The 113,648-nt window shown below is 42.4% G+C and carries 83 protein-coding genes and 1 CRISPR repeat array (1 of these 84 only partly in view); of the genes, 32 read left to right on the top strand and 51 right to left on the bottom strand.

Annotated features, from left to right (window positions below; genetic code table 11):
• The first annotated feature begins 178 nt into the window (after positions 1 to 178).
• Complete coding sequence (locus AAG747_RS22970) at positions 179 to 775, top strand: GNAT family N-acetyltransferase (RefSeq protein ID WP_346823585.1); 597 nt, start codon at positions 179 to 181, stop codon at positions 773 to 775.
• 288 nt (positions 776 to 1,063) lie between these two features.
• Here AAG747_RS22970 and AAG747_RS22965 read toward each other — a convergent pair whose 3' ends face one another.
• From AAG747_RS22965 to AAG747_RS22925, 9 genes are all read right to left on the bottom strand, one after another.
• Positions 1,064 to 2,200 (bottom strand): acyltransferase family protein, encoded by a 1,137-nt coding sequence (locus AAG747_RS22965; protein ID WP_346823584.1) that lies wholly within the window; start codon positions 2,198 to 2,200, stop codon positions 1,064 to 1,066.
• A gap of 210 nt (positions 2,201 to 2,410) precedes the next feature.
• The gene (locus AAG747_RS22960) at positions 2,411 to 3,877 is read right to left on the bottom strand and encodes a sodium:solute symporter (RefSeq protein WP_346823583.1); all 1,467 of its coding nucleotides are present in this window, start codon (positions 3,875 to 3,877) and stop codon (positions 2,411 to 2,413) included.
• Positions 3,878 to 3,985: 108 nt separating this feature from the next.
• Positions 3,986 to 5,179, bottom strand: a complete 1,194-nt coding sequence (locus AAG747_RS22955) for an exo-beta-N-acetylmuramidase NamZ family protein (RefSeq protein WP_346823582.1) — start codon at positions 5,177 to 5,179, stop codon at positions 3,986 to 3,988.
• 84 nt (positions 5,180 to 5,263) lie between these two features.
• Entirely contained in the window at positions 5,264 to 8,050 is a 2,787-nt protein-coding gene (locus AAG747_RS22950) for a family 10 glycosylhydrolase (RefSeq protein WP_346823581.1), read from the bottom strand.
• 151 nt (positions 8,051 to 8,201) lie between these two features.
• The gene (locus AAG747_RS22945; RefSeq protein WP_346823580.1) at positions 8,202 to 9,800 is read right to left on the bottom strand and encodes a PKD domain-containing protein; all 1,599 of its coding nucleotides are present in this window, start codon (positions 9,798 to 9,800) and stop codon (positions 8,202 to 8,204) included.
• 139 nt (positions 9,801 to 9,939) lie between these two features.
• A complete protein-coding gene (locus AAG747_RS22940) occupies positions 9,940 to 10,566 on the bottom strand; it encodes a hypothetical protein (protein WP_346823579.1) in 627 nt (208 codons plus the stop codon).
• Between the two features lie 134 nt (positions 10,567 to 10,700).
• Positions 10,701 to 12,170 carry a SusD/RagB family nutrient-binding outer membrane lipoprotein gene (locus AAG747_RS22935; RefSeq protein WP_346823578.1) on the bottom strand — a complete coding sequence of 490 codons (1,470 nt, stop codon included), beginning with the start codon at positions 12,168 to 12,170 and terminating at the stop codon, positions 10,701 to 10,703.
• A gap of 77 nt (positions 12,171 to 12,247) precedes the next feature.
• Entirely contained in the window at positions 12,248 to 15,253 is a 3,006-nt protein-coding gene (locus AAG747_RS22930) for a SusC/RagA family TonB-linked outer membrane protein (protein ID WP_346823577.1), read from the bottom strand.
• Positions 15,254 to 16,149: 896 nt separating this feature from the next.
• Complete coding sequence (locus AAG747_RS22925) at positions 16,150 to 19,122, bottom strand: PA14 domain-containing protein (RefSeq protein WP_346823576.1); 2,973 nt, start codon at positions 19,120 to 19,122, stop codon at positions 16,150 to 16,152.
• A gap of 290 nt (positions 19,123 to 19,412) precedes the next feature.
• Here AAG747_RS22925 and AAG747_RS22920 point away from each other — a divergent pair, with 290 nt between their 5' ends.
• Complete coding sequence (locus tag AAG747_RS22920; protein WP_346823575.1) at positions 19,413 to 19,850, top strand: DUF3574 domain-containing protein; 438 nt, start codon at positions 19,413 to 19,415, stop codon at positions 19,848 to 19,850.
• A 378-nt stretch (positions 19,851 to 20,228) separates the two neighbouring features.
• On the opposite strand, the gene AAG747_RS22915 is transcribed toward AAG747_RS22920, so the two are convergent.
• Entirely contained in the window at positions 20,229 to 20,765 is a 537-nt protein-coding gene (locus AAG747_RS22915; protein WP_346823574.1) for a hypothetical protein, read from the bottom strand.
• A 159-nt stretch (positions 20,766 to 20,924) separates the two neighbouring features.
• Entirely contained in the window at positions 20,925 to 21,635 is a 711-nt protein-coding gene (locus AAG747_RS22910; RefSeq protein WP_346823573.1) for an IclR family transcriptional regulator, read from the bottom strand.
• A 214-nt stretch (positions 21,636 to 21,849) separates the two neighbouring features.
• On the opposite strand from AAG747_RS22910, the gene AAG747_RS22905 reads away from it, so the two are divergent.
• The 4 genes from AAG747_RS22905 (at position 21,850) to AAG747_RS22890 (ending at position 27,111) form a co-directional block, all read left to right on the top strand.
• Complete coding sequence (locus AAG747_RS22905) at positions 21,850 to 22,566, top strand: 3-ketoacyl-ACP reductase (RefSeq protein ID WP_346823572.1); 717 nt, start codon at positions 21,850 to 21,852, stop codon at positions 22,564 to 22,566.
• A gap of 646 nt (positions 22,567 to 23,212) precedes the next feature.
• Positions 23,213 to 23,860, top strand: a complete 648-nt coding sequence (locus tag AAG747_RS22900) for a porin family protein (RefSeq protein WP_346823571.1) — start codon at positions 23,213 to 23,215, stop codon at positions 23,858 to 23,860.
• A 370-nt stretch (positions 23,861 to 24,230) separates the two neighbouring features.
• Complete coding sequence (locus AAG747_RS22895) at positions 24,231 to 25,316, top strand: metallophosphoesterase (RefSeq protein WP_346823570.1); 1,086 nt, start codon at positions 24,231 to 24,233, stop codon at positions 25,314 to 25,316.
• A 472-nt stretch (positions 25,317 to 25,788) separates the two neighbouring features.
• On the top strand, positions 25,789 to 27,111 hold the full coding sequence (locus AAG747_RS22890; RefSeq protein WP_346823569.1) for a hypothetical protein: 1,323 nt from the start codon (positions 25,789 to 25,791) through the stop codon (positions 27,109 to 27,111).
• Positions 27,112 to 27,118: 7 nt separating this feature from the next.
• Here AAG747_RS22890 and AAG747_RS22885 read toward each other — a convergent pair whose 3' ends face one another.
• The 4 genes from AAG747_RS22885 to AAG747_RS22870 form a co-directional block, all read right to left on the bottom strand.
• The gene (locus tag AAG747_RS22885; RefSeq protein WP_346823568.1) at positions 27,119 to 27,724 is read right to left on the bottom strand and encodes an RNA polymerase sigma factor; all 606 of its coding nucleotides are present in this window, start codon (positions 27,722 to 27,724) and stop codon (positions 27,119 to 27,121) included.
• A gap of 207 nt (positions 27,725 to 27,931) precedes the next feature.
• A complete protein-coding gene (locus tag AAG747_RS22880) occupies positions 27,932 to 28,534 on the bottom strand; it encodes a porin family protein (protein WP_346823567.1) in 603 nt (200 codons plus the stop codon).
• A 43-nt stretch (positions 28,535 to 28,577) separates the two neighbouring features.
• Entirely contained in the window at positions 28,578 to 29,921 is a 1,344-nt protein-coding gene (locus AAG747_RS22875; RefSeq protein WP_346823566.1) for an OmpA family protein, read from the bottom strand.
• Between the two features lie 18 nt (positions 29,922 to 29,939).
• Entirely contained in the window at positions 29,940 to 31,106 is a 1,167-nt protein-coding gene (locus tag AAG747_RS22870; RefSeq protein WP_346823565.1) for a hypothetical protein, read from the bottom strand.
• Between the two features lie 1,968 nt (positions 31,107 to 33,074).
• Here AAG747_RS22870 and AAG747_RS22865 point away from each other — a divergent pair.
• The 7 genes from AAG747_RS22865 to tssD (AAG747_RS22835) all read left to right on the top strand — a co-directional run bounded on the left by AAG747_RS22865 (position 33,075) and on the right by tssD (AAG747_RS22835) (position 47,442).
• Complete coding sequence (locus AAG747_RS22865; protein WP_346823564.1) at positions 33,075 to 36,161, top strand: SusC/RagA family TonB-linked outer membrane protein; 3,087 nt, start codon at positions 33,075 to 33,077, stop codon at positions 36,159 to 36,161.
• A 19-nt stretch (positions 36,162 to 36,180) separates the two neighbouring features.
• On the top strand, positions 36,181 to 38,025 hold the full coding sequence (locus AAG747_RS22860; RefSeq protein WP_346823563.1) for a RagB/SusD family nutrient uptake outer membrane protein: 1,845 nt from the start codon (positions 36,181 to 36,183) through the stop codon (positions 38,023 to 38,025).
• 552 nt (positions 38,026 to 38,577) lie between these two features.
• Positions 38,578 to 41,916 (top strand): VCBS repeat-containing protein, encoded by a 3,339-nt coding sequence (locus tag AAG747_RS22855; protein ID WP_346823562.1) that lies wholly within the window; start codon positions 38,578 to 38,580, stop codon positions 41,914 to 41,916.
• 64 nt (positions 41,917 to 41,980) lie between these two features.
• A complete protein-coding gene (locus tag AAG747_RS22850; protein ID WP_346823561.1) occupies positions 41,981 to 44,287 on the top strand; it encodes a GH92 family glycosyl hydrolase in 2,307 nt (768 codons plus the stop codon).
• Positions 44,288 to 44,487: 200 nt separating this feature from the next.
• On the top strand, positions 44,488 to 45,813 hold the full coding sequence (locus AAG747_RS22845) for a DEAD/DEAH box helicase (protein ID WP_346823560.1): 1,326 nt from the start codon (positions 44,488 to 44,490) through the stop codon (positions 45,811 to 45,813).
• A gap of 75 nt (positions 45,814 to 45,888) precedes the next feature.
• Positions 45,889 to 46,344 carry a 3-oxoacyl-ACP synthase gene (locus AAG747_RS22840; protein WP_346823559.1) on the top strand — a complete coding sequence of 152 codons (456 nt, stop codon included), beginning with the start codon at positions 45,889 to 45,891 and terminating at the stop codon, positions 46,342 to 46,344.
• Positions 46,345 to 46,746: 402 nt separating this feature from the next.
• Positions 46,747 to 47,442 carry a type VI secretion system tube protein TssD gene (gene tssD, locus AAG747_RS22835; RefSeq protein ID WP_346823558.1) on the top strand — a complete coding sequence of 232 codons (696 nt, stop codon included), beginning with the start codon at positions 46,747 to 46,749 and terminating at the stop codon, positions 47,440 to 47,442.
• Positions 47,443 to 47,444: 2 nt separating this feature from the next.
• Here the strand turns inward: tssD (AAG747_RS22835) and AAG747_RS22830 are convergent, their stop codons facing one another.
• From AAG747_RS22830 to AAG747_RS22805, 6 genes are all read right to left on the bottom strand, one after another.
• On the bottom strand, positions 47,445 to 47,996 hold the full coding sequence (locus AAG747_RS22830) for a hypothetical protein (RefSeq protein ID WP_346823557.1): 552 nt from the start codon (positions 47,994 to 47,996) through the stop codon (positions 47,445 to 47,447).
• Positions 47,997 to 48,027: 31 nt separating this feature from the next.
• The gene (locus tag AAG747_RS22825) at positions 48,028 to 48,489 is read right to left on the bottom strand and encodes a hypothetical protein (RefSeq protein ID WP_346823556.1); all 462 of its coding nucleotides are present in this window, start codon (positions 48,487 to 48,489) and stop codon (positions 48,028 to 48,030) included.
• Positions 48,490 to 48,622: 133 nt separating this feature from the next.
• A complete protein-coding gene (locus AAG747_RS22820) occupies positions 48,623 to 49,081 on the bottom strand; it encodes a hypothetical protein (protein WP_346823555.1) in 459 nt (152 codons plus the stop codon).
• Positions 49,082 to 49,214: 133 nt separating this feature from the next.
• Positions 49,215 to 49,775 carry a hypothetical protein gene (locus AAG747_RS22815; protein WP_346823554.1) on the bottom strand — a complete coding sequence of 187 codons (561 nt, stop codon included), beginning with the start codon at positions 49,773 to 49,775 and terminating at the stop codon, positions 49,215 to 49,217.
• Between the two features lie 32 nt (positions 49,776 to 49,807).
• Positions 49,808 to 50,359, bottom strand: coding sequence for a hypothetical protein (locus AAG747_RS22810; RefSeq protein ID WP_346823553.1), 552 nt, complete (start codon positions 50,357 to 50,359; stop codon positions 49,808 to 49,810).
• Entirely contained in the window at positions 50,356 to 51,837 is a 1,482-nt protein-coding gene (locus AAG747_RS22805; protein WP_346823552.1) for a zinc metalloprotease, read from the bottom strand. The genes AAG747_RS22810 and AAG747_RS22805 overlap by 4 nt, the downstream gene beginning before the upstream one ends.
• Before the next feature lie 359 nt (positions 51,838 to 52,196).
• Between AAG747_RS22805 and AAG747_RS22800 the strand changes: the two genes are divergently transcribed.
• A complete protein-coding gene (locus AAG747_RS22800; protein ID WP_346820143.1) occupies positions 52,197 to 52,454 on the top strand; it encodes a hypothetical protein in 258 nt (85 codons plus the stop codon).
• Between the two features lie 158 nt (positions 52,455 to 52,612).
• Here the strand turns inward: AAG747_RS22800 and AAG747_RS22795 are convergent, their stop codons facing one another.
• The 4 genes from AAG747_RS22795 to AAG747_RS22780 all read right to left on the bottom strand — a co-directional run bounded on the left by AAG747_RS22795 (position 52,613) and on the right by AAG747_RS22780 (position 57,197).
• Positions 52,613 to 54,682 carry a glycoside hydrolase family 19 protein gene (locus tag AAG747_RS22795; RefSeq protein ID WP_346823551.1) on the bottom strand — a complete coding sequence of 690 codons (2,070 nt, stop codon included), beginning with the start codon at positions 54,680 to 54,682 and terminating at the stop codon, positions 52,613 to 52,615.
• A gap of 782 nt (positions 54,683 to 55,464) precedes the next feature.
• A complete protein-coding gene (locus AAG747_RS22790) occupies positions 55,465 to 56,547 on the bottom strand; it encodes an alanine racemase (RefSeq protein ID WP_346823550.1) in 1,083 nt (360 codons plus the stop codon).
• A 179-nt stretch (positions 56,548 to 56,726) separates the two neighbouring features.
• Positions 56,727 to 56,927, bottom strand: coding sequence for a TlpA family protein disulfide reductase (locus AAG747_RS22785; protein WP_346823549.1), 201 nt, complete (start codon positions 56,925 to 56,927; stop codon positions 56,727 to 56,729).
• 33 nt (positions 56,928 to 56,960) lie between these two features.
• Positions 56,961 to 57,197: a TlpA family protein disulfide reductase gene (locus AAG747_RS22780; protein WP_346823548.1), complete on the bottom strand. Its 237-nt coding sequence runs from the start codon at positions 57,195 to 57,197 to the stop codon at positions 56,961 to 56,963.
• Positions 57,198 to 57,377: 180 nt separating this feature from the next.
• Here AAG747_RS22780 and AAG747_RS22775 point away from each other — a divergent pair, with 180 nt between their 5' ends.
• From AAG747_RS22775 to AAG747_RS22760, 4 genes are all read left to right on the top strand, one after another.
• Positions 57,378 to 57,563 carry a hypothetical protein gene (locus AAG747_RS22775; protein WP_346823547.1) on the top strand — a complete coding sequence of 62 codons (186 nt, stop codon included), beginning with the start codon at positions 57,378 to 57,380 and terminating at the stop codon, positions 57,561 to 57,563.
• A 121-nt stretch (positions 57,564 to 57,684) separates the two neighbouring features.
• Complete coding sequence (locus tag AAG747_RS22770; RefSeq protein ID WP_346823546.1) at positions 57,685 to 58,215, top strand: GNAT family N-acetyltransferase; 531 nt, start codon at positions 57,685 to 57,687, stop codon at positions 58,213 to 58,215.
• Positions 58,216 to 58,556: 341 nt separating this feature from the next.
• Entirely contained in the window at positions 58,557 to 59,264 is a 708-nt protein-coding gene (locus AAG747_RS22765) for an RNA ligase family protein (RefSeq protein ID WP_346823545.1), read from the top strand.
• Positions 59,265 to 59,524: 260 nt separating this feature from the next.
• On the top strand, positions 59,525 to 60,640 hold the full coding sequence (locus AAG747_RS22760; protein ID WP_346823544.1) for an AAA family ATPase: 1,116 nt from the start codon (positions 59,525 to 59,527) through the stop codon (positions 60,638 to 60,640).
• Positions 60,641 to 60,944: 304 nt separating this feature from the next.
• Here the strand turns inward: AAG747_RS22760 and AAG747_RS22755 are convergent, their stop codons facing one another.
• The gene (locus AAG747_RS22755) at positions 60,945 to 61,427 is read right to left on the bottom strand and encodes a hypothetical protein (RefSeq protein ID WP_346823543.1); all 483 of its coding nucleotides are present in this window, start codon (positions 61,425 to 61,427) and stop codon (positions 60,945 to 60,947) included.
• Positions 61,428 to 61,678: 251 nt separating this feature from the next.
• Here AAG747_RS22755 and AAG747_RS22750 point away from each other — a divergent pair, with 251 nt between their 5' ends.
• Positions 61,679 to 62,059 carry a DUF3592 domain-containing protein gene (locus tag AAG747_RS22750; protein WP_346823542.1) on the top strand — a complete coding sequence of 127 codons (381 nt, stop codon included), beginning with the start codon at positions 61,679 to 61,681 and terminating at the stop codon, positions 62,057 to 62,059.
• On the opposite strand, the gene AAG747_RS22745 is transcribed toward AAG747_RS22750, so the two are convergent.
• The 5 genes from AAG747_RS22745 to AAG747_RS22725 all read right to left on the bottom strand — a co-directional run bounded on the left by AAG747_RS22745 (position 62,049) and on the right by AAG747_RS22725 (position 70,013).
• On the bottom strand, positions 62,049 to 62,495 hold the full coding sequence (locus AAG747_RS22745) for a hypothetical protein (RefSeq protein WP_346823541.1): 447 nt from the start codon (positions 62,493 to 62,495) through the stop codon (positions 62,049 to 62,051). The genes AAG747_RS22750 and AAG747_RS22745 overlap by 11 nt on opposite strands.
• Positions 62,496 to 62,888: 393 nt before the next feature.
• Complete coding sequence (locus AAG747_RS22740; protein WP_346823540.1) at positions 62,889 to 63,527, bottom strand: response regulator; 639 nt, start codon at positions 63,525 to 63,527, stop codon at positions 62,889 to 62,891.
• A 49-nt stretch (positions 63,528 to 63,576) separates the two neighbouring features.
• Positions 63,577 to 67,770: an AAA family ATPase gene (locus AAG747_RS22735; RefSeq protein WP_346823539.1), complete on the bottom strand. Its 4,194-nt coding sequence runs from the start codon at positions 67,768 to 67,770 to the stop codon at positions 63,577 to 63,579.
• A gap of 303 nt (positions 67,771 to 68,073) precedes the next feature.
• Positions 68,074 to 69,339, bottom strand: coding sequence for a sensor histidine kinase (locus AAG747_RS22730; RefSeq protein WP_346823538.1), 1,266 nt, complete (start codon positions 69,337 to 69,339; stop codon positions 68,074 to 68,076).
• A complete protein-coding gene (locus AAG747_RS22725) occupies positions 69,336 to 70,013 on the bottom strand; it encodes a response regulator transcription factor (protein ID WP_346823537.1) in 678 nt (225 codons plus the stop codon). The genes AAG747_RS22730 and AAG747_RS22725 overlap by 4 nt, the downstream gene beginning before the upstream one ends.
• Positions 70,014 to 70,267: 254 nt before the next feature.
• Between AAG747_RS22725 and AAG747_RS22720 the strand changes: the two genes are divergently transcribed.
• Entirely contained in the window at positions 70,268 to 72,586 is a 2,319-nt protein-coding gene (locus AAG747_RS22720; protein WP_346823536.1) for a GH92 family glycosyl hydrolase, read from the top strand.
• A 167-nt stretch (positions 72,587 to 72,753) separates the two neighbouring features.
• Positions 72,754 to 74,700, top strand: coding sequence for an AAA domain-containing protein (locus AAG747_RS22715; protein ID WP_346823535.1), 1,947 nt, complete (start codon positions 72,754 to 72,756; stop codon positions 74,698 to 74,700).
• A 69-nt stretch (positions 74,701 to 74,769) separates the two neighbouring features.
• On the opposite strand, the gene AAG747_RS22710 is transcribed toward AAG747_RS22715, so the two are convergent.
• Together AAG747_RS22710 and AAG747_RS22705 are read right to left on the bottom strand one after the other, a co-directional pair.
• On the bottom strand, positions 74,770 to 75,426 hold the full coding sequence (locus AAG747_RS22710; RefSeq protein WP_346823534.1) for a response regulator: 657 nt from the start codon (positions 75,424 to 75,426) through the stop codon (positions 74,770 to 74,772).
• Positions 75,427 to 75,453: 27 nt separating this feature from the next.
• Positions 75,454 to 77,601 carry a sensor histidine kinase gene (locus AAG747_RS22705; protein WP_346823533.1) on the bottom strand — a complete coding sequence of 716 codons (2,148 nt, stop codon included), beginning with the start codon at positions 77,599 to 77,601 and terminating at the stop codon, positions 75,454 to 75,456.
• A 378-nt stretch (positions 77,602 to 77,979) separates the two neighbouring features.
• On the opposite strand from AAG747_RS22705, the gene AAG747_RS22700 reads away from it, so the two are divergent.
• Positions 77,980 to 78,825, top strand: coding sequence for a CheR family methyltransferase (locus AAG747_RS22700; protein WP_346823532.1), 846 nt, complete (start codon positions 77,980 to 77,982; stop codon positions 78,823 to 78,825).
• Positions 78,826 to 79,028: 203 nt separating this feature from the next.
• On the opposite strand, the gene AAG747_RS22695 is transcribed toward AAG747_RS22700, so the two are convergent.
• From AAG747_RS22695 to AAG747_RS22650, 10 genes are all read right to left on the bottom strand, one after another.
• Entirely contained in the window at positions 79,029 to 79,727 is a 699-nt protein-coding gene (locus tag AAG747_RS22695; protein WP_346823531.1) for a DUF5020 family protein, read from the bottom strand.
• Positions 79,728 to 79,832: 105 nt separating this feature from the next.
• The gene (locus tag AAG747_RS22690; protein ID WP_346823530.1) at positions 79,833 to 81,899 is read right to left on the bottom strand and encodes a methyl-accepting chemotaxis protein; all 2,067 of its coding nucleotides are present in this window, start codon (positions 81,897 to 81,899) and stop codon (positions 79,833 to 79,835) included.
• 112 nt (positions 81,900 to 82,011) lie between these two features.
• Positions 82,012 to 82,509 carry a chemotaxis protein CheW gene (locus AAG747_RS22685; protein WP_346823529.1) on the bottom strand — a complete coding sequence of 166 codons (498 nt, stop codon included), beginning with the start codon at positions 82,507 to 82,509 and terminating at the stop codon, positions 82,012 to 82,014.
• An 84-nt stretch (positions 82,510 to 82,593) separates the two neighbouring features.
• Entirely contained in the window at positions 82,594 to 84,801 is a 2,208-nt protein-coding gene (locus AAG747_RS22680; RefSeq protein WP_346823528.1) for a chemotaxis protein CheA, read from the bottom strand.
• Positions 84,802 to 84,816: 15 nt separating this feature from the next.
• On the bottom strand, positions 84,817 to 85,179 hold the full coding sequence (locus tag AAG747_RS22675; protein WP_346823527.1) for a response regulator: 363 nt from the start codon (positions 85,177 to 85,179) through the stop codon (positions 84,817 to 84,819).
• Positions 85,180 to 85,644: 465 nt separating this feature from the next.
• Entirely contained in the window at positions 85,645 to 86,703 is a 1,059-nt protein-coding gene (locus AAG747_RS22670) for an acyltransferase family protein (protein ID WP_346823526.1), read from the bottom strand.
• Positions 86,704 to 86,896: 193 nt separating this feature from the next.
• A complete protein-coding gene (locus AAG747_RS22665; RefSeq protein ID WP_346823525.1) occupies positions 86,897 to 87,796 on the bottom strand; it encodes an alkaline phosphatase family protein in 900 nt (299 codons plus the stop codon).
• A gap of 287 nt (positions 87,797 to 88,083) precedes the next feature.
• On the bottom strand, positions 88,084 to 88,881 hold the full coding sequence (locus AAG747_RS22660; RefSeq protein ID WP_346823524.1) for a cysteine hydrolase family protein: 798 nt from the start codon (positions 88,879 to 88,881) through the stop codon (positions 88,084 to 88,086).
• Positions 88,871 to 90,136, bottom strand: coding sequence for a Zn-dependent hydrolase (locus AAG747_RS22655; protein WP_346823523.1), 1,266 nt, complete (start codon positions 90,134 to 90,136; stop codon positions 88,871 to 88,873). The genes AAG747_RS22660 and AAG747_RS22655 overlap by 11 nt, the downstream gene beginning before the upstream one ends.
• Positions 90,137 to 90,274: 138 nt before the next feature.
• Positions 90,275 to 91,312: a LacI family DNA-binding transcriptional regulator gene (locus tag AAG747_RS22650; protein ID WP_346823522.1), complete on the bottom strand. Its 1,038-nt coding sequence runs from the start codon at positions 91,310 to 91,312 to the stop codon at positions 90,275 to 90,277.
• A gap of 350 nt (positions 91,313 to 91,662) precedes the next feature.
• Between AAG747_RS22650 and galK the strand changes: the two genes are divergently transcribed.
• The 8 genes from galK to AAG747_RS22610 all read left to right on the top strand — a co-directional run bounded on the left by galK (position 91,663) and on the right by AAG747_RS22610 (position 101,836).
• On the top strand, positions 91,663 to 92,811 hold the full coding sequence (galK, locus tag AAG747_RS22645; protein WP_346823521.1) for a galactokinase: 1,149 nt from the start codon (positions 91,663 to 91,665) through the stop codon (positions 92,809 to 92,811).
• Positions 92,812 to 92,869: 58 nt separating this feature from the next.
• Positions 92,870 to 93,919 (top strand): UDP-glucose--hexose-1-phosphate uridylyltransferase, encoded by a 1,050-nt coding sequence (locus tag AAG747_RS22640; protein WP_346823520.1) that lies wholly within the window; start codon positions 92,870 to 92,872, stop codon positions 93,917 to 93,919.
• Positions 93,920 to 94,132: 213 nt separating this feature from the next.
• On the top strand, positions 94,133 to 95,209 hold the full coding sequence (locus AAG747_RS22635) for an aldose epimerase family protein (RefSeq protein WP_346823519.1): 1,077 nt from the start codon (positions 94,133 to 94,135) through the stop codon (positions 95,207 to 95,209).
• A 444-nt stretch (positions 95,210 to 95,653) separates the two neighbouring features.
• A complete protein-coding gene (gene tssD / locus AAG747_RS22630; RefSeq protein WP_346823518.1) occupies positions 95,654 to 96,892 on the top strand; it encodes a type VI secretion system tube protein TssD in 1,239 nt (412 codons plus the stop codon).
• A gap of 5 nt (positions 96,893 to 96,897) precedes the next feature.
• Positions 96,898 to 97,752 carry a hypothetical protein gene (locus AAG747_RS22625; protein WP_346823517.1) on the top strand — a complete coding sequence of 285 codons (855 nt, stop codon included), beginning with the start codon at positions 96,898 to 96,900 and terminating at the stop codon, positions 97,750 to 97,752.
• A 59-nt stretch (positions 97,753 to 97,811) separates the two neighbouring features.
• Positions 97,812 to 98,267 carry a hypothetical protein gene (locus tag AAG747_RS22620; protein ID WP_346823516.1) on the top strand — a complete coding sequence of 152 codons (456 nt, stop codon included), beginning with the start codon at positions 97,812 to 97,814 and terminating at the stop codon, positions 98,265 to 98,267.
• Positions 98,268 to 98,364: 97 nt separating this feature from the next.
• The gene (locus AAG747_RS22615; RefSeq protein WP_346823515.1) at positions 98,365 to 98,928 is read left to right on the top strand and encodes a hypothetical protein; all 564 of its coding nucleotides are present in this window, start codon (positions 98,365 to 98,367) and stop codon (positions 98,926 to 98,928) included.
• 966 nt (positions 98,929 to 99,894) lie between these two features.
• A CRISPR array of direct repeats spans positions 99,895 to 101,055; the repeat unit is 37 nt; unit sequence GTCAGAATGCATTGTCCACTATAAGAAGGATTAAGAC.
• Positions 101,056 to 101,299: 244 nt separating this feature from the next.
• On the top strand, positions 101,300 to 101,836 hold the full coding sequence (locus tag AAG747_RS22610; protein WP_346823514.1) for a YybH family protein: 537 nt from the start codon (positions 101,300 to 101,302) through the stop codon (positions 101,834 to 101,836).
• A 42-nt stretch (positions 101,837 to 101,878) separates the two neighbouring features.
• Here the strand turns inward: AAG747_RS22610 and AAG747_RS22605 are convergent, their stop codons facing one another.
• From AAG747_RS22605 to AAG747_RS22570, 8 genes are all read right to left on the bottom strand, one after another.
• Positions 101,879 to 102,580: a hypothetical protein gene (locus AAG747_RS22605; protein WP_346823513.1), complete on the bottom strand. Its 702-nt coding sequence runs from the start codon at positions 102,578 to 102,580 to the stop codon at positions 101,879 to 101,881.
• Positions 102,577 to 103,215 carry a peptide chain release factor H gene (prfH, locus tag AAG747_RS22600; RefSeq protein ID WP_346823512.1) on the bottom strand — a complete coding sequence of 213 codons (639 nt, stop codon included), beginning with the start codon at positions 103,213 to 103,215 and terminating at the stop codon, positions 102,577 to 102,579. Before prfH ends, AAG747_RS22605 begins: the two co-directional genes overlap by 4 nt.
• Positions 103,216 to 103,404: 189 nt before the next feature.
• The gene (locus AAG747_RS22595; RefSeq protein ID WP_346823511.1) at positions 103,405 to 104,907 is read right to left on the bottom strand and encodes an RtcB family protein; all 1,503 of its coding nucleotides are present in this window, start codon (positions 104,905 to 104,907) and stop codon (positions 103,405 to 103,407) included.
• A 354-nt stretch (positions 104,908 to 105,261) separates the two neighbouring features.
• Positions 105,262 to 105,945, bottom strand: coding sequence for a hypothetical protein (locus AAG747_RS22590; protein WP_346823510.1), 684 nt, complete (start codon positions 105,943 to 105,945; stop codon positions 105,262 to 105,264).
• Between the two features lie 500 nt (positions 105,946 to 106,445).
• The gene (locus tag AAG747_RS22585) at positions 106,446 to 106,889 is read right to left on the bottom strand and encodes an RDD family protein (RefSeq protein ID WP_346823509.1); all 444 of its coding nucleotides are present in this window, start codon (positions 106,887 to 106,889) and stop codon (positions 106,446 to 106,448) included.
• 473 nt (positions 106,890 to 107,362) lie between these two features.
• Positions 107,363 to 108,916, bottom strand: coding sequence for a glycoside hydrolase family 10-like protein (locus AAG747_RS22580; protein ID WP_346823508.1), 1,554 nt, complete (start codon positions 108,914 to 108,916; stop codon positions 107,363 to 107,365).
• An 85-nt stretch (positions 108,917 to 109,001) separates the two neighbouring features.
• Positions 109,002 to 109,814 carry an N-acetylmuramic acid 6-phosphate etherase gene (gene murQ / locus AAG747_RS22575; RefSeq protein ID WP_346823507.1) on the bottom strand — a complete coding sequence of 271 codons (813 nt, stop codon included), beginning with the start codon at positions 109,812 to 109,814 and terminating at the stop codon, positions 109,002 to 109,004.
• Positions 109,815 to 109,820: 6 nt separating this feature from the next.
• The gene (locus AAG747_RS22570) at positions 109,821 to 110,681 is read right to left on the bottom strand and encodes an N-acetylglucosamine kinase (protein ID WP_346823506.1); all 861 of its coding nucleotides are present in this window, start codon (positions 110,679 to 110,681) and stop codon (positions 109,821 to 109,823) included.
• Between the two features lie 502 nt (positions 110,682 to 111,183).
• On the opposite strand from AAG747_RS22570, the gene AAG747_RS22565 reads away from it, so the two are divergent.
• Positions 111,184 to 113,379 carry a GumC family protein gene (locus tag AAG747_RS22565; RefSeq protein WP_346823505.1) on the top strand — a complete coding sequence of 732 codons (2,196 nt, stop codon included), beginning with the start codon at positions 111,184 to 111,186 and terminating at the stop codon, positions 113,377 to 113,379.
• 171 nt (positions 113,380 to 113,550) lie between these two features.
• Positions 113,551 to 113,648: the 5' portion of a decaprenyl-phosphate phosphoribosyltransferase gene (locus AAG747_RS22560; RefSeq protein WP_346823504.1), read on the top strand. Its footprint extends 799 nt past the window's final position; only the first 98 of its 897 coding nucleotides appear in the window; it begins with the start codon at positions 113,551 to 113,553; its stop codon lies beyond the right edge, outside the window.

Here is a 113,648-nt window from a genome sequence, read left to right as displayed (position 1 = left end):
AAGCATGGCAGAAGAGCGGTTAGCTTTTTCTCCTATGGCCTTGATAAACTCTCAGAGGTGTTTTTAAATAATATCAATAATATGATTAAAAAAGCCCTCTGCTTATTTTTGTCATGTACTTAGAGAAGAAGGTTTCTTTTATTATAGCAGAATACCATTTTCGGAATGGCCGAACCGCTTGTGGTTTAAACAAGACTTTCAAGAAGAACACTTACTTCAAGCTAAAAACAAGATCACTTCATTTGCCGAAAAGTTTACGATCCCGGTGTGGGGAAAAAATCTGGAGGACCGTTCTTCCTTATTAGAACAGCAGGGTTTTACCCAGGCTTTCGGACAAATAGGCATGCATTTAAAACTGGAGCATGCATTTGAAGAGAATAATACGGTACAACTCCGGCTTCTGGAGCAACACAAAGGTGCGGAACTTTGGTCGGAGCTGTTTGCGAGTGCTTTTGGCTACCTCATCCATCCGGATGTCATCCGAAAGACCATGGATCCAGTACAATACTTTATTGCTTACCATCAAAACCAGCCTGCAGGTACCGGAGTTTTGTATCAAACCGGTAAGGTTGCCGGTATTCACTCTATCGGCGTCAGTCCGAAAATGCGGAGAAAAGGCTTGGCCGAACAAATCACCATTCAGTTGCTGAACCTGGCCAAGGATCAAAAGATGGAGTATGCTACCCTGCAAGCATCTGATATGGGAAAAGGTTTGTATCTGAAATTGGGTTTTGAAGAAGACTTTACTATGTCCAACTATAGATTGAACAAGTAAACAATTACTTGATAGAAGTTGCCTTATCTGCTTATTTCAGATCTGTTTACCTTGACAAAAAATGGCTTAGTTTATAAAAGTATAAACTAAGCCTTCACCATACCCAAGTTCTCCTTAATGTCACCCATTTCAGGAACATTTTACTTGTAAATGTAATATTAAGAGCAAGGTGGGCTGTCATAAAGTTAGCTATCTCAATTTGTTCAAGCACAAAACCTGGCCAAGAATAAAGAATACCTCATCACCTTGAGCCAGAAATTATAACCTCCGTTTGCTTTCGGGCTTTTTTTACAATTTCACAAAAATCTTCTTCCGGTACATTACATATAGTACCAAGTAATAAAACACGACAACTGTTAAGGCATACATGAGTGAAGAAAGCTCGGGAACAGAGATCCAGGAAGTATACAACTGTTGGTACAAAAAACCATGAAGACTCTCCGTACTTCCTTCTCCATTGGTCCATTTACATTGGTAAAACGTTTTGGCAATCAATCCGGAAAGGAAAAATACGGTAATGGCATTGGAACCGTATACAACAAACACGTTGCCCCAATCTTGTTTTTTCCATACGTCCGCGATGGCATAGATCATTCCAAAAAGTGTACTGGCAAGTCCTCCGGTAAACAAGACATAAGAGCTGGTCCACAAACCCTTGTTAATCGGGAAAAAAGGATCCCACAACATGCCCAATAGAATTCCTCCCAGGCCAATCCCCAGAAAATATTGAATCTTTTGGAATTCTGTAAGCGATTTTTGCAAAAGAATTTTCCCAATCAAAATTCCGAACAAGGCAGTGCCGATGGCGGGTAAAGTACTCAACAGACCTTCCGGGTCCCAGGCTTTTTTCCAGAGGTGTCCTTCCATCAGGAGGCGATCCAGCCAGGCAGCCAAGTTGGTCGTGGGTTCATAGTTGGCCTCACCGGCTCCCGGTACAGGCACAAAACTCATCAAAGCCCAATATCCCACCAATAATCCTACAAAAATCAATAATATACTGCGCCAGGAACAATGCAAAAACAACAAAGAGGCCACCATAAAAACCAGCCCTATTCGTTGCAGTACTCCGGGAATACGGATGGCTTCCCAGTCCTTGAAAAAGGGAAAAGCAATGGTAAAAGCAGAGAGAAACAAGCCCAACAAGATCAATTTGGCGGTACGGCTAAAAATTTTCCCATACATAGAACTCGGGCTAACTCCCGCCTTTTTGCGCTTGGTATAAGCCAGCGAAATGGAAATACCTACGATAAAAAGGAAGAAGGGAAAGACCAAATCGGTAGGCGTGCAACCGTGCCAGGAAGCATGCCGGAGGGGGGCGTATATATGTCCCCAACTGCCCGGATTATTCACCAAAATCATTCCTGCTACGGTAAGTCCCCGGAAAATATCCAAGGAAAGCAAACGTGTTTGAGTCGTTTTCTGCATATAACGATACGTTGACAATCAATTAGTAGTATTACTTTAACAAGTAAAATTTAAAATGTTTATTATCAAATAATTACAACAAAATCTATGAATTAATATAGCTTTATTGCTCTTCAGATAAAGAGCAATCAGTACGTAGCCGTACGAACTTTTCCTTGTGATAGGAAGTCCGTAATTTTATCTTCAAGTCCTTTTTTTAAATATTCACCCTTAGCCAGCCACTTTCACAGAATCGGAGACTTTCTTTCCGGAGATTATATACAGGCCTAAAAACGTGAGCAAACCATTTAACACCAAAATTTCAAATCCGAATTTGTACCCCCTAAGCCAAGCTTCCGAGTTGGCATTCACCACATAACATAGCAAAGGAGAAATCAAGCAAATCCAGGGAACAAAACGGTCTTTCACCTCTCTTTTGGTAAACATTCCGAATACAAACAAACCTAACAGAGGCCCATAAGTGAAGCCGGCTGCTTTAAACACCGCCATGACCACACTTTCATCATTAAAGGCATGGAATCCGAGAATGACCATGAACATCAACAGTGAAAAAGCGATATGCACTTTTAACCGAAGCGGTTTTTGCCGCTCTTCGGGGAGTTTTTCAATATTGAGAAAATCTACGCAAAAGCTGGTAGTAAGGGCCGTCAAAGCAGAATCGGCACTGGAATATGCTGCCGCAGTAATTCCCAATAAAAACAATGCTCCGGCTACCGGACTAAAATGCTCCAAAGCCAAGATCGCAAAAAGATCATCGGAACTACCGGGCAAGGCAATCCCTTTCTGAAAGGCAAATACATACAACAATACTCCCAGCGATAGAAAAAAGATATTGGAAAAGGCAAAAGAAATACTGAACCATACAACATTCTTTTGCGCTTCTTTTTGGTTGCGACAAGTCAGGTTCTTTTGCATCATATTTTGATCCAACCCGGTCATGACGATGGTCAGAAAAGCCCCGGCGATAAATTGCTTAAAGAAATTCTGACCGGATTGCCATTCCCATACGAAAATCTGAGAGTGAGGATTTTCCTGAATGGTTTGGATCATGGCAGAAAAGCTAAAATCCAGTTCCCGGCAAATCAACCAAAGCGTAACCCCAACCGTGGTCAACATAAACAAGGTTTGCAAAGTATCGGTCCAAACGATGGTTTTAATCCCTCCTTTAAAGGTATACAACCAAATCAGCAAGATGGTGACAAAGACAGTAACGGCAAAAGGAATTTCATAGGCATCGAAAAAAGCCAACTGTAAGACTCCGGCCACTAAAAACAGCCGGAAAGAAGCCCCAATCGTTTGCGAAAGCAGAAAAAAGAAAGAACCCGTTTTATACGAAAACCTCCCCAGTCGCTTGTCCAGGTATTCGTAAATCGAGACTAAACGCAAACGGTAATACAGGGGAATTAGTAAAAAGGCAATCAATAAATAACCGACTAAATTGCCCAATACCACTTGAAAATAAGCCCAATTGGAATTTCCCACTTCTCCGGGCACCGATATAAACGTTACGCCGGAAAGGGAGGCCCCGATCATCCCAAAAGCCACCAGATACCAGGGGGATTGCCGTTGCCCGGTAAAAAAAGCATCGGTAGTTGCCTTCCGGGAAGTAAGAAAGGACAAAAGCATTAAGACTAAAAAATAGCCGAAAATAATACTAAATACAATGATTGGGCTCATAGGATATTCATTCAGTGATACCGGTACTCAGTGTGCAATACCAGTACTTTTTATTAATAAAACAGCTTGCTTACAAGTATAAAGATTACAACTAATACTGTTCTTTTTTTAATATAATAATACCTCTTTTCTTAGAGTCAAAAACTCATGGCGTCCTTCCGTTTCCAAAGCTTCGAGCTCCTCCATACTTCCTTGTTGCGTCACCCATTGCCGTAGTCGGTCCGTCCCGTTCAATACATCTATTGGCAAATGTTTTTCTATATATTCAAAAGGACCCTCAAACCAGGCAAAGGCATCTCCAAGTTTCGAATACAACTCCCGGCAAAGTAACTGTCCGGCTTTCCAGGGTTTAAAAGTCTTACGGTCGGTAATATGCAATTGAAACCCTCCGCAAGTCTGGTCTTTGTATTTGTCAAATACCGGTATAAAATTTTGCGGTCTGAAGACCAAACCTGTCAAATTATTTTGGTGAAATACCGAAGACAAATGCGCAACAACTTCCTGGGCGTTGATGGCAGGATGTCCTAAAATCTCAAAAGGCTTGGTCGTTCCCCGCCCTTCCGAAATATTCGTCCCTTCAAACAAGACGGTTCCCACATAGGGCAAAATGCTCTCCACTGTCGGTAAGTTGGGAGAAGGCATCACCCAAGGCAATTTTGTATCCTCAAAATACATCCACCGTTCCCATCCTTCCATTTTCACCACACGTAACGGACAGTCTAGCCCCCAATGTTTTTGGGCCATCAAAGCCAGCTCTCCAATGGTCAGTCCATGGCGCATCGGCAAAGGGTACAGCCCTACGAAGGAAGCAAAATCCGGATGTAATATATTCCCTTCCAACTCTATACCGTTCAAGGGGTTAGGCCGGTCCAACACCAGCACTTCCACTCCCGATTTGGCACATTGTCGCATCAATAAGAACAGGGTATAAATATAGGTATATGCTCGCGTCCCTACCTCCTGTAAATCCACCAATACATGGTCTATTCCTTCTAACATTTCAGGACTTGGCACCCGGGTATCGGAATACAAACTGTACACTTGCCTCTGAAAATAAGGGTGAAAGAAATGGGGGGATTCAATCATATTGTCTTGTTTTTCTCCCCCCAAGCCATGTTGTGGTGAAAAGATCACCCGAAACCGCTTCTTAAATAAGGTAAGCATCCGGTTGATTCCATGTTCGTATTGCGGTCCCACCGAAGCATTATGGCAGAGATAAGCGATATTGCCGGAAAGAGTATTTTGCAAATGCTGATCTATACAAAATTTTTCCAAACCGCTTAATACAGTTGTTTTACTCATAGTCTAGAGGTTCAACCCGTTTTATAAAGATCCGTCATTGACAATGCCAATGCGATCATATTTTTAGCTTTCTATGTCTATACTTTAATGGATGACCAACAAGCGTTTCGCGATGGCCCCCTGAAGGGTTTCAAAACGAAGCCAATACACTCCCTGATGTAAATGCTCCGTCTCCAAATACAACTCATGTTTCCCACCAGACAATCGTTTATCCAAAGGCAGGTCAATGGTTTTTCCCATGGCATTGATCAAACTTACCCGCACAGGGCCGGAACCGGCTTGCCAAAAGGAAAGTTTCACTTGTTCTCTGGCGGGATTAGGCGCGATCTGTACCGTACATTCACAAGTAGGGTCATCTTCTATACCCGTAGGGATATCGTCTTTTTCTTCCGTGGTAAAACGCAAGGTTTCCGACCATCCGGCCACTCCTCCTACATATTTGCTTCTCACCCTGGCATAATACGTAGTGTGGTATTCCAAATTCGAAACTTGCCAAAAAGCGTCATTCCAGGTCAGGTTTTTTTCATCTACCAATACGTCCTGTTCATCAAACAACTCCGAGCTCGCCAACTGAAACTCATACCCGGTCGAGAAATCTACTGTATTCCATTCTACTTTCAGGCTCAAAGGAAGGTCTATTGCTTGATGCTCCGGACTTACAAAGGTGGGAGCTTCCGGAATATCCGTAGTGGTTTTGAATTGCACCGGGACCGTCCAGGCGCTCCGGCCTTTGGCATTGACTGCCGATATCCGTAAATAGTGGGTATACCATTTGTCCAGAGGAGTGTTGAGCACATAACTCAACTCAGTAATATTTTCTACCTCTACGATAATTTTATCTTCGCTAAAAATGCTCCCTCCTTTTGAAAGTTGAAGATGATAGGTTGTGGCGCCTTCACTTGCTTGCCAGGTAAATTCCGGTGTTAAACTTACAAACTCTTCCTTTTGGGTGGGAGAAGTAATTACCGGAACAGCCGGAAAACCGGTGGTAAAACTTCTAACTTCCGAATAGGTACCTAAGCCGGCGATATTTCCTGCTCGTACCCGCCAAAAATAGGTTCTGTTTCCATCCAAGTTTAACGGACTTCCACTCGCTTCGGTGGCTTCCAGCCGGGCATTTTCAAAAATAAGCTGTTGGAAATTTGCATCTTCTGCCACTTGCAAATGATAATACGAAGCTCCCGGAGCTGCTTGCCATTCAAAGGTAAACTCTTTTGCCAGGGCCGGCTCATCCGCCAACGGAGCAAGTAAAACGGGCGCTTCCGGTGTAGCTACTTGCAACAACTCAGAAAGGGCACTTTCCCGGCCATAACGGTCTATTGTACTCACTCCGTACCATACCGTTTGTCCGGGAGGGGTATTGGCTCCGAAACTGTGGGTTTCTCCTGTCAATGCCAGGATATTTGCCGCAATTTCCCGTTCTTCCGGAGTCGGATTTTCCGAAGTGAATTGATATAGTACATAACGGTATTCTCCTGCACCGGGTGCATCCCATTGCAATGCATACCGTTCGCTGCCGGCCAACTGACCATACTGTAAATTATTGGGTACCTCGGGCAGCCCTCCGCCTAGCCAAGGCATTACCGGAGGAAGGGCAACGGTACTGTATTGATTGTTCTTCAGATGGTGAATCATACCACTGGGATCGCTCATAATATTCCCTGTTCTGAAAAATACCGAACCCAAAGCATTGTTATTCCGGTGGTTACGATTAATCTCTATCTGGTTGGGAATTTCATCAAAGCTTTGTAAAGGGAATATTTCCCCCGGCATTTGAGCATCTGTCAGCCAAGCTGGGTGCGTAAGTTCTTTTAAGAAAACATCTTCCAAGGGTGCCATTTGAGGTTGTACATTGTACAGCGAATGTCCGGCATATAGATGTCTGTTGGCCACTTTGGCCTTTTCAGACCACCAGGGAAGCAATTTGTTATAATCCTGATTTCCACCGATCACCCAGTAGAGTTGCGGTGTCAGATAATCCACAGCCTCATCCGTCAGCCAGGTCAAAGCATCGGCATAGATTACTGAATAGGCATTCATCCCAATGATTCCTTCCGGCACTCCGTTTTTCCAGATGCCAAACGGACTGACTCCGAACTTCACATACGCTTTTTCCGATTTGATGGCTTGGTACACACTCCGCATTAAACGATTGATATTTTCCCTTCGCCAATCCCCGATATTGTCAAACCCTTGTCCGTAAGTGGCATAGGTATCCGCATCTTCATTACTGATTCCGTTAAAGCCCTTGGAACTGTTAGGGTAAGGATAAAAATAATCGTCAAAATGAATTCCATCTATATCGTAACGGGAGACGATATCCCGTACCACACTGGTGATATAAGTTTCTACTTCGGGAAGGCCGGGATTGAGGATTTTCTTTTTGATTCCGGGAAATTCGAGAATCCATTCGGGATGTTGATTGGTTACATGACTTTCATCCATGGCATATCCTGCCGTATTGGCCGCAGCCCGGTAAGGGTTCAGCCAAGCATGTAACTCTATCCCCCGTTTATGGGCTTCTTCTGTGGCAAAACTTAAGGGATCATAATTGGGATCTTCCGGAGCTTTGCCTTGCTCTCCCGTCAGGTAATACGACCAAGGCTCCAGGTTTGAGCGGTACAATGCATCGCATTCTGTCCGGACTTGAAACAATACGGCATTCAGGTTTAAGGCTTTTAAGGAGTCCAGAATATGAATAAGGCTTTCTTTTTGCTGGGCCACCGTTAGATTCCGGCTGGAGGGCCAGTCCAGATTGGAAACCGTAGCAATCCAGGCCGCCCGGAATTCCCGTTTAGGGTTTTGCCCCCACAAGGCTCCCGGCAACAGCAAGCACCAGAGTATTCCGTAAAGTAATCGTTTTTTTTTCATAGTTTAAGAACGAGTTAGAAGTGGGTGATGAAGGCATGGTCATGAGTTGATACGTTTTAAACCTTCCGGGTTTTCAAAACCCGGAAGGTTTAAATATTGCCGTTGGGCTACTTCTACAAAAGTACAACCCTTCGGTAAAAGCCAGGGTAAGCTATCGTTTTACCTGGTCAATAGCCAAGGCGTACGGATAAATTCCTGTCAGGTAATCTTCTTTTTCCGAACCGTCCAGATTAGCTCTGCGGATGGCCGATCCTTTGGGATCTTCCGGAGTAGCTCCTTCAGCCCGGTAGCCCCAGTAGATTTTTCCGGCTTCCAAATCCAGGTCAAATCCTAAAATAGCCGATTTAAAATGTCCTGAATATTCACTTTCCCATACTTCGTCAATCAGTTTGATATTGCTACCGTCCATATCACACATATACAAGCCTGGCACGCCTCCTTCTGCCGGATATACCCCTGTATTATATAAGGTGATCACGGAGAAATAGATTTTTTGATGAATTGGATCAATGGCCATATCCATCACCGGAACATTGCTGATGATTTCCTCATACCCGGATTGTCCGTCTGCATTTACCCGGAAAAGTCCGATTTTGTTGACATGCAAATTCTTGGAAAAATAGATTTTATTGTTCACCGCATCATAAGCACAGCCTCCGTTCACCGAATAGCCGGCTGCATTTTCATCCAAATCGGCATGATTGAAAAACTTTAGAGGATCTTGTTCTACATCTATATTACTTTGATTCACCCCTACTTTCAACATATTATTCCGCGCATTGAAATAAAAATCATTGTCTTTGATAAAAAAGCCGGTAGGGTCCGGTGAATTGGTCTCTCCCGCAGCAGCATTGGGTCCTTTTCCTACAAAATCCATAAAGACGTCCTCTGTCGTTCCGGCCAAATTAGTCGTATAGATTTTACCGTCTCCGGTGAGTTGGTACCCATGGCTGTTCCCGGCATCCAACATATAAATGCTTTCGTTGTCCACATACATTTGTAAAACCGTACTTCCGGCCGAGGCACCCAGTACTTCCGGTCCTTCGTTACTTTCCACCAACAACCGCTGTTTCACGATTTTACCCGATACTCCGTCCGCAAAGTACAAGGTTTTAGCGATTTCTCCTTGAATGACCAAATCAAAGGTATGGGTTTTGGTATCCACACCATCGTTAGAAGTACAGGTTACTTTGTACGTTCCCGGGGTTTCAAAGAGTATTTTGGGTTGGGCTTCGTTGGAAGTCTGGCCGTTGCCAAAGTCCCAAGTGTATGTTAACGGATCCCGGTCAGCGTATTGGAATGCATGAGGAGTAAAGGTCACGTTCGTAGGGTACAAATACGAATTGTCTGACGCATGAGTAACGGTTAAAGTAGGCTCCAGAATTTCAAGGGGTTGACGGAATTCCTTGACATTACTTCCGTCAGCGCCAAATACTTTGAGTGAAACATTATATGTACCGGGTACGGCAAACAGTACCGAATCCGGGTCAACAGTAGAAGCCGTGTGTACTCCTTCCTCCCCATTGACTTCACCCCGGTCAAAATTCCATTCGAATCTTAGCCCATGTTTAGAGGCGTTGATAAATTTTATTGTGACCGGAGCTTCTAGGGATTCCTTGTTGCTGATTTTAAAATAGGCCGATACGGCCGGATCAATCTCATCGTCATCGTCACAGGCACTCAACAAGCACATCGTGCCGAGCAACCAACAGGAAAAGAGTATGGAAAGTAGTTTGTTTATATTTTTCATGAGGTTTTATTTCAATAGGGTTCTAAAGAGATAATAAGAAACGTTAAGGGGTTCTCTTTACAGATTACCCCTCATTTCCCGGAAATACAGGAAACATCCTTCAGCACAATCCTTCACGGAACACCACCGTGCGTTCTTGCTAATTACCAAGTACCTCAAAAGAGCGGGTATAGGACTTGGATTGCCTATCCTTATTGACAACTTCCACGGTTAACGATAAGCGGCTCACATACTCTTGCTCTATACTGATCAAGTTGTTTTCAATTGCCTCCGCACCCAAGCTTTCGCTAAAATATGCCCGGGCTTCTTCCGACAATTCCGCCCATTCCACATCTGTCCGTGCAGCTCTGAAATAACCTTCTTCTACCTGAAAAGTATAATTCTTGCGATATGCATTGATTACGGTCACATAGTCTGTATCCTGATGTGGAGCGGACTCAAAAAGCATTTGCTCTTCTTGCTCTTCTTGCTCCTCATATGTGGCTGACTGGGGCTCTTCCTCTCCCGCTACGGTCACTTTGGTAGTCACATCCCAAGCCGACCAGGTATACAAATCCACTTTCTCAATGGCATCTCCTACAGACCAATATTGTAATTCAAAGTCAACTGATTTCCCTACGGTATAACTGGAGTTGATCGGAGTAAAATACACATTGGGGTAGATATGCCCATTGGGCGCACCCAAGTCCTCCAACACATCTTTTTCCTCACAGGAGCTAAGCCAGGGAGTACTTAAGAGAAGACAGAGATAAAATAATTTTTTCATTGTATATCAGAATATTTTCAAATTAAAACCTATAGATCAAAAACCGGGGACTCACCCTTCCGTCTTTTTCTATTCCGGCTAGGAAATGATGTAAGAAAAAGTTCAGGGTAAGTCATCTGGTGAGAAGGCAGCATTTACTTATCCCACCAAACCCGGGTTGTAGTAAAGTTGGGAGCTTGAGCGCCCAAGCGTTCGATTTCGGGAAGGTTGTAAATGTACTCCGTTTGAGGATCGTACGGAAAGCGTCTGATCCACTTACCTTCCAGGTCATCGTCAATAAATTCAGGAAGCTCCAAACCCGGATATACTTCTTCGCTGTAATCATGTCTTCGCAAATCCACCCAAGTTTCCGGACTCAGATACCCTGCAATGTATTTCTGCATCATGATATGGCTTAAGGTCAATTCGTTGGCATCCACCGCAATGAAGTCCTGTTGCAGATATTCGCCAATTGCCGCTTCATCCACCCCTAATTTCTTCATATGTACCCGGATACCGTTTTCATAAGCCTGAAAAGCCCGGTCGGTTTTGCCGGATTGAAAAGCCGCTTCCGCTTCGATAAACCATACTTCCGATTCCAACATATAAGGAATGGGCGAATGGTCTTTGGTATAATACCCATCGTACAAGCTTGGAAAATCTTCCAACTTCAAAGGAGCAATTCCGTTGGTCGGAATGCCGTAACGGTACTTTCCATCTTCCGAAGGGGTCATAATCAAAGGCAAGCGGGGATCGATATACCCATTGTGAATCATCGCATTGATAAAAAACTCAGTCGGTACACTTAGATGCAAGTAATTAGCCGTTTCCGCCCAAGAAGGCCGGGCACGGGACGGACCGAAAGGATTTTTCAACCAATTGTCCGTAGTATTTTCTTCATATACTAATTCAGGGTCCACCCAATCGGCAGTACCTCTCAGCGCTTTATCCGTCAATTCCAGAATTTCGGCATAGTGATTTTCTCTTTTGGATAAGTGCAAAAGATAGCGGGCTTTCAGGGCATAGGCAAAATTCTTCCATTTGTTTACGTCTCCGGAGTACACGAAATCCGCTTCTTCAGTCATCGGGAAATCATTCGGGCCGGATTGTTCCAAATGCGCTACCGCTTCGTCCAACTCTTTTAAAATACCCTGATAAATAACCTCTTGCGGATCATAAGCAGGACTTACGTTACCCGTAAAAGCTTCCGTATACGGCATATCGCCAAAAAAGTCCGTGGTCATTCCGGTAGACAATACGCCTACCACTTTGGCAACTCCCAGGTAGTTATTCGCCTCTTCATGGTTAGCACTTTCAATCAGGTGATGAACGTTACTTCCCACATCAAAATAATGCCTTCTCCACAAGCCAAACCGCAATTGTTTGTGGAACGTCCAACGATCCCGGGTAGTGGCTCCCGAGCTGGTGGTCAGGTATTGCACAATATAGGAAGTGAGGTCCGAAGCCTCGTACAAATTGTAATTCAAATTGGCCAGTATGGCGGGAAGAAGGTTATCAGGAGTAGTGGTGGCATTCCTGTTCGGGTCCTCATTCACATCCAGGTACTCTTCACAAGCGCCTAAACCCAGGCAAAGTAAGAGCGCTAAAAATATATGTTTTTTCATAATTACTTCAATTTAGATGATTGGATTCCAGGGTTTATCAATACCCTCTTCTCTTAAAGTCCGACTTAGTGAAGCCTTTAAAAAGAAGCTTTAAAGCCAATGGTCAGTCCACGGGTAGAAGGTACGTTACCGTAGTCCAATCCGGCCGTTCCCGAACCTCCGATAGAAGCTCCAACCGAACTGGTTTCAGGGTCACTGCCCGAATAGGGTGTGAACAATAATAAGTTGCGCCCGGTAATATTGATGCTAAAATCAGACATCCCCCAACGACTTACCAAATTTTGTGGCAAGCGGTACCCCAACGACAAAAAGCGCAAACGGGCCCAAGATCCATCTTCAATAAAGTTTTCATCTACTGCGCCATAATTATAGCGGTAGAAACTCTCGGTCAACACCACTTCTTTAGTATTTTCTTCGTAAACGCCTTCTTCTACTTCTACGACTCCATCAAAGACAATCCCGGTATTTCTCCGTTCGGTTTCTTTACTCAAACCGTAAGAAACCAAGCGGTTTTTAGTCACATTCCATACATCTCCCCCGATCCGGAAATCCCAAAGCATGGAAAGCGTGAAGTTTTTATATTCTACCGTGTTGGTCAAACCGATAATCCAATCCGGTGTACGATCGGCAATAAACTGTTTTTCATCGTCGATCACCGGATATCCGTCCTCTCCGATCACCATACGCCCCTCTTCGGTACGTTTGTAGGCAGCCCCTACCACACCCAAAACGGGCTCGCCAATCAAAGAACTTCCTCTACCGGTACCGGTCAACTGTGCATACGTTTGCGGGAATTCCGAAACAAACGAAGGCAACTCTTTCAATTCCGATGTGTTCCGGGAAATGTTCGCATCAATGGTCCAGTTAAAGTCTCCTTTCAGCGGTTGTCCGGTTAGCATTAATTCTACCCCCTTGTTCACAATAGTACCGGAATTAAAGGTTTGGATAATATACCCGGAGGCAGGGGTAATCCGGGTCGTGATAATCATGTCGCGACTTTCCGTATCGTACAAAGAGAAATCAACGCCTAACCGGCCGTGGAAGAATTTCAATTCCGCTCCGATTTCCTTGGAGATGGTGGTTTCGGGTTTCAGATTAGGGTTCCCTGCGGTGTGATAGTTTTTAAACTTACCGCCTTTCCGATAGCTTCGATCCAACACCGGTGATAACTTATACGGTCCGGTATCGGCCCCCACTTCGGCATAACTTGCCCGGAGTTTTCCGAAAGAGAAGAAATACTTATCCCCACCGATAAACTCACTGAATATCACCCCGGCACTTACCGATGGATAGAAGAACGAATTATTGTTTTTGGGCAAAGTAGAAGACCAGTCATTTCTTCCGGTAAAGTTGATATAGGCCATCCCTTTGTAATCGATTTTCAAATCTCCGTATACCCCTACTACCCTGCGAAGACTTTTATACTGCTCGGCCCGAACGGTTTCCATGTTATTGATGCTAAACAAACTGGGGTTGATAAATCCCGAACCCGAAGTTGTCAGGCTTCGCCCTTTGTCTTCCTGTACGTTATTTCCCATCAACAAAGACACCCGGAAATTCTCTCCGATTTTTTTGTCCATACTGATGTTAAATGTGGAAGTGGTTATTTGACGCTGTCTTTCCAACTCACGCATGGCTCCATCCGGTGTTCCCCCGGTATTTGGCGAAACCAATCGACTGTAATACTGAGAATAACGGTCCCGGCCTATCCGGTAGGTAATGTTCATCCAATCAAACGGATCGTAACTGATAAAAGCATTGGCCAATATCCTGTCTACATTGTCGTCTACCGGATTGTTATGGGCGGTCCACAGAGGGTTGTCCGATTGGTTGGTTCCCAAACTGGGTATCAACCAGCGCTTGGTTCCATCCGGGTTTTCATACACGCTCATGTTATCATCTCTCGGCCAAGACATTAAGTTCAACAACCAACCTCCCGAGTCTCCGGAAAGCCCTCGTTTGTTTTTGGTCATGATATAGTTAGCCGAAGCGCCTACCTGTAGTTTTTCAGAAAGCTGTGCAGAACCTTTTAGCAATATAGAAGTCCTGTTATAATCTGTTTCGGGAATAATCCCTTTCTGATCAAAATTAGATGCAGAGAGGTAAAACGTTGCTTTTTCCGATCCTCCGGAAATAGAAATATCTTCTTTATGACTGACTCCCGTGCGGAAGAAGTCCCCCAGGTTATCATATACTTTTTCGTCTCTGCGGAACATCGGTCCCCAAGAATACCGGCTTTCCAAATCGGATAAACCTTGTGTCCCACGCGAGTACATTCCTTGCTGTTCCGGAAAACGCATAGCTTTGTCGATAGAAAGGCTGGAAGACACATCCACTTTCACCCTTCCGGCAGCACCTTTTTTGGTGGTAATGATGATGGCTCCGTTGGCCGCATCCAAACCATACAGGGCCGCTGCAGCAGGACCTTTCAACACGGTCAGTGACTCGATATCGTTCGGGTTAATGTCCATGGCCCGGTTCCCTCCTCCTTCTACGGCTGAGTTATCAATGGGAATTCCGTCTACCACAAACAAAGGTTGGTTATTTCCCGAAAGGGAAGTCGCTCCCCGGATTAGAATTTCCGAAGAAGCACCGGGAGCTCCACTGGCACTGGTAATCTGCACCCCGGCTATTTTACCCTGAAGGGCATTCACCAGGTTTTCCTGCCGCCCTTCCACCAATTCTTTTGACTCCAGCTCCTGTACGGCATAGTTAATGGATTTTTTCTCTTGCTCAATCCCAAAAGAAGTCACCACTACTTCGCCCAACTCTTGTACGTCCATAGAAAGAGAAACGTTGATCTGAGTACGGTTGTCAATAGGCACTTCTTTCTTTTTGTACCCGATATAAGATACCACCAATACCTCCGAAGCAATATTTCCGGGGACCTTTAGTGAGTATTTTCCTTCGGCATCGGTAATGGTACCAATGGTGGTGCCTTTCAATACAATATTGGCACCGACCAGAGGACCTTGATCCATTTCATCCAGAATAACCCCCGAGATCACTCTCTCTTGGGCATATATCCCTCCGGACGTCAACCCGGTGATGAGTAATAAAAGTAGAAAATGTTTTATACGCATATTGTTAAAATTATGAGTAAATGAATGGCAGTTAGTAGTGCCAAGAAAGTGATGGTTTTGATGTTTATTCTGGGGTTAAAAAAGCTATTTCAATGAATGAAATTCTTTTCCACAAGACATATAACGGCATACCGCAAACGAACAATTAAACCCATAAGGTTTACCTTGTCAGTCTGGGATCCCTCACGTTGAGTTGCCCCGAATTTTCATTGGTTCTACTTTATTGACATAAGCTGCTTATGTTCAGTAGAAGTATTTAATTAAGCGTTTTCAAATTTTGGTAAAATCGGCTTAAATAAAATCACAGAAAACCATGATATTTTAAAATCAAGGAAAATTGGAAAGAAGACAGATTTAATCATAATTAACTGATAATCAACAACAAAACAAAAAGCCTCTTTTCAAGAAAAATTTGACCGTATCACAGTAAATACGGATTTGCACTGACCGGAAACAAATTAGCAAGTAATAGTTTTCGTCAATGTTCGCAATGGCTGAAAGGTAGTACTTTGTTAACCCCTTCGTTTTTCAGAGTTATTTTTGATCTGTTATTTTGCAAAAGGTGAAGTGGTTTACACGTATAGTTTTTGACCGAATACGGAATCAAAACCGGCTCATCAAGGCACTTTTTGAAGAGAATAGCCAAAGCTATTGTTGAAAAAAGTAACACGGAGGAGGTGTTTTTAAAACATTTTTCAGGAAAAAGAAAAAGCTTAATTCACTTCGGTATGAATGAAGGTAATACCAATCAACATCCGGGTAGATTTTCGGACAAGGAAGAGTACCACATTTTTTATGAAACCTTTTGACCATTCCGGACTTAGAAAAGAGGGTATAAAAAAAACCGGATAGCTTTTTGGGCTTATCCGGGTCTCATAAAGATTAAAATGAATGTATCATTGTCGGGCTACTTCCTCTCCTTGCGGGATCCGGTTCATGGTATACCAGGCTTCTGTAGTCCATAAAGTTTGATCCTTGGCACTTTTCACTGTTGCTTTGTTCAAACGGATATACACTACATGCCCGCTTTCCATTCCTTGCAACTGCAATTTCACTTTTTTACGGTCTTCGGAAACTTGGATGTCCGAAATATTCAATACTTTTTCATCCAATTTAGGCCCTCCATAATTCTCCGTTGGCAGGTAATACCACTGGTTGACAGCATAATCCGAAGCTTGCTCTCCAACTCCTTCTTTTAAAGGTTCGGTAAACTCAATCTCTACCCCGTCTGCCTGAGCCCGTACCGCCAACATTTCAAAAGTACTTTTGCCGTTAAATTTCATACGTTGCAAGCCATAGCGTTTGCCACCAAAGTGGCCCCAGTTACCCGGGTTTCCAATACCTCCGATGTACAAGGCATCATCCGGTCCCCAAACGACCCGGTTGACCCCGGCCTCGATACCTTGGGTAAAGCGAAAAACGACCCCTTGGTATTGGCCATTGATCTTTTCGGTAAAGACTCTTTTTAAACCGCCGTGTGTGACTTCCCCATGAAGCATTTGATTTTGATAAGGGCCCACATTCAAGTATATCGGTTCACTGGGTGAATTTCCGATTTCGTCTTGAGGCAACCAGACAACCGGCCGGGTTTCTTCCAACCCTTCGGTGCCTTCAAAATCCACGGAGCGGGAGCCGTACCAGGCACCTTTTTGGACATGAACAATTTTACTGGCAGGAAGCCAATCACCTTGATTATCCGCTATAAACATTTCTCCGTCTACTCCTACACCAATACCATTCGGAGTACGCAAACCTTGCGCAATAAACTCCGTACTTCCGTCTTCTATGGAAATTTTTACTACTTTTCCTCTGTCCGGAATTTGAGGATTTGTGCTGGCACCTCCCGGTTGAATAGCCGTGGCCAAGGTCGCATAGAAATATCCGTCTTTGTATTCCAGACCAAACGCAAATTCATGGAAGTTTGCAGAAACTTTCCAATCATTGCTTACCGTATAGTATTCGTCCATGATGCCGTCTCCGTTCAAATCTCTTAAACGGGTCAACTCTTGTTTTTGCAATATATAAATATCACCCTCCACTACTTTCACTCCTAAAGGCTCGGCAAAACCGGCGGCCACTTGTGTCACTTTGATGGCTTCGGGGTTGTCAGCTTGTACCCCTTCCAATACGTAAATCGCTCCTAGGGAATCCCAAGTACTCACGACCAAACGACCGTCCGGCAAGAAGTCCATTCCCCCTACTTTGGGTTGGAAACTTTCCGGACGAGCCTGTGCCAAGTCAAAGCTGGGATGTACGGCTAAGAGTGGTTTTGTATCTCCGGCCAATACATTCGGATCCGGCAATGCCTTGGTCTCTTTGATATCCTCCAGATTATACGTAAAGAGTTCCGGAGGCACTACACTGAATTCATCTTCTCCATAGGGCTTCCACTGTAGTGAAACCGCTTTTCCCCCTCCTCCTTGATAATACTCGACTTTGAAAGGATGCCTTCCTTTTTTCAGGGTGATTTCGGCTTCTTTCGGAGCCAAAGCGTGAAACCCACCGTTGTGAATAATTTTATTTCCATTGATAAACATGCGGGATCCGTCATCACTCACCAGGCGCAGCACTACTTTACGATCTTCTTCCAAATTCAAAAACCCTGTAGCTTCCATATAAAAATTGACTGAAAGCTCCCCGAAGTCACTATCTTCCGCATGCAAGGCATTGGCCGTACCGGACACAACGGGCTTCATGTCCTCCGGAATTTCCATAAACCCGGCAATCGAAGGAAACACATAGGCATTGATGGCGATTCCCGGTTGCTCTCCCGCTTCCGTCATGGATTTTTTATCCATTTTTTGGAAGGAAAGTTTAAAATCCGGTGCCGGCATCAAATTGTTCACAGCCGCCTCTTGCTCTTCATCCGCATCCAATGACAAAATATAGCTCACCATTTTTGCGGCATCTTCCTTGGCCAAATCCGGGTGGGGAGTCATCGGTACTTGCCCCCAATTGCCCGATCCCCCTTCCAATACTTTTTCAATTAACTCTTGGAGTTTATCTTCGGAGTTGGGGTATTTTTTGGCAATGTCAATATATGAAGGACCTACTGTTTTTACTTTTTCGTTATGGCAAGTATTACAGTCGCTTTGGGCGAACAAGGTTTCCACTTCTTTTTTGGCATTGGCGGTCTCCGGCAATTGCGCTTTTATCGGTCGTTTGGTAAAACGGGCAGTGTAGGTAGTTTCTCCGTTTTTGTTTAATTTTAACAAACCGGACATCTCCAAAAAAGGTATACCTTCCACTTCTACCTTATTTGACTCGTTAAATGCCAATTGTCCGTCTGTGCTGTAGTCACCTTCTGTTTGGACAGAAGTCAGTTTCACTTTAAGAGCCACTTCTACCCCTTCCGGCACATTAGCGGTCATAAATTTTCGTTCCAGGCCGGTTTTAACCGCCCCAATAGGTAAATATTCCGGTGTTTCCCGGACTTCTATTTTTTGTCCCTTGTACGCCAGTTCATAGTTCAGAATCACTTGATTGTTTTGAATCGTATGTCCCCGGTATTGTACCTCCGGAGTAATGGTTTCATCCCCAACAATCAGCCGCCATGGGTTTTCTACTGTTTGTATCAGAAAAGGGGCACCACTACTGGTAGGTTGCGGGCCATGTGCTGTAGTATACACAGCTCCTTCAAAATTAACACTTCCATCCCATACTTTATATAACCCTCCAAACTGGGTACTGTAAGCTAACCACAAATTGTCGTGTAATGCGATGGACATCATACGGGGATTTTGGTCTAACACCGAGCGCAATACCCAAGTGTCACGAGGTCTTTCCACATGTCGTTGGGGAGGTTCACACGAGGAGAACAAACCAACAAATATCCCTAATAACATAGCAATAGCAGATAGATGTTTCATTTTCATTTAATTTCTCAGAATTTGATAGTATAAAAACTCATTTTTGTAAAAGGTCGACCAATTTACACAATCCCAGGGCATTTTTTCACAAAACATCCGGCCTTTTTTTGAAATTCCCTTAAATCGCGTATGCATATCACCCTTTGTTTAGCGATCCTGTAAAAGGAATATTCCTTCTCCGAAAATTGAAAATACAATGTTATCAATGCATTTATTGGCCTTTTCCTGTTGCGCTGTGTTGCTATTTTCCTTAACTTATTTATAAACTTTTTTAACTGATAAAAAAACTCATGTCTATTTTTTTACCTTCGAGTCCCAGTCCCGGAAAGTACCCCTTCCTGTTGCTCTCTTTTGTACTGTTCACTTCTGCATGTGCAACCTCTAAAAGACTCAAAGGAACCGAACAGGCATATATCAAAACAGAATTGTATTTTGGTCAATCCATTCCTAACGGGGGCAACGTAACGTCAAAAGACTGGGAAAACTTTGTCAACCTGACGGTCATGCCTTTGTTGAGAGAGGGCATTACCGTACTGGAAGCACAAGGAAGATGGAAGGATACCGAAAGCGGGGAAATTATCAAAGAAGATTCGAAGGTATTGGTTTTTATTCATCAAGGAACGGAACAATATATTTCCATCATCACTCAAATTATCAACTTATACAAACAAAAATTCTCCCAACAAGCCGTATTAAGGCTTGACTATCATGTTGCTGCCGAATTTTAAATGAGTGAGACAACAATAGATGATTAGCACAAAATCCAAAGAGGTCTTTTCAGGATATTTCCCAAAAGACCTCTTGCTAGTTTTAAATCCGTGTTTTTTTACCATAAGTTTGGTGAATGAGTGTTTGCGAAATAGCAAGGTTTTACCCGAAAAGACAAGTCTACACTTCGGATAGGCTTTCTAAAAGATATAAGCTTATCCTCTGATAATGAAGTGGTTTAAACGTATAGTTTTTGACCGAAAATGGAATCAAAATCGGCTCATCAAGGCACTTCTTGAAGAGAATAGCCAAAGCTATTGTTGAAAAAGGTAACACAGAGGAGGCCTTTTTGAAACATTTTTCAGCAAAAAGAAAAAGGTTAATTCACTTCTATATCATTATTTCCATTGTACGGCAAATGCCATTACCAATTTTACCATATACAAAATCAAAATCAAATAGATGATGGGCTGTACAGTTGGTAATAGAAAAAATAACATCAACCCTAAACTCAAGAAAAAAGAAGCAAATACCCGTTGTTTTTCTTGTAAACGGATCATGTTAACAAAGGAAGTGGTTATGAGGGTATAAGCACAAATAGACATAATGGTTACCAAGCTACCGGGAAAGACCCAGGCAAGTAAAGCCGGTTGCGACAAGTGCATGGCAACAAACGTCCGCCGGGCCTTAGGGCTTTCGGCATAATACGTACTGGTCCCTCGAGAAAAATTTGCCACGACCCCACCACCTATGTCCATTGCCAAAAGTAATAAAATTCCTGTTTCCCAGCTTTTAAGCTCAAGGTTATCCATCAATAGATAACTGACCACAGCCAATGCGAATGCGGTAAAATAAGTCAGCACCAAGTCCATCACGGAGGCCTTTTTTCCATGTACTTCATGTAAAAATGCAGGAATCGTCAATTCAGAATTCATTGGCTGATTGATTTTAAGGTTTAAACATTAATGACTCTGCAAAAGAAGAAAAAAGGTTTTTTCCCGTATTGTAAAAAATCGGCAATCTTACCTATAGGTAGCCAGACCTGGCAGGTTTTGAAAACCTGCCAGGTCTTTAATTAATTATCAAGGAATTACTTATTGATCCAACTTGCGTTTTTTTGCCAAGTGTTGCAACTTTTGCACCGCGGCTTTCATTTCTTTGTTTTTAAAACGATAAGCAGGCCCTGAAACCCCCAACACTGCAATGACCCGGTGATTTTGAAATAAAGGAATGGCCGTACAATTAAGGTCCGGTTCATACTCTTCAAAATCATAGGCAAAGCCTTGTTGCCGGACCAAAGCTATTTCCTCTTTCAACTTCTCAGCTTCTGCCTCTGGCAACTTTCCCAAAAAATAAGCTGGTAAATGTTCGGAATGGGCCATAAAAATTTTACCGATGGCAGTTTTCATCATTTCAAACTCCTTGCCCATTTCTAAAGAAATACGGACCGAACGCTCAGGCTCGCACTTTAACTCATAGCGAAAATAGGATCCCATCTGCATCGCCAGATAAGATGTCTCCCGGGTTTGATTGGTCAACTCTTGCAAGACAGGTTTCATATCGCTTCTTAATTTATGTACTGAAATCGCCGGGAAATACAAACACTGAAACTTTGTGGTAATCCTATACCGGGGACTCAGCGCATCCTGCTCTACATACCCAAGTTGCTTTAATGTATCCAAAAGATTATGTACGGTAGTTTTCTTCAGATTTAAAGAAGTGGCTATGTCATTCAAGCGTACCAAATTACCATTTTGGTTGATACACTCCAGTATTTCAAAGGCTCTCTTTACAGATTGGATCATAAAAGTTCAACAATAATGAAAAATACAACTTTATCCTGCAATTTTCCAGGTAATTATTCAAAGTTAGTGCAATTTTGACAGGTACAAATCAACGTATGAAAAAATAATTTGAAAGGAAGCCGGTAAATCACCAGATCATTGTAAGACCTAAACCTTACAATAATCTGGTTTACCGATTTTAACTTATAGACACTATTTTAAAACGTATTTACAGATGGAATCAATCAAAGGAAAAAATGCACTGGTGACCGGTGCGGGTAAAGGAATCGGAAGGGCCATGGTACTTGCCTTGGCAGAAGAAGGGGTGAACCTCGGATTATTGGCAAGAACGGAAAATGATTTGAAACTAGTGGCCAGCGAAGCAGAGGCTTTGGGGGTAAAAACATCCATTGTCACTGCAGATGTAAGTGATAGGGAAGCCGTCAATACTGCGGTGGCCAAAGTAACTGAGGAGCTGGGCGCCATTGATATTTTGATTAACAATGCGGGAATTGGCGCTTTCGGAACGTTTCTGGAACTAGAGCCTGCCCAGTGGGAACGCATTATTCAAGTCAACCTTATGGGGGCCTACTATGTAACCCGTGCGGTATTGCCCTCTATGATTGAACGCCAAACCGGAGACATCCTCAATGTTTCGTCAACTGCCGGGCAAAGAGGAGCTGCCGTAACCAGTGCTTACAGTGCTTCCAAATTCGGATTGATCGGCATGTCCGAATCTTTGATGCAAGAGGTTCGAAAACATAACATCCGGGTGACCACCTTGACTCCAAGTACCATTGCTACGGACTTGGCCATCGATCTAAACTTAACCGATGGCAACCCGGAAAAGGTAATGCAACCGGAAGATTTTGCCGAATTGGTGATCGCTCAATTGAAATTAAACCGAAGAGTCTTTGTGAAAGAAGCAGGTATTTGGTCCACCAACCCTTAAGCCATACAAAGCCCATCCCAAATACACACTTGGATGGGCTTTCTTCCCCAGGTTCTTTTATGTTTCTTCAATCAATATTATGACTGTTGTATGCCACTTTCCTTCCTCCCCTCCTACTTTTTCTTAGGTATTTCTTTTACTCTCTTTGGACTATCGATGGCATTATCCCACTCTTAAAATATCACAAATACTTCTCAAAAACATTGTATAAATACATAAACATACAATGTTACAAAAAACAAACGACTCTTACTTGAGCTTTCGAAGCATGTATCTTTTTCATGCGTATACATTGTTATATAGCAATCTATCCATATCTCTTATAAATCAGACAGGGAAATCTTGATTATTTCACGTCTATACATTGTTAAATTATAGCAAAAAATAACAAATACCTATTTTAAGGTGTTTCATATCATTTCCTATCCAAAAAGTGTATTTGCTGTAATTTGATTTTTAATCAGATAAGTAATTCGTGGTAAAACCTGCCAAACAGTCTTCAATTTTCCATTTTTATGGTTTTTGCCAATTCAAGGTTAAAAAATACATGTACTTGTTCAGGCTTGGTTTACTTCTCTACGATCTCCATACCCGGTATAGATTTGCCCCGATCATTTTTTTAAACTCATAAAACCCAATTTTTTTAATGAGAAAGATTATTTTATCTATTGCATTTGCTTTGTGTTCTATGGCTTATGCACAAGCACAACTTTCAGGAGGTTTAAAAGCCGGGTTAAATTTGTCCAATATTTCCAACCTGGATATGGAGGAAGATATTGATATGAAATCGAAAATTGGTTATCACTTTGGTGCTTATTTGAATGCTAAACTTGCCGAGAAGATCAGTATCCAACCGGAAGTTCTTTTTTCCACCCAAGGTTCAAAGGCATCCGATTCAGAAGAAGACAGTGGTTATTCTTATGAGTACGATATCAAAGCGAATGTAAATTACCTAAACATTCCGGTATTGGTAACATTCCATGTAAATGAAATGTTTAACCTCTATGTAGGTCCTCAAGCCGGCTTTTTATTAAGTGCTGAGTTAAAAAGCGAAGCGACAGAAGAAGGCCCGGATGGAAAAGAGTCTTATGAGTCTTCAATGGATATGAAGGAATATATGAAAAGCACTGACTTTGGTGTAGTGTTCGGAGCCGGTGTGAATTTACCCGCAGGTTTAAACGCTTCCCTTCGTTATAACTTAGGTTTGTCTGACATTGCTGAGGAGAACGAAGGGGATGCCATCAAAAACGGGGTTCTTCAACTTTCCGTAGGTTACAGACTTTTTGGTAACTAACATACAGATTACGCATAGTGCCTTGCACCTACCAGGTTTTGAAAACCTGGTAGGTGTTTTTATTCCGCAAACAAAAACTATTTAAAAAAAATAATACTTACCATAAACGGTGAAATTTAGCCACTTTCCACTCAATACCGCCCTTTCTATCTACTTGTATGGTAAAATTGAGGTACCTGTTCTTTTTCAAGAATGGCAATATTTCAAGTTACTTCCTGCCCTCAGCATTTGATTTTGCATCGGCAAAAAGAAAGTTTTCCCCAAGAACTTAATATATTCGCTTACACTTCCTATTTAGTTGTTAACGACAACTTGATGGAAACTAACCTGTTTTCTTACCTACACCAAACCATACAATCAGTACCTCAATATGAAAAGACTCCTATTTACCTTACTGTTAAGTGGGTGCTTGATGAATGCTTTTTTTGCAAAAGCACAGCAGTCAGAAAACGCCTATTCTTCACCTACTTTATCCGATCCCGGTTCCTGGACAATGGTCATTTTACCTGACCCCCAGACGTATGTAAAATTTGAACGGAACCAAGGTATATTTGAATTGATGACCGGTTGGGTCCATGAAAATATTGACCCGTTAAACATCAAAATGGTGTTGTGTACGGGTGACTTGGTTGAACAAAACAATATTCTAAGAGGAGCCGGAAAAAACGGAAATGAAAGTAGCCTGGAACAATGGAGAGCCATCGACCGCTCCGTTAGCCGCCTGGATCATTATGTTCCTTATGTACTGGCGGCTGGTAACCACGATTTTGGCTATAAAAATGTAGAAACCCGGCATAGCTTTTACGATCAATACATCACTGTGGACCGCAATCCTCTAAACCAACAATTGCTCCGGGAATACTACTTTAATGCTAACGGTATGCCCACTATCGCCAATGCTATATTTGAATGGGTAAGCCCAACAGGAAAACCGTTTTTATTCTTAAACCTGGAGTTTGCCCCACGAAATGAGGTGTTAAACTGGGCAATCAAAACTATTGCTCAAGAGAAATACAAAGAACACTCGGTTATCGTATTGACCCACTCCTATATGAACGCCAAAAACGAACGGATTGAAAAAGAAAACTACCCGATTGAAGATGGAAACTATGGAAAGGCCATTTGGGAAAAGTTAATTGCTCCCTCTAAAAATGTTAAAATGATTGTAGCAGGCCACATCGGGAGCCCGGACGATGCCCAAAAACATATAGCTTTCAGACAATCTCAGAAGAACGATGGAGAGACCGTCACGGAAATGGTATTTAATGCCCAGGCTTTAGGCGGTGGCTGGCATGGCAACGGAGGGGATGGCTGGTTGCGCTATTTGGAGTTTTTACCGGATGGGAAAACCGTCAAAGTCCGTACCTTCTCTCCCTTGTTTGCCATTTCTCCTTCCACCCAACATTTGGCTTGGCGCACAGCTTCTTACGATCAGTTTGAGTTTACATTAGAATAAAACTTCACAGCCCTTAGTCAATACCAGGGGCTGCATTTTTCTAATACCTCCTTTTTACTCTTTCCAAATAACCATTATCTATCGGTTATCCTCTGAATACTTCCCTCTGCATTGACTTTAATCATTATTTCGAGTAAGAGAGGTCATCTCCCAAAAGGCCTCCAGTGTTTAGTTTTGAACTGTAATGGATGGATACCAAATTAAATCAAAAATCCTTAGTATTCATTTTTATACAATTGAACCATCACATACGGATCATCCTAAATAAGCCATTAAAAGAACTTTCCCTATAATTCTAAAGAAAAACATCAATATACTTTCAAACAGCCTGTATGTTGGTTGCACCACCTAAACCTACTTGAATAAAATTCCAAATACTCCTTCCTCATTAATACCTATAAGGTCGTATTCATCTAATACATTGATCAACCTCGATTGTCGTTTCATTTGAATTATTTAAAATACAAAGGTTATGAAAACGCTTAAACCTTGGCTTTTAATCTCTTTCGGTTTTTTAATGCTGTTAATAGCAGAGGGAGTGTATGCGCAGCAAGCAATTATGCAATACTACCGGCCTAATAATAAAGACGGACTCAATGTATTTGAAACCTCTAAAAACGATACCACTACTTTTAAAGGCTTAAAAGTATGGGTGGGAGGGGATTTTGCCATGCAGTTTCAAGGAATGGAACAAGAAAATGCGTTGGATAGCTTGGTTGAATTAGGTTCCAATTTTAATCTTCCTACTGCCAATCTCAATATAGATGTGCAATTATATGACGGAGTAAGAATGCATCTTCGTACTTACCTTTCTTCTAAACACCATGAAGAATCCTGGGTAAAAGGCGGACATATTCAAATCGACAAACTTGAATTTATAAAACCGGGATTCTTAGAAAACATCATGCAATTTACCACCATCACAATCGGTATGGACGAATTCAACTATGGGGATGCACACTTCAGGAGAAGCGATAATGCCAGAGCTATATTCAATCCTTTCATAGGCAATTACATTCTGGATGCTTTCTCTACAGAGGTATTTGGCTCTATCACGGTACAAAAAGAAGGTTTTCTGGGAGTGATTGGTGTTACCAATGGCAAATTGAATCAAAATGTGGTGGTGAATGATAATTCAGACAACAAACCGTCAATTTTTGGTAAAGTAGGTTTTGATAAGCAGTTTACCGATAAAGTAAGGTTTCGCCTTACGGGCTCGTGGTACATCAACAAAGGAACCACTACTGGTACTTGGCTGTATGGAGGTGACCGTTCCGGATCCCGCTATTACCACTTAATGCTAACATTGGATGATGATGGCAACGACTTTGAAGGCAGGTTTAACCCACGGTTTAAAAAACTTACAGCCTTTCAAATCAACCCTTTTATCAAATTCAACGGCCTTGAGTTTTTCGGAATTTACGAGCTTGCTTCCAATAGCGATGATGAAGGCTCAGGGGCTTTTTCCCAATATGCAGGAGAACTCATCTATCGCTTTGGGAATGCGGAGCAATTATACCTTGCGGGAAGATACAATGTCGTGACCGGTGAAAAGATTGAAAACGCACCGATTCAAGAAATCAACCGCTTGAATATCGGGGGAGGCTGGTACTTAACTAAAAATATCATAGCCAAAGTAGAATACATCAGCCAGAAATATGAGGGCTCCGGATGGAACGGAACTAAATATGAAGGGGGAAATAAATGGCATCAACCTGGAAGCGGTGATCAGTTTTTAGTAGAAGCAAATTCAAAAATCTATTTGCTTGAAGCACAAAAAAAGATTGATATCTAATGCGAAGCTATGGAAGTATCCAGGCTAAAACATTAGCTATCCATAAGCTTATATACAAATAATTTATTTTTGTTGCATGCCGGTTGATAAACTTAACGGCTTCTACCATTTGATTTTGTACGGTATGCACCGAAAGTGAAAGAACCTTGGCAATTTCATTGTATTTCAAACCATCCAAGCGGTTGAGCCGGAAAATCAACTGCCGTTGCTTGGGCATTTGACCAATAACCGTCTCTACTTGGTCTTGAAACTCCTGATAATGTAAGAGGGTATCCGGTGCATTGTCGGTATTTAACAGATAGCCGTTTTCTATTTCTTCAAGGGGAGTGGTATCTTTATTTCTTTTTAGATAATTAAGGGCCTGATTTTTCACGCTTTTGTACAAATACGCTTTGAGCTTTCCTTGAAGTTCAATACTTGATTTTTTCAACCATATGGTCAAAAACACATCGGAAACCACCTCTTCAGCCAAATCAGGACTTTCTACCAATTGCAAAGCAAAATTACAGAGAGGGGAATAGTATTTTTCAAATAGCTTGTCCAAGGCTTCCTGACTTCCACTTGCTAACTGTCCGAAGAGTTGTTCATCGTTTTGATGTTCCAGCCTGCCCATATCTCTAAGTGATGTTTTGGTTTCTTAATCTGCTGTCCGGTTGAATTCAGGCACGAATGTAGACCATCCTAAGGGAATCTTTCTCCGGATTTAGATTAATGGATTGTTAACTTATTCACTCCAATATTTCCTGACGAAAGCCTTTCTATCGGTAAAGCCTGAAAATGAGCAAGCCATAGATGAACCGATGACATGCCTTTGATGAGCTTAAAATAAATAATACCCCAGTGATATGCTTATCCCATTCAGATGAGCAGATTCATTCAGCAGTCCGATATCGGTTAATCCCCGTTCATATCGCAAGTCGATCATCACACGGTCTTTTAGGACCCCCCCTCCCAAAATAAAATTAAAATTATTGTTCTTTACATTATCGATCACCTTTACCTTGGAATCGTCAAAATGCTCATGGCTGCTTAACAAAAAATTCATTCCTATTCCGAATTGCAGAAAATATAATTTAAAACGCCTTTCTATCGTAATTTTTCCGATGACTGGAATCTCCAAATAAGTAAGGTTCGTTTTGACAGAATGCCGTTGATCCGGGTCACTGAATAAATTCCGGTCGTTCTTCGCAGCTAAAAACTTCAAGTTCAACTCAGGTTGAACAGAAAAAATACCCGACTCCCAAAACTTATAAAATATCCCTATCTGCGCCCCGGGGCGCAGGGCGGCATTATCGCCTCCACTCACGTCCATCCAATTCAGATTAAAGCCCCCTCGTAACCCAAATTGCTCTTGATCCTGAGCCAATGTCCACGAAGTGGATAACAGGGACAATATGATAAAGTATACGATTATCTTTTTCATGATTTCACAGTCAATCTAACGAATAAAATGATAGTCGTTTGGCTTAGTCAATGACTACTTCCACTCTCCGGGCCAACGTAAAATCAGACTCGTTTTCATCCGCCCCAAAATACTGAATCGAAACCCTTTTCAAGTCAATCCCTTGGGAATATAAATAATCCCTTACGGAATGGGCTCTTTCACGACTCAACCTCATATTCAACTGTTTGTCTCCCCTACTATCCGCATATCCTTTGAGAATTAAATGTTTATCCGGAAATGTTTTCAAATATTCAATTAACGTATATAGTTTGGCTTTGGAAGCTTCGTTAAGGCTGCTCGAGTTCACCTGGAAGTAGACACTCTCCTGGAAGAAAACAGGTTGAATAGTGTCCGGAAAGGCTTTGGCAAACGCCTCAGTACTCGGTTGTTCGTCTACAGAGACAGGTAAATGTTCCTCTTGAGGTTCCGGCTCTGACAGCTCTTTTTCAGGAATTTCCGTTAGTGAATCCGCTTCAACTATACCAGTATCGACTATCGCTTGCAAAGCTTGTACCTGGGAGGTGAGCTCTTCAATCTGTTTTTGTAGTGCCATCATTACACTGTCGGATTCAGGATGAGACGCTTCTTTATTTTTCCCTTGAACATGTACATAACCTAAGCTCGGTGTAATAATGGAGTGTTTATCATGATAATACCTGCTTTCGGGCCCTGATTCAAGTTGCCTTTTCAGCAATTCATTTTTCCTTAATAAATACTCTCTGTCCAGATCTTCTTCGGCTTCCTTCAAAGTGATATAGGATTCACTCGGTTCCTTTTGTTCTTCTATATTCTCTTCCGTTTTCATTTCGTTTACAGGTGGGCTTAACCGGATATATTCATCCGGTTTGGACGCTTGAGTTCTTACTTGACGGGTCACCGGAAACAGCACTTGAGGGTTGTAAGGTAAAGCCAACGAATCCTGATCCAGGTCCAAAAAAATCTTGGTATTTGCTTTTAAACTAGAAGCAGAAGAATCTGCAGGCTTTTCCTCAGGCTGTACACCCACCATGGGAAGGGTGGTTATTTTCCGGTCAGTATGAAAATCTTCAAACAAAAAAAGACTATCAACAGGAGGCTTGGTTTCTACAGGCGGAATTTGTTTTACTGTTGCTCTTTCCATTGGCTGTTGGGTTGCCGGCTGCATTTGCATCAATGCAGGACTTTGTTTTACCAACTTCCGGTAATGTAATTTGATCAAAGGCAAGGTATCGTTCAATATGGGGAATAACAGTTCCTGACGATATTCCGAAGCTTGAGAAGAGGCATAGATTTGGGGAGGCCGGAATTTACTTTTCGACGGGTAATGTTGCCCCCATACAGGGCTACTCACAAACAACAATAGTATGTAAAGGAGATAGTTTTTCATCGCTTTCTTTGTTTAAAATTAACGTTTACCCAATCCCACCCAGAGTTTTACATCCATAGTAAAACCTACGAAAGGCCGTACGTACACATCCGTATTATAATGTGTCTGTCCGTTGTTACTGCCTTCATTGTTCAACACCACTGCACCTGCCGATAAGCGCATAAATTCAAATACCCGGTACCCCAAACCTAATGTAATCGGTTTGTCTATAATAGGTCCGCTGACCACCAGCCCGTTTTCTCCCTCAAAATCTTCCAAAAAGAAGCCAAATAAAACAGAGGTATTGCTCCAAAACTTACTGTGAAAGGCCCGGTTGCCCAGGGGCAATGACAAGCCTAACATAAATGCCGCATCGGTATCCTCTTCATCGAACTTTTCTTTTAACATTACTCCTCCGTACCCTCCGTAAAGGGTTACAATGGTTTTGACTTTTTCTACCGGATAGTTATCAATATGTTTACTAAAACTGATTACTGCCAATTCTGTATTAAACAAATGCGCCACTTCACTCCGAAGCCGTATTTGCAGTTGCCTGATCAATTCATTTGCACTGTTTAGCTTTTCGGTGGCAGATGTTTTCTCCCCCATCAATTCACTATAATCTTTTTTCTGAAGCATATTGATCTGCTCCACTACCAAATCGGAAAAGCCTTCGAAACGGACTTCTTTATCATTGCGATAATAGCTCAATCCTTGCCATACAATTTGGTTCATTTGTTTCACCAAAGTGCGTCCGTTTGACAAGAGGCTAATTTTTTTCTTGCGCAACTCAAGGTTCTGTTCCAAAAAAACATCCAGGGAATGGTACAGCTCTTGTTGCAAATTATCCATCTCTTCGGAAGTTGCCTTCCGGTAATAGTTGATTATAAAATCATACTCTGCACCCCCTTTCAGTTTATAACTGATCGGAATATAAAACTCACGCTTTTGCTCATATAAGGGCTGCTTCCATAAATTACTGTAGAGTGGCGGACGATTTTCTTTTCCCACTTTGTCCAATACCAAAATTTCTACCATCACGATTTGGGTTTCGATGATCCCGTGTATTAAGAAATTAGACGCTGCCGGCAATGGCGCTCCTTCTTCAAAATTCGATTTATCCATATCAAAATGGACAATCGGATGTTGTGCCCAAGAAGAAAATGTGCCCAATAACAGGAAGAATGTAATCGTAATATTTTTCATAGTTTGACTTTCTGTGTAAATACCCGGTTTTCTTCACTTTGATTTTGCAACTTGTTTTTAAATCGCTACAGGTTTACCCTGTGGCTTTTCTACAAGACGCACCTTTACCCTTCTGGAAGTTAGAAAGTGAAAAGATGATAAGGGCAATTCAGTACTTGAGTGGAGTTGCACAACCAAGTGTATGCCTTGTTGTAGGCTGGATTATTTAACAGATTTAGTAAGGAGAATAGTGTAAGCCTTTTAGGGATTCGCTTATTTGTAGATTAAACTTTACCCTCTTGTTATAATATAACAAAATATTCCATAAATTCAAGAAAGAACGGTTTTCTTATGTTCAACTCTAAGACTCCATGAGATCAAAAAGTCACCTAAAGCGCTGTATTTTTTTCGTGAATGGATAAAAAATAATTAGGAATATGTTTAAAATTCGTTGCGGGACTGCCCTATGGGAGGCACTCCTTTGAGTGGCTGTTCCTTTGGTAATAGTTTAGGACTCTCAAAATAGTATGGTCCGACACTCGGTGGTCCGACACTCGGTGGCCGACATTCGGTGGTCAGGTATACCGGAGAATATTAGCCTTACCGGTCATTCAAAATACTACACTGAAGTTCCTGAAATGGGCATTTTTGACCCAAAGAACAAAATTTAAAGAGGCTCTGATAATACGACTTTGGAATAATTTACCCAAGAAAAAAGCTGAAAGGCAGTAGCCCCTCAGCTTTCACATCTATGTTGAGAAAATTATTGCTTATTTACGATTTACGCTATTTTTAATACCATAACAAAGTATGGATCAAAATCTTTCATTTATTTGCAGGTAATTCTAAATAAACTTAACCCATTGAGCAACAAGATATAACCAAGCCAAAGATACTATTCACTTTGTTTTGGAATATGCTACGATTGACTGGATGGTATAAATTCCAAGCCACCCGATCACTTATGAAAGTGAATGAGTATATATTCTGATCGAGTCAGAATATATACTCCTTGAGTGAAAGTGAGTAAATACTTCAAGAAGGTGTTGAATGAATAGCCAGGTGAATCAGCGCCATGCAAATGACATCCAATCCCGGTCCGATAGAGTGTTTTCACGGTGGTTGAATTACCCTCAAAGGAACTTTGAAACCATGCTCCTACCCAAGCTGACTTCTTGGTTAAAGTGCAGAAAGATATTCGCATTGATCTTCCAAATGCGAAACCCAGGTAGGGGTCCTAGTAAAAACCTTTCCGGGATAGGTCCTTTGCTCTTGAAATGGATGAGTTTTAAACATGCACTAACAACAGAATACAAACTTTTAATAATTCCGAAAAAAATTGCATTTAATTATTTTATTAAATACTTTTGATTATGTTCAAACATATATACATATTGATTAACATAATTTAAAATGACTTATTGATTCAGTCTGCTAACAAATAACAGTTGTATAAATTACTTAATGAGTATGTTTAAAATTCTTTTAGGAGGGGGTGACTTTCGGAAAATGATAGAATTACGTTCCGTAAAAAAAATAATGAATTGAGTTTCCTGACCGGAGACGTTACCTTTCAAAAGAGGAAACATAAACAACTCTAACATACAAAAGTGAATGTATATTAGACCAACTCATTATTCTTTCTTGAGAAAGGATAAAGGTGAAAAGGTCTCTTTAAATTTCCACATCATGATCAAGCGTCTATTAACAGGGCGTTTAATCACTTCCATTAAAACTCAATCAGCTATTTCAAGACAAACCAGCTTATGACCTTTTGGATTTCCGGAAATCAATAATTTTAGGTTTTCCGGATTTGGCAGTATTTACCAAAACCACCTAGCTTTCAAATAGTTTAAAAAATGAAAAATTTTGATAGTTCCTAAACACACGGCCAATCTCTCTAGGAAAGATTGGCCGCTGCAGGCCCCCTCATGGTCGAGATGAGTGGGCCTTAGTTCAATTATTTACTAATAAAACTTATACAAATCTATGAAATGCAAATTACTACCACAAATTTGCTCCCTGACTAGGTATGTCCTTTTCGGAGTGATTTTGCAATGCCTCTTATTTTCTATACTCTTCGCTACCGCAGCCCAAAGCCCAAAGGAGCAAAGGACTATTTCGGGAAAAGTGATAGATGAAAACGGGAATGCGTTACCCGGGGTCAGTGTCCTGGAGAAGGGTACATCTAACGGTACCGTTACCGACCTTGACGGGAATTATGCACTCAAACTTAAAAGCGAACAAGGCGTGCTTATTTTTTCTTTTATCGGCTATTCATCGAAAGAAGTCCCTATAAGTTCCTCCTCAGTCATGGATGTACAAATGGAACCGGATACCCAACAACTCGAAGAGGTCGTTGTGGTGGGTTATGGGACTCAGAAAAAATCCGAAGTGACCAATGCCGTAGTCCAAACCTCAGGGGACGAAATCAAAAAAGCACCTACCGTGTCCTTATCCAACTCATTGGCCGGTAGATTGGCAGGGCTTTATGTCAACCAACGCAGTTCCGTTCCCGGTTTTGACGATGCGGAAATCCTGGTCAGGGGATTCAATACATATCGAAACAACTCCGCCCTGATCGTGATTGACGGGGTAGCCAATGCGGATCCCGATGGCCTCAATCGCTTAGACCCCAACGACATCGAGTCCATCTCGGTCTTGAAAGATGCCTCTGCGGCCATATATGGGGCTCAATCGGCCGGTGGGGTAATTTTGGTCACGACCAAGCGCGGTAAAGTAGGCAAACCGACTTTTACCTATTCCTTTTCACAAGCTTACCAGTCTCCTACCTCAAAGGTAAAAACGGCCGATGCCTTGGAGTACATGAACATTCTGAACAGCAGCCGGGCATTGGACGGAACTGACCCCGACTTTCCGGAAGAATTGGTTACCAAATATCAAAGCGGAGAACTGAAATCGGAAGACTGGTGGGATGCCTTGATCGATGGCCCGGTAGCGCAAAGCAGGCACTCCTTGACCATGCAGGGTGGTAGCGAAAAAATCAAATATTTTACCTCGATAGGGACTGCCTCTCAAGGAGGAATTCTGATCGGAGATGACAAAACGAAACTCCGGCAATATAATGTGCGGAGTAATCTGGACGTCTCGGTTACCAAAGACTTAACGGTGGGGATTGACCTCTCGCTAAGGCAAAAATTCACCCAAACACCTCAATCCGCACCAGGTGGAGACCTGCACTTTGCCGTAGTCATGAGCCCGCTGAGAGAAGCTTTTATCGATGGAGATACCCGCTACCCTTCCGAAGGCTGGTCTCACTTAAACCCGGCCGCAAGGGTACATAGCCCCGGTTACCGGAAATACACCGCCAATGTGGTCAACGGAACCTTCCGGTACAAATACGATATTCCGGCTATCAAGGGCTTGTCTTTGGATGGCTTTGCCTCCATTGTGAAAACCATGCACTACGATAAATCTTTCGATTATGTATGGGACTATTACGAAAAAAATGCGGAGGGACAAATCGTAAAAAAAACCTCCCGGACCGTAGAAGACATCGGCTTAAAGGAAACTTTCTCTCAAAGCAGAAGGATTACTCTGAATACCAAACTGGCCTATTCCACCACGATTAATACCTTCCATAATATCAGTGCTTTTGTGGCTTATGAACAGATGGACTACCAGGACAATAACTTCTGGACCCAGCGCCTCGGCTTTGATTCGCCACAGATCGATCAGCTTTTTGCCGGAAGTACCGATCGCAGTAACTGGAACAATAACGGGGGCGCTTCGGAATCTTCCAGGCGGAATTACTTCGGACGCTTAAACTATGATTTTAAAAACAAATATTTACTTGGGTTTAACTTCCGGTACGATGGCTCACCTATTTTCCCCAAAGAAGGGCGCTTTGGCTTTTTCCCCGGGGTTTCCGCTGGCTGGGTGATTTCGGAGGAATCGTTTATCCCGGACAATCTGTTCAGCAATTTAAAATTGAGGGCCTCTTGGGGAAAAACCGGAAATGACCGGGTAGACCCATTCCAATACATCGGAGTTTTCGGCTACAGCAGCGGGCATGTGATTGACGGAAGAGATGTACGCGGTATTACCGCCTTAACTACCCCCAACCCCAACATCACCTGGGAAGTATCGGAATCCTCCAACCTGGGTTTGGAAATCGGGATTCTGAATGGAAGATTGAACTTTGAACTGGACATTTTCAAAATCAAAACTTCGGATATCCTGGGACGAAGACAGGCCTCTATTCCCGGCTACACCGGCTTGGCGCTGCCGGATGAAAACATCGGAGAAATGGAAAACCAAGGATTTGAATTCCAGACTTCTTACCGGCAAATTTTTGGAGAGCTGACCTTCACCACTCAAGGCAATGTATCTTACAATAAAAACAAAATCATCTACTTTGACGAGGTGCCTCAAGCAGAGCCCTATCAAAAACTGGAGGGCATGCCCTTCGGGTCAACGCTGGTCTATAAGGCGATCGGCATTTACCGGACACAGGACGATTTGGATAACAATGTAAACTATAACAATGCGAAGTTGGGAGGGTTGATTTTTGCAGATTTAAATGGAGACGGAGTGATTGATGGCAATGACCGGTACAGGTTTGACAGTAACGCCTTCCCTAAGGTTCAGTTCGGATTAAATTTAGGTGCAACGTATAAAGGCTTTGACTTAAGCGTACTCTTTCAAGGACAAGGAGGGGCCAAATGGAGATTAGACAATGGCTTTAGCACCAGTGCGGATGGTAACGGCCTCACTTATGTGGCTAACAATAGTTATTCAAGTGAAAATACCACTGCCTTACTTCCCCGGATCCGCCCCACAGGTACCGCAGTGGCAAACAATGATTTTTGGTACCACGACACCTTTTGGATACGGTTAAAATCAATGGAGCTAGGTTACACACTCCCTAAAGCTTTGCTTTCCAAAGTGAAACTTTCAAGCTTGAGACTGTATTTCTCCAGCCAGAATTTATTTATGCTCTACAATAACCTGAAAAAGTACGGAGCAGGTGATCCCGAGTTTATCAATAGCGGAAAAGGGGCGCAATACCCCAACATGAAGACCTTGAGCTTCGGGCTTAATCTAACCTTCTAAATCTTACCTGTCAACGAATATGAAAAATACAATATTTAAAAAAGCGCTATCCAACATAGCTTATCTCATTGTGGCTTTGGGGTATTTTGCTACTTCCTGTAGTGAAGGCCTTTTGGACAAACAACCCTTGAATGCTATTTCAGAAAACGATGTCTTTAAGGATGCTACCTTTTTGCAAAGCTATGTTTACAATGCCTATAATGGCATGCGGCCTCATTGGAGCCCTGGTACCGGTGGGTTTATTGCCCTGACAGACCTGGCCATCGCCCAGTCGGAAACCCACAACAGAGCCTCAGGCATCAGGGAATACTTAGAAGGAAATATAAATCCGGATAATATTACGGCACTCACCGATATTTGGAATTACCAGTACGATTACATCAGAAGGGTTAATATTTTCTTTGAAAATACCGAATCATCCGATATCGACCCGGAGGCGCTGGACCCGATGAAAGGTGAAATGCATTTTCTAAGGGCCTGGATGTATTTTGACCTGTCCCGTCACTTTGGCGGAGTGCCTCTGATTACCAAGAGCTTCACCTTAAACGATGCCTCGTTTGACGTGAGCCGGAACACGTATGACGAAGTCGCTGAATTTGTCCTGGAGGAATGCAACAAAGCCATCGAATTACTTGACGGCACCTCTCCTTCTCCCGGTAAAATCAGCAAAGCGGCTGCCATGGGGCTCAAAGCCAGAATGCTTTTGTATATGGCGAGTCCGCTGAACAACCCTTCGAATGAACAGACAAAATGGGAAGCTGCCGAAGCGGCTACCAAAGCGGTGATTGATGCCGGATTTACCTTACACCCAACTTACGAAGATTTATTTCTTCAACCCATCAAATCCGATGAAACGATCTTCGCCAAGTCCTTTACCTCGGAAACCCGGATTCCGGACTGGGGGTATAATTACGATTTTTGGCCCAGTGGCTTTGATGCGCGGCAAAGGCTGAATGCTACACAGACCTTTGTGAACATGTTTCAAATGACCAACGGAGAATATCCCTATCTCGAAGACGGGATCACGGTGAACCCTGCCTCGGGTTATGATCCGCAAAACCCCAATGTCAACAGAGATCCCCGCTACTACAATGCGATTGTTTATCCCGGTGCAGGGCCTTTTACGGTTAATGACGGGTCCAAAACCACCAAAAGGCTTTATGAATATTGGGAAGATGCAAATCCTAATCCGGACAATCAGCCTCCGTATCAAAACCCTAACCAAAAAGACCCCAACAACGGGCAGGATCTTTTTGACTTTGGCAGAGATTCCAAAACTTATTGGGTCAAGGGTTTGACCCCTTTTCACTGGCGAGTGCAAACCGGGTATACATTTAAAAAACTGTTAGATTTTTCCGGTCCCCGGGCAAGCTTTGACTACGATTACAATCAAATGGTCGTGTTTATGAGGCTGGCCGAATTTTATTTGAATTATGCCGAAATCCAAATCGCCTTGGGGAATGAGGCCCTGGCACGGGAATATATCAACAAAGTGCGAAAAAGGGCCTCTGTGAACATGCCTGATATTACCAGTACGGGCGCTGAGCTACTCCGGGAATACAGAAATGAACGTGCTGTAGAGTTGCACCTGGAAGACGCCCGCTTCTTTGACCTTATGCGGTGGAAAGCGGCACCGGGCAAGATAGACCTCAATCCCGTCCGGGGACTTACCAAAGTGACCATGGACTGGACAGGAGCCCAAGAAGGCGACTTGTTAGGAACCCTGCATTTCACCTATGGGGAAATAACCGCTGCTGACCCGAGAACTCCCTGGCCCGGAGACCACTATTACCGCTTTCCGATTCCCAGGGAAGAAATTAAACGGAGTAACAATAGTATAGAACAAAACCCAGGATACGAATAATTTTGAATGATAGTGTGAAATGGAAAGTGTTAAAAAGGATGAAGAATGGGGAGAGAGAAGGATTGAGGGAGAGAAGGATAAAAACACCCTTATTTACTCACGTATTCTCCATTTCACACTTTCACTAATGAAACCAGCGCTACTTTCTGTATTTGTTTCATATTACTGGACATTTGGACAAATATTCCGCTGAATGCTGTCAACTTTTAGAAGGGATGATTACTTCAACATATATAGTTTGCCAAATTAGAAGCAGGGCTGGCCGTCAGAAAGGCGGGGAGGAGCATCTTTCTGACTAGCGTTTTTTTGCCTACTTTTTTGTAGCAATAACAAAAAAGTAAGTGGGTGGAAGGGCGAAACCCTTTGGTAGTGTGTAGGGCTTGGTGATGGACTGTACTAGCATATCCTATTAATATAAGGATTGACTTAGTACCTCCAATCGATAGGATAAACCCTCCCGCTGTGCCAGTTTTTCAAAACACCCAACAGGATATATTCAACTGCTTGATTATCAATTTGATAACAATATTTTGACCATAAAAAATATGCATTATGATTCGTAACTTCCAATCGATGCTACTTCTTTTTATCATCACTGGCTGTATCAGCTGTAATCCGGAGCGGGAACAACTACCTTCAAAAATTTTTGACGAAATGGCACCCGAACGCTCCGGAATTCACTTTGCTAACACACTCACCGAAAACGATTCGGTCAATTACTTCAACTACATGTATATCTATATGGGGGGAGGTGTTGCCATTGGCGATTTGAATAATGATGGGCTGCCGGATATCTATTTTACCGGGAATATGGTGGAAAACAAACTGTATTTAAACAAAGGAAATTTACAGTTTGAAGACATTACCCAAAAGGCCCGGGTAGCGGCTGACGACCGGTGGGTAACGGGCGTAACCCTGGGAGATGCCAACCAAGATGGTTGGTTGGATATCTATGTCAGTGTTTCGGGCAAATGGGCGAGTACAAAAAACCTGCTCTTCATCAATGATGCCAGGCCCGGAGAGACACCTACCTTCACGGAATCGGCAGAAAGTTACGGACTGGCGGACACAGGCAACAGCACCCAGGCTGTTTTTCTGGATTATGATTTGGATGGCGATCAGGACTTGTACGTGGTCAACTATCCGTTGGCTTCTGCCGGTCAAATCCAGAATGAGTACTTGAACTTCCGGGAACATACCCCTTACCACAAAAGCGACCGGCTCTATCGAAATGAAGGAAACCAACAATTTACGGATGTTACCCAAGAGGCCGGTTTGGAAAAATACGGATTGTCGCTGGGAGTTTCGGTTGGGGATTATAACCAGGACGGCTGGCCGGATATCTACGTGTCCAATGATTTCAGTACCCCGGATTATTTCTTAATCAACAACCGGAACGGCTCTTTTTCAGACCAAAACCTGACACTGACCAAGCATACTTCCTATTTCGGCATGGGCTGTGATGCCGCTGACTTCAATAACGATGGTCTTCTGGACCTTTTCCAGGTAGATATGCTTCCTGAAGACAACCGCAGGTCCAAAGAAAATATGGACAGTATGAACCCCGAGCGGTTCGACCGGCTCTTAAAAAACAATATGCACTACCAATATTCGGCAAATACCTTGCAACTCAACATGGGTAACGACCGGAACGGATTACCGCGCTTCGGAGATATCGCCCGGATGGCAGGAGTGTCTTCTACCGATTGGAGCTGGGCTGCGTTATTTGCTGATTTTGACAATGACGGGTATAAGGATATGTTTGTGACCAACGGGGTCAGAAGGGATATCAACAACCGTGATTTTTTCAGAAGCGAAGAGGTAAAAAATTACAAGGACTCGGAAACCTTAAAACTCACATTGAAAATGCCTTCTGAGAAAATTGAAAACTACGCCTTTCAAAATCAAGGAAACCTGGCTTTCTCGGATGTTTCCAAGCAATGGGGAATTAACTACAAAGGTTTTTCCAACGGAGTGGCCTATGGGGATCTGGACGGGGACGGTGATTTGGACCTGGTTGTGAACAACCTGGACGCCAAAAGCCTGATCTATGAAAATAAAACCAGCGACACCGGGGCCAATCATTACCTGCGAATCAAAATCAATGGCCCTGCGTCAAACGCCTTTGGGATCGGCTGTAAACTATGGGTCGAAGATAAAGGCGAAATCCAGTTTCAGGAAGTGACCTTGACCCGGGGGTTTCAGTCTTCCGTAGAGCCCATTGTCCATTTCGGGACCGGAAAGAAAAGCGTGCTGGAAAAAGTAAGAATCCGATGGCAGGACGGGAAGGAGGAAATTTTAGAAAATGTAAAAACCAATCGTCTCATCACTTTTGACTATCGCCAGGCTGCTCCGGCAAAGGAATCCGCTATACAACATACGGAGGTGTTTTTTGAAGATATTACGGCCCAAGTATCCTTACATCATAAGCACGAAGAAAACTTCTTTGATGATTATCGCTATCAAATTCTGCTGCCTCATAAAATCTCACAATATGGCCCTGCCTTAGCAGTAGCTGATGTCAATAAGGATGGCTTGGAGGATTTTTACATCGGTGGGGCAAAAGGGCATTCCGGCAAAATGTTTCTTCAAAAAGAAGACGGCACTTTCTCGGAAATAAACCCTGACGTTTGGGAAGCGGACCAGGAGCAGGAGGATGTCAGCGCTGTCTTTTTCGATGCAAACGGGGATGGCGCCTTGGACCTTTACGTAGTATGCGGAGGAAACGAGTTTGAAAGCGGAAGTGCTTATTATCAAGACAAACTATATCTCAACAAGGGTAAAGGTGTTTTCGAAAAAATAAAAACCGGACTGCCTGAAATGTTCACCAGTGGCTCCTGCGTGGTTCCGGCCGATTACGACCAAGACGGGGACATAGACTTGTTTGTAGGCGGAAGAATCGTCCCCCGAAATTACCCGGCTTCTCCCCAAAGCTATATCCTCAAAAATGAAAGCTCTGACGGGCAGGTAAAGTTTGTGAACGCAACGGACGCAATCGCCCCGGAACTGCAAAGCATCGGAATGGTGACACAAGCCGAGTGGCTTGATGTGGACAATGACAAGCACCTGGATCTGCTACTGATCGGAGAATGGATGGGCATTACTTGTTTAAAAAACCGCCATGGAAAGTTTGTCAATGCTTCCGAATCCTGCGGCTTCTCCGGCACGGAAGGCTGGTGGTTTGGTATGCTCAGTGAAGATTTCGACCAGGACGGAGACCGGGATCTGATAATAGGCAACCTGGGCTTGAATTATAAATATCAGGCCAAGGAAAACGCTCCTTTTAGCTTGTATACCTATGACTACGACAATGACAAAAGACAGGACCTGGTCTTAAGTTATAGTCAAAACGGAGAGCAATACCCCGTCCGCGGCAGGGAATGCTCCTCGCAACAGGTTCCGGCCATCAAAGCAAAATTCAAAAACTATCGCGCTTTTGCCCAGGCCAATCTGGAAGAAATCTACTCCACCGACCACCTGCAAAAATCCACGCGCTACCAAGTAAAAAGCTTTGCTACCTGCTATGCCGAAAACCTGGGGAACGGACGCTTTGCCCTTAAACCGCTGGATAATCTGGCTCAGATTTCCTCCGTCAATGCACTGCTTGCAGACGATATCAATCAAGACGGCAACCCGGATGTTGTATTCGGAGGGAACCTGTACGGCTCGGAAGTAGAAACGCCCAGAAGCGATGCCAGCTTCGGAGGCTTGCTGACCGGAAATGGTGCCGGAGGCTTTAAAACCCATATGCCCTATCAAAGCGGGCTAATGATCAGCGGAGAAGTGAAAACGCTAAAAAAGATAAAATTAGCCCAAGGGGGAGAGGGAATTCTTTGTGCCAAAAACAACGACTACCTTCAATTGGTCAAAATCATCAAACCCTCTCTTTAGTATTTCAGGTATTCAATTGAATACCAAACCAAATCTTTGAATCCATTTTAAAAAACAAACTTTTATGAAATTCAAATTTACGCTCTTATGTATTTTAGCCTTTGCATCGTATCACAATAGCTTAGGACAAAACCCACGCAAACCGGTTGATTATGTAGATGTCTTTATCGGAACTTCCAATTCGCGCTGGATGCTGGGGCCCCATGCCACCATGCCTTTCGGCATGATCCAGTTAGGCCCCGACAATCAAGGGAATGTCTGGATGGGCGGCTATGAATATGCCATTAACAGCATCTCCGGCTTTAGTCATTTACATGCCTGGACCATGGGAGGCTTGCGGATGATGCCGACTACCGCGGATTTGGTCTTGGAAGATAAGTCTGTGGATTCTCCCTATAAAGGGGCCAATGCCGGCTATCATTCCAGAATCCTGAAAGAAACCGAAAAAGCCTTTCCGGGATACTACTCCGTACATCTGTACGACCACGAGGTAACAGCCGAAATGACAGCCACCACCCGATGCGGATTTCAAAAATACACCTTCCCGAAGAAAAAAGAGTCCAGAATATTGGTGGACCTACTCTTCCCTACCGAATGGGACTATGGATTCAAGGTGAATGATGCTACCATTACGAAGGTCAGCGATACGGAGATTGAAGGCTACGCCCGGTGTATAAGCGGCCCCTGGAGTTCCTGGAATGAGTATACCCTTCATTTCGTACTTCAATTCAGCAAACCTTTTCAAGCCATGAACGGCTGGAATGAAGGAAAAGAGACGAAAAACCTCGAAAAAATAGCCGGGAAAAATGATATCGGGGTGTATGTCACGTATGAAACGGAAAAAGAGGAGGTGATTATGGTAAAATCGGGTATCTCACTGGTGAGTGTTCAACAAGCGAGGTTAAACCTTGAAACAGAACTGGCCCCCTTCGGATGGAATTTTACCAGTGCCGTGGACCATGCCCGCACTACCTGGAATGACCTGTTGAGCAAAATTACGGTGGAAGGAGGAGCCGAGGAGGATAAAACAAAATTCTACACCAACTTATACCGGAGTTATTCTGCCAAACAAACCTGGAATGATGTAAACGGAAAATATAGAGACGCCTGTGAAAGAGTTCAACAACTTCCTGCAGGGGTAGACATCTATGGCGGAGATGCCTTCTGGAACACGTTCTGGAACCTCAATGGTTTGTGGTCGCTTATTTCTCCGGAAATTATGAAAAACTGGGTGTTAACGCAACTCGAACTTTACGACAAAACCGGATGGACCAGCAAAGGCCCGGCAGGACTGGAATATTCGGCCATCATGGAGGGCTCCCATGAAATGGCACTTCTGTTAAGTGCTTACCAGAAAGGTATATATACCGATACTCCGGAGAAAATCTATCAGGCCATGAAAAAGAAAGTGACCCGGACGGGCACTGCACATGAATGTGGCGGGCATGCCGGCAATGAGCAACTGGACGATTATATCCGCTACGGGTATATGCCCATGGAAGCCGGAGTTACCTGTAAGACGTTGGACTATGCTTACGATGATTGGTGCGTAGCCCAAATGGCAAAGGCCATTGGCAATAAAAAGGACTACAAGTATTTTTCCCAACGATCTCAGAACTATAAAAACGCATTTCATCCGGAATTGAAATATGTAGTTCCTAAAGCCAAAAACGGCCAATGGAAAACCGATTTTGATGTTTTTTCCAACCAAGGCTTCATTGAAGGCAACAGCTGGCAATATTCAATTTATGTCCCACACGATGCCGAAGGGCTTATCAAACTGATCGGAAAAGATCTGTTTAACAAACGACTGGAAGAAGGGTTTGAAAAATCACAAGAACACCGATTTGCCGCTCATGCCTTTGACCGTACCAGCGGACAAAGTGCGGAATATTATATCAACCATGGAAATGAGGTCAATATGCAAGCGGCATGGTTGTTCAATTATTCAGGCAAGCCCTGGCTGACTCAAAAATATACCCGGGCCATCATGGATGCTTTTTACGGGGCCTCCCCCTACCATGGCTGGGAGGGCGATGAAGACGAAGGACAGATGGGCGCCTGGTTTGTTATGAGTGCCTTGGGCTTTTTCGAAATGGACGGAGGCTGCTCCGAAGCGCCAGAACTCGACATCAGCAGTCCCCTGTTCGAAAAAATAACCATCCGCCTTGACGGCAATTACTATGCAGGCCGGGAGTTTGTGATTGAGGCCAAGAACAATTCGAAAGAGAATATTTATATCCAATCGGCCCTGCTCAACGGCAGGCCCCTGCCTACTTGCCGGTTAAAGTTTAAGGACCTTGTCGAGGGCGGAAAGCTTGAATTGACGATGGGTCCTGCACCCAATCCGGACTGGGGCAAAACGCAGTAACAAAGGTAAGAACCGTTGAATTTGGGCTGTAAAGACAGCTTTTAAATCATCCGTATCCAATTTAAACATACTCTAAAAAAAGAAATACAGAGGAAGGAAGCAGGAGAAAGCCTTCTGCCCTCTTTCCTTCAATCCTTCCATCTCTCAATCCTTTAACCTTAATATTTCACCGAATACCCGCCAAGCCTTACCTTTGCGCAATGGAAAAAAAGTTGAAGAGAATACAGCCTTTAATTAACAGGCTTCAAATAAATGAATTGAACTCCATGCAGTTGGCCAGTCTGAAGGCAGCCGAACGGCATCAGAATTTTGTATTGCTTTCTCCCACCGGCTCCGGCAAGACGTTGGCTTTCCTCCTGCCAATGCTCTTAAACCTTCGGGAAGACCGGATAGGTGTCCAAGCCTTGATCTTGGTTCCTTCCCGTGAATTAGCCTTGCAAATCGAACAGGTATGGAAAGCGATGGGAAGCGGCTTCAAAGTCAACACTTGCTATGGCGGACATTCGGTCAAAATCGAATTGAACAACTTTCAGGATCCTCCGGCTGTTTTGGTTGGAACACCCGGCAGGGTTGCCGACCACTTACAGCGAAAAAGTTTTGATCCGGCCCTCGTGCATACACTTATCATGGATGAATTTGACAAAGCCTTGGAATTGGGCTTTCAAAAAGATATGGAAATCATCATCCAACGCTTAACCGGGGTAAAAAATAAAATATTGACCTCTGCCACACAAACCCAATCGGTACCGGCATTTACCGGACTAAAATCCCCTTATACGTTGGACTATACCCCTTCTGTCAAAACCAATAAGCAACTGGAGTTTAAAGCCGTGCGTTCGGAGGGAACTGACAAACTGGAGGCGCTTTTTCGTTTGATATGTTTGTTGGGTAACTCACCGACACTGGTATTCTGTAATCACCGGGCGGCCGTAGACCGTATCAGTGAACTACTATTAGACCAGGGGCTGGTACATGAGGCATTTCATGGTGGGTTAAAACAAGACGAAAGGGAACGAACCTTAACCAAATTCAGGAATGGGAGCAGTCATTTGTTAATCACTACCGACTTGGCATCCCGGGGTTTGGACATTCCGGAGATTCAGCAAATCATACATTATCAACTACCACAAACAGAAACAGCATTTGTCCATCGCAACGGCCGGACGGCCCGTATGCATGCCAATGGCAGTTCTTACTTGGTTCTTGCGGAAAAGGAGCCTATTTTGCCATATTTAAAACAAAAACCGGAATTTATTTCTCTTCCGGAATCCCTTCCTTTACCGGCCCCTCCTGATTGGGACACGATCTATTTTAGCGGAGGAAAAAAAGATAAAATCAACAAAACCGATATTGTAGGCCTGGTGTTGAAAAAAGGAAAGCTTCAACACGATGAATTGGGTTTAATTGAAGTAAAAGACTATGTAGCTTATGCCGCTGTGAAACGCGACAAAGCGGCACAGCTTGTCCGGAAACTGAAGCATGAAAAAGTGAAAAAGAAAAAATTGAAAATTGAAATCGCCCGTTAACGCTGATACACACACAAGAAGGGCTTTGAAAGAAGCCTTTTCTTCAATAACTCAAATTAAAAACAGGTAATCGCCATGAAATCCATCAAAAAAAGACTTCATCAATATTGCACCCGACAAGTAGATGACCGTATCCTAACAGCCCAAAAAGCTATACAAGCAGCCCGCGAAGCCGCCAATGACGAATCCAAAAGCAGCATGGGTGATAAATACGAAACCGGAAGGGCCATGATGCAACTGGAACAGGAAAAATATGCCGGGCAACTAAGCAATGCCATCCAACTCAAAAAAGTACTTGAACAGATCAATCCCGAAAAACAAGCCTCGGCCCAAGTAGAACTCGGAAGCCTGGTAAAAACCAATTATGGCTACCTGTACCTATCCGTAAGTTTGGGACAAATCGCTTTAGACGACCTACAATGCTTTGCAGTTTCTCCGGTATCCCCCATTGGCAAAACCTGTCTGGGGTTACAAAAAGGAGATACCTTTACGTTTAACGGACGCGCCTACCGTTTGGAAGAAGTGGGTTAAAAAGTTAGGATTCACATGCTGAAAGGGATACCACCTTTACCTGGAGGCGGAACCGGAAAAACGCTATACCTTGATCCTGGTTTATAACCGGAATACCCCACTGTCCGAACGGGACAAGACCCACATCCGGAACTTTGCCCACCACATCCAGAAATCACTTATTTAAGTAGAATTACGCATTTAATTTCTATATTTGTCTGATTAAACTCATATATCAAGGGAATTGTATTTAGGAGAAAAGCAAGCCATTCGGTTTGCTTTTTCTTTTTTATACAGCCTCCCCCATCCGTTAGCAAGAAACTTCTTTATTTTTACCTGTTACTAGGCAATTGTATTTAGAAAAATGTTTTATACATTTACCTATAAACCATTATTTCAACCATCTATAAATACAATTGCATTATGAGCTTAATTGCTAAAATGTATGTTGAGGATAAGGAAATTAACATTCTTGACTTCAAATTCCGCTTTACCCGCTCGGTAGACGAACATGGGAAACCCATGGGAAAGCCCAACGGGACGATTTTTGACATCACCTTTGAAACCACCTCGGACCAAAGCTTTTTCGCCTGGTCTGTGGGGATGGATATGGTCAAAAAAGTAAAGATTGTCGTTTCCCCGGTGACCCAGGACAGCAAAAGCCGGGTGTTTGAACTCTACGATGTACATTGCGTCTTTTTCAAAAACCATTTCAACGGGGTGAATGGCGAACCCATGACCACCCAAATTAAACTCTCCCCGGCCATCCTCTACGATGGAGGGCATAAAACCCTGGAGCACTACTGGAAGGAAACCGACTTAAGTGCACAGGATACACCCGTAACGACCCTACAAAAAGAAGAAAACTTTGAAGTACTTTCCGCTCATTTTGAAAATAAAGAGCGAAAGAAAATCACGGAACTGGAAAAGGGTACGGCCTACCTGGTGATCCATACAAAGAATGGCGATGGAAAATCATTAGAAATTGATTTAACCGATCGCAATCACGATTTCAACTATCAAGGGAAAAAGCTGGAAAATGACATCTTGAAAGATGTATCCGTTATAGGTGACAAAACCACACTTGAGTTAGAAATCATCGATGAACAAGAAACCTGAAGTTAAAAACACCCCTTCAGACGGTGTTTTTCAAAGGGGATTTTATACGGATATCTTTTGGATTTGACAATCCAATATACTGTATCCTCTTTGACTTTCTGTTTGATGACAACTTCTTCAACAATAGCATCAGAAATAACACTTTTATAAAATCCTTTAATTTTTTTATCACAAGAGTAATTGGGAACAGATAAGTATTTACTACCTAAAAGTAAATGACTTTTAATATCCATTCGTACCAATTTACCATCTTGATGATACTCAATATAATTCAGTTCTAAAGTTTCTACCCCATTTTTATATCTACAATAGTAGAAAGAATTTAATCCGGTAATTACTTTATATAAGCCCGTTAAGGGTTTATCATTCCGTTTATCAACAAGATACTCAAAAACACTAGGCTTTGTCCTTGGGTTATCATCAATAAACGCTGTTTTTGTATAGATCTCTGCGTCAAGGTGTATAACTAAGGTATCCTCTTTGGGTGGATCTTGCCCAAAACTCAAAAAGGGTACGAATAACAGAGGTATGGTGAAAAAGAGACGGTAATTCATATAATGATCACGATGAACAAGAAACCTGAAGTTAAAAACATCCCTTCAGACGGCGTTTTTCAAAGGGAAGTTTATATGGCTTTTTGTAAGAGGATCCTTTTATAATCCAATATACTGTATCCTTTTTGATTTTTTGTTTTATGACTACTTTTTGAAGAATAGCATCAGATGTTACCTCTTTGAAAAAACCCTTAATTTTTTTATCACAAGAATAATGAGGGACTGATAAGTATTTGCTTCCCAGAATTGCATAACTCTTAAAATCTAATCGAACTAACTTCCCATACTGGTGATACTCAATAAAATTGATACCTTCATTTGCTTCCACCCCATTTTTATATTTACAATAGTAGAAAGAATTTGGACCGGTAATCACCTTATATAAGCCTGTTAAGGGTTGATCATTTCGATTGTCAACAAGATACTCATAAGTAACAGGAAATCGCCTTGGGTCTTTATACTCAATGGTTCTGGTTTTTGTATAGGTTTCCATATCAAGGTGTATAACTAAGGTATCCCCTTTGGGTGAGTTTTGCCCGAAACCCAAAAAGGATATGAATAACTGAGGTATAGTGAAAAAGAGACGGTAATTCATATCATAATCACGATGGACAAGAAACCATAAGTTAAAAGCATCCCTTCAGACGGTGTTTTTCAAAAATTCCTTTGAAAGAGACATTATGTTTGGCTTTGACATTCCAATGTATCTTACCTTTTTTAACTTTTTGCTTGATGATAACCTCTTCAACAATGGCATCAGATACAACTTCTTTGTAAAAGCCTTTGATTTTTTTATCACAAGAGTAATTGGGAACAGATAAATATCTACTACCTAAAATTGCATCACCTTTAATATCTATCTGTATCAGTTTGCCATTTTGATGATATTCAATAAAATTGAGTGCTCGGTTAGCTTCTATACCATTTTTATATTTACAATAGTAGAAAGAATTTGATCCGGTAATCACTTTATATAAACCGGTTAAAGGTTGATCATTCCGTTTGTCAACAAGATACTCATAAGTAAAAGGAATTCGCCTTGGATCTTTATACTCAATGGTTCTGGTTTTTGTATAGGTTTCCATATCAAGGTGTATAACTAAGGTATCCCCTTTGGGTGAGTTTTGTCCGAAACCCAAAGAGGATACGAATAACAGTGGTACAATGAAAAAGAGGCGGTAATTCATATCATAATCACAATGGACAAGAAACCATAAGTTAAAAGCATCCCTTCAGACGGTGTTTTTCAAAAATTCCTTTGAAAGAGACATTATGTTTGGCTTTGACATTCCAATGTATCTTACCTTTTTTAACTTTTTGCTTGATGATAACCTCTTCAACAATGGCATCAGATACAACTTCTTTGTAAAAGCCTTTGATTTTTTTGCCACAAGAGTAATTGGGAACAGTCAAGTATTTGCTTCCAAAAATTGCAACACCTTTAATATCTATCTGTATCAGTTTGCCATTTTGATGATATTCAATATAATTGAGGCCATAGTTGACTTCTGCACCATTGTCGTACCTACAATAATAGAAAGAATTTGATCCTGTGATCACTTTATATAAACCTGTTAACGGTTCATCGTTTCGTTTGTCGATTAAATAACTACGTGTTCTTGGCTCTAACCTTGGGCTATTTTCATTAATAGTTCTGGTTTTTGTATAAGTTTCTGTGTCAAGGTGTATAACTAAGGTATCCCCTTTGGGTGAGCTTTGCCCGAAACCCAAAGAGGATACGAATAACAGAGGTATAGTGAAAAAGAGACGGTAATTCATATAATGATCACGATGAACAAGAAACATAATAACTAAAAACACCCCTTCAGACGGTGTTTTTCAAAGGGGATTTTATAAGGATATCTTTTGGATTTGACAATCCAATATACTGTATCCTCTTTGACTTTCTGTTTGATGACAACTTCTTCAACAATAGCATCAGATGTTATCTCTTTGAAAAAGCCCTTAATTTTTTTATCACAAGAATAATGAGGAAGTGATAAGTATTTAGTACCCATATACATATCACCCTTTATCTCCATTTTTACCAATTTATCATTTTGGTAATATTCAATAAAATTAATTCCTTCATTTGCTTCTACCCCACTAACATATTTACAATAGAAGAAAGAATTTGGACCGGTAATCACCTTATATAAACCTGTTAACGGTTGATCGTTTCGTTTGTCAACAAGATACTCATAAGTAAAAGGAAATAGCCTTGGGTTTTTATACTCAATGGTTTCAGTTTTTGTATAAGTTTCTGTGTCAAGGTGTATAACTAAGGTATCCTCTTTGGATGGATCTTGCCCAAAACCCAGAAAGGATATGAATAACAGAGGTATGATCAAAAGTTGTTTCATCGTATCAGTTCTAAATCGTGATTGTCTTGTCGTAGTTTGTCCCATTGGTACTTCCAAAAACTAAAGGTACTTAAACTATAATCCATAATATTTTCAGTAGTACCTCTAACAAAGGTATGTTCAGGCACAATAGGCCTGCCGTTATCTTCAGTAACTGTAGTAAAAGAATGAACCAATCCCATATTGTGAGCCGCTTCATGTACTAAAGTCATTTCCCTAAGTTGATCATGGTAATTTGCTAGCATCACATATCTCCCTGTATTAAACACATCTTCAGCAAAGCCATCAAAGTGATCAATACGTTTGCTTCCTGGACTTTTAGGATACCTTATAACCATAGGCATTAAAAAAAATGTCACCCCAGGTTCATCTGTGTATTCTTCTTCGTAAATCTCTCGCAACCCAAGTAAGAACTCTTCCATATCACAAACGATAGAGTCAAGGCTAATTGATGTAATAGAGCGTTTGATTCGATTAATTCCAGGGCCTTCTTCAGTGTTTTCTCCTATTTTAAACTTTTTAAGATTTACGTTTACTTTCCTATATTCATATTTTCTTTGATTTTTCTTAATGGGGGTATATTCAATTAATGCTTGTGTAAACTTTTGTTTGGCTTTTTCTTCAGTATCTTCTACATATCTTTTCCAATTGGAAATGGTTGTTTCCATTCCTATAGGCTTAGGAGCAACACTATAGGCAGGATTATTATCCACTATCATTTCTGTTGTATCTAAAGAAAAATCAATTTTGTTTCCCGCCATCATACCGGCAACTTGTCTAGGAGGCATATGGATTGAACCTTTGAAATTTACTTGTACAAACCTCGCATTCAACCTGTAAATATCCTGGTTGTGATAAACCATAAGCTTTCCTACCTCTTCCCTTTGTGCTCCACATTGAGCAAATACCTTGATCTGTTGGTGCTCTGCAAAGGTTCCCCCCGTACAAGAGGTTATTTTGATGCTTTGACTCTTTAGATAATACTCTCTGGTTGTTTGCCCTAAGTTTTTCGTTTGCCTCCCTGTTTGTAGGATCTCAGATAAATTGATTTGGGCAGGCTCTATTTGTAGGTGAGGGGTACTGCTCTCAAAAATAAGAGCAGTAGCATTTTCTGCTAGCTCTTCCAGTGCTTCCACCTCCAAGTCCAACGTAGCTTCCTTCCCTTCTTTGAGGCTTAACCAGGCCGGATAATAATCAACCCCATAGGGGCGAATAGGGTCTGTTACATCTCTTGAATATTCGCCCTTTAGCCGTTCTACATCCGTACATAAGGGAGTAGTTCTCCTATTTACAGATTCAACCGGATAAATATATTCATCCCGCAGCCAATCAAAACCATACTCTTTTGTCACATTATTGTTCTCATAATCGGAAGGTCTTCTAAAATGTACCAAAAACTGTCTTATGGTTAAGGGTCTTCTGAGTGCAGGAATTTGGATGGAGTTTTTCGGATTACCTGATTCTGATATTGTAATCATAGTTGTGGATTTGAGGTTTAAAGTGCTGTGTTGCTAGTAGCCTGTCCCCAATAGTCTTTAACCAAGATGAAAAGGTAATTTTTGAGGATCAGCAGGGCCAAATGTAGAAAACATTCCTCTAAATCTAGTTACCTAGTAAGAGGTAATAAATATATTTGTAAGGATTTTGATAAGAATCTATCAAATCTTTAAGAAGTAAGTTAAACCATTCTAAACTTGAAATTATGAACTTTTTAAAAGAGCATGCAAGTACACAATAGGATGATTATCAAGGATTAGCAGCCATTGATTTTCATGATGGTGAGCACATTAGGAAAATATGTAAAGACTATGATATTGATACTGAAAAACACTTTCCTATGGGATTGAAATTTTCAGAACACACCATTAACGGAGAGAAAATTAGTACTACTATCTATACCCTGGATACAAAAAAATATGGCTCTTCCTTTGAGGATATTAAAAAAGAAATAGTGAAAAATAACGGGGAAGTAGAGGTGACAGCTCATCAGGTAGAAATTCCTTATTCAGAAATAGGAAAATATATCAAACGGTTTGAAGTCTTCACCACAAATGAATTTAGCAAAAATATCAGAAAGCTAATCATTGAAGAATAAAATGAAAGGCCACCATTGTTTGATGGTGGCCTTTTATTTGTATAGCCAAATTTACAATAAGTTTATACCACTATTTCATAGAAAATTTTATCTTCCTATTTCCTATGCAAAACTATTTAAAGATACCGGCAGATGTAAAGCCTGCCGGTACCTTTAAATTATTCTACCATCAACTTGATTAATTTCACTTGGCGCCCTGTAAGCAATCGAACAATGTAGAGCCCGGAATTCATGCCGGAAGCTTCCCATTGTACCGAATGGTGCCCCACTTCTTGGTATTCATTCACCAAATTGACAACCTGACTACCGGAAGCATCATAAATGGACAGTGACACCTCTCCTTCCTCTTTTAATTGATAGTGTAACGTGAATTGTCCGGCAGAAGGATTCGGGTAAGCCTTCAAGTTTTCGTCACTCAAAACCTGTTCTTTTTCTATGGTTTCCCGGTCTAATGTCAGCCGGGCCGTAGGTTCAGGTTCCAACCCTCTATAAGGCGTCATATGGGCACAGCCACAATAAGAGCAGTCATCCGAATTATCGAGATCCGTGGTTACATTCAGAATTCCGGCAAAGCGTCTGTAATGCCCGATCCGGTGAGTTACTTTCACATTTTCACTTCCCGAGCCGCATTCTATACCTCCGTTGATGATGTTTACCGTCATGCCCAGGCCCGGGTGGCGGTTGCGCTGCAAGTCATACGAAGAAGGCGTCCAGTTGCCAACCATCACATCGTGGGCCGAAGGCTTGGGATATTGGGGAGTCATCCAGAACCAAATACCTGTCTGGAAAGCCAAAGCTCCGTCCTGAATCACCATTTCCGGATTGTTAAGCATGATATTTTTATCTCCGTAAAGGAATTCGCTTACCTGCCCGTAATTGTAATTCCAGCTCAACTGGATAGGCCCCCTTCCATGATAGGACTTGCCCGGTGCCGGGGGATAATTGACATTGCCTTCGTCCCGGTAGCCAATATTATTCGTTCCTGCATAGCCCTGTTCTTCCCGGAAATACAAGCCCCAGGAATAGCGTCCTCCCGGAGCGGTATCCCATCCGCCTGTGGTCTCCTGAGCAATATTGGCCATAAAAGCCGCCAATTCCCTCAAACGGGTGGTTTGGGAACCTTCGTTACCAAATGTTCCGTAATCTACCGTCTGGGTGAGAATCGGCTTGTTCAGGTTCCACTCTGCGTTAAAATCCTGATCCGTCCGGATGACTGTGGAAACATTCGTGGTCTTATCCGTCCGGGTAATCCGGTACAAGTTAGTCCCCGATCTTCTTTCGAAGAGCACCTCGATTTTAGCCATGCGATGCACAGCCTCCACAAAGGCACTATAGGAGAAAAAATCATTGGCCGGGTCCAGTTCCAACGTAGCCAAATCTGTTCCGTAGCGGTAGCGAAATATCTCGTTGTATTGGGCTTCAGTGATAAGGAAGTTTCCTCCACTTGTGGATTCCTGCACGGTGAAAGAAGTACTTACCGTAGTACTTGCTCCCTCATTGTCCGTAGCGATGATCTCCACATTGTAAGTGCCAAATGAGGGTGGTACCCAAGGAATTTGGTATTGGTTCCCATTGAGCGAACCGTTGTAGGTTTGACCGTTCAAGGCAAAGGTCACTGTACTGATTGTTCCATCCGGATCGGAGGCCGAAGCCTTCAACGTCACCGTATCCAAGGTAGCCAAATAAATAGTAGCCGGAATTAAGGAGGTCAGTTGTGGCGGTTGATTGGTGCCCACATTCCCGCAATCACTGACAAAAGTCCAGGCATCCTGCCAGTGGGTACCCGCTCCGGGAGCATATGCAGAAGCCACGCCATTGCACCAGCCGGTATAAGGCCATTCCTTACATTGATACACCTTTCCGTTATTTTGTACTTGACTGCCGGCAGCATATCCCCCAGCCTCTACATACGAAGGGATACTGTCGCAACCAGCAGTAGCATTAATTTCAACAGACTGATTTTCATACTTATAGTACGCAACGGGTTTATAAAACCTATACCCTTGTTCCCTTTCGGAATAATTGATGAGAGAAACAGTACCCGGAATTATGTCATGCAAACCGGAAATTTTCAATTCATGGGTCTCGGATGCCGGATCATTACTCCATAACAATTGCGCATGAGTAGATGCTTTACCAAAAATGAGGAGAAGGAATAACAAAATAGGCAAAGCTTTGCATCGGATTTGGCATACCGTTTCAGGAATAAGCCATACTGAATTTTTCATAAGCACGTAAATTTAACAAGGTTTAAATGAGTAATTACTTTTTAAGTATTTTGCCGGTACTTCTGTGCTTCAAAGGCTGTACAAAGCCAAGCCTCCTCTGACAGAAGAATTACTTCATCTGTCGAGGGCTTCGCTCTATGACAGCTGCATACCGGCAGTCAATTTTCTTCTAATTGGTGCATTATGATGATTTGGAGAGCCAGAACTACGTTTACCGGTTCATCACAGGCTAAGAGGATTTCAAAATAGGTTGGCACTGGTTGGCTTATGGGGCAGGGCCCTTCGTTCACGGTCACAGCAAATGAAGCAGTAAAAGCACTTCCGTTACCAGTCACTTTCACCGGTAATATATAGGGGAAAAAAGAGGCTTCTTCCGCCCGGCATTGTCACATAGGATTAATGCCACACCCAACAGTGTTTTTCCATTCTGTAAAAAAAAAATAAACACCTATTTCTACTTAAATTTTAAAAAAATATAAACTACAATATCCCTCAGCCGTTGCATTCGTTTCGGGCTTATATGTGGCACTATTCAATGAGTTGAAGCTGATTTTCAGTTATTTCCTGTTCTTAACCAAAAGGAATTGACTTTTTCCAGGGGGTACCTGCAATTACGGAATAAAAATACCAAAACGCAAACCTAACTCCGGAAAAAACGCATAAAAACTTCCGTTCAATGGGTATAAATTTAAAGTCAATCCCCATCATTTATTCAGTAAAGCGTACAAATACAGGCACCTGTATACTGTCATAAAAAAGACAACATACAGGTGCTTCAAAATTTATAACCTGGAAATGACTTCGTTGTCAAACGTGTGATAGCTTTTCATCAGGTTAGCCGTCATGCAGATGTGAACAGGAAGTACCATCAAACAATCACCGATTTTGTATTGATCGATCATGCTTCCGGGAACTGAGATAATTCCATGTTCTTGAGACAGGCTTTTTACATACATCCCAGGAATGATATCACCCCAACCCCGTTCCGATTGCTCTACCACTCTTCCAAACACTGTCCCTTCTTTTTCCCCTTCCAGGCGGTCTTTTGAAAAATGTACCCCACCTCCGTAAACCACGATTTCCAAACGGTCTTTATGGATGGCTACCACAGGGCAAGCCATCGCAACGGCAATTTGAGAAATGTCATTCGAACCGATTTTATTTTGGGCGAGATCGTAGAATACAAAGTTTCCGGGCCGTATTTCATCCACTCCTTCAAAATTTTCCGCCACACTACAACTGGGCGTATCGCCTACGGAAATGATCAAACCGGGATACCTCTCGCCATATGCGTTTTTTAAGCGGGCCATTATTTCCAGGCTCTTCTGATGCACTTCTAAAATCCCCTCATTTGTTCTACACTTATATGTATGGCCTGCATGCCCCAAAAAGCCTTTAAATTGGATTTTGTCAGAGGCATCTATTTGACTGAGAAGTTGATTAATCAACGCCAGGTTCTCCGGAGCCACGCCTGTACGGTGGTAACCAATATCCACTTTTATAAACACACCCAAAGTGGACGTCAGGTTTTCGGACAGGAAAGCAAGGGTATCTTCTGCTTCTACAATCAGATTTAAATTGATCCGGCCAGCCAGATCGTTAATCGTCTCTATCTCCAGAATATTAGTGGGAAAGGCCACGGTGATGTCCTCCCATTCCGAAGAAAAGTAGTCGGCCATTGCCAGGGAAGACACGGTAATTTTATTCACCCCAAAGTCTTTAAACCACCTCCCGATTTCCAAGGACTGATGAGATTTAAAATGAGGTCTTAATTCCAATTGATGTGTTTTTGCTTTAGAACACATCCGTTGAATGTTTTCTTTACACTTCGTTTTGTCAATGAATAAGGTGGGTTTAGTAATCATGTTTTTATCTTGGTTTAGCTGGTCATGTCAGAATCAATCACCGAATAGATGGTATCTTCCCCATCCGGGCGGTTTTTTCTTCTTCCGTTACATTTAATGCGCCTCTAAGTTAGTAAATTTTGTTATTTTCCTGTTTTTGGCGTGTTTTCACCTTAAAGAATAGGGTCAAAAATATTCTGTTATATACCTTCCGGTGGTACTCCCTTCAAAAGTTTTTCGATGGCAGCAGGTACTTCTCCTGATGACGGTCTGGAAGCATTTAGCGTCACTAATTTTCCTTCTTGATCAATGAAGATATACGAGGGAAAACTACTCACTTTATAGGTTTCCAAAAAGGATTTTTCTTCCTCAAATACACCTTCCTGATAACGGGTATGCATCCCGGCAGAAACTTTGTCGGTGGTGAATAGTTGCTACCAGGCTTTTTTCTTCTTATCCGCTGACACGTAAAAGAACACCAACTCTTCATTTTCTTCAAACTGTTTTTCAAGTGCTTTGGAATAGGTAAATTCATTCAGACAAGGCTTGCACCAAGTCGCCCATACATCGTCAAACAACACCTTGCCATGCAGATCATTTAATAAAAGTTTTTTCCCTTCAGGAGTAACTCCGGAAAAATCCGGTGCCAACGTACTCGGAGCAATAGCCAACCATTTCGCATTTTTTTCAAAGTATGCAAAAAAGCCGATGCCGGATAAGTCGTTTTGAAATATGTAAAAAGCGAGTCTATTTCGGGGGGGATTCCCTTCTCCCCCCAGTTGGTTTTGAAAAAACCGAATAAATACCTTTCCTTTTTATATATTCCAAGAAGTGGTTCAAACGTATAGTTTTTGACCGAAAATAGAATCAAAACCGGCTCATCAAGACACTTTTTGATGAGAAAAGCCAAAGCTATTGTTGAAAAAAGTAACACAGAAGAGGCATTTTTGAAACATTTTTCAGGAAAAAGAAAAAGTTTAATTCACTTCCAAGAAAAAACCTTTCCTGAAATACACACGGAAAAGATAAATCGCTAATTTTACCGGAAGAGATCAATGAGTTTTTTTAAAAAAGACAATCGAAACCAAGCTAAAAGACTCCAGGCTCATCCATAATTTCACCTGTACCACCAATCACCGTTAACTGCAAATGACTACTATGAACTTTCCTATCTTAGAAACCGAACGTTTACGACTACGTATGTGGAAAGAAGAAGACTTTGAGGCCTATGCCGACATTTGTGCCGATCCGCAGGTGATGCAATACTTGGGGAAAGGCCAAACACTTAGCCGCCCAGAAGCCTGGAGACATATGGCTTTCCTGGCCGGACACTGGCATTTAAGAGGTTTTGGGCACTGGGCATTGGAAGAAAAAGAAAACAGAAGGTTGGTTGGCCGGTTGGGCTTTTTACAGCCGGAAGGCTGGCCCGGTTTTGAAATCGGATGGACCTTGGCTCGCAGCGTCTGGGGAAAAGGCTATGCCACCGAAGGAGCCAAATGTGCCTTGCAATATGCCTTTGATGAAATGGGTAAAGAACATGTGATCAGCCTTATTCACCCCGATAATGCCGCTTCGGTGAAAGTTGCCCAACGTTTGGGAGAAAGTTTTGAACAAGAAGTAGAAATAACAGGCATTCCGGTAATGGTTTATGGCCTTTGGAAAGCTCAATGGGTGAAACAACAAGGATAGCCCTTGACTTTTTCAGCTTCTTTTCTACTTTTGCAGAAAGTATCCGTATTTTAATCATTTCTATAAATCTCACAGTCATGTAGTCGATTTAGCCTCCTCCATTTCATTACACAGGCATTCTGGTATTATCCAAAGTGTCTTGCTTGTGTTTTGTTTAGGAAGGAATAAGCTACAGCTTCCATAGTAGCATTTCGTTAAATCGATTTTATTCATCATAAGGAAAGACATTCCGGTAAAAATCTTAAGTAAACCAAGGTAGTTGTATTCCTGTCTCATTTCTGGTAAAAAGGAGTGATAGGAATACCTTGTAGATGCTTTCCTTTCCCAAATTTCAATATCTCATGGCTGTTTCTAAAAAATACGGGAGAACCTATCACTACCCTTTTTCACCTGGCACCACCAGTGATGACCGGATCAATCACCATTACTGGCAGGATTTATTTCAAATTGAACAAGTCGTCCATACGGAAAAGCTGGACGGAGAAAATACCTGTTTAAACAAATACGGTGTGTTTGCTCGCTCGCATGCAGCCCCTACCGTTCACCCTTGGGCCAACCATCTCAAGCAAAAGTGGGATATGCTCAAAAACGATTTGGGCGATTTGGAGTATTTCGGGGAAAATCTCTATGCAATTCACTCCATTGAATACTTGCATCTGGAAGCACATTTTTATGTGTTTGGCATCCGGGAAAACGGGCGCTGGCACTCCTGGGAAGAAACCAAATTTTATGCACAACTGCTGGATTTTCCGACCGTACCCGAAATGGGCTTTGCCCAACCCCTTCAACAAGAGGACTTTGAAAGTCAGGTTTTGGAAATGGTAAATAAGCCCAGCGTATTCGACTCAAGAGATTTTCATACGGGAGAAGCCTGTACCATGGAGGGGGTCGTTACCCGAAATGTTGCCGGTTACTCCGTAGACGACTTTAAACAGAATGTATTCAAATATGTACGCAAAGGTCATGTAAAAACCGACCAACACTGGACCCGCAATTGGCAAAGAGCTGCTTTGGCTTGGGAAAAACAAGTGGAAAAGAGTGACAAATAAGAAACTTTCTCTCTACTAGGAGAAACCGCGTTTTTTGATTCTGAAGTGATTTAAACGTATAGTTTTTGACCGAAAATAGAATCAAAACCGGCTCATCAAGGCATTTTTTGAAGAGAATAGCCAAAGCTATTGTTGAAAAAAGTAACACAAAGGAGCCGGTTTTGAAACATTTTTCAGGAAAAAGAAAAAGGTTAATTCACTTCTCTAAAAACAAGTATGGGGCATTTCCCTGATACCATTAAAAAAAATAAGAAGGCAATATGTGGAAAATTATAGATCATTACCAGTGGGAAAATATCCGGGAGAGGTTTGAATGGATCCGGGATATGCGGCAAGTCCCACAAGACCCGGAATACCATGCGGAAGGCGATGTGGAAACACATACGAAAATGGTTTTGGAAGCCCTGCAAAGTCAGGCTGATTATCAACAACTTAACCAACAAGAGCAGCACCTTTTGAATGCAGCGGTCTTGTTGCACGATGTGGAAAAACGTTCCACTACCTTTACCGACATTGACGGAAGAATCGTTTCTCCCGGGCATGCCAGAAAGGGAGAACTCACCAGCAGGCGATTGTTGTACCGGGAAATTCCGACTCCCCATATCCACCGGGAGACTGTGGCAAAACTGGTTCGGTACCATGGTTTGCCTTTGTGGGCTTTGGAAAAGCCCGATCCGCAAAAAGCGGTGATTCAGGCCAGTCTGGAAGTAAATACCCGGCACTTGTCCCTGTTGGCCAAAGCCGATGTGTTAGGGCGTATCTGCCAAGACCGGGAAGAGCTATTATACAGAATTGCGTTGTTTGAAGAGCTTTGTAAGGAAAATCAGTGTTTTGGACAGGCCTACCCTGCTTTTGCCAACGGTTATTCCCGTTTTTTCTATTTTAAGAAAGAAAACACATTACCGGATTTTGCCGCTTATGACGACACGGAATTTGAGGTGGTGATGATGTCAGCCTTACCAGGATCGGGCAAAGACACTTATATCCGGAACAATTTTAAAGGTTGGCCGGTCGTCTCGCTGGATGCGCTACGCAAAAAACTGAAAATCAGCCCTACCGATACCGCCGGAAACGGCAAGGTGATTCAAGAAGCCAAAGAAGCCGCTAAAACCTATATGCGCAAACGGACCTCTTTTGTCTGGAATGCAACCAACCTGTCCCGGCAAATACGTTCACAATTGATAGAACTGTTTACGAGCTATAAGGCCCGGGTCCGGATCATCTACCTGGAAGTACCTTATGCAACCTTACTCTCACAAAACCGGAACCGGATAGACGTAGTACCCGAGCCGGCACTACATAGAATGATTCGAAAATTGGAAGTACCTTCTTTGACAGAAGCCCATACAGTCGAATACCATATCAGGGAGGAGTAAGATAATTCGTTAAAAACGTCATGGTAAAAGTGGCGTTTTGTACTCCATTTATGTTAATGATCACAAATTATATAAACTTGTAGCGTTTTGAATATGAAAGAAAAGCGGGATAGTATCAATATAGATATGATCTTAAAGGAGCTACATTCACTTATTCATAAGTAAAGTTTGAGTAACTTTATATTCCATTAAATGCGATAACCGATTGTTATCATTGTGGAAATTGCATTTGAATAAAGTGATATGAATTGGGTAGAGGCTGATGAGGACAGACCTAACATATAGCTGCCTATTAGCCCTACTCTCAGCTTATTAATATCATAAGTTGCTCCCACAGTTCTGCTTTGCCTCCAAAATGTATGTTTTCAATCGTATAATCTTTATATAGGATTACATCAATAGTATTTTGATCAGATAAGATATTCACATACGGACCAAGCCCTACAAAAAAATTTGCTTTATCCCGATTTGGATGCATTCTAAAGGTAGTAGTAATATGTACGAAGGCAGTACGACTTTTCACATCTCTTAAATCTTTATCTAAAAACTCATTTGTTTCTTTCCCTCCCAGTTTTACATACCCTATTTGCGAGGATAGATAAAACCATTTTTTCTCTAAAAAATCAATCCCTACCGATACAAAATAATTTTTAATACTATTTGATAGCATAGGTAGGTCTTTTTTGTTTCGAAAAGAGCTAAAAGCAATTCCGTTATCTAGTTTAATGACTTGAGCATTTACAAATTGTGCTGAAAAAAGGAGGGCAATTAACAATACTTGTTTCATATCTTTTTAAATGTGAATGTAAATAACAAATATATTAATTCTTATCTCACAGGGAAACATATCCTTATTAAAAGTATGTAAAAATAGGTATTATTAAAAAACAATGTGATGATGGCGCGTTGAAGAAAATCCGGTAAATGGTTAATTGCCATCAGAAGGACCTCCAAGCTGGTTATTTAGGTATATCTTGCTTTTGACAGCTAAGGTTATTTAAGGAGAAAAATTATAACTTGCCCGTTCAATAAAGATCTATGTGGGACATCTTACCTCTTTTCATTGGAGCAATCTCATTAATTTCAGGAATTTATGAGGTCTTTAGAAGGCAAACATTACTAAAATATGGAAACAAGACCAAGGGCATTGTATTTAAGTTAGAGGAAGAAATAGGCAGTGGTGGTGCCGTTATGTATTTTCCTGTTATGAGATTTACTACTGCCAAAAAAGAATGGATCACCAAAAAATCTTCTACAGGCTCTTCTTTTTCACAATTAAAAATAGGTGATAAAATAGAAATTATTTACGATCCCGAAAATCCGTACAATGCAGAAATTTTGAATTCTTCATATTACTCATTACCTGTCATCTTTATTTTGGTAGGCCTTTCCTTTTGGATATATTATTTTACTTCTTGAGTACTTCCCTTATGGCAACATAGACCGCTATTAAGGCTATTAGGTTAATCCCTAGATCGATTACATCGCTATCAAGGCCCATGACAAATTTAAAATGTATTAATAGTGGCTCTATCGTGAAAAAAAGTTTGCCTCCTTCAAGGTGCAATTTCAACGATGCTCCGGCACAAAACAAATACGTAATATTGCATATCGTAAAATCAAAAACTTGTATCAATTGGGCAAATACAGCCATCTCATAACTATTTTCCTTCTTCTTCAACAGAAATATCCCTGACACCATTACATATAGATACATGCAGAAGAAAACAACCTGCATTAATAAACCTCCGACTGAAAGGGAATCAGCATATTCCAGACTTTTAAACACAATGAGTATCATCCCACTGATTCCGCCAAGGGTTTCATACCAACCTAAAATTTTATCCTTTTGCATATTGATTTTTTACCAATTAGATTCCCTTCCATCCAAAAACCAAAACTTCTTAAGAAGCAAAAATAACGGTACACCGCCTGTTATTTTGAGAAGTGCAAGAATACCTTATCATCAGCCTGTTTTTTATCTTATTAAAAGCCAAATACAAAGCTTTGGGCATTGCTACGGGGCTGGCTTGCTTTCACTAAGAACCTACTATTTATTCAATGCTAAAACGCTTGCCAAAATGGAGTGTTGATTGCAAACGTTCTTCTACCTTCTGTGCTATTAGCAATCAATGTTCGCCTATTAATTCCCGGCTCTCACAAAAAATGCCTCCAAACCTGAGGCATCTCATTGACCATCTTCCGGAAGACAAGCTTGGAGGCAAAACCTTCCGGACACTGCATTTCCCTATTTGATCAAGCCCTTTTTCAATGAAATATGTACCAAACCGGCTGAGTTACGGGCGTTTAGTTTAAACAGAAGGTTCCTCCGGTGGGTCTCCACGGTATTTTTACTGATACATAGTTTATCGGCAATTTCCTGTGTGGTGAATTCATCGGCAATCAATTGCAAGATATCCAGCTCCCGTTTGGACAATTTGACTTGCTCGTCCATAGGTTGATTGCGCTTGTTCATAAAGCTATTGACCAACTTCTGAGAGACTTCATGACTGATATAACTTTCCCCTTTCATCACTTGGTGTATGGCTTGTAGCAATTCTTCTTTTCCGGTATTTTTCAATATATACCCCGATGCCCCGGCTTTTAGAATATTGGCAATAAAATGCTTGTCGTTATGCATCGACAAAGCTAACACTTTGGTGGCCGGGTATTTTTTTATAAGCAAACGGGTGGCATCAATCCCATCCATTTCGGGCATACTGATGTCCATAATTACCAAGTTTGCTTCCTCTTTTTCCATTAAAGACAGTACTTCTTTTCCATTGTGGGCTTCACCGGTCACGGAGATATCTTCTTGACCCACCAGTAGGGATTTCAGTCCATCGATAAACATTTGATGATCGTCAGCGATAATAATTTTTACCATAGTTGTTTCTCTTCTTATTGAATGAATGTTAGCAATAGGGGTATCTTCTTTATTCAAACATACTGATTTTCAAAGGAATATTAATAATCACCGTAGTACCTTGCTTGGTTTGTGATTCCACTTCACAGGTTCCTTTCAGGTAATTGACCCGGGATGCCACATTTTTCAGTCCCATGCCCGAACAGGCCTTTTGTGTATCAAAGCCCGATCCGTCATCTTCCACTACCACATTCAACATCTCCGGATATTCAATAAATTGTAAACTTAATTCAGAAGCTTCTGCATGTTTCAAGGCATTTTGAATCAGCTCCTGGCATATTCTGAATAAGTTGATTTCAATGGGTTCTTTCAAGCGCTTTTTCAAGCCGAATATCTCCAACTTTACGCGTAAAGAACTACTTTCCTCCACCTGCTCCGCATACTCTTGCAGGGCTGTAGCCAATCCAAATTTGCTCAACACCCCCGGCAACATATTATGAGCGATGCGCCTGACTTCTCCACAGGCCAGGTCCAAATGATGCAAGGCTTTTTCGTAGGAAGATTGTTTGGTATTCGATACTTCCTCTTGCAATCCGGTAAATTGCAATTTCACGGTAGATAATAAACTACCCAAGCTATCGTGCAGATCTTCGGCAATCCGTTTCCGCTCCTGCTCCTGGGTTTCTACTATCGCCTTGAGGTAAGCGCTCTTTTGGTCTTGTAATTTTTGATGCAGGCGTTCTCTCTCCAAGATGCGTTCCCGCAGTTCTTCATTGAGACTCTGTGCCGCTTGATAGTTCAGAGCATTTTCAATACTGACCACCGTCTGCCGGGCCATTAATCCGATCCATTGCACCCGTTGCGCTTGAAAATGTCCCGCCCGGAAGTTATTTTCCAAATACAATGCTCCTAACAGGCGGTTGTGCAGGACCAAGGGCATGCACACTACCGACTGAATTTCTCTCTCTTGTACGTAAGCTCCTTTTTGTAAGAGCTCATCCTCTACCGCTTGACTCACCAACAATTGCTCACGGCTGCGCAATACATAGTTTACGGCCTCTTGAGAAATCTCCGGGTAGCTCTGCAAAGGTTTCGGAGGCAAAGCCTGACAGAAATTGTCTTTTACCCGGGCCTCCCCTTGTACAAAATACTCCTCCCCCTTGCGCAAAATCAATACACACCGCTCGGCCGCAGCTACTTTCATAAAGAGCGATAAGGCCTTTTCGATGATGACTTCCAAATCGACTTCCGCACCTAAATGCTGCAACAGTTCGTCCATGGCAAAAAAATCCGGTGCCTGTGAAAAAGCCTCCTCTTCCGGAAGCAAATACGCATATTTTTGTTTTAAAAATTTCACTTTGGCCGTAGCCCCCCAATGGCCGTAGCAGTTAATCGCTTGTATTAAATGCTGCCCGGCAAGTTCCGGCACTTCCCGTTGAAACATCAAAAAACGGGCATAGCACTCATGAGTCAAAGCCTCGTTTTGCACATAGCCTTGTCGCCGGGCTTCTGCAATGGCCTGTTGATAGCATTGTTGGGCATAGGAAAGATGTCCGTGGATCCGGTTGTACTCCGCCTCCATCAGCAAGTACTTATGCCCAAAATTTCCGGGACAGTGTTGCTGCCAGATATTCATAGTATTCAAATGCTGTTGTAACAACCTCAGACTTCTGTCTTGGGCATCCGGACAGTAATTATAAAAACCTGCCATCATAGCCAAAGACCAATAAAAGATATTTTCGGCATAGAGCGGTGACGCTTTTTGCAAGGTGCTGTATCCGGCAGCCGCCTCCGATTCTTTTGCTGCCAGGGTGTAAGACTCAAATAAATAGTAATATTTGGCCATTACATGATGCCAATAAAATGCCTGGTCATGCATGGTATATTTGGCTCCCAACGGAGAGTTTTCCCTAGGCGGAAGGGTAAAATACTGCCCTTCCTCTGACAAGGCGATGGCCAATTGTTTGTGATAATCGACAATATAAGGGGAAAACTCCAGGTTGTTACGGGTAACACGCGTTTCAAAACCTGTGAACTCCTGCAAAGGGTGCCCGCACACAAACCGGGTAATCAACAAATGGGAATGCAAAATATTGGCCCCTATATGATCACCGTGTTCAATTCCCGCCCGTATCCCTTCTTCTAAAATCGGCAGACTTTCCTGCAAATGCTTTTTCCACAAGCTCACATAAAAAGCAAACACCCCAAATACCCTGCATTTCAAATGGTTATCTTCCAATTTACGGATCAACTGCAAGGCCAGGCAACCAAATTCATAGCCGTGGTCAAAATTTTCAAAATTCGCCAGTAGCATCCGCCCGTAGGAAACAAAACCTATTGCCGTAAATGGGGTAAACTCCCTTTGTAATGAGGTGGTAATGATATGCAGAGATTGCCAAATGATTTGTTGCTCATTGGTATGATGCAGGGCAATTCCAGCGGTATAAAGCAAATTCTGAATCGCCAAAGTGTCTGCATCCATCTCTTCACCGGAGGCATGGTCCAACAAATCCCGAACCGGATGGTTCATCAGAAAATCAGCCAAGGGTTGTTTCAAGTTCATAACCTGCCGTCTCGACTGTTCTCCATCCATAGGAAGAGTTAAATCAAACAACAGCAATCCTTCTCTCAAGATGTGCACGGCCTCTTTCATCCGCTCCAAATGGGTGTTGATCATGATTTTCCGCTCATATATTTGAGCTTTGTCAAGGCGGTTTTGAACCGATGGCAACAGCTCATCCAAAGTAAACATGGCCACTTCATAGTTTCCATTCAGGTATTCACTATCGGCTTTGCTTAATTGAAGAGCAAACCATATGGCATGAGGTGCTTCCTTTTTCAACGATTGCAACAGGTCAATGCCACTCCGGTAATAATAAATCGCTAACTCATAGGCATTGTTTTTCCGGGCTATATTACCGGCTTGCAAATTGAGCTGGGCGATCGTCAATTTTTCAGTATCCTGTTTTAATATACTTGCCGCAAGATTAAACTGTAAAGCGGTAAATTGTAATTCAGTAGTCGAGAGTTCTTGATACATACTACTAAGCATCGCATTACCGATTTGGTAATGCAGTTGCTTCCGTTTTTCCCGTTTCAAATTTTCGTATAAAGCTTCCCGGATATAGTCATGGCTAAACTCATACTCTTCTCCTTCCTGGTGTAGCCAACCGGCTTGCACTACTTCTGTCAGCAATTGTGTACATGTATGCTCTTCCCTACCTGCTGCCACCTTCAAAAGAGATAGGTCAAATTTATTTCCCACACAAGCTGCCAAATGCAACAAGTCATAGGTCGCTTCCGACATGTTGACCCATTGTTTCTGGAGAAGATCCGTAACCGTTTGATTATCATACCGCTCACTTATTGCTTCCAGGTCTACCACCCAACGGTTATTTTCTATATGCACCCAGCCACCTTCCAGTAGATGGTTGAACAAGGAACGGATAAACAAGGGATTTCCTTGAGAATACTGTTGCAGCACTGAGACTACTGGTCCACGTTCTGTGACTTCCGGAAAACGTTCCTTGATAATTTCATGAATATGCTGTTGTTCCAGTTTGTGAAGCGACAAGGTATCCCAAGAGATTTGCCCTTCGTCCAAGCTGGAAAAAAAACTATGCAAAGGATGAGTGGAAGGAACTTCATTTGTCCGGAAGCATCCGACAATGAGTAATTGGCCTTTTTGAGGATTGGCCAATAGGTATCTCAAAAGATTCAAGCTGGAAATATCCGTCCATTGCAAATCATCCAAAAAGAGGACAAAGGGACTGTGCATTTCCAATACGATATCCAAAAACAGTTGAAAGAGATAAAAAAAACGTTTTTTGGAGCGGTTGGGGTCCCACTCACTACTAAAAGGCGCATGCCCGATGATAAATTCCAGTTCGGGTATATAATCGACGAGTAACTTACTACTCGCCCCTAACTCCTCCAACAGTTTCTCCCGGATATAGGACAATTGTGCATCGTCACCTTGGGTCAGTAAGTGTTTGATATAAGCGGAGAACGCTTTTTTAAGCCCGGAATAGGGAATATTCTGGTTAAGTTGTTCGTATTTTCCTACATAGCAGAAAGCCCCTTCAGCCATAATCTGCTCAAAAAAAGCCTGGACCAAAGCCGTTTTCCCAATCCCCGAATGCCCTGAGACAAAGAGTAATTTCACCCCCGCAGGTCCGGCTGCCAACTCCCGGTATTGGGACAAAAGTTTGTGTAGTTCCTTTTTTCTCCCATAGATCAAAGGCCCTTGTTGGTGCTTATTCATTGTTCATATTTACTTGTATGATTCCGCTAAGAGTCATCAGTGAAAAGCAGCTACTTTCATTTCTGTCTTTCACTCATAGTTAGTTTGCTTATTGCCAATAAGCCAAAGCGATCTGTTTCATTCTTCCCCGAAAGATAGCAAGGATCCATGGAAATCCCCTGTGTACACATAGGCTTTGTGAATTTCACAAGGTAATCCGGTACTCTTTTTTATTTACGGATATCATCATCATTCCTTCATTTACGAGTGGGATTGTGCCTTTTTCGCTCTCCTTTTCATGGGCTTTTTGAACTCTGCTCTTGCTTAAAACTCCAAGGAAAGTATATGCTTTTCATCATAATGATAGCGAAGGGAAATCCCATACACATCGGCAATGGCTTTTGCAATCGCCAACCCTAAACCTGTGGAAGCATTTTGAGAACTATTCTTGTAAAAACGGCCGAAAGCCTTTTGGGCATCCAACGCTTCGGACTTACCGGTATTTTCTATTCGGAGAGCATAAGCACATACTTTGACGGTGACTTGGCCTCCGGCATAATTATGCACAATGGCGTTTTTCAGTAAGTTGGTCAACAGGATTTCCGCCAAGTCTTTGTTCATTGTTACGGATAAGGGAGCTTCTTCTATATAAGAAAGCCGCAACTCTTTGAATCCGGCCAGATCTGCAAAATCCTCCGTAAGTCGATAAGCCAATTGGTGAAAATGCACCGGTTCTTCCTCCGGAAACTGGCGGTTTTCAATTTTGGACAATAACAACAAAGATTTGTTTAAGCGGGTAAGCTTTTCCAGTGTCGCCATGACTTGCCCTATGGTCTGCGCTTGTTTTTCCTCGCCTTGCATTTCTTCCAAGAGCAGTTCCAATTTGTTCAAGCTGATCGCCAATGGCGTTTGAAGTTCATGTGAGGCATTTTCAATAAATTGTTTCTGGCTATTGAATACTTCAATGTTGCGCTCCAGCAACGAAACCACCGCTTCGTTCAAATCCTGAAACTCCTTCACTTTGGTAGACACCGGTTTTACTACCGGTTTGTTTTCCAGCCGGAAACCTTTCAGGTAATGGAGCAAATGGTAAAAGGGTTTCCAGATTTTCCGCAGTAAGAAATTATTGACCACCAACACGCTGGCCAATAACACTACATACAACCAGAACAGAGAATAAAGAAGATCTTCTATCAAATCATCTTCCTCCACCATAGAAGTGATGACTTTGAGTTGGTAATAGCCTTGCCCGGGACGATAAAACACCGTAGTAAGCATGCGTACAGGTTCAAAATCTTCTTCATTTTCCATATACATCAGCGTATCCTTGTAGGTGTCTTTCACGGTAATGGCTGAAGATTTTGGCAATTTCCGCAAGGCAAAGTTATTTGACCCAAACCGGTCATTCTGCAATACAGTCGTATCTTCCATTGCTCTCCGGATGACCAACATTTTATGATTTTCCAAGCCGTCATCAATGCTATCGTATACTTCGTCCATCATGTTCAGGTAGAAGATTGCAGCCCAAATACCAATCACGGGCAGCAAAGCCACCGACAAGTAAAGTAAGGTATGATTGAGGAGTTTCATGAAAGGACCAGTTTATACCCCAAACCGTATACGGCCTGTATCTCTATACCAGCCCGGCATTTCTTGAGTTTTTTCCGGAGGTTTTTTATTTGAGAATAGATAAAATCAAAATCATCAGCTTGATCGATATAGTCGCCCCATACGTGTTCGGCGAGGGAGGCTTTGTTAATCAAGCGGTTTTTATTGGCGGCAAAGTAGGTTAGGATATCAAATTCCTTCCGGTTAAGGGGAAGGGGAACATCAGCTACAGACACACTGCGTTCCTCATAGTTGATTTGTACATTGTTCAGGGTAACGATTTGCTGTCCGCCAAAAATTTTTCTTCGCAACACCGATTTTATCCGTGCTTGTAGTTCTGCAATATGAAAGGGCTTGGTGAGGTAATCGTCCGCTCCCAGATTCAACCCTTCAATTTTATCGTCTACTGAGTCTTTGGCGGAAAGGATAATGACACTATCGGATTTTCCTTGTTTTTTCAATTCCTGTAAAACCCCCAACCCACTTCCTCCTGGCAACATGATGTCTAACAAAATACAGTCGTACTCATACGCCAAAATTTTGTCCATGGCCGTTTCAAAATCCTCCGCCGATTCTACCCGGTATCTTTCCTGTTCCAGTGCTTGTTTCAGCACCTCTTGCATGCTTGGTTCGTCTTCTATGATCAGGATCTTCATAAGTATCAGTTTTTGTAGTTTACCAAACACTCGCCCCGGGCAAAGGTAGGGAGTAAATCTGGAAAAAATTGGGAAACACAAATCCTGTCAAGCATCCGCACAATGCACAACCCCTATCGATCAAAAGTCTGAAAATAGCCCGGCGGCTCCCTATAAATCAATGACAAATCCGGCAATTCTGAAAATAATCCACTATTTTGCGGTAAAATTCACTAACACACTCTTAAAATTAAAACCGTAACATAAATTTAAAAATGAAAAACCTACTTCTAGTACTAGGCTTAACAGCGCTATTTTTCAGTGCTTGCCAGCCACAAAAGGACACAAAAGAGAGTCCCCAAACAGCCTCTTCTCCGGAAGACCTGACAGCATTTGTCAACCCCTTAGTCGGTTCGGATTCGGAATTTAAATTTTCTAATGGAAATACCTACCCGGCCATTGCTTTGCCATGGGGGATGAATTTCTGGTCGCCGCAAACCGGCAAAAACGGAGACGGCTGGGCCTATCAATACCAAAAAGATTCACTGGTTGGTATCAAACAAACCCATCAGCCCAGCCCTTGGATCAATGACTACGGAGCTTTTTCCTTAATGGCCATAACAGGGGAATTGAAAACCCAGGAAAAGGAGCGTGCTTCCAAATTTTCGCACGACAGTGAAGTTGTTTTGCCACATTATTACAAGGTAGATTTGGAATCGTATGGCATTCAGGCAGAAGTAACGCCTACGGAGAGAGCGGCCGTATTCCGTTTTACCTTTCCGGAGTCGGAAGCCGCATATATCCTGTTGGATGCCTATCACAAAGGTTCGTATGTAAAAGTTTTGCCCGAAGAGCGAAAAATCATCGGTTGGGCCAAAAATAACAGTGGAGGTGTACCTGCCAATTTCGCAAATTACTTTGTAGCCGAATTTGACAAAGATTTCACCACTGCCGGAACCTGGACCAACGAGGGCGTCAGTGAAGAGTTAGAAAAAGAGGCCGAACGCACCGGAGCCTATATCCAATTTGCCACCCAACCGGGAGAAACTGTCCATGTAAAGGTCGCTTCTTCGTTTATTTCTCAAGAGCAAGCACAACAAAATATGGCGGCCGAAATCGGTAGTAAAGACTTTGAAACCCTGAAAACCGAAGCGCAAGCCGCTTGGAACAAAGAGTTAAATAAAATCCAGGTGAAAGGCGGATCCGAAAAGGCCAAGAAAAACTTCTATACTTCTCTGTACCGCGTGTTATTGTTTCCCCGCAAGTTTTACGAATATACCAAAGAAGGAAAAATTGTTCACTACAGCCCGTATAATGGTAAGGTATTGGACGGTTATATGTTTACCGACAACGGATTCTGGGATACCTTCCGGGCCGTATTCCCATTCTTTACGGTAATGTACCCTGAGATGAATAGCCAAATCATGCAAGGCTTGGTCAACACCTATAAAGAGAGTGGTTGGTTACCGGAATGGGCCAGCCCGGGTCACCGCGATTGTATGATCGGTTCCAACTCTGCCTCCATCATTGCGGACGCATACCTGAAAGGTATTCGTGGATACGATATCGAAACCTTGTACGAGGCCATTCTGAAAAACAGTGAAAATGCTGGGCCACTTACTTCCGTAGGACGTTTCGGAGTAGACTATTACAACAAGTTGGGGTATATTCCTTATGATGTAAAAGTCAATGAAAACGTAGCCCGTACCTTGGAATACGCCTATGCCGATTTTACCATTATGCAACTGGCCAAAGAGTTAGGTAAACCACAGGAAGAAATAGATCGCTTTGCCAAACGAGCGCAAAACTATCGCAATGTATTTGACCCTACTACTAATTTTATGCGTGCCCGCTATGAAAACGGGCAATGGCAAACACCATTTGTTCCCGAAGCTTGGGGAGGTGCCTTTACCGAAGGAAGCTCCTGGCACTATACCTGGTCGGTATTCCAAGATCCGCAAGGGTTAATCGACCTGATGGGTGGAGACGATGCTTTTAATGCCAAATTAGACTCCGTATTCAGCATGGATCCGATCTTCGATTTTACCTACTACGGTTTTGAAATCCATGAAATCACCGAAATGGTAGCGGCCAACATGGGTCAGTACGCACATGGTAACCAGCCTATTCAACATGCTATTTACTTATACAATTACTCTGGTCAACCTTGGAAAGCGCAAAAGCACTTGAGAGAAGTAATGGACAAACTTTATGCCCCTACTCCTGACGGGCTTTGCGGAGATGAAGACAATGGGCAAACCTCTGCCTGGTATGTTTTTTCATCGATGGGCTTCTATCCGGTGTGCCCGGGAACAGACGAGTACGCCATTGGTTCTCCGATGTTTGAAGAAGTGAAATTGCAATTGGAAAACGGCAATACCTTTACCATCAAAGCAGCCAACAACAGTGCGGAAAACCTCTATATCCAATCGGCAACCCTGAACGGGCAAGCATATTCGAAAACCTACCTGACACATGGAGACATCCAAAAAGGTGGCGAGGTACACTTCGAAATGAGCAACACGCCTAATCAAGAATGGGGTACGCAATTGGAAGACCGTCCGTACTCTATGTCACAACCCGTAAAACAATAATCAATCGTTAAGGCTTTTAGCCCTAAACCTTCCAGGTTTTCAACACCTGGAAGGTTTTTTTATGAACAGGGCTGTTTTTTCGGGTTGACGGTTGCAAGCTTTCGGTTTACCTTTGCGGCACAGGTTTCAGGAAAGGTCCTGATGGCCAAGGAGGAAGAAATAACTTTATGGAAGATCTCAAGCAACTGTTGCAGTTATTGAAAATAGAAAAGGAAGCTGACTTCCGTCAATACCAGACGGAGGTACTGCAAACGCCTTTACAAGAGCGGAAAAAGAAAGGTGTCACCTGGTATCCGGTAAAAGTATTGCGTACCGAAATAGGCACGGGTGAAAACTTTCACCTGACTCTGGAACGCAGCACCCAACAAGGCGAATCGCATGGCTTTCAGGTCGGAGGGATGGTCTCCGTGTTTGACAATGGCAAGGAAGCCAAAAAAAGCGATCGATTGATCGGAGTCATTACTTCCGTATGGCGCGACTCTATGAAGGTTGCCGTCAATGTGGAAGAGTTGCCGGATTGGCTGGATTACGGACTCCTTGGAGTGGACATGACCTTTGATGCAGCCAGTTACACGGAAATGGAAAGTGCCGTGGAAAAAGTACTTTCGGCTGAAGAAGGCCGGTTGAAAGAACTCAGAGACGTGATATGCGGTCGTCAAACGGCCCGTTTTCTTCCGGAGGAACAACGCCCTTACTTCCCCCCTTTACCTGCTCTGAATGATTCTCAAAATAAAGCGTTACAAAATATCCTGGCAGCCCGGGATGTAGCCATCATTCACGGCCCTCCGGGCACTGGAAAGACTACCACCATCGTACAGGCCGTAAAAGCCACTCTCAATCAGGAAAAACAGGTATTGGTAACGGCACCAAGCAATACAGCGGTGGACTTGCTGACGGAAAAACTGGCAGCTCAAGGGCTGAAAGTTTTGCGTATCGGCAACCCGGCGAGAGTCAGTGAAGAGTTGATTCATCTTAGCGTGGAAGCCCAGCTGTCCGAACATGAGGATTATCGCTACCTGAAAAAACTCCGGAAGAATGCCGAAGAGTATAAGAAAATGGCCTATAAGTATAAACGCAAGTATGGCCGGGATGAAAGAGAACAACGCAAGTTGCTATTGACCGAGTCGAGGAAAATGCTGGATGAGGCTACGTATTTGGAAAAGTACATGGTAGATCACCTGATCAACGATGCCCAAGTAATTACGGCAACGCTGGTCGGCTCTGTCAACAAATTCATCCGGCATAAAACGTTCAGTACCGTATTCATCGATGAAGCGGCACAATCCCTGGAACCTGCTTGCTGGATTCCCATTGTCAAAAGCGAAAGGGTCGTTTTTGCCGGAGACCATTGTCAGTTACCACCTACGATCAAATCGTATGAAGCAGCCAAACAAGGCTTAAGTACCACCCTGTTTGAAAAAGTGATCAAACGGCAAAAAGTAGACGTGATGCTGCAAACCCAATACCGCATGCATCAAAAAATCATGAACTTCAGCAGCCGTCAATTTTACAAAGACCGCCTGATTGCCGACCACCATGTGGAAAATTGGCTGTTGGTCAAAGACCCGGCAGATCCATACTTCGGAAACCCGGTGGAGTTTATTGATACGGCAGGCAGAGGGTTTGAAGAAAAAAGACATAAAGAAAATCTTAGCAAATACAACCCAGGCGAAGCCGGACTACTGGCCATTCACTTGGGTGAAATGTTGGAATATCTCAATACTTCCCATCCTCATGTTTTGGACGAAGGCTTGTCCATTGGTTTGATTTCTCCTTATAAAGCACAAGTATCACAATTGCGGCAATTGCTAAAGGAAAATGAGACCTTACAAACAGGTGCTCCTTTCACCCAAGTCAATTCCATAGATGGTTTTCAGGGGCAGGAGCGGGATGTCATTTATATCAGTTTGGTCAGAAGCAATGAGAAAGGACGGATTGGTTTTCTGGAAGATATCCGGAGAATGAATGTAGCCCTGACACGTGCCCGTAAAAAACTGGTAGTCATCGGAGACAGTGCAACCTTGTCTACCCATCCGTTTTATCAGGATTTTCTGTCTTATATTGATGAAATCGGGGCGTACAAAAGTGCCTGGGAGTATGCCCAAGCCGAATGATCAATACACGAAAAAGGCCCGTCATTTCGCTGAAGGGCCTTTTTATAAAAACATCCATCGACCAATTTCCTAAATTTCTATCAACTTATTTTTAATAGCGATCATAATTAAGTTACTGGTGTTTTTCGCAGCGGTTTTATCCATCAGTTTCGTTTTATGCCCTTCCACGGTTCTGGGAGAAATATTCAATTCCTCGGCGATTTCCTTTGTAGAAAGGCCATTACAAATCTGTTGCAACACTTCCTGTTCCCGCTCTGAGAGTTGCAGGCTATTTTGCCCCTGATTGGTTTTAATTTTTTTACTATCTCCCAGACTGATAATTACATTTTTCAAAAGCTCCTGGGAAAAATAATCATTGCCATTCAATACCGCCTCAATAGCTGACTCAAGGTCGTGACTTCCTGCTTTTTTCAGTACAAACCCCTTCACGCCCGCATGAATCATGTTATAGTAATAGACTTCATCACCAAACATCGAAAGGGCAATGACTTTCAAATCCGGATGTATGGCCAAAGCCCGTTGGGTCGCTTCGATGCCATTCATTTTGGGCATATTGATATCCATCAGCACCAAATCCGGTTGATGCGCTTCTAATAATTCTAAGAAGTGTTCTCCGTTTTCCGCTTCGGCAATCACTTCTACTTGCCGGGACTTTGAAAGTAAAAACCGCAAGCCTTCGCGGAACATTTGATGATCATCTACAAGTATGACGCTATTTGAATTCATAAGTAGTTTGTTGCAAAAGATAAAAAATCAGCCAAAGTTAATTGTAATAAAAACATTTGTACCCACACATTTTTTGCTTTTCATGTCAATTGTACCATTTAAGGATTTAATGCGGTTAAAGATATTGGTCAAACCCATTCCGGTATTGTTCCGGAGGGTCCTTTCCAAATCAAAGCCTTGCCCATCGTCCGAAAAAGAAAAATGCAATTGCTTTTTATATACATTTAAGTCAATCACAATCGTCTGAGCCCGGGCATGTTTCAAGGAATTATGAATCAGCTCCACCGCTACCCGGTACAAGGTGGTTTCGATATCTTCGTCAATCCGATGATTTAAATTGGTATTCAGTTCGAAAGTAATTTCGCTGGTATATTGTAATTTGGCATAGAATGTACGAATGGCAGTAGGCAGGCCAAAGTTGCGTAACACATGGGGGCTCAGATTATTAGAAATCTCCTGAATACTGAGAATCGCTTCTTCCAAGGTTTCTTCTATTTTGTGAATCACAAATTGCTGCTCTTCCCCATCGCGGGCCATATGCAATGCCTTGGTATATAATTTGGAAGTAGAAAGCAAGGGACCCAAGCCGTCGTGCAGTTCCTGCGCCATCCGGCTTCTTTCTTGTTCCTCAGTCTGGATAATCGTACGCAGGATTTTTTGCTCCAGAAGTTTCCGCTGGGTAATGTCCCTGGAAATATGTAGAATGGCATCCTGGCCTTCATAATCCACACATTGACTGTATATTTCCTCTACTACTTTTTGCCCTTCCCGGTTCGTGTAAGAAATTTCATTTTTGCACAAATTATCGACTGTTTCCAAACTATATGACAGTGCTTCTATATCCAAATCTACCAACTCGGAAATCCTTTTCTGCTTCATTTCCTCCTTACTCAGCCCTGTTTTACGGAAGCCCGTTGTGTTCATATCCAAAAAGTAGCCACTTGCATCCGTAATAAATATGGAGTCTACTGACATATTGAAGATATTTTTGAATTTCTTCTCACTTTCTTTCAATGCCAGTTCGGCTTGTTTTTTTTCAGTAATGTCTTCGGCATACAACAAAACAAAATTGGGAGGTACAAAGCGAAAAACCATCGCTAAATAACGGCTTTTCCCGGTGGTTTTAAAGGTATAGGGTTGCTGAGTACTCACCGATTTCTTTTGCTCATAAGCCAATTCGACAAACTCTATCAGTTGCGCATCATCTTTCCAACAAATCTCTATGGACACCCCCAGTACTTGTTCCAATATGACATGAGGATATTCCAAAGCCGCTTGGTTCCCTCCAACAATTACAAATCCCTCCGGCTTTTTTTCGATGGTAAGAACAGGCAAAGGCACACTGTTAAACTGTGTCATGTATTGATCCTTACTCTCCCTCAGTGACTGCTCGGCCAGCTTTAATGAGGTATGATCTTCCCGGTATACCAACAAGTATTCTTCCGGCAAATACAAAAAGGTGTAAACAAAGTGGCGCTCCATACCGGTGCTTTCATCAGGATGCACTGCTTCCAAATTCACCGAACTACGCTGCCGGAAAGCTTGGCACATTGCATTCAAAATCTTGCGTTCTTCCTCTTTCTCAAAAATCTGACGGGCAGGTTTGCCAAACAGACTTTTGATTTTCCCTTTGGAAGCCGTGTATTCCGCTTTATTATACGCGATGAGTATAAAGTCTTTTTCAACAAACTGGTAAGTGGTGATCGGTTGTGGAAAGCTCTCAATCAAGGCATCATACGTCTGACTGAACCGGGCTTGCCATTTCCGTGAGTTTTGGATATGATATTGTTCCTGGAGCAGGATTTTTAAATCAGCATCAAAGAGCTCCCGGAAGTGTTCGCAAAAGGCTTTTTCTTTTTCGGTAAAAGTCCGGGAGGAATGGTCGAGGAGATAAAGATGCCCAAAGGGCTTTGCATCGGGATAAGTCAGCGCAATTTCATACAAAAAACAAGAATCACGCCTGCTTTCCAAATGAAAATCTTGTGTACATCCTGAGAATTCTTCAAGATTTCCACTCAGCACATAGGGTACAGGTGTACCCGAAGTGAGCTTTTGCAAAATGCAAACCGGCACCAAAAGAACCCTTCTGATAAGTTCTGCCGTTTTGCGCCACTTCTGAATATACGATGCAGGAATGTCTATTTCATTACCAATTGATAATGGTTGTAGGGACATAGTTAGTTTTCTGAATGAATTGTTGTTCTATACTGTTTGTATGCGCGGATTTTCACAAACCCCCGATCTTTATTTTACTTATATACGAATAAGTCATCGAATTTATTTGTGCTCGATAACTTTCCGGCAAGAATCTCTTTCAGAAGTTCAATATTCCCTTAAAATGATCCTATTTGCCAAAAAAACACAAAGGCTCTCTTTACAAGAGATAAGGATATGGCCGCTTTTGCGTTAGAGGAGCATATCAGCGTTGTTTAAATTTTGTTACGAAGGTACTCTTTACCGGGAAACAAAATGTACGGGAGACTCAAAAGAGTTGTCCTTTTACATGAAACGTAAAATAGATTAGCAGTTTTCTTACAACATCAACAGAAACTTATGGATGGTACTACCACCGACCGCTTAAGCCGGGAAGATTTCCTGCGTCTTAGTGCATTTATTACTACCAACTTTGGCATTAAACTTCCCGAACACAAAGTTGTATTATTACAAAGCCGCCTTCTGAAAAGGGTACGCTTGAATGGCTTTACGAATTTCGCCGATTACACCAACTTTATCTTTAGTGCCCAAGGTTTACAAGAGCGGAACAAATTGATCGATTATGTGAGCACGAATAAAACCGATTTTTTCAGAGAAGCCAAACATTTCGACTTTCTTGCACAACAGATTCCCTCAATGCTTTCTAAAAGCTACTCCCACTTAAAAGTATGGAGTGCGGGCTGCTCCAGTGGTGAGGAACCCTATACCATCGCTATGACCTTGGAAGAATTGAAAAAAACATATACAGGGTTTGATTATGGTATTTTGGGGACCGATATTTCCAGCCGCATTTTACAAAAAGCCAGTAAAGCCGTGTATGGAATGGATCAAATGATAGACGTACCCGACTATTACCAGAAAACATATTTTGACAAAGGAAAAACCAATAAGGGTGCCATGGCTTTCCAGATAAAGAGCCGTTTACGAAACAAAACCACCTTCAAACGGCTAAATCTGATGGATGAATTTTCTTCACTCCCCCATCATTTTGACTTTATCTTTTGCCGGAATGTCTTGATCTACTTTGATTTTCATACCCAAAAGCAAATTCTGAGTAAGTTTCTGAACAAATTAAAACCGGATGGCATATTGTTTATCGGGCATGCAGAATCAACACTCGGTATGAACCTGCCGCTAACACAACTAATGCCTTCTGTATATAGGAAAGCCACTTATATTGAATAACTCTTTGCCGTCTGAATTTAAAGTAAGCCTATGGTTCGCCCATGGGCTTTTTAATGGGTCCATAGGCTTTCCAGGTTTTTACCTTCATTAAGAAGCCTCAAGGTGTATAAAGCATCCCGCAATGGAGGGGATTTTTATTTATAAAAAAGCCCCTCTTTATAAGTTAAAGAGGGGAAAGGCCGAATCTATCAATTTCTTTTGATTTAAAAAGTCCATTTGACAGCCAGTGTCGGCATCACTTCTACATCTCCATCAAAGGTGAACAGGTTTCTACTAAACTCCACTTCTCCACCCAAGGCAAACTTTTTATGAATATTGTACCATAGTTGTGGTTCGGTAAGGAAGACAACACGTTTACCGTCTTTATCGCCTAGTAAATTGTAATCGTCTTGTGACCACACATCCACAAAACCACTAAGGGTGACTTTTCCTTTGAATAACATCATAAACCAAACTCCGGTAAACTGGGCATCGGCCGATTTGGCTCCTTTTTCTGCCCGGTAATACAAACTGGTGGAAATGGAAGCCGGGCCAATCGTAAAAGGTGTTTGCAAACCCACCAACCAAGCTGAAGGGATGAACATTCCGTCATTATACCCTAATTCAAGGCGTAAATTTTTGATTTTGGGGAGTTTGAAAGTTCTGGCAATTTCCCAATAGGCGAAGGACATTCCATTTTCCGAATCATAATTCATATCCACAAAAAAGAAGGTGGAACCCAGTGAATCAGGACGGAACATTTCCAGTGTAGTGGTAAAGTGTTCCCTGTCAGCATTCAACTCTCCATCGTCAGCTTTTCCGAAGTCATAATGTAGTTGCAGGTTTTGGGCGGTAGCAGATAAGTATAGTAAAGATAAAAAAATAGTCAGTTGTAAGACGCTGGTAAAATTTTTCATAGTCATGCTTTTGCGGTCAGTAAATTTTTGAATGGGGTGAAACACCCTGCCTGCTCACTTGCAAAGGTCAGGCAGGGGCTTATAAAAAATGGGTGAGCCTTCAGGACGCTTTTACTCGTTGTTATCGTCTATCTTTTCAAAGCCTTCATCTTGATTGTCTTCGTCCTCAAAATCGTCAGACAAATCGATGGCCACGCCTTCATTTTTCCGTGGTTGTGGTTTCGCCTCTTCTGCTGGGTATTTTTTTGCGGCAGCACTTTCTTCCTGTGCATTCGAAGTGCTTACATCTGCCAATAACTGAGTAAGCCGTTGGATTTCAGACTGAATTGTTTGAACATTTTTTACACTGCGTTTCTTTTCCGTACTGAAAAAAGCAATACTCTTCTGCAAACTATCCGCCTGGTGATCAAAGATATCGGCACTGACCGCCAATTCCTCTGCAGCAGAAGAGTTGCGTTGAGCCACATCGTTCAATTGTAAAATTGCATCGTTAACATTCTGTGCCCCATGACTCTGCTCACGGCTGGCAGCACTGATTCCTTGTACCAAACTGGAGGTTTTTCGGACGTCCGGAATTAAAGTTTCCAAGGATTGATTGGACTCTTCGGCCACTTGAACGCTTGACTGAGAAAGCTCTTCAATTTTGTGTGCGGCTTTTTGGGTATTTTCTGCCAAAGAACGGATTTCAGAAGCCACTACCGCAAAACCCTTTCCGTACTCGCCGGCCCGTGCCGCTTCAATGGCCGCATTGATCGCCAACATATCAGTGCGTTTGGAAATATCATTGATCACCGACACTTCTTCGGCAATGGTCTTCATGGCTCTGGCCGTTTCCAACACAGACTGGTTGACCAATGAAATATTCTGAGAAGCTTTGTCCGCAATGGACTCGGTTTCTTTGGCATTGGCTGCATTCTGATCAATATTTGCCAACATTTGTTCCATAGAAGAAGAGACTTCTTCGATGCTGGCAGCCTGCTCTTGTGCGCCTTCTGCCAACTGTTGTGAGCTTTGGCTGATTTCCTTACTGGCGTGAATAATCCGGCTTGAGCTTTCCGAAATGTCCGTTACGATCTTTTGCAATCGCTTTTGCATACTTAATATCGCCAGCCCCAACATTCCGACTTCATCCCGGTTTTTCTCTTCGTAAGAAGTTTGCAGATTTCCTTCGGCAAAATCTTCAATCACATGCTTCAATGAGTTTAACCTACTGAAAATGATTCGGTTTGAGAAAAATACAATAAAGAGTACGATCAGCACCGTTACCAAAATTCCCGTCACCATGTTTTTGATAAATAGCGATTCGATGGCAGATGTCATTTCATCTTGAGAAACATCTACGATCAGGTACCAGTCCATTTCGGGAATGTACCGGGTCGTAATGATATGGTTATCCCCATCTTTGTTTTTGTACTTGTGTACCGCACCATTTTCTGACATCAATTCTACCGCTATCGCAGATAAACCCGGAATGGTTTGGAGGGTTTTCCCATGTTTCAATTCGTCATTGACATCAATCAAGTCTTTGTTATTGTGAATTTTGATGGCTCCGTTATGGTCCACCATCATCACCTCTCCTTTTTCCCCTACTTGTTGACTAAGAATAAATTCCCGGGTTTTTTCCAGATCCATTCCTGTACTCAAGACCCCGATAAATTGCTTGTGTTCATCCCATACTTTCATATTGACCCACATCATCATTTCCCCTGTACCGTAGTCCATATCCACATTCAGCGCCCGTTCAAGTTGTTCGTCCCGGAAGTTAAAATACCAACTGTCGGTGGTCGGGTTAATTCTTCTTTCCAGCCCGTTAGGAGAGTAATACAACTTTGTACGCTCTGATACATAGCCGACAAAGGCATTTAAGCGCTTGTTGATCAAACGCAAATACGTCAGAATTTGAGTGGTATCCTGTTGCCCTCCTTTCAGCCATTGATGGACAAAATGACTGTTGGCAGTTACATCGGCAATACTCAGATCTTTTTGGATACGGTTTTGAATCGTCCGGGCAATTTTATCGATATGGGCCGGAAGCTCATGATCGACAATCCGGGAAACAATTTCTTCTTTGGACACCGAGTAGTTGTATAAACTTACCCCCATAAACGCTATAAAAAGCAAGGTGGCCATGCTGTAGATCAGCTTTGCCTTAATACTAAGGTTTTGTATAAACTTCATGTCAATATTAATTTGAAAATTCTGAATCCGTTTAAAAAATATATTGAGTTGGAAGGCTTCGGTCAGGAGAGAGAGACCTCCCCCTTTCCTTGTATTACTCCCTGTTATCGGGCTACTCTTTTACTAAATCCAAAGAATCACTCAATATCGAAATCTCTTCTTCGGAAAAAACTTTATCTACATTTAGCAACATTAAGAATTCTTGGTTATACTGGGCAATACCCTGTAGAAACTGGGCATTGAATGAGCTTTTCATTTTAGGCACCGGCTTGATGTTTTCTCTGGGAATGATGATCACATCCTTAACCCGGTCCACAATGGCCCCGATAATCAACCGGTCTTCGTCCGTACTCAGCTCCAATACAATGATGACAAAAGCATCGCTGTCATCCCGTTCCGGCAGGCCCAGTTTAAGCCGTGTTTCAATCACCGGCACCAATTCTCCCCGGAAGCTGATAATTCCCTTTAAATACTCAGGAGCATTGGGCACACGGGTAATCACTTGCCTTTCATGTACTTCCAATGCTTTTCCTACATTGACAGCATACAATTCATCATTGACCAGGAACGACAGATAGGTATCTTCCACCTGATTGGTAATATCATTCATAATTTATTCTTTAATGACGTTTAGGAAATGGGATCAGTGTAACGATCAACTTGTATGGCACTTACACATTCATCGTTATTGGCTTCAACTGGCTTTTTGGCCTATGGCTTGATTCAATGCATTGATATCCAACATAAAAGCCAGCCCTCCGTCACCCAGCCTGCTGGCAGAAGTAATGATTTTCTCATGCCGGAATAGTTTACCCAAAGGCTTTAAAACCGCCTGGTGGTTTCCAATGATTTTATCGACTACCAAAGCGAATTTTTCTCCTTGTTTATGCAGGATGATCACTCTTACTTCTTCCGGATTTGTCCCCTTCAGATGGAACTGTTCTCTCAAGTTGACAAATGGAATCAGTTCATTGTTATACATCAGGGTATTCGTATGATTCCGTGCCTCTATTTCATTTGCAGGCAAAAACATACAGGTTTGAATATCGGCTATCGGTACCAGGCAATGCATATCTTCCGATTGCACTAACATCGTATCCAATATAGCAATGGTCTGGTGGAGTTTAATGGTAAAAGACGTACCCAGATCGATCTCCGAATTCACTTCTACTTCGCCCCGTATTTCCATAATTTTCTTTTTGACCACGTCCATGCCTACTCCCCGGCCCGATACTTCAGTGATGGTATTTGCCGTTGAAAAACCCGGCTGAAATATCAGTTCGTAAATTTCCTTTTCACTTAATTTATCGGAGGCTTGGATCAAACCTTTTTCTATGGCCTTGTTACGAATGATTTCCGGGTTGATTCCCGCTCCGTCATCTTGTACCTGAATAAAGACATAGTTGCCCGAGTGAAAAGCCGTCAATTTTATCAAACCCTTTTCCGGCTTGTTTTTGCGTTGCCGTTCTTCAGCCGGTTCAATACCATGGTCCAGACAGTTGCGAATGATATGCATCAAGGGTTCCGCCAGTTTATCGATGGTGTTTTTATCCAGCTCGGTTTCCATGCCCTGAGTAATGAATTCTACTTCCTTGCCCAAATGCTTGGACAGATCCCGGATCAAGCGTTTAAAACGCACCACTACATCGTAAACCGGTACCAAGCGCATTTCCAAGGCATTGTCGCGAAATTGCCGGGTAAGTTTGGTAATTTGGTGGTATACCTCTTCAATAGTGGACATATCCTCAGCATTCATCCCTGACTCAAATTGCGATTGCACGGAAACCAACTCCGTCACCAAGTACATCAGGATATCCAGTTTTTTAGCATCTACGGAGATCCGGGAAGCCGCCTGTTTATCCAAATTCAGGTTAATCAGGTTTTGATTTTCCTCCAACACTTCTTGCAGTTTCCTGATATTTTCATCCTTCGTCATATCCGGTGTAACCGCCTCTTCAACGGAAGGCTTTTCTATTCCTTCCGGGGCATTGATCAACACTTCTTCCAACGGAACTGCTTCCTCCGTAGCGATCACCGCATCCTTCAAGCCTTCCTGCGGCTCTTCTTCAAAAAGGCTTGCGTCTTCCCCCTGACTTTGATAACTTTTTTCTACTGCTTCCAGGATGGTGAGCCGTTCATTGGGGGGGGTATTTTCTGTTTGAAAATGCTCACTATTTTCCAGAAATATTTCTTTTTCAAACAGGTTGAAAGGCGAGACTTGGTGAATGGAACATTCGTCCATGACAAACATAAACGCATCTTCAATCGCATCCTTTCCCTGGTCTGTCGCCAAGTATATTCCCCATATTTCATCTTCTTCTTCATTCGTACCGGAATCTACCAATTCATATTGTCCCAGTTCAGCCAATTCACTAAAAATATTGGGCAATTTGATTCCCCTTAACAACAAGCCTTCACTGACGATGAACTTTATATAATACGTAGCCACGCCTTGTTCATCAGTCTCCTCTTCATCACTGATCAGTACTTCTTCGCTCAGCACTTCCGAAACTTCCCGGTTCATCTGTTCCGACACTTGCTCCATCAACCATTTATGCTTGTATTGGTTATTTTCCTGAGCTAGCTCATCGTCTTTCAATAAATTTTGCAAATGGTCAACCGACTGAAAAGTCAGGTCGAGGATTTCTCCGGAGAGCAATAGTTTATTGATTCGGATCAAATCGTACAGTGTTTCCAGATGGTGGGTATATTCTTCGATGTACCCAAAACCATACATACCTGCCGATCCTTTCAGGGTATGCATTACCCGGAATACAGCCTCAATATGGTCCTTGCTTTTCGGATTGGTTTCCAGTTCCAGCAAGTCGCTTTCCAATTGATGCAACAGGTCTAATGCATCCTCTATAAATTTATTACGAAATTGTGCTAAAAAATCATCCATGCGCTACAGCGAAGTTTAAAGAACTTTTTCAACGGCTTTCAAAAAACTGCTAATGTCAAAAGGTTTTTTAATCCAGCCCGTAATGCCGGCACTGCGGGCATTTGCCTTCTTTTTTTCTGAGATTTCCGTAGTCAACATCAGTACAGGAAGCCGTCCGTAACGGGCATTACCTCTGATTGCTTCGGTAAATTCAATCCCATCCATTTCCGGCATATTCAAATCGGTAATAATCAAATTGAGCTTACGCCCATCCAAATAGGTCAATGCCTCCTTTCCATGCTCCGCCTCGATGACTCTATACCCTTTTTTCTCCAAAGTCATTTTTATGATGAAGCGGGTATTTTCAAAATCATCTACTACAAGAATAGTCTTATCCATGTTGGTATTTATTTATAAAGTCCTATACGCTTTCTGAAAAAACTGATCATGACAGCCCTGTCCCTCTATGCAAACACAGGGGTATACACTGTTGTGAAGTTTTGTTTATTCAAACACGGAGGTAATGCATATTACCTATTTTGCTGAATATTTAGTCTTAAAGTACGTTGATGATTGTTTCGATCCTTCACTTTCCAAGAGTGAGCCGGATCGAGTATTGAAAGGTTTGTTTGTTTAAAAAAGTCCTGTGAAAAAAAATACAGGAACAAATAGGGTTTATCCACAATACAAATGTAGCTTTTCCCCAACATCTATGTAAGCGTATTTTTTCCTGATTTCTCAAAAAATAACCCTTAAGAAAAATCACAAAGTAAAACCCACAGGGAAAACCACGGATTTTACGGGGGTAAATTTACGCATTAAAATCACCTGGCAGAGCAAGTGTAGTAATCATTCAGTTTTTCCTCAGGCCCGTTGAAGGGTTTTGGGTTTGTCCGGACGGTATAAGAACCAACAGCCCAGTTGGTTACTAAGGTTGTACATGATGACCGGAAGGAAAATTCCGAAAAGCACCCCCACTCCCAAAAGCACTTGCCACTGGCTGATGCCTAAAAATTTCATCAAGACGATACGGGTAGCTGCCATTACGATGACATGCATAATGTAAATATACAGGGAGTGGTTGCCAATGATTCTTAAGACTTGTAATACTTTATGCTTTTGGAACAGGAAAGAAAGGTTAAACAAAAATGCGCTGCCTAATACGGCAATCCCGGCAAAGACAAAAGGCTGTGCCATCCGCAAATCAGGATGTTGGATCCAGTACCATTGGCTTAGTAAAAACAAAGGACTGAGCACCAACAGCAGTCTTTTGGAGGAAAAGATTGAATAGTTATTTTTGTTCAGTAAGCCATCCGCCACAAAATTGCCTAAAGCAAAATACAGGTAAAAATTGAGGGTATCTTGTATCAGGGAATAGTTTTGAAGCCCATCCATTGTGGAAATCCAATAAAAACCTGTAGCAAGTAGTAGTTGCATCCAAGGCTTGGGCTGGGCATAAAACTGAAACAAGGCAAAAAGCACCGTAACATTAAACAGGGTATACAAAAACCAAAATTGATCAATCTCCCTGGGCAAATACAAGAGGTAAAGAAAATCTTGTAGCCCCCGGTCGGAATTGGCATATTGGGAGAAAAACACCTGAATTCCCACTTGAAAGCATCCCCATAAAAAATAAGGGTACATAATGCTGTGCAACTTATATTTCAGAAACTCCCGGATAGAGCGTTTTTGCAGGCTCCGGCAAACAAACATCCCGGCCAAAATAAAAAACAAGGGCATCCGGAAATTATACACCGATTGCTGCACCATATCCACCCATTGAGGCATGGTAATACCTGCCCGGTCAATTCCATTCGCTACATGGCGGTACACTACTAATACGATCGCCAGGCCCTTGGCGTAGTCGATCCAAGGGAGGCGTTGAGTATTCAAGCCTTGAGTGTTGAATAAAGTCGCAATCATTCTGTAGTTGTCTGGGGTTGTATTTCTTTTGTTTGGGTATTTTTTTATACCGGGGCAAGACTATACATATTTCCACAGACTTCTAAACGCATTAATAATTATTGACAAAATACAAACAACTACCTACTTGATTTTAGCTGATTCTTCTCCCTGTTTCAAGTTGGCAACAGGGAGAAGAATCAGCCCCTTACGACTACTCAAAAATAGACTCGGGAACTTCCCCTACCCATGACTTTGGAAGTTCCTCACAGCCAAACAGCCAGGAAATGACTTTGGCCGTATTGGGATTGTTGTTGGGCTCCGTCATCAATTTCCCTTTTTGGATGCCGGGTCCGGTAATGGCCCAAGGGATGTTCATTTCGTTGGTTGAAACCCCACCATGACCGTGTTCGATTCCTCCGTGATCCGTAATCAACATAAAGTGGGTATCCTTATAAAGCCCGGCCGCTTTCAATTCTTGAAGTAAATTGCCAATGGCTTTGTCCGCTTCTTCAATGGCTGAGATATACTCTGTGGACATCCACTTGTGTTTGTGCCCGGCATGGTCCGTATGAACAGAATACAAGAAAACGAATGTAGGTTTTTCTTTATGCTCTACTATAAAATCCAGGGCTTTTTGATAACTCACGGAGTATTCATCATTTTCTTCAAAGTGCACTTCGTCCAAATACCGCTGATTGATCGGGTTGATCAGGTTCCCCCAATTGTAGTAAAAAGCCGTCTTCACCTCCGGAACCTGTTCTTTCAGTACTTTGAAAACCGAAGGAAAATATCCGTCTTCGTCTTTTTCTGTGGGAGGTAATGTATAGTTATCGAGTTTCCAATCATTACTGACTACCCCGTGTTGTTCCGGACCGCTGGCTGTCAGGTGGCTGGTCCAGTTAGGCAAGGTGACCGAAGGCATCACGCTCCGGGTGGTAAGAGATAAAGTCCCTTCCGCCATCAACTGATCCAAGTGCGGGTGTTTGGCTTTTTGGTACCCTTCAACACTCAAGCCGTCAAGTCCGATCACTACCAGCCTATGGGACCTCACTCTGCTTTCACAACTCCAAAAGCATATAACCACCAGTAGCAATAAGGGTATTTTTTTCATAATGGAAGTTTTTAGATGGATTAGATTTAAGAAAAGCATTTTTCAAATTCATAAAACTGACAAACAGCTCTCTGCAAACATATTTATCAAAATCTAAAAAGTTTACTTATATTAAAATAAATCAAAGCACTAAGTTGAGATTTTTTTCCAAAAAAATCAAAAGATTATATTTGCTTTATTTTCAATAATGCTTTATTCTTCTTAAAAAACTTCCCAAAAGCCACCCCTTAAAGTTAACTAATATTAAATAAACAACTATTCCAAAGCCTCCCCCACTTAGTATCCCCCTACTGTTGGTAATCGTCATAGGTATGACTGGTAAAATGCGAGATCCCCCCTACTTCTTTGATTTCTTCGGTCACATTCTCTTCTACCCTTTCCTCGATATCCATTGTGGAGACCACCGAAGCATAGCGGTCTTTGAGAGTGGTGATACTGGCTTGATGTAATTCTTTGGTTACTGTGGTACAAGCATCTTCCACCAGGCTAACCAGGTACCCCAGGTCACAAGCATCTCTTACGGTGGTTTCCACACACTCATTGGTATACACACCCGCGACAACCAGCTCATTGATTCCCAGGTTTTTCAACACATAATTGATATTCGTAGAAGAAAATACCCCACTGGCGGTTTTGTTAATGACAATCTCGTTTTCCAAAGGAGTCACTTCTTCCAAAAACTCCGCTTCTTTAGACCCGGGCGCGGCATGCAATCCCAAGCGTTTGTGGCCGTTACTCCGGTCGCGCCCGTCCAAAGTCAAAGACTGAATACGGATATGAATAATTTCCAAGCGGTTTTTGCGAAAAGCCTTCAACAGTTTTTGCACATTGGGAAGCACCTGGTTTTCGAGCGTGCGAAAATAATACTCTTCGTGTTCGGGAGGAATGCCGGAAGCCAGAATATCTTGAAACACTCCATATCCCCTGGCGGCATCCAGGTATTGCAAGTCGATCAGCAATAATGCCACATCCCGGTTAGCCAGGTTTTCTATCCGCTCCTCGGTATCCGTCTGAACAATGGAAGAATAATATTCCTTCAAAGGGTCTTTTTTCCCTATATTGATATTGTCACCGTTAGCCTTCATACTTTTCAAATTTTTGGTTTTGTAATTCAAGAATTGTGTGTAACAATAAGTTAGCCCCTTTTTCTATAAAAGCCCAATCTGTCCATTCATTCGGCGAGTGGCTGACCCCTCCTTTACTAGGCACAAATACCATTGCTACCGGGCATAAATTAGCCATGATCTGAGCATCGTGGGCCGCCCCGCTGGGCATAATTTCAAATTGATAGTCCAACATCCGGGCTTTTTTCTCCAGAGCATTTACCAATTGCACATCGGATTGAACGGGATGGATAAAGCTCAACTCTTCAAATTCAAACATCAACCCTCCTTTCCGTGCTATTGCCGAAAGCGCTTTCCGGATGGCCAACTGCAGCTCTTTTAAGACTTCCACGTCCGTATCACGTACATCAATACTAAAGATGGCCTTTTCGGGAATGGTATTGGGCGAGCCGGGAAACAACTCAACCTTACCAATCGTGGCCCGGGAGTTTTCCCCACCGTTTTCGTCCAAAATGCGAGGAATTTCATGCGCAAAGTCAGCCAATCCCATAAAGGCATCCTGACGCATGGTCATAGGCGTGGTACCGGCATGATTGGCTGTACCGGAGAGCGTAATTTGCCATTTGAAAAGCCCTGTGATGGCTGATACAATTCCCACTTCCAGGTTTTTCGTATCCAAGACAGGGCCTTGTTCGATATGCAATTCCAAAAAACACAACAGGCTATCCCGGGTGCGGGAACAGTCCAATATCCCCATAGGGTTCATCCCCTGTTGTTCCATTACCTCCACCAAAGAGATTCCATCCAGGTCCATAGCATGTTGAATAAACCCCGGGTTGAGCATTCCTGCCGTAGCCTGAGAACCCAGCATCCCTCCGAACCGTCCCTCCTCATCGCTAAACGCAATCAACTCCAGTGGGTGAGTCAAAGGGATATCCTGTTCATGAATCGTTCTCAGGCATTCCAAACCCACCAGCACACCCAAAGCCCCGTCCAGGGCTCCGGCACAAGCTACCGTGTCCAAATGAGAGCCTACCGTAATAGACGGAGCTTCCGGATCTCCGATGCGGGCCAATACATTGGCCGCACCGTCCATCGTACTGTTAATCCCTGCCTTCTGTAGGCGTTCACCCAACCATTGCCGGGCTTGTAAATCCTCTTTGGAAAAGGCCTGCCGGTAAATTCCATTGTCCTCCGGGCTTTTTCCAATGGTGGAAAGGTGAAAAATATCCTGTTTTAACCTTTCGAAATTGATGGTAAGTGATGTAGTTGTCATATTCAAAAAATAGTGATAAAGGGACAGGGAAACAAAAAAACCGGAAGTTTTTCCGGCTTAGTTTTCTTTCCCATCAGTAGGAAGGGCGGATCGTTTACCCAAAACAGAAGTTGGAGTTTAGGATATCAATCGTGTCATTTACACTTTACTCCGTTGGCTCGATTGCCCCACTTCCAGCTCCGTGGGAATAATCCTGATCTTGGGCTTTGAACCGGTTTCTGAAGACGGGCTTTCAATTTCTTTTAACAACATCTTGGCGGCTGATTTTCCCATTGCCCGGGAAGGTTGTCGCACCGAACTTAAGGACGGGTAATACAACTTGCTCATAGGCCCTCCGGTAAATCCCACGATTCCCATTTCTTCCGGGATCCGGACCCCTTTGCTCAGTAAATGATGCATAATGGCGAATGCAACCGGATCGTTGATAGCAAAGATCGCATCCGGCGGATCGGGCAATGCCAACAAATTGTCTACCAGTTCCCCTACTTGGCCTTCCATGTCAAAATGCAGCAAATAACCGGGAGTCAAAGCAATCCCGGCATTTTCCAAAGCCGTTTTATATCCGGCCGTTCGTTGACGGCTGATGACCAAATGTTCCGGCCCGCTAATATGTGCTATTTTCCGGTAGCCTCTTTCCAGTAAATGCCGGATTGCTTTATAGGCCCCCGATTGATCGTCCACTAACACTTTGGGAAAATTGTCTTGTTGCCCGGGTAATACCCGGTCAAACAACACTACAGGCAGGCCTTCGTCCCTTGCGTATTCCAGGTGTGTGTAGTCTTTGGTTTGTGTGGACAAGGAAATCATCAAGCCGTCTACTTGATGATCGAGCAACAGTTCTACATTTTTCTTTTCTTTCTCAAATTCTTCATTCGAGCTACAAATAATCAAGTTATACCCTTGCTGATGCAAATATTCCTGCATCCCGGCAATGGCATTGCCAAAAAAGGGTACGGCAATATCCGGCACAATCACCCCTACATTATAGGTACGCTTGCTCACTAAACTTCTCGCCAGAAAGCTGCGCTTATAATTTAATTCCTCTACCAGTTCTAACACGGCCTTTTTGGTTTCCGGCTTCACGTCAGGGGCATCGCGTAAGGCCCGCGAAACCGTAGAAACCGAAACATTCAGCTTTCTGGCCAGGTGTTTTATCGTTACTTTCTTTTTTTTCATAAGATACAAGGCATGCAAATTCGCCAGCTCTTCTTCCAAACCCTGACAAAGATGGAAATTTTTTTCCTTTCGAGAACGGTACCGGAAACGGTATTTTCAGCTCCGGGCATTTCTCCTCTATTTTTTTCATCGAACATTTTCTAATATCGCATTCACAAATGAAACAAAACTGAATGATGAGTGATCAAACGGTTTTTAATATGAGGATCAATAGAAATTTTCCATAGACTAAACCAGATAGATCTTACTAATAAATTTTACAAATTGAGTAGTGGACAATAAACCTTTCGGGTATTTACCCGGAAGGTTTATACACCAAAACTCATTAAAGGTTAGGACCAGGACTCGCTATGCAAATAGACACTATACTACATACATTCCATGAGCACTTCCAGGGTGAGCCCCTGATTGCAAAGGCACCGGGACGGGTAAATTTGATTGGAGAACATACCGATTATAATGACGGCTTTGTATTGCCTGCCGCTATCGATAAGGAAATGGTATTTGCACTGGCAAAAAACAATACCGGTACGGTAAGGGCTTATGCATTGGATTTAAAGGAGCATGGAGAATTTTCATTGGAATCGCTACAAGTTCAGTCCGGTTGGATCAACTACTTGATAGGTGTGGTAGCCGAAATGAAAAAGCGAGGCGTAAAGATCGAAGGCTTTGATGCCGTATTCAGCAGCGATGTGCCTTTGGGTGCCGGCATGTCATCCTCTGCCGCTTTGGAGTGTGCCTTAGGAACCGGACTCAATCACTTGTTTGCCGGAGAGCTCAATCAACAAGAGATCGCGCTAAGTGCTCAAGCGGCCGAACATAATTATGCCGGGGTAAAATGCGGCATTATGGACCAGTTTGCTTCCACCTTCGGTAAGGCCGGTCATGTGATCAAGCTGGATTGCCGGAGTATGAGTTGGGAATATATTCCTTTGGACATCAGCGGATATAAACTGGTGCTTTGTGATACTAACGTGGCCCATTCGTTGGCCTCATCTGAATACAACATACGTAGGGAACAGTGCGAAGTAGGAGTACAAATCCTCCAACAATATTACCCGGAAATCAAAAACCTCCGGGATGTAACAATCGCTATGCTAGAAAAACATTGTGAGGAGTTTGATGCCACCATTTACCAGCGCTGTTCCTACGTTGTTAAAGAGAATAACCGCTTGGAAAACGCCTGTCAAAGTTTGCAGGCGGGTGACTTGGAAGCCCTTGGACAACTGATGTACGGTTCCCATGCCGGCCTAAGCCATGCTTATGAAGTTAGCTGTGAAGAGTTGGACTTTCTGGTAGACCAAACAAGGGACAACCCTCAAGTGGTAGGAGCCCGGATGATGGGCGGTGGCTTTGGCGGATGCACGATTAACCTGGTAAAAGAAGAAGCCGTAGATACATTTATTTTCGACCTCCGGGAAGCGTATATGCAGGCTTTCGGGAAAGAAATGAAAGCCTATACCGTAGTGACCGGAGACGGGGCCAGAATCGGAGAATGATCAAACAAACAACAAAAACTAACTCCAAAACATTGACATCTATACAACTATAAAAGTGATGCAAGGCTTTAACCCCAACGAACATTCTCATAGAAGATATAATCCGCTCACCGGGGAATGGGTGCAGGTGTCACCACACCGTACCAAGCGCCCCTGGCAAGGGCAGGTAGAAAAAGCGGAAGAGGAAAAACGTCCTGCACATGACCCGAACTGTTATCTCTGTACGGGAAATACCAGGGCGAATGGTGTAGTCAATCCGGAGTACACAGCTACTTATGCGTTTACCAATGATTTTGCGGCTTTGGTAGAAGGCGTTCCCAAAGGAGAAGTAGAAGAAGGCAACGGCCTGTTCAGGGCAAAAAGCGAACAGGGAATTTGCAGGGTCATTTGTTTCTCTCCTCAACATAACCTGACCATTCCCGAAATGGAAGTCAGCGCCATCAAACAGGTAGTAGACCTTTGGTGCCAAGAGTACTCCGATCTGGGAAAGATAGACTTTGTCAATTATATACAGATTTTTGAAAATAAAGGCGCGGTCATGGGATGTTCCAACCCTCATCCTCACGGGCAAGTGTGGGCACAACATACCCTACCCGATATTCCGGCTAAAAAACAGTACCGCCAACAAGAATATTGGAATGCACATGGGCGCACACTTCTTTCCGATTACCTGAAAATGGAATTGGAAAAGCAAACCCGTATTCTATTTGAGAATGAACATTTTGTAGGCTTGGTGCCCTATTGGGCCGTATGGCCTTACGAGGCCATGCTTATTCCCAAAAGAGCCGTTTCCAGAGTAATTGACCTCAGCGAAGAAGAAAAACTGGCCTTTGCCGATGCCTACAAGCAATTAGGAGTGATGTACGACAATTTGTTCGAAACTTCATTTCCTTATTCCGCAGGTATCCATCAGGCCCCAAGCGATGGACAAGCCCATGCAGCCTGGCATCTGCATATGCTGTTTCTACCACCTTTGTTGCGATCGGCTACGGTAAAGAAATTTATGGTAGGATATGAAATGTTGGCGACTCCGCAACGGGATATCTCCGCAGAATCCAGTGCGGCCCGGTTAAGAGAACTATCAAAAGTACACTATAAACAGAGATAACTTTTTCGTAATCGTTATTCACAAAATTAGAATACATACACATACTATCTATTTCGACTAACAGGTGTAAGCGCAATCAAATACATGAGTCTTAGTGGGTTAAGGAATCATTTCATTTGTTCGTCTTAGTATCCTGTTAGTTTTATTTTTCAATTCACTATCTTGTACTATACACAAGATATTTTTTTGTATTAAAACAACCAATGAACCACTATGAGGGCAAAGCCGATAGCCACTATTCAAAAAACTTCCTGGGGAAACGTTAGAGGAAAAGAGGTCTTTTTATTTACCTTAACAAATACCCAAGGACTCAAAGCCGAAATCACCAATTACGGAGGCATTTGGGTAAGTCTTTTTTGTCCGGATAGAAACGGTCAATGGCAAGACATTGTATGGGGCAGGGATTCATTGGAGGCATACCAAGAAGAGCATCCTTTTCTGGGCGCCATTGTGGGGCGCTATGCCAATAGGATTGCCAAAGGGGAATGCCATATCGATAATCAAATCTATAAATTTGCCGTTAATAATGGCCCCAACCATCTGCATGGAGGTTTGGAGGGTTTTGATAAAGCGGTTTGGGATGCGAAAATCATTCAAACCGAAGAGTATGTAGGCTTACAACTTTATCACTTAAGCCAAGATGGCGAAGAAGGCTATCCGGGAAACCTCTCTCTTACGGTCGAATATATTTTTACCAATCAAAATGAGTTGAAAATCCATTATCGGGCAAAAACGGATAAAACCACGGTGGTTAACTTGACCAATCACGCTTATTTTAATTTAAAAGGACAAGGTTCCATTCTGGATCACAAACTTCAGCTCAATGCCCGGTTTTTCACCCCTTGTGACGAAACAGCCATCCCTACCGGAGAAATCAAGTCGGTACGCAATAGCCCGATGGACTTTACCCAAGCCAAACGTATAGGGAACGACATAGAAGAGGAGGACTTACAATTGCGTCACGGAAAGGGATATGACCATAACTTCGTCTTGAACAAACCTTATGGAGTACTAGGGCTTGCTGCCATTCTTTCGGAGGAAAGCACCGGAAGGAAAGTGATGATGCACACCACAGAACCCGGTCTGCAAGTCTACACGGGCAACTGGCTGGAGGGCACAAAAGTTAAAAACCAACAAGTCCTCAAAGACAGGGAAGGCATCGCTCTGGAAGCCCAACACTATCCGGACTCTCCCAACAAACCGCATTTTCCCAGTACCGTCTTGACACCGGGAAAAGAATATCATCAAACCACGGTGTATCAATTTCTTGTGGAGAGCAATGATAGGTAAATCTGCCGCGCAACCTTCCGGATGGATAAGGAGATTTTCAATTAGTAGTTTGTGTTGGCAGGCTTATGCAAGAAGCAATTGTTTTTTAACGAAATCCGAACCTGCTCCTTGGTATATTGTTTTCCGTAATTCCTTTGAGGGGTACAGGTCAGTCACGAAGCCGATAAAAGGTAGGGCATCATGTTTTAGAGGAATTTGAATTAGAGATAAATTAATTACCAATATTTACCTATACTCCCTACTCATTCATTACTAAGGGGAATTGTACTTTAAGAGAGAAGCAAGCCAATAGGTTTGCTTTTTCTTTTTTATACAGCCTCACTTGCCCGTTAGTACAAACCTATTTTGAAAACTTACCGCTTACTACGCATTTGTATTCTTGGAAAAGTTTTATACATTTACCGGAAAACCAGCAATTATAACCGTAAAATACTATTCTTCGCAATGAGTCTAATCGCTAAAATGTATGTTGAGGACAAGGAAGTTACCATTCTTGACTTCAAATTCCGGTTTACCCGTTCGGTAGACGAACACGGCAAACCCATGGGAAAACCTAACGGGACGATTTTTGACATTACTTTTGAAACCACCTCGGATCAAAGCTTTTTCGCCTGGTCGGTGGGTATGGATATGGTGAAAAAGGTAAAGATTGTCGTCTCTCCGGTGACACAGGACAGCAAAAGCCGGGTGTTTGAGCTGTACGATGTACACTGCGTCTTTTTCAAAAACCACTTCAACGGGGTAAACGGGGAACCCATGATGACCCAAATCAAACTCTCTCCGGCCATCCTCTACGATGGAGGGTACAAAATCCTGGAACACTACTGGAAGGAAACGGATTTGAGCGTGAAGACGGAGCCAACCCCATTAACCGATCCTTACGATAATTTGACCGCTGGAGCCGGGAATGTGTTGGGGCCGGTAGTGGAAGATTCGGAGGCTGAAAAGAAGGAAGAAGAGGGTACAACTCAAAATAAGTGGAGAGGAAAAGGACATCTTATCATTGGGTATGATACAGAACTAAAAAGGAATTTTGATAAGGCAGTAGATAATGTTAATTGGGATTTTATTCTTGCAAATACCTTGGAGGAAGCGGTTGAAAAAACAAAAGCATATTTAACAGAAACCGGACTATCCAAACTTACAACCTTAGTGTTAAGGTCACATGGATCTGGAGCGAGTGCTTTGGCAGTAGTAACCTTTGGTTACCCAAATGCTTCTTTAAGTGGGGGAGCTAGGTTACTTAATAGTGATGCAGTTGAAAAAATGAAAAAAGATGTATTAACCCATTCAGGAAGATTAATGGCAGTTTTATCCATACAGGATCTTGCCAAAATGGTAAAAACAGGAGGGACTATCTTTTTTACAGGATGTGGAGGGGGAACCTTTAACCCAAGAGGAGGAGGTAGTTTGGGTCAGTCCTTGACATCCCTTCCGGAGTTTAAAGGTAAAACCGTTTGGATGAACCATGATAATTCGGCGAAAGCTTACCATCAAAAACTATTAGAAACTAATCTCACAAAGCCTTCAAGTTTAAATAAAGGGTTTATGAAGTTTATAGATGGGAAACCTTATGTGCCTAAATATTCTGTTGGTTTTCTTTTAAAAAGCACAGGACCCCGGCCATTTGTCTATTTGGATGCCACCAAAATACCTAATAATGTAATAAGACACAATCGCTAAGTCCTATGAGAAAGTATCTTCTAATTTTCCTAAGCTTATTTTTTTCTTTGCCTGTCTTTTCTCAAAAAAACAAAGGAGGAAACCTTTTAATTAAAGAAGTATTTGAAAAAGCTGATAAAATATGTGAGTTAAAAAACTATACGGATCAAAAAACCATTCACATGGGGACTTATGCTCATTTTGACTTTTTGAAAATGAAACCGGATTATAAAATCCCACCCACAACAAGTCCCAGAGAGTATTTTGAAGTATATAGAGACAGGAAAAACAGGATTACCAGAATCAATCAGTATAGTAAAGATCATTATTTTCAGAACAACGATTTTTACCTCTATTATGTAGAGGGTATCACTTTTATGATTTGCTACACTTACCATTATGCCTCAAGGGAGAAGGAGAATTTTGATGAACCCGGTATGTGGGTGGGAGGTTTTTTTGTACTGGTCGATGAACAGGCGTATTACTTTTCTTTAACCAGGTACTATGTAGATGATGGGGCACTGCCTATGAATACTTTGTATAATATTATGGAATTGCGTTCAGATCTAAGACCCATCAAAAAACTAAAAATATTTGAAAGTAAAATCCTTTACAGGACTTGGATGGTTTATAAAAAGGAAAATAATAATTTTCTTGATTTTGAATACTTGGAGGTATTCGAGCAAACTTCCATACCCAATAATATAGAGAAGTATAGTTTGACCAACCTCTATCAACTTTTTAATATTGAGGATGTATATAATCCGGACTTCTTCCCAATAACAGGAGGACAAGAATTAATTGAAGTCGGTAGATTGTATCCTGATCAGTATGATGATGGACAGTACTTATGGCTTAATGGAATGTATCAATATAAATGACTTACTTTAAAATATTTTGTGTAATAATATTTTTCCTCTCATCCTCCTGCAACAATACGGTGCATCTTGATCAAGAAAAAATTGTAAGCAAGTGGAAAACACAAACTAAAAAAGCCTTGGAGCCTTGTATACCAGTAAGACAGAGGCAGGGAGAGGAGCTATTTCAAATGCTTGATAATAATAAAATAAGGGAAAGAATTATTCAGGTTGTCAGTGAACGGGAAAGTTTTCAAGAAGCATTTCCCAAAGCAAACTTCATGTATATATGTGAAACATATGATTATGGAAGATTTCAATATTATGATCTAACTATCAAATTAGATGCAGGAAACTATATGCATTCATTTATATATCATAAAAACCAGGATTCACTAGAAGTTATGCCCCCATCAAATATTAAAAATTACCCGGATGCCGAAATAGTTAATTTTGATTCGGCAGACCTTCTCCCTTGTGATTGCCATGTAGATTATTTTTTAATTGATTTTAATACAAAGATTGCGCTCAAAGATTAAATAATTACCCCACAAAACCCGGCTTTAACCGCTGGGTTTTGTGATTTTTTTAGGGATATAAAGGCCATTTCAGACTCTATTCAAAGTTGAAATAAAAATGAAAAGTAATCATATAAATACAATGCTCTTCGCAATTATTACTTTGTTTGTAATAGCCTTTTCCCAAGGCTGTACACAACCATCTGTACCTTTTACCTATCATAATGTACAAGAATGGGATAATCTTACATATAAAGCTTTTGCAAAATGTCCTTCTTTACCCAACCTAACTTCTCCTTTAGCTGGTATTCAACATTATGAACATAGGAATAAACTATTGAAAATTGTCTCAAGTGAAAAAATAACCTTTAAGGAAGGTGCTGATATTCATATTCTAGAAGGGTACAATATAGGTACATATTATGAAGCAAAAATATGGAAAAATGGTGATAAATATTACCACAGAATTGTATTGCTTGGTAAAGAATACAGACTAAAAAAGATACAAGATCCTAACTTCCAAAATGAGATTTTTAGTTATTATGATGCCTTTAAAAATCCTTGTAGTTATGATAAAGAAAGCACAGATCTTATACAGAGTATGAGTTGTTTAACAACCTTCAAATATCATGAACAGGATAGTTCCTATCATATCAAAGATTTAAAAGTTAATGTCAGGTAATAGCTAAACTTGTATGAGATATAACCCAAAACCCCGGCTTTACCCGCCGGGGTTTTGGGTTTTGCTCGTGTAACAAGAATGCTACCTATCTATTGGAATTCTCAGCCATAGGGCTTATTTTTCAGGAAAAGAAAGGCAAAATGACCAAAAACTCGATTCTGTTCCGGGAAAATTTCAATACATATATCTTATTTCCAGCTACTTATATCGAGCAACGGGTCAGAGAGGCACATCCACTATAAGAAGGATTAAGACTGAAAAAAATCACCAACTCTTAATACACACACTGGCAGTCAGAGAGGCACATCCACTATAAGAAGGATTAAGACTCGAAACAAGAAATGGTGTATAAAATGGTGCTTGAGTCAGAGAGGCACATCCACTATAAGAAGGATTAAGACGTGCTTATTTCTTTATAAATGTTATTAACTAAAACATGTCAGAGAGGCACATCCACTATAAGAAGGATTAAGACTAAACAACTCTTTAACTTGGTTCTCGATGTTTTCGTCAGAGAGGTAGTTGAAGGCAACCCCCGATCCATTATAAGAAGGATTAAGACAAACACAAGATCGTCAACCCACATGCCTTCAATGCTAAGTCAGAGAGGCACATCCACTATAAGAAGGATTAAGACCCGGGTAATTCTCTTGCCAGTCTTTTATAATTTCTTTTTGTCAGAGAGGTAGTTGAAGGCAACCCCCGATCCATTATAAGAAGGATTAAGACTTATCAAACATTCTATTATCAGCCACATGGTAAATGTGTCAGATAGGTAGTTGAAGGCAACCCCCGATCCACTATAAGAAGGGTTATAGACTTTTGAATGGGGTTTTCTATTTCATAAAGAAGTTCTATTTTTGGGAATGGTAAAAGAGTATAGACGTATGATTATTTTGTTTTCAAATAGAATTATTCAAAGTTTTTACTTGCAAAGTACTGATAATCAAGAGGTCTAAAAAATGCTGTCAGAATGCATTGTCCACTATAAGAAGGATTAAGACTCAAAATTAGGTTTGTTCAAAACAGGGATTTGGGCACGGTCAGAATGCATTGTCCACTATAAGAAGGATTAAGACCTCTAAAATCTGTTAAACTAACTCTAGAATCCAAGAAGATGTCAGAATGCATTGTCCACTATAAGAAGGATTAAGACATTTCCTGTCCTCTACCTTATGAACGGATACAGACGTCAGAATGCATTGTCCACTATAAGAAGGATTAAGACAAGATCTCCATGCAAGGAATGTCCTTTAAGGAAGTTGAGTCAGAATGCATTGTCCACTATAAGAAGGATTAAGACAAGATCTCCATGCAAGGAATGTCCTTTAAGGAAGTTGAGTCAGAATGCATTGTCCACTATAAGAAGGATTAAGACACTTCCTAGACTTCTTTGGAACCATCTGGCTACAGGAAAGTCAGAATGCATTGTCCACTATAAGAAGGATTAAGACAATGGTAGAAGGTTTAAAAGAGCAAGACAAAAGAGGGTCAGAATGCATTGTCCACTATAAGAAGGATTAAGACATATTTTCGAAGGAGGTAGACGTGAACTTCCATGGTACGTCAGAATGCATTGTCCACTATAAGAAGGATTAAGACTCACTTTCTCCAGTCCTCTATCTGTTTTGATAATCTTGTGTCAGAATGCATTGTCCACTATAAGAAGGATTAAGACATCGTCCAGGTATTGATACCTAGATCTTATTGTGGCAGGTCAGAATGCATTGTCCACTATAAGAAGGATTAAGACTCTTTAAAGATTAAGGTTGATTAATAAGTTAAAGCAGTCAGAATGCATTGTCCACTATAAGAAGGATTAAGACTTTCCCCCTAAAAGCTTAAGTCTTTTCTTATCTTGTCAGAATGCATTGTCCACTATAAGAAGGATTAAGACTTGTAAACTACTTAAAAGAAGTAGACTTTAGAAGGATTGTGTCAGAATGCATTGTCCACTATAAGAAGGATTAAGACTTTAAAAATACGTCACCTTTATTTTTAAATATAGTATGTGCGTCAGAATGCATTGTCCACTATAAGAAGGATTAAGACTTGAATATTATTTTTTCACATTGTATAGTTTCAATATTGTCAGAATGCATTGTCCATTATAAGAAGGATTAAGACTTGTTTTTGGTTGATAAATACGGGTCCCATTCAGAAGAAAAGCATTCGTTATAAGCCGGTCGAACAAGCCAAAAGGCCCACTGAAAAAACGTTGGACTAACCTCCCGTTCCTTTTCTCCCCATACCCAGGGATTTGAGATTGGATGTGATCTTTATTCCATCAAAGAAGTTTCCTTGGACTTGAATTACAGCTCCTGAATGCTTGTTGAGTAGATAAACATTCTTCACTAAAATTCATGAGCCCATGAAAAAGAGAATTGTTCAATCCCACCCTGTACATCTACTTATCTTGCTATTGGGGATAGCCGGGTTCTTACAAAGTTGCAATACGGCTCCTCCCGACCAAAAAATGGAGCCAATGGACAACAAAGCGGCCATTATGGAAGCCAATAAGGCCTTTGAAGAAGCGGTTGCTCAACAAGATGCGGCCAAAGTAGCCGAACTGTATACCATGGACGGACAAATCCTTCCCACAGGTCATGACATTCTCTCCGGTCATGAAGCCATTCAAAATTTCATTTCCACCGTCATGGAAGAAGGGAATGTCCGAAGGGTGGAACTTGAAACCCTCGAAGCCGAAGCCATCGGAGAAACTTCTTTTGAGGTAGGAAGATACTCCCTATTCGGTGAAAACGATGAAATGGTGGATCAAGGAAAATATATTGTCATCTGGAAAATGGAAGATGGCAAATGGAAACTGCACCGCGATATATTCAATAGCAATATGGCTCCCGAGCAGGGAATGGATTCGGAAATGATGGATGAGAGTGAGGAAAAATAACCCAAAGGGCCCAGGTAAGGTAATTTTACCTGGGCGTTTTTTTTACCAAAGGGGCAGGTGTTTTCTCATCTTGCGTTCCAGTGTTTCTTCTTCAAAATGTACCAATGCCATTTTTATCCGTCTTCGCTGTTTCCGGTGATAATTTACCCGGGCCCATTTTCCGGGATACCCCCCGGCATATAATGAATAAGGATACAGTTCTCTCTGATTCAACTGAACTTCCAGTTCGGCAATTCTTCTTTCTAATTCTCCATCAATCACTTTACGGTGCGTAAGATAGGCTTTGGTATATCCCGGAACAAAATAGTACGAGGGAACCAAACAATAATACGCTTTCACACTCCCTAACCAAGGCGACCAATACAGTTCATATTCTTTAAAATATTTTTTGGCTTTGCCAGAAAGAAGTTTGTACCGGTCTTTTTCAATAAATTTAAAGCCCGGAAACTGGAATAGTTTATTATTTTCAGCGGCACGTTCCCACTCCTTATTGACATGTGGCTTGTCCCTTCCCCAAATCCATTTTGCCGCGATTTTTACAATTTCCTGAAAGACAGCCGCATCCTCACGGTTGGCGATGTCTTGCCGCAAGACCAGATGTTTAAACCAGCCATGCCGGACAGGCTTTTCCAGGCGGACATAGCCCAGCTTTTGTTGTGCTATGCTTAATCGCTCTATTTGTTTGTGAAGGACTCTTGCCTTTCGCGCGCGGATAAGGTATTTATTTTCAATACTATTTTTCATGTACTCACCTCCTTAAATTCTTTTCCTTTAAACACTTTCACCGGATTCCCTCTTTGCAGAGTCAAATGCTCTTTCCACTGCTCTTCGGCTTGCTCCTGAAACTTTTTTAACCGGTATGCTTCAAATACTTCTGTAAATCGCTGCAAAGCCATTTTTTTATTTTGATGTTGGGAACGAGAATCACTCGAGGTTACAGAGAGGCCAGTGGGTTTGTGTAGTAAGCGTACCGCACTATTGGTTTTGTTTACATGTTGTCCTCCCGGTCCCGAAGCGCGAAAAGTCTGGTATTCCAGCTCACTTTCTTTCCAGCTTTCCGAGTTTTTCCGGTCCAAAACACTCACACCTACAAACCAGTTTTTTCGTTTGTGGTATTTCCGGTAATGGCTTTTCCCTATCCATTGCAATGTTCCCTGCCAGGACTCTACATAGGTCTTGGCCATGGGGCCTTTTATCTGCAACACAGCGGAATACAAGGTCCCTGGCTCAGGCCCCGGTGTTCTCTGCAATACTTCATACGGGAATTTTAATTTTTTAAATTCAGTAATCAATGTCTTTACGACTTGTGCCACCGCCCAGCAGCACTCGGCTGGTCCGCGGCCTGCGGTTATTTGTAAGAGAACGCAATCGTTTCCCATGATTTTCAAGAATATTTAACCGGATAATACTTTAAAATGAGGCGTATCCTTTGTAGCGAAAGGAGCCCGCTCCGGGAAAAACAAGGCAATACAAACCTAGCCCCCGTCACCGGGCGCCTTTCGTCTGCTTCTCTTCCAATGACTGTTAACACAGCCATCCGGATACGCATTTACTAGTTCAGGTAAAAATCAGTTTTTATCCATCCGTACAATTTTGGGCGTGAATTTTCCCACAATATCCACCAGGCTTGTCTGGCTTTGCATCACCGCCTCCAAGTCTTTATAGGCAATGGGCGCCTCGTCTATTCCTCCTCCGATCAAAGTCACTCCTTCCCTGCTCAACACCTTTTTTAAAGCACTTCCCGTAAAGGATTCACGGGCTTTCTTCCGGGACATTTTCCGGCCAGCCCCGTGGGAAGCGCTGTTCAGGCTTCCGTCTTCCCCTTTGCCCCGGACTATATAACCGCATGCCGTCATCGAACCCGGAATCACTCCTAACTCCCCTTTGGCAGCCGGAGTAGCTCCTTTCCGGTGAACGATCAACTCTCGGCCATCCGCTTGAAGCTCTTTCCAGGCAAAATTATGATGATTTTCGATGGTCACCACAGGTTTAATCCCCAGGTATTTACTCAGATGGTAATGGATCTGATCATGACAGGCTTTGGCATAATCCCCCGCCAGGTTCATCGACAACCAATATTCTTGCCCTTCTTCCGCATCCAGATCCAGCCAGGCCATATGCTGTGCTTCCCTGGGCAAGGGACAGGTTTCACGGGCGATTTGGGTATAGTGTTGGGCAATGGAAGCCCCCAAACCTCTTGAACCGGAATGGGACAATAAACCGACATAAACTCCCGGAGGCAAGCCAAAAGGGTCTTCTTCCCTGACTTCCACCAGACCGAATTCTACAAAATGATTTCCGGAGCCCGAAGTTCCCAATTGCCTGGCTGCTTTTCCATGCAATTGCTTTAATAAGGGGGTTACAGAAAATTCTTGCCGGTCCAATATTTCATGTTCCTGTGCAATTCCCAATTCCCCTCCGGTCCCGAAACATGTCCGCTCCTTCAAAGCGGTTTTGCACTGGTATGCATAGCGGTTCAAAAATTCCGGCCGGAGATCATACACACTTAAGCTCATCCGGCAACCGATATCCATGCCTACCCCATACGGTATCACTGAATTCCGGGTGGCCAACACGCCTCCGATCGGCAAGCCATAGCCTTGATGCGCATCCGGCATTAAAGCGCCTCGTTCTGCAATGGGCAGACGCATAGCCATTTCCATTTGCAAGTACGCATTGCTACTGATATGCTTTCGGCCATACACCGTAAACTCTCCGGTTTCCCGCAGAGAAGCCACCTCTTTTCTTTCTTTCAAAGAAGGCTTTTCGTCAAATTCCGCAGCCAGCTTCGCCCATACCGGGTCGCTATGAAACTCCTCCGGATGTTCTTTTATTTTCGCCAGAAAATCAAGCTTTTCTTGTTTGGAACCGTGTTTAAAATATTGAGCCATCAAATTAATCGCCAGGCTTCTGGCTACATCCGATGGATAATTAAGTTTTTTAAGGTCTTTTATTTTTAACTTACTCTTGCCCATAAAGCGGTCTTTCAAATGGGCTGCCGGTCTATGTCCTCCGAAGATAACGTCAAAAGAACACAATACATGCTGTATACTGAAGATCACTCGCTTCATTCCTTTAAACCCTTAGGAATAAGGCAATGACCCTCCAGCATTTGCACACCGGAAAACAGCCCGATTAAACAATGTAATTAGGATTTTTTTGACCAGTTTATAGTATTTCTGTCAGGTAAAGGTTACCTGGTACTGGTCTATTGTGCGATATGGTAAGTAGATTCCAACATAATGACCTCCTTTCTTAAAGGGTGAAAGGAACTATTGAATTGTAGCTGCAAAAGAAAGAGATTATTTTGAAAATAAAAAATTGACAATCGTTTTTTTAAGAAATAAATGTTAACCCTGTACCCATCCAAAGAAAGGTATTGGAAAGCGGATCAGCTCCCCAATACCGATGACATGGCCGGTTAGTTATCTCGCGGTGGTATGCGACACTTGGAATATACTGTAATTTCCGGGTTCTCCGGCAAAGACCAAACTGTAACTATAGTCCGAAAGCATAGGAAATACATCATTGGCCGTCCCCCCTGCCAAAGGGCTGTCATCATCTGCATCCAGTATCACGACTTGATGTGTGGCAAATAAATTCAAGCGGAGAGAAGTTGCGGTAAAGTTCAGCCCCGTCACATCGTCATGTTCCAATACCGGATTGGCTCCGGGAAAAATATCCTCAAAGCCCAGGGTATCACTCGTACTGGGATTGATAAATGCGAATTTCACATCGCCTGTATTTTCGGAAGACATATTCGCCAAGACTAAAGTCGTTTGACCGTCATTGGGGAAATGATCCCGGAAAATGGAAATATCCGCATCATCGTCATCCTCCAAAATATATACCGAATAAAATTCATTCGTAGTTAACCCCAGATCCACGTCAAATTCGTCTTGATTGGTCTGTACGGTAAGTACCGTGTCCGAAGGAACCGTAATGTACTTATTGGCGGCTCCATGCCCGGTTACCGTGACCAATTCCTGGCTCTCCAGAAGTAACTTCACTTGCGTGTTCGTATTTACCGTGTTAATCAGGAGAAGCATTGAACCCGAAGGAGCAGGACCGTTATCATCATCGTCACCACAACCTGAAATCAGTCCCAAAATACTGAAAAGAAGTATCAAACAGTACTTTGGAAAAAAGGTACGTGAAACTTGAAAAACCATATGTTCAAAAGTTAAGTGAAAGGAAGCGTAAAGGGTGTGTTGATGCAGTTGGGTTTGTTGAAAACCAAGTGTACATGAGGGAAATGCACTCTATACAAGTTACAAAATAATTGCATACGTACTACCAAAAACTCATAGATGCTTCGCCTTATCTTTGTTAAAAATCGAGCATATCAGACGATGTATATCCGCTTCGATAACCCCTCGCCATTTTGCTTGTTCTATAAAGAATGGGCATTCTTGATGGGTTCAGTTGAGTCCCTTCGTTTCGGTCTCTCCGTTTATTCCGTCACCTATAGGGTTTAAGTATACTTAATCGTTTCCGGTTCGACCGTAAAACAGTAAGATCGGCAGCCGAAGCATATATGCCTACCAAGACAAAGTTTGCTATAAAAAAATCTCTCTATGTTTTTATCGCTAACGTTAGTACAGCATTGTTACACCCTCCGAACTATCGTCCCACAGATTAAATCGTGAAGCCCCTGTTTTTCTTTATTAATATCAATCATAAGAACACCTAATAACGATATCATTGAAATAACTTTTAGGGGAAACCTTATTATTGCCTTGGCCAATCCCAATTTGGAACCATTAGAATTATAGATTCTTAACCTTGTAAATAACTTCCCCAATGTAGCTCCTAAAGTCCCTTCTAAAACGGCAAAGTACAACCAGTATACCGGAAGGGTTAAGAAGGTAATTTCTGAAAAACCAATTATTGATTCTGTTTGCCAACTGTCTGAATCTCCAGTTAAAGAAAGAATAAAAATCTTAATTAGCATTAAATCTATGATAAGTGCAAACAACCGAATCCCAAATTGAAGCTCTAAAGATTTTGTGTGTCTAGGCTTTCTAAAACTTATTCTTTTATTAAGCATCATCTTATTCCAGGGAATATTCCAGTTAGTTTATGACTGACCAAAAACGTTTCCGTTGAGATCAGAAATTTGATTCGTTTAGCGGCAGCAATTATACAAGAAAATCAGTAAAAATAAATTTATAGTTTAAATAAAACAGCCAGGGCTTTCTATTCTAAGTTTCGATATTATTCACTATCAAGTGTTTAAAATAGCAAAGCAAATGGTACTATTCATTTATTGATTTTGTGCCACTGCTTAAAAAAAGCGGTCTCTTCTTCCAATACACCTCCACCAAAACCCTTCCTCCCAATTTTATATTTCCTGTGACAACATTGTTGATTATCTTAAAAACAAACCCAGAAGGGCAATACAACAAAAAAACCTCCGATACACGGTGTATCAGAGGTTTTTTCAATTATTTTATGAGCTCTTGTAAAAAGGATTCCAGTGTATATTCAAGGACTCAAAGGGATCGTATGGAAATGAGAATATGCTTAATCTTTCCGGGTCAATTCGTTCTGCCAGGCATCTTGTTTCCCTTTCAAGGTCAGGGTCACGGGCTTGCTTTCGTTGTTTGCCCGGTCAATGGAAGTGATACAGTAGGTGTAGGTTTTTCCTTTTTTCACCGCTTGATCCATATACTCCCCTTTGGCAAGTTGCTCGGCAGATAACACGGTCAAAATATTTTGGGGATCGCTTAAATCACCTGCCTGATCTCCTTGAAAACGGTAAATGACAAAAGAAGACGTTTGCCCGGGCACCGCCTCCCATCGCAAGCGAACTTTGTCCTCCTGCTTTCTGGCTTCAAGCAATACAGGCACTTCCAGGTCGCCTTGTTTTTTCCAAGGCATAGGAGGAGTCAAGGCATTATGACGGTAATGTTTTTTCTTGATTTTCTTCAGTACTTTTTCCGGCACCTTCTTAAACGACTTGGCGCTGAAATAAATACTTCCCTGAATGGAAGGATATTCATGATTTAGTTGCAATTGTTTATGCAATTGATTGAGTTTATGCCAATTGCGGTCTTTCCCGTTTTTCACCCTGTACATGGCCTGCCCGATATACAAATGGCGGCCATAGGTATTTTGCGACCACCAATCGGCCAGCTTATCATAAGCGGCAGGCGGAAAGCCAATTGTCCAGTACAATTGCGGTACCACATAATCAACCCAACCTTCTTGGAGCCATTTGCGCACATCGGCATACAAATCATCATAAGTGTTGACTCCCGCTTTGGTTTCCGAACCTTCCGGGTCCAGGCTTTGATTTCTCCATACTCCAAACGGGCTGATCCCAAACTTCACATACGGCTTTACGGCTTGAATACTATCGTATACGGATTTTATCAGTTGGTCTACATTTGCCCTTCGCCAGTCACCTACCACTTCGTATTCGCTACCGTATTTTTCATAGCTAAGAGAGTCGTCAAACACCTCGTCTTTCACCGGGTAAGGATAAAAATAATCATCGAAATGAATGCCATCCACATCGTAGTTATGGACGACTTCCATGATCACGTTTTGTACAAAGCTACGCACTTCCGGATTTCCCGGATCAAAGTAAAAGCGCTTACCGTATTTCACAAACCACTCCGGATGCTGCTTCAAGGCATGCATGGAGTCCAACACAGTGGTGTCGGCATTCATTGTGGCACGGTAGGGATTGAACCAGGCGTGAAATTCCAATCCTCTCTTACGGGATTCCTCTATCATAAATTGAAGCGGGTCGTAATAGGGTTCGGGGGCTTGCCCTTGTTTCCCGGTCAGGTATGCCGACCAAGGTTCATATGACGACTCATAAAAAGCATCGGCTACCGGACGCACTTGCACGACCAATGCATTCATCCCGGAAGCTTGTAAAAAGTCAGCCATCCGGATAAACTCTTCTTTCTGATCTTCGGTAGACAAGCCTTTTTTGGATGGCCAATCGATATTGACTACGGAAGCAATCCAGGCCGCCCGGAATTCATGCTTCGGATATTTACTCTGCGCTGATAGCAAGGGCACAAAGCCTATTAAAAAAAATAGTAGTAAACTATAATTTCTCATTGTTTGAATAATCGTTTGATCCGTTTAATAAACTCAATATTGCAGCAAACTAGCTTTCTTGCATATTTCTATAGGCATACAGTCACTACCCAGAGGTATTGGAATAACTGTCTATGGCCTGCCTCACCGAACCTTCGGCAACCAACAACTCCCGGGCTTCTTCATAAGGCAAAGGTAAAGCTTCCATCAACATTCGAGTGCCCCGGTCAACCAGTTTTTGATTGCTCAATTGCATATCTATCATTTTGTTTCCCTTTACCCTTCCCAAACCAATCATGGCCGTGGTACTGATCATATTCAAGACCATCTTTTGAGCGGTACCCGCTTTCATCCGGGTACTGCCTGTCACAAACTCCGGTCCGACCACCACTTCCATCGGAAAATCTACCGACTGCGCCAAAGGAGACTGCGCATTGCAAGTAATCCCGGCGGTAAGCAAACCTTCCGCTTTGGCTGCTTTGACTCCACCGATCACATAAGGCGTTTTACCGGAAGCTGCAATTCCCACAACCGTATCATTTGGCCCGATAGCCAAGGCTTTCAATTCTTGCCAGGCTGCCGTTTCATCGTCTTCGGCATTTTCCACTGCTTTTTGGATAGCGGTAGGCCCACCGGCAATCAAAGCGATTACCAGCCCATGCGGCACACCGTAAGTTGGCGGCAACTCACTGGCATCCAGGATGCCCAAACGCCCACTGGTACCCGCCCCCAAATAAAACATCCGCCCCCCTTTCCGCATACGTTCCACCAGACGTTCCACAAATTCCGCAACTGTTGGCAACACTTTTTCTACTGCCTGATGTACTTGGGCATCCTCCCGGTTGATACAAGTAAGCAATTCCCGTACGGAACGTTTTTCCAGATTATCATAATTTGAAGCCGCTTCTGTTGTACTCATTCTTCCTTATTTATCAATTACAAATGCTTGTTTATGAAAATTTTGCAACCCGGCCAAGGGGTCCTTACTTACCCTACCGATAGCCAAGTGATAGGTATTTGCCGTAGTCATCAATTGCTCTTTAAAGTAATAGGCCACTGAGCCTGTGATGTTTACCTCATACGACTTCACCCCGGTAAAAGGCAGGATATAATTTTTGAAAAAGGCTTCGAAATTCCGGATCACCAATTGATGCAAATCAGGTTCTGCAATATGTGAATGGATAAAGGGCACAAAACTCGCCAACATTCGATTGGGAAATGGCAATTGGTAAATTTTGTTTAAAATATCTTTGGCCGTCAGTTGGTAGGTAGCGTAAAATTCCTTAATTACCTCCTGAGGAAGTTGATTACGTAAAACCCGGCCGATCAAATGCTTTCCCAACACCGCTCCGCTCCCTTCATCCCCCAATACATAACCCATAGAAGGCGCTTGCTTCACAATACCTTCCCCATTGTACATACCGGCATTTGCCCCGGTTCCTAATATCCCCACGATACCTGGTCGCTCGTGAAATAGCCCCCGGGCGGCACCTAACAAATCACTATTTATATCCAAATCCACTCTATCATCGTCCAAAGCCTCTCGGATCGCTCGGCTTACCACACTGTTTTTTTCGGGACCGGAGCACCCTGCTCCATAAAAATATACCCGCTCTACCGGCCCGGTAAGCCCCGGGAGTAAACCCTCCCTTACAATATTGACTATCTGCGCTTCTGTCTGGTAATAAGGGTTAATGCCCTCCGTACGGACCTTTACCGGGTCACCTTCCGGTAAAATTCCCAACCAAGCCGTTTTTGTAGATCCGCTGTCCGCTATCAATACCATAGATTTTTAAATTTTTCGCTTTTAATCCTTATACAAAGATTGAGAATATTTTACCTGGGGTACTCACTGAAAATCGTGATTTTGGAAAATCATCATTTCACCCGTATGGTAGTAAAGGTTGAAGGATGGAAGGATCGAGGACTGAAGGGTGACGGGTTGAAGGATGGAAGGATCGAGGACTGAAGGGTGACGGGTTGAAGGATGGAAGGATCGAGGACTGAAGGGTGACGGGTTGAAGATTGAAGGATTGCAGGATGGAAGGGTTGAGGAATAGGGAAAAAGTTGAAGAAAGCGGGGTGGAAAGAGGAGGAATTGAGGGATAAATTGTAAATACCTTTAAAAATTTCTTAATAACTCCAAAGATAGGCCTCTTCTGCCGGCCGGGATATTTTAAAAGAGTGGCAAATCGCTATTTTTGGCGCAATCAAAATCAGGGGTGGTGTGACGCCCCATTTACCTGAACCTTTTTAAGATTAATTCTTGAATATAATTCCCTTATTTTATGGATTTGATTTCACTCTTTAAAGCCTTATTAAAACGAAAATGGCTGATCCTGACAGTAACCCTGATCGCCTCTGTACTGGCCTTCTTGTTGACCTTGGATATGAAAAAATCATATCTCTCCAAAGCACAACTGGCTACCGGTTATACTGTGAACGATCCTTTTGATGACGACAAATACAATTTGTTTGAAGTAAAAGTAAAGTTCAGCAACCTGACGGCCTCCATCGCTTCTCCAATGGTGATCAACCTCCTTTCTTACAAGCTAATCATCAATGATTTGCAAAAGAGAAAGCCTTTCCGCAAAATCACCAACGAGGATAATTTGGCAAGACTTAAAACCATTAATACTCAGGAGGCTATTGGCATTTTTGAGGAAAAATTGGAAAACCTGGAGCCCCTTTCCACTTATAATGAAACCGACAAGGAATTAATCGAACTATTAAAAATATACCGTTACGATGACGAATCCATCCGGGAAAGTTTACGCATCTGGCGGGAAGGACAAACGGATTACCTCACGGTAACCTTTTCTTCCGAACATCCGGAACTATCCGCCTATGCGGTCAATACCTTGTGCTCCGAATTTTTCAGGTACAACGATTTGATGCAATATCAGCGTCAGGAAGAGTCCATTGCTACTTTTGAAAAACTGTTGGAACAAAAACGGCAAATCCTGGAAGTCAAATCACAATCTTTGGAACGTTTCAAATCACGACAGGGAGTATTAAATTTTGATGTGGAGAGTGAAAGCAAGATCGAGCAAATCTCCAAAGCGGAATTGGCGCTTTCCGAAGAAAAACAAAAAATCAACCGGCTGACCTTGTCCTTGGAAAATGTCAACCGGCGGCTCCGGGAACTCAACGATGCCTTGTCCGGTAACGGAACCGGCAATTTGGTGAATAACTCCAACGAAGAATTATTGGAATTGCAAGAACAAATCAGAGCATTAAATCAGCGCTACACCAGCACCGGGCTACAGGACCAAACCTTGCAAGATTCCTTGAACATCCTACGAAATAAAAAAATTGCCCTGATCAACTCCAACAGCTCAGGTCGTTTGTCTAAAAATGACCTTCAGACAAAAAAACAGGAGCTGACCGAGAAAAAGAACGATCTGGAGATAGAATTGGCCATTGCCCAACAAAACCGGGGAACCTTGGAAAGCAGTGTCCGCAGCCTGAAGAGTAATGCGGGAGTGTATGCTTCCAAAGAAGCACAAATTGCTGCCATGAAAAAAGAGGTAACCCTGGCTACCAATGAATACCAAACCGCACAGGAAAAGTACAATACAGCCCTGGATATGTCAATGGCTTCCCGGAACAAAATCCGGCAGGTTTTATACGGCCAACCATCCATTGAACCGGAACCTTCTAAACGATTGATAATCACGGCCCTTTCAGGAGCTTCTACCTTTGCAATTTCCGTCATTGCCATTTTCTTTTTGATTTATATGGACATGACGATCAAAACACCTTCCAACCTGGCAAATATGCTAGGGGTGAAAATGCTGGGCGCTGTCAATCAACTGGATTTAAAAAACACACCCATCCGGGAAATTTTCTATCAGGAAAACAGCAAAAACCCGCTTTTTACGACTTTCCGGGAGATGTTAAGAAAGTTGCGGTTTATGATCGACCGGCAAAATGCCAAGACATTTCTGGTGACCAGCACACAACACGGAGGAGGAAAATCCACGTTGATCGAGGCCTTGGCCTGTGCTTTGAGCTTGAGTAAAAATAAGGTTATGATATTGGATACCAACTTCTCCAACAACCAATTGACTCAGCGTTTTAAAGCGTCTCCGGTGTTGGAAGAGGCTGTGGATGCCCGGCCGGAAAAATTTGAAGAACTACAAGACTTGATTACCAAAACCGGTATTCCCGATGTCCATATTATGGGTTGCAAAGGGGGGAATTACTCTCCTTCCGAGCTGTTTCACAAGCAGGACTTCAACCACTTTTTGGCATTGCTAGACAAACATTACGACTATATTTTCCTGGAAGGTGCAGCGATGAATCAGCACTCTGACAGCAAAGAACTCAGCCTTTATGCGGACCGGATTCTGGTCACCTTTTCGGCAAGAGGAGTTATCAAACAAGCCGACCGGGAGTCCATTAAATTTTTGGAGGATCTGGAAGAAAAATTTACCGGGGCAGTACTCAATCAGGTAGAACTGGAAAATATAGAACAGTAAAGCCTTTTATTGTAGACAACTGATTATCAATCAATGAAATCAAGTTACTTGATAAGTAATAAGGAAACCTTTACCTTTCTTGTCAAAATACGTTAATGACTTCTGAGGGATGGGTAAAAATCCTCTATGTGTATACTATCTTCGCTGCAAACATTCAAACAACGATAACCCGTGGAAAAAATCAAATTATTGCGCCCACATCATTGGGTAAAGAACTTATTTCTCTTTGTTCCTCTCTTTTTCTCTGGTGATATATTTAATCTCCCAAA

The sequence above is a fragment of the Rapidithrix thailandica genome, from assembly GCF_039710355.1.
GTDB classification, from domain to species: domain Bacteria; phylum Bacteroidota; class Bacteroidia; order Cytophagales; family Flammeovirgaceae; genus Rapidithrix; species Rapidithrix thailandica.
The sequence above is the reverse complement of the archived record's forward strand: the minus strand, read 5'-3'. Positions and strand labels throughout refer to the sequence as shown.

Coding starts and splice junctions, on each gene's coding strand:
- AAG747_RS22965 (WP_346823584.1), bottom strand. CDS start 2,200: ATGCAGAAAACGACTCAAACACGTTTGCTTTCCTTGGATATTTTCCGG.
- AAG747_RS22960 (WP_346823583.1), bottom strand. CDS start 3,877: ATGAGCCCAATCATTGTATTTAGTATTATTTTCGGCTATTTTTTAGTC.
- AAG747_RS22955 (WP_346823582.1), bottom strand. CDS start 5,179: ATGAGTAAAACAACTGTATTAAGCGGTTTGGAAAAATTTTGTATAGAT.
- AAG747_RS22950 (WP_346823581.1), bottom strand. CDS start 8,050: ATGAAAAAAAAACGATTACTTTACGGAATACTCTGGTGCTTGCTGTTG.
- AAG747_RS22945 (WP_346823580.1), bottom strand. CDS start 9,800: ATGAAAAATATAAACAAACTACTTTCCATACTCTTTTCCTGTTGGTTG.
- AAG747_RS22940 (WP_346823579.1), bottom strand. CDS start 10,566: ATGAAAAAATTATTTTATCTCTGTCTTCTCTTAAGTACTCCCTGGCTT.
- AAG747_RS22935 (WP_346823578.1), bottom strand. CDS start 12,170: ATGAAAAAACATATATTTTTAGCGCTCTTACTTTGCCTGGGTTTAGGC.
- AAG747_RS22930 (WP_346823577.1), bottom strand. CDS start 15,253: ATGCGTATAAAACATTTTCTACTTTTATTACTCATCACCGGGTTGACG.
- AAG747_RS22925 (WP_346823576.1), bottom strand. CDS start 19,122: ATGAAACATCTATCTGCTATTGCTATGTTATTAGGGATATTTGTTGGT.
- AAG747_RS22920 (WP_346823575.1), top strand. CDS start 19,413: ATGTCTATTTTTTTACCTTCGAGTCCCAGTCCCGGAAAGTACCCCTTC.
- AAG747_RS22915 (WP_346823574.1), bottom strand. CDS start 20,765: ATGAATTCTGAATTGACGATTCCTGCATTTTTACATGAAGTACATGGA.
- AAG747_RS22910 (WP_346823573.1), bottom strand. CDS start 21,635: ATGATCCAATCTGTAAAGAGAGCCTTTGAAATACTGGAGTGTATCAAC.
- AAG747_RS22905 (WP_346823572.1), top strand. CDS start 21,850: ATGGAATCAATCAAAGGAAAAAATGCACTGGTGACCGGTGCGGGTAAA.
- AAG747_RS22900 (WP_346823571.1), top strand. CDS start 23,213: ATGAGAAAGATTATTTTATCTATTGCATTTGCTTTGTGTTCTATGGCT.
- AAG747_RS22895 (WP_346823570.1), top strand. CDS start 24,231: ATGAAAAGACTCCTATTTACCTTACTGTTAAGTGGGTGCTTGATGAAT.
- AAG747_RS22890 (WP_346823569.1), top strand. CDS start 25,789: ATGAAAACGCTTAAACCTTGGCTTTTAATCTCTTTCGGTTTTTTAATG.
- AAG747_RS22885 (WP_346823568.1), bottom strand. CDS start 27,724: ATGGGCAGGCTGGAACATCAAAACGATGAACAACTCTTCGGACAGTTA.
- AAG747_RS22880 (WP_346823567.1), bottom strand. CDS start 28,534: ATGAAAAAGATAATCGTATACTTTATCATATTGTCCCTGTTATCCACT.
- AAG747_RS22875 (WP_346823566.1), bottom strand. CDS start 29,921: ATGAAAAACTATCTCCTTTACATACTATTGTTGTTTGTGAGTAGCCCT.
- AAG747_RS22870 (WP_346823565.1), bottom strand. CDS start 31,106: ATGAAAAATATTACGATTACATTCTTCCTGTTATTGGGCACATTTTCT.
- AAG747_RS22865 (WP_346823564.1), top strand. CDS start 33,075: ATGAAATGCAAATTACTACCACAAATTTGCTCCCTGACTAGGTATGTC.
- AAG747_RS22860 (WP_346823563.1), top strand. CDS start 36,181: ATGAAAAATACAATATTTAAAAAAGCGCTATCCAACATAGCTTATCTC.
- AAG747_RS22855 (WP_346823562.1), top strand. CDS start 38,578: ATGATTCGTAACTTCCAATCGATGCTACTTCTTTTTATCATCACTGGC.
- AAG747_RS22850 (WP_346823561.1), top strand. CDS start 41,981: ATGAAATTCAAATTTACGCTCTTATGTATTTTAGCCTTTGCATCGTAT.
- AAG747_RS22845 (WP_346823560.1), top strand. CDS start 44,488: ATGGAAAAAAAGTTGAAGAGAATACAGCCTTTAATTAACAGGCTTCAA.
- AAG747_RS22840 (WP_346823559.1), top strand. CDS start 45,889: ATGAAATCCATCAAAAAAAGACTTCATCAATATTGCACCCGACAAGTA.
- tssD (WP_346823558.1), top strand. CDS start 46,747: ATGAGCTTAATTGCTAAAATGTATGTTGAGGATAAGGAAATTAACATT.
- AAG747_RS22830 (WP_346823557.1), bottom strand. CDS start 47,996: ATGAATTACCGTCTCTTTTTCACCATACCTCTGTTATTCGTACCCTTT.
- AAG747_RS22825 (WP_346823556.1), bottom strand. CDS start 48,489: ATGGAAACCTATACAAAAACCAGAACCATTGAGTATAAAGACCCAAGG.
- AAG747_RS22820 (WP_346823555.1), bottom strand. CDS start 49,081: ATGGAAACCTATACAAAAACCAGAACCATTGAGTATAAAGATCCAAGG.
- AAG747_RS22815 (WP_346823554.1), bottom strand. CDS start 49,775: ATGAATTACCGTCTCTTTTTCACTATACCTCTGTTATTCGTATCCTCT.
- AAG747_RS22810 (WP_346823553.1), bottom strand. CDS start 50,359: ATGAAACAACTTTTGATCATACCTCTGTTATTCATATCCTTTCTGGGT.
- AAG747_RS22805 (WP_346823552.1), bottom strand. CDS start 51,837: ATGATTACAATATCAGAATCAGGTAATCCGAAAAACTCCATCCAAATT.
- AAG747_RS22800 (WP_346820143.1), top strand. CDS start 52,197: ATGGGATTGAAATTTTCAGAACACACCATTAACGGAGAGAAAATTAGT.
- AAG747_RS22795 (WP_346823551.1), bottom strand. CDS start 54,682: ATGAAAAATTCAGTATGGCTTATTCCTGAAACGGTATGCCAAATCCGA.
- AAG747_RS22790 (WP_346823550.1), bottom strand. CDS start 56,547: ATGATTACTAAACCCACCTTATTCATTGACAAAACGAAGTGTAAAGAA.
- AAG747_RS22785 (WP_346823549.1), bottom strand. CDS start 56,927: ATGCATACCCGTTATCAGGAAGGTGTATTTGAGGAAGAAAAATCCTTT.
- AAG747_RS22770 (WP_346823546.1), top strand. CDS start 57,685: ATGAACTTTCCTATCTTAGAAACCGAACGTTTACGACTACGTATGTGG.
- AAG747_RS22765 (WP_346823545.1), top strand. CDS start 58,557: ATGGCTGTTTCTAAAAAATACGGGAGAACCTATCACTACCCTTTTTCA.
- AAG747_RS22760 (WP_346823544.1), top strand. CDS start 59,525: ATGTGGAAAATTATAGATCATTACCAGTGGGAAAATATCCGGGAGAGG.
- AAG747_RS22755 (WP_346823543.1), bottom strand. CDS start 61,427: ATGAAACAAGTATTGTTAATTGCCCTCCTTTTTTCAGCACAATTTGTA.
- AAG747_RS22750 (WP_346823542.1), top strand. CDS start 61,679: ATGTGGGACATCTTACCTCTTTTCATTGGAGCAATCTCATTAATTTCA.
- AAG747_RS22745 (WP_346823541.1), bottom strand. CDS start 62,495: ATGCAAAAGGATAAAATTTTAGGTTGGTATGAAACCCTTGGCGGAATC.
- AAG747_RS22740 (WP_346823540.1), bottom strand. CDS start 63,527: ATGGTAAAAATTATTATCGCTGACGATCATCAAATGTTTATCGATGGA.
- AAG747_RS22735 (WP_346823539.1), bottom strand. CDS start 67,770: ATGAATAAGCACCAACAAGGGCCTTTGATCTATGGGAGAAAAAAGGAA.
- AAG747_RS22730 (WP_346823538.1), bottom strand. CDS start 69,339: ATGAAACTCCTCAATCATACCTTACTTTACTTGTCGGTGGCTTTGCTG.
- AAG747_RS22725 (WP_346823537.1), bottom strand. CDS start 70,013: ATGAAGATCCTGATCATAGAAGACGAACCAAGCATGCAAGAGGTGCTG.
- AAG747_RS22720 (WP_346823536.1), top strand. CDS start 70,268: ATGAAAAACCTACTTCTAGTACTAGGCTTAACAGCGCTATTTTTCAGT.
- AAG747_RS22715 (WP_346823535.1), top strand. CDS start 72,754: ATGGAAGATCTCAAGCAACTGTTGCAGTTATTGAAAATAGAAAAGGAA.
- AAG747_RS22710 (WP_346823534.1), bottom strand. CDS start 75,426: ATGAATTCAAATAGCGTCATACTTGTAGATGATCATCAAATGTTCCGC.
- AAG747_RS22705 (WP_346823533.1), bottom strand. CDS start 77,601: ATGTCCCTACAACCATTATCAATTGGTAATGAAATAGACATTCCTGCA.
- AAG747_RS22700 (WP_346823532.1), top strand. CDS start 77,980: ATGGATGGTACTACCACCGACCGCTTAAGCCGGGAAGATTTCCTGCGT.
- AAG747_RS22695 (WP_346823531.1), bottom strand. CDS start 79,727: ATGACTATGAAAAATTTTACCAGCGTCTTACAACTGACTATTTTTTTA.
- AAG747_RS22690 (WP_346823530.1), bottom strand. CDS start 81,899: ATGAAGTTTATACAAAACCTTAGTATTAAGGCAAAGCTGATCTACAGC.
- AAG747_RS22685 (WP_346823529.1), bottom strand. CDS start 82,509: ATGAATGATATTACCAATCAGGTGGAAGATACCTATCTGTCGTTCCTG.
- AAG747_RS22680 (WP_346823528.1), bottom strand. CDS start 84,801: ATGGATGATTTTTTAGCACAATTTCGTAATAAATTTATAGAGGATGCA.
- AAG747_RS22675 (WP_346823527.1), bottom strand. CDS start 85,179: ATGGATAAGACTATTCTTGTAGTAGATGATTTTGAAAATACCCGCTTC.
- AAG747_RS22670 (WP_346823526.1), bottom strand. CDS start 86,703: ATGATTGCGACTTTATTCAACACTCAAGGCTTGAATACTCAACGCCTC.
- AAG747_RS22665 (WP_346823525.1), bottom strand. CDS start 87,796: ATGAAAAAAATACCCTTATTGCTACTGGTGGTTATATGCTTTTGGAGT.
- AAG747_RS22660 (WP_346823524.1), bottom strand. CDS start 88,881: ATGAAGGCTAACGGTGACAATATCAATATAGGGAAAAAAGACCCTTTG.
- AAG747_RS22655 (WP_346823523.1), bottom strand. CDS start 90,136: ATGACAACTACATCACTTACCATCAATTTCGAAAGGTTAAAACAGGAT.
- AAG747_RS22650 (WP_346823522.1), bottom strand. CDS start 91,312: ATGAAAAAAAAGAAAGTAACGATAAAACACCTGGCCAGAAAGCTGAAT.
- galK (WP_346823521.1), top strand. CDS start 91,663: ATGCAAATAGACACTATACTACATACATTCCATGAGCACTTCCAGGGT.
- AAG747_RS22640 (WP_346823520.1), top strand. CDS start 92,870: ATGCAAGGCTTTAACCCCAACGAACATTCTCATAGAAGATATAATCCG.
- AAG747_RS22635 (WP_346823519.1), top strand. CDS start 94,133: ATGAGGGCAAAGCCGATAGCCACTATTCAAAAAACTTCCTGGGGAAAC.
- tssD (WP_346823518.1), top strand. CDS start 95,654: ATGAGTCTAATCGCTAAAATGTATGTTGAGGACAAGGAAGTTACCATT.
- AAG747_RS22625 (WP_346823517.1), top strand. CDS start 96,898: ATGAGAAAGTATCTTCTAATTTTCCTAAGCTTATTTTTTTCTTTGCCT.
- AAG747_RS22615 (WP_346823515.1), top strand. CDS start 98,365: ATGAAAAGTAATCATATAAATACAATGCTCTTCGCAATTATTACTTTG.
- AAG747_RS22610 (WP_346823514.1), top strand. CDS start 101,300: ATGAAAAAGAGAATTGTTCAATCCCACCCTGTACATCTACTTATCTTG.
- AAG747_RS22605 (WP_346823513.1), bottom strand. CDS start 102,580: ATGAAAAATAGTATTGAAAATAAATACCTTATCCGCGCGCGAAAGGCA.
- prfH (WP_346823512.1), bottom strand. CDS start 103,215: ATGGGAAACGATTGCGTTCTCTTACAAATAACCGCAGGCCGCGGACCA.
- AAG747_RS22595 (WP_346823511.1), bottom strand. CDS start 104,907: ATGAAGCGAGTGATCTTCAGTATACAGCATGTATTGTGTTCTTTTGAC.
- AAG747_RS22585 (WP_346823509.1), bottom strand. CDS start 106,889: ATGATGCTTAATAAAAGAATAAGTTTTAGAAAGCCTAGACACACAAAA.
- AAG747_RS22580 (WP_346823508.1), bottom strand. CDS start 108,916: ATGAGAAATTATAGTTTACTACTATTTTTTTTAATAGGCTTTGTGCCC.
- murQ (WP_346823507.1), bottom strand. CDS start 109,814: ATGAGTACAACAGAAGCGGCTTCAAATTATGATAATCTGGAAAAACGT.
- AAG747_RS22570 (WP_346823506.1), bottom strand. CDS start 110,681: ATGGTATTGATAGCGGACAGCGGATCTACAAAAACGGCTTGGTTGGGA.
- AAG747_RS22565 (WP_346823505.1), top strand. CDS start 111,184: ATGGATTTGATTTCACTCTTTAAAGCCTTATTAAAACGAAAATGGCTG.